At 62.7% G+C, this 115343-nt stretch carries 93 protein-coding genes, 2 other RNA genes and 7 pseudogenes (2 of these 102 cut by a window edge); 53 read left to right on the top strand and 49 right to left on the bottom strand.

What is annotated here, in order from left to right:
* Positions 1-858: the 5' portion of a glycoside hydrolase family 5 protein gene (locus NMB96_RS05815; RefSeq protein WP_255086475.1), read on the bottom strand. It extends 216 nt beyond the left edge of the window; only the first 858 of its 1074 coding nucleotides appear in the window; its start codon is at positions 856-858; its stop codon lies beyond the left edge, outside the window.
* A gap of 303 nt (positions 859-1161) precedes the next feature.
* Between NMB96_RS05815 and NMB96_RS05810 the strand changes: the two genes are divergently transcribed.
* The gene (locus NMB96_RS05810; protein ID WP_006452229.1) at positions 1162-2217 is read left to right on the top strand and encodes an NAD(P)-dependent alcohol dehydrogenase; all 1056 of its coding nucleotides are present in this window, start codon (positions 1162-1164) and stop codon (positions 2215-2217) included.
* A gap of 167 nt (positions 2218-2384) precedes the next feature.
* Here NMB96_RS05810 and NMB96_RS05805 read toward each other — a convergent pair whose 3' ends face one another.
* The 4 genes from NMB96_RS05805 to NMB96_RS05790 form a co-directional block, all read right to left on the bottom strand.
* On the bottom strand, positions 2385-3482 hold the full coding sequence (locus NMB96_RS05805) for an acyltransferase family protein (protein ID WP_183086577.1): 1098 nt from the start codon (positions 3480-3482) through the stop codon (positions 2385-2387).
* Between the two features lie 704 nt (positions 3483-4186).
* A complete protein-coding gene (locus tag NMB96_RS05800; RefSeq protein WP_255086474.1) occupies positions 4187-5668 on the bottom strand; it encodes an FAD-dependent oxidoreductase in 1482 nt (493 codons plus the stop codon).
* A gap of 124 nt (positions 5669-5792) precedes the next feature.
* A complete protein-coding gene (gene gltB / locus NMB96_RS05795) occupies positions 5793-10265 on the bottom strand; it encodes a glutamate synthase large subunit (protein ID WP_255086473.1) in 4473 nt (1490 codons plus the stop codon).
* A 202-nt stretch (positions 10266-10467) separates the two neighbouring features.
* Entirely contained in the window at positions 10468-10848 is a 381-nt protein-coding gene (locus NMB96_RS05790) for an I78 family peptidase inhibitor (protein ID WP_104550498.1), read from the bottom strand.
* A 58-nt stretch (positions 10849-10906) separates the two neighbouring features.
* On the opposite strand from NMB96_RS05790, the gene NMB96_RS05785 reads away from it, so the two are divergent.
* Positions 10907-12235, top strand: coding sequence for a DNA topoisomerase IB (locus tag NMB96_RS05785; RefSeq protein WP_255086935.1), 1329 nt, complete (start codon positions 10907-10909; stop codon positions 12233-12235).
* Here the strand turns inward: NMB96_RS05785 and NMB96_RS05780 are convergent.
* The 5 genes from NMB96_RS05780 to NMB96_RS05760 all read right to left on the bottom strand — a co-directional run bounded on the left by NMB96_RS05780 (position 12210) and on the right by NMB96_RS05760 (position 14380).
* The gene (locus NMB96_RS05780) at positions 12210-12389 is read right to left on the bottom strand and encodes a hypothetical protein (protein WP_023901962.1); all 180 of its coding nucleotides are present in this window, start codon (positions 12387-12389) and stop codon (positions 12210-12212) included. The genes NMB96_RS05785 and NMB96_RS05780 overlap by 26 nt on opposite strands.
* A 6-nt stretch (positions 12390-12395) precedes the next feature.
* Positions 12396-12974 carry a class I SAM-dependent methyltransferase gene (locus tag NMB96_RS05775; protein ID WP_043910350.1) on the bottom strand — a complete coding sequence of 193 codons (579 nt, stop codon included), beginning with the start codon at positions 12972-12974 and terminating at the stop codon, positions 12396-12398.
* Between the two features lie 136 nt (positions 12975-13110).
* Complete coding sequence (locus NMB96_RS05770; RefSeq protein ID WP_152025471.1) at positions 13111-13392, bottom strand: hypothetical protein; 282 nt, start codon at positions 13390-13392, stop codon at positions 13111-13113.
* A 398-nt stretch (positions 13393-13790) separates the two neighbouring features.
* Positions 13791-13866, bottom strand: a non-coding RNA gene (locus tag NMB96_RS05765) — sX9 sRNA.
* A gap of 169 nt (positions 13867-14035) precedes the next feature.
* On the bottom strand, positions 14036-14380 hold the full coding sequence (locus NMB96_RS05760; protein ID WP_023901967.1) for a hypothetical protein: 345 nt from the start codon (positions 14378-14380) through the stop codon (positions 14036-14038).
* A gap of 285 nt (positions 14381-14665) precedes the next feature.
* Here NMB96_RS05760 and NMB96_RS05755 point away from each other — a divergent pair, with 285 nt between their 5' ends.
* A complete protein-coding gene (locus NMB96_RS05755; protein WP_023901968.1) occupies positions 14666-15556 on the top strand; it encodes a pirin family protein in 891 nt (296 codons plus the stop codon).
* 256 nt (positions 15557-15812) lie between these two features.
* Complete coding sequence (locus NMB96_RS05750) at positions 15813-16427, top strand: FMN-dependent NADH-azoreductase (protein WP_043888795.1); 615 nt, start codon at positions 15813-15815, stop codon at positions 16425-16427.
* Between the two features lie 256 nt (positions 16428-16683).
* Here NMB96_RS05750 and NMB96_RS05745 read toward each other — a convergent pair whose 3' ends face one another.
* The 4 genes from NMB96_RS05745 to NMB96_RS05730 all read right to left on the bottom strand — a co-directional run bounded on the left by NMB96_RS05745 (position 16684) and on the right by NMB96_RS05730 (position 27715).
* Entirely contained in the window at positions 16684-17631 is a 948-nt protein-coding gene (locus NMB96_RS05745) for a LysR family transcriptional regulator (protein ID WP_023901971.1), read from the bottom strand.
* Between the two features lie 823 nt (positions 17632-18454).
* The gene (locus NMB96_RS05740) at positions 18455-18676 is read right to left on the bottom strand and encodes a hypothetical protein (RefSeq protein ID WP_006450685.1); all 222 of its coding nucleotides are present in this window, start codon (positions 18674-18676) and stop codon (positions 18455-18457) included.
* Positions 18673-27336: a glycoside hydrolase family 94 protein gene (locus NMB96_RS05735; RefSeq protein WP_425520906.1), complete on the bottom strand. Its 8664-nt coding sequence runs from the start codon at positions 27334-27336 to the stop codon at positions 18673-18675. Before NMB96_RS05735 ends, NMB96_RS05740 begins: the two co-directional genes overlap by 4 nt.
* Before the next feature lie 121 nt (positions 27337-27457).
* Positions 27458-27715, bottom strand: coding sequence for a hypothetical protein (locus NMB96_RS05730; RefSeq protein WP_152025472.1), 258 nt, complete (start codon positions 27713-27715; stop codon positions 27458-27460).
* A 2-nt stretch (positions 27716-27717) separates the two neighbouring features.
* Here NMB96_RS05730 and NMB96_RS05725 point away from each other — a divergent pair, with 2 nt between their 5' ends.
* The 5 genes from NMB96_RS05725 to NMB96_RS05705 all read left to right on the top strand — a co-directional run bounded on the left by NMB96_RS05725 (position 27718) and on the right by NMB96_RS05705 (position 35091).
* Positions 27718-30174, top strand: a complete 2457-nt coding sequence (locus tag NMB96_RS05725; protein ID WP_023901974.1) for a penicillin acylase family protein — start codon at positions 27718-27720, stop codon at positions 30172-30174.
* A gap of 520 nt (positions 30175-30694) precedes the next feature.
* On the top strand, positions 30695-31045 hold the full coding sequence (locus NMB96_RS05720) for a SymE family type I addiction module toxin (RefSeq protein ID WP_255086472.1): 351 nt from the start codon (positions 30695-30697) through the stop codon (positions 31043-31045).
* A 111-nt stretch (positions 31046-31156) separates the two neighbouring features.
* Positions 31157-31381 carry a hypothetical protein gene (locus NMB96_RS05715; protein ID WP_183086578.1) on the top strand — a complete coding sequence of 75 codons (225 nt, stop codon included), beginning with the start codon at positions 31157-31159 and terminating at the stop codon, positions 31379-31381.
* Positions 31382-31556: 175 nt separating this feature from the next.
* Positions 31557-32219: an imm11 family protein gene (locus NMB96_RS05710; RefSeq protein ID WP_023905879.1), complete on the top strand. Its 663-nt coding sequence runs from the start codon at positions 31557-31559 to the stop codon at positions 32217-32219.
* A 43-nt stretch (positions 32220-32262) separates the two neighbouring features.
* The gene (locus NMB96_RS05705; protein ID WP_255086471.1) at positions 32263-35091 is read left to right on the top strand and encodes an XVIPCD domain-containing protein; all 2829 of its coding nucleotides are present in this window, start codon (positions 32263-32265) and stop codon (positions 35089-35091) included.
* A 365-nt stretch (positions 35092-35456) separates the two neighbouring features.
* Here the strand turns inward: NMB96_RS05705 and NMB96_RS05700 are convergent, their stop codons facing one another.
* Positions 35457-36437 (bottom strand): IS5 family transposase, encoded by a 981-nt coding sequence (locus NMB96_RS05700; RefSeq protein ID WP_183086603.1) that lies wholly within the window; start codon positions 36435-36437, stop codon positions 35457-35459.
* A 1386-nt stretch (positions 36438-37823) separates the two neighbouring features.
* Here NMB96_RS05700 and NMB96_RS05695 point away from each other — a divergent pair.
* Together NMB96_RS05695 and NMB96_RS05690 are read left to right on the top strand one after the other, a co-directional pair.
* Positions 37824-38804 carry an IS5 family transposase gene (locus tag NMB96_RS05695; protein ID WP_183086593.1) on the top strand — a complete coding sequence of 327 codons (981 nt, stop codon included), beginning with the start codon at positions 37824-37826 and terminating at the stop codon, positions 38802-38804.
* 182 nt (positions 38805-38986) lie between these two features.
* Entirely contained in the window at positions 38987-39967 is a 981-nt protein-coding gene (locus NMB96_RS05690; protein WP_183086593.1) for an IS5 family transposase, read from the top strand.
* A gap of 104 nt (positions 39968-40071) precedes the next feature.
* Here the strand turns inward: NMB96_RS05690 and NMB96_RS05685 are convergent, their stop codons facing one another.
* From NMB96_RS05685 to NMB96_RS05670, 4 genes are all read right to left on the bottom strand, one after another.
* On the bottom strand, positions 40072-40329 hold the full coding sequence (locus NMB96_RS05685; RefSeq protein WP_255086470.1) for a hypothetical protein: 258 nt from the start codon (positions 40327-40329) through the stop codon (positions 40072-40074).
* Positions 40326-41189, bottom strand: a complete 864-nt coding sequence (locus NMB96_RS05680) for a hypothetical protein (protein WP_255086469.1) — start codon at positions 41187-41189, stop codon at positions 40326-40328. Before NMB96_RS05680 ends, NMB96_RS05685 begins: the two co-directional genes overlap by 4 nt.
* Before the next feature lie 72 nt (positions 41190-41261).
* Positions 41262-42242, bottom strand: coding sequence for an IS5 family transposase (locus NMB96_RS05675; RefSeq protein WP_183086593.1), 981 nt, complete (start codon positions 42240-42242; stop codon positions 41262-41264).
* Positions 42233-42790 carry a hypothetical protein gene (locus NMB96_RS05670; RefSeq protein ID WP_255086468.1) on the bottom strand — a complete coding sequence of 186 codons (558 nt, stop codon included), beginning with the start codon at positions 42788-42790 and terminating at the stop codon, positions 42233-42235. The genes NMB96_RS05675 and NMB96_RS05670 overlap by 10 nt, the downstream gene beginning before the upstream one ends.
* A 107-nt stretch (positions 42791-42897) precedes the next feature.
* On the opposite strand from NMB96_RS05670, the pseudogene NMB96_RS05665 reads away from it, so the two are divergent.
* Positions 42898-43065 (top strand): annotated as a pseudogene (locus NMB96_RS05665) (IS5/IS1182 family transposase); the annotation flags it as partial.
* A gap of 277 nt (positions 43066-43342) precedes the next feature.
* On the opposite strand, the gene xopAH reads toward NMB96_RS05665, so the two are convergent.
* Positions 43343-44539: a XopAH/AvrB family type III secretion system effector gene (gene xopAH / locus NMB96_RS05660; protein WP_255085872.1), complete on the bottom strand. Its 1197-nt coding sequence runs from the start codon at positions 44537-44539 to the stop codon at positions 43343-43345.
* Between the two features lie 91 nt (positions 44540-44630).
* Here xopAH and NMB96_RS05655 point away from each other — a divergent pair.
* A protein-coding gene (locus NMB96_RS05655) for an IS3 family transposase (protein ID WP_183086658.1) occupies positions 44631-45733 on the top strand; the annotation gives its coding sequence in 2 pieces (ribosomal slippage) (positions 44631-44889 and positions 44889-45733; 1104 coding nt in all).
* 120 nt (positions 45734-45853) lie between these two features.
* Here the strand turns inward: NMB96_RS05655 and NMB96_RS05650 are convergent.
* Positions 45854-46009, bottom strand: a pseudogene (locus NMB96_RS05650) (type III secretion system effector XopAI); the annotation flags it as partial.
* Between the two features lie 355 nt (positions 46010-46364).
* Positions 46365-47402: a hypothetical protein gene (locus NMB96_RS05645; protein ID WP_255085065.1), complete on the bottom strand. Its 1038-nt coding sequence runs from the start codon at positions 47400-47402 to the stop codon at positions 46365-46367.
* Between the two features lie 94 nt (positions 47403-47496).
* Between NMB96_RS05645 and NMB96_RS05640 the strand changes: the two genes are divergently transcribed.
* The 4 genes and pseudogenes from NMB96_RS05640 to NMB96_RS05625 form a co-directional block, all read left to right on the top strand.
* Positions 47497-47784 (top strand): hypothetical protein, encoded by a 288-nt coding sequence (locus NMB96_RS05640; RefSeq protein ID WP_046932707.1) that lies wholly within the window; start codon positions 47497-47499, stop codon positions 47782-47784.
* A 261-nt stretch (positions 47785-48045) separates the two neighbouring features.
* Positions 48046-49581, top strand: a complete 1536-nt coding sequence (gene istA, locus NMB96_RS05635) for an IS21 family transposase (RefSeq protein WP_229009178.1) — start codon at positions 48046-48048, stop codon at positions 49579-49581.
* A 15-nt stretch (positions 49582-49596) separates the two neighbouring features.
* The gene (istB, locus tag NMB96_RS05630) at positions 49597-50340 is read left to right on the top strand and encodes an IS21-like element helper ATPase IstB (RefSeq protein WP_053051498.1); all 744 of its coding nucleotides are present in this window, start codon (positions 49597-49599) and stop codon (positions 50338-50340) included.
* Between the two features lie 106 nt (positions 50341-50446).
* Positions 50447-51262: pseudogene (locus tag NMB96_RS05625) on the top strand (IS5 family transposase); the annotation flags it as partial.
* A gap of 84 nt (positions 51263-51346) precedes the next feature.
* Here NMB96_RS05625 and NMB96_RS05620 read toward each other — a convergent pair.
* Positions 51347-52444 (bottom strand): hypothetical protein, encoded by a 1098-nt coding sequence (locus tag NMB96_RS05620; RefSeq protein WP_255086467.1) that lies wholly within the window; start codon positions 52442-52444, stop codon positions 51347-51349.
* A gap of 970 nt (positions 52445-53414) precedes the next feature.
* Here NMB96_RS05620 and NMB96_RS05615 point away from each other — a divergent pair.
* The 5 genes from NMB96_RS05615 to NMB96_RS05595 all read left to right on the top strand — a co-directional run bounded on the left by NMB96_RS05615 (position 53415) and on the right by NMB96_RS05595 (position 56867).
* Positions 53415-53813 carry a BlaI/MecI/CopY family transcriptional regulator gene (locus NMB96_RS05615; protein ID WP_255086466.1) on the top strand — a complete coding sequence of 133 codons (399 nt, stop codon included), beginning with the start codon at positions 53415-53417 and terminating at the stop codon, positions 53811-53813.
* A 3-nt stretch (positions 53814-53816) separates the two neighbouring features.
* Positions 53817-55508 (top strand): M56 family metallopeptidase, encoded by a 1692-nt coding sequence (locus NMB96_RS05610; protein WP_255086465.1) that lies wholly within the window; start codon positions 53817-53819, stop codon positions 55506-55508.
* 69 nt (positions 55509-55577) lie between these two features.
* Positions 55578-55647, top strand: a non-coding RNA gene (locus NMB96_RS05605) — sX9 sRNA.
* A 98-nt stretch (positions 55648-55745) separates the two neighbouring features.
* A complete protein-coding gene (locus NMB96_RS05600; RefSeq protein ID WP_255086464.1) occupies positions 55746-55943 on the top strand; it encodes a hypothetical protein in 198 nt (65 codons plus the stop codon).
* 75 nt (positions 55944-56018) lie between these two features.
* Positions 56019-56867, top strand: a complete 849-nt coding sequence (locus tag NMB96_RS05595) for a hypothetical protein (RefSeq protein ID WP_023901980.1) — start codon at positions 56019-56021, stop codon at positions 56865-56867.
* Positions 56868-57209: 342 nt separating this feature from the next.
* On the opposite strand, the gene NMB96_RS05590 is transcribed toward NMB96_RS05595, so the two are convergent.
* The gene (locus tag NMB96_RS05590; RefSeq protein ID WP_023901981.1) at positions 57210-58007 is read right to left on the bottom strand and encodes a DUF1868 domain-containing protein; all 798 of its coding nucleotides are present in this window, start codon (positions 58005-58007) and stop codon (positions 57210-57212) included.
* A gap of 10 nt (positions 58008-58017) precedes the next feature.
* Positions 58018-60681 carry a TonB-dependent receptor gene (locus tag NMB96_RS05585; RefSeq protein ID WP_023901982.1) on the bottom strand — a complete coding sequence of 888 codons (2664 nt, stop codon included), beginning with the start codon at positions 60679-60681 and terminating at the stop codon, positions 58018-58020.
* A 104-nt stretch (positions 60682-60785) separates the two neighbouring features.
* Between NMB96_RS05585 and NMB96_RS05580 the strand changes: the two genes are divergently transcribed.
* Both NMB96_RS05580 and avrBs2 read left to right on the top strand, forming a co-directional pair.
* On the top strand, positions 60786-61943 hold the full coding sequence (locus NMB96_RS05580; protein WP_023901983.1) for an ROK family protein: 1158 nt from the start codon (positions 60786-60788) through the stop codon (positions 61941-61943).
* 132 nt (positions 61944-62075) lie between these two features.
* Entirely contained in the window at positions 62076-64232 is a 2157-nt protein-coding gene (gene avrBs2 / locus NMB96_RS05575; protein WP_023901984.1) for a type III secretion system effector avirulence protein AvrBs2, read from the top strand.
* A gap of 84 nt (positions 64233-64316) precedes the next feature.
* Here avrBs2 and NMB96_RS23495 read toward each other — a convergent pair whose 3' ends face one another.
* From NMB96_RS23495 to NMB96_RS05565, 3 genes and pseudogenes are all read right to left on the bottom strand, one after another.
* Positions 64317-64838 carry a ribonuclease H-like domain-containing protein gene (locus tag NMB96_RS23495; RefSeq protein WP_425520919.1) on the bottom strand — a complete coding sequence of 174 codons (522 nt, stop codon included), beginning with the start codon at positions 64836-64838 and terminating at the stop codon, positions 64317-64319.
* Between the two features lie 413 nt (positions 64839-65251).
* Positions 65252-65801 (bottom strand): annotated as a pseudogene (locus NMB96_RS23490) (ribonuclease H-like domain-containing protein); the annotation flags it as partial.
* Positions 65798-68293, bottom strand: coding sequence for a DEAD/DEAH box helicase (locus NMB96_RS05565; RefSeq protein ID WP_255086463.1), 2496 nt, complete (start codon positions 68291-68293; stop codon positions 65798-65800). The pseudogene NMB96_RS23490 and the gene NMB96_RS05565, both read right to left, overlap by 4 nt.
* Before the next feature lie 176 nt (positions 68294-68469).
* Here NMB96_RS05565 and trhA point away from each other — a divergent pair, with 176 nt between their 5' ends.
* On the top strand, positions 68470-69132 hold the full coding sequence (gene trhA, locus NMB96_RS05560; protein WP_255086462.1) for a PAQR family membrane homeostasis protein TrhA: 663 nt from the start codon (positions 68470-68472) through the stop codon (positions 69130-69132).
* 69 nt (positions 69133-69201) lie between these two features.
* Here the strand turns inward: trhA and NMB96_RS05555 are convergent, their stop codons facing one another.
* From NMB96_RS05555 to NMB96_RS05535, 5 genes are all read right to left on the bottom strand, one after another.
* Positions 69202-69504 (bottom strand): hypothetical protein, encoded by a 303-nt coding sequence (locus NMB96_RS05555; protein WP_006452061.1) that lies wholly within the window; start codon positions 69502-69504, stop codon positions 69202-69204.
* Entirely contained in the window at positions 69501-69974 is a 474-nt protein-coding gene (locus NMB96_RS05550; RefSeq protein ID WP_023901989.1) for a hypothetical protein, read from the bottom strand. The genes NMB96_RS05555 and NMB96_RS05550 overlap by 4 nt, the downstream gene beginning before the upstream one ends.
* Before the next feature lie 234 nt (positions 69975-70208).
* Positions 70209-70733, bottom strand: a complete 525-nt coding sequence (locus tag NMB96_RS05545; protein ID WP_255086461.1) for a hypothetical protein — start codon at positions 70731-70733, stop codon at positions 70209-70211.
* Between the two features lie 97 nt (positions 70734-70830).
* Positions 70831-71949, bottom strand: coding sequence for an ATP-grasp fold amidoligase family protein (locus NMB96_RS05540; RefSeq protein ID WP_043889623.1), 1119 nt, complete (start codon positions 71947-71949; stop codon positions 70831-70833).
* A gap of 808 nt (positions 71950-72757) precedes the next feature.
* Positions 72758-73663 carry a LysR family transcriptional regulator gene (locus NMB96_RS05535; protein WP_255086459.1) on the bottom strand — a complete coding sequence of 302 codons (906 nt, stop codon included), beginning with the start codon at positions 73661-73663 and terminating at the stop codon, positions 72758-72760.
* Between the two features lie 135 nt (positions 73664-73798).
* On the opposite strand from NMB96_RS05535, the gene NMB96_RS05530 reads away from it, so the two are divergent.
* Positions 73799-74551, top strand: coding sequence for an SDR family oxidoreductase (locus NMB96_RS05530; RefSeq protein WP_255086458.1), 753 nt, complete (start codon positions 73799-73801; stop codon positions 74549-74551).
* 204 nt (positions 74552-74755) lie between these two features.
* On the opposite strand, the gene NMB96_RS05525 is transcribed toward NMB96_RS05530, so the two are convergent.
* Positions 74756-75082 (bottom strand): nuclear transport factor 2 family protein, encoded by a 327-nt coding sequence (locus tag NMB96_RS05525; RefSeq protein WP_255086457.1) that lies wholly within the window; start codon positions 75080-75082, stop codon positions 74756-74758.
* A gap of 90 nt (positions 75083-75172) precedes the next feature.
* Here NMB96_RS05525 and NMB96_RS05520 point away from each other — a divergent pair, with 90 nt between their 5' ends.
* From NMB96_RS05520 to NMB96_RS05475, 10 genes are all read left to right on the top strand, one after another.
* Positions 75173-75520, top strand: a complete 348-nt coding sequence (locus tag NMB96_RS05520; RefSeq protein ID WP_255086456.1) for a winged helix-turn-helix transcriptional regulator — start codon at positions 75173-75175, stop codon at positions 75518-75520.
* Positions 75521-75724: 204 nt separating this feature from the next.
* Positions 75725-75868: a hypothetical protein gene (locus NMB96_RS05515; RefSeq protein ID WP_255086455.1), complete on the top strand. Its 144-nt coding sequence runs from the start codon at positions 75725-75727 to the stop codon at positions 75866-75868.
* 277 nt (positions 75869-76145) lie between these two features.
* Entirely contained in the window at positions 76146-76394 is a 249-nt protein-coding gene (locus tag NMB96_RS05510) for a hypothetical protein (protein WP_255086454.1), read from the top strand.
* A 315-nt stretch (positions 76395-76709) separates the two neighbouring features.
* The gene (locus NMB96_RS05505; protein ID WP_255086453.1) at positions 76710-76988 is read left to right on the top strand and encodes a hypothetical protein; all 279 of its coding nucleotides are present in this window, start codon (positions 76710-76712) and stop codon (positions 76986-76988) included.
* 332 nt (positions 76989-77320) lie between these two features.
* Positions 77321-77836, top strand: coding sequence for an AAA family ATPase (locus tag NMB96_RS05500; protein WP_255086452.1), 516 nt, complete (start codon positions 77321-77323; stop codon positions 77834-77836).
* Positions 77827-78807, top strand: a complete 981-nt coding sequence (locus NMB96_RS05495; RefSeq protein WP_183086593.1) for an IS5 family transposase — start codon at positions 77827-77829, stop codon at positions 78805-78807. Before NMB96_RS05500 ends, NMB96_RS05495 begins: the two co-directional genes overlap by 10 nt.
* Positions 78808-78989: 182 nt before the next feature.
* Positions 78990-79970 (top strand): IS5 family transposase, encoded by a 981-nt coding sequence (locus NMB96_RS05490; RefSeq protein WP_183086593.1) that lies wholly within the window; start codon positions 78990-78992, stop codon positions 79968-79970.
* A 72-nt stretch (positions 79971-80042) separates the two neighbouring features.
* Positions 80043-80765, top strand: a complete 723-nt coding sequence (locus NMB96_RS05485) for an AAA family ATPase (RefSeq protein ID WP_255086451.1) — start codon at positions 80043-80045, stop codon at positions 80763-80765.
* On the top strand, positions 80762-81271 hold the full coding sequence (locus NMB96_RS05480; protein ID WP_255086450.1) for a DUF4435 domain-containing protein: 510 nt from the start codon (positions 80762-80764) through the stop codon (positions 81269-81271). The genes NMB96_RS05485 and NMB96_RS05480 overlap by 4 nt, the downstream gene beginning before the upstream one ends.
* Before the next feature lie 52 nt (positions 81272-81323).
* Entirely contained in the window at positions 81324-82304 is a 981-nt protein-coding gene (locus NMB96_RS05475) for an IS5 family transposase (RefSeq protein ID WP_183086593.1), read from the top strand.
* A gap of 466 nt (positions 82305-82770) precedes the next feature.
* Here NMB96_RS05475 and NMB96_RS23665 read toward each other — a convergent pair.
* A pseudogene (locus NMB96_RS23665) lies at positions 82771-83044 on the bottom strand (XAC0095 family protein).
* A gap of 673 nt (positions 83045-83717) precedes the next feature.
* Between NMB96_RS23665 and NMB96_RS05465 the strand changes: the two are divergent.
* The 4 genes from NMB96_RS05465 (at position 83718) to NMB96_RS05450 (ending at position 86384) form a co-directional block, all read left to right on the top strand.
* Entirely contained in the window at positions 83718-84068 is a 351-nt protein-coding gene (locus tag NMB96_RS05465; protein ID WP_255086449.1) for a SymE family type I addiction module toxin, read from the top strand.
* 115 nt (positions 84069-84183) lie between these two features.
* Positions 84184-84408 (top strand): hypothetical protein, encoded by a 225-nt coding sequence (locus NMB96_RS05460; RefSeq protein ID WP_023905856.1) that lies wholly within the window; start codon positions 84184-84186, stop codon positions 84406-84408.
* A 566-nt stretch (positions 84409-84974) separates the two neighbouring features.
* Complete coding sequence (locus NMB96_RS05455) at positions 84975-85610, top strand: hypothetical protein (protein ID WP_255086448.1); 636 nt, start codon at positions 84975-84977, stop codon at positions 85608-85610.
* A gap of 366 nt (positions 85611-85976) precedes the next feature.
* Positions 85977-86384 carry a hypothetical protein gene (locus NMB96_RS05450; RefSeq protein ID WP_255086447.1) on the top strand — a complete coding sequence of 136 codons (408 nt, stop codon included), beginning with the start codon at positions 85977-85979 and terminating at the stop codon, positions 86382-86384.
* Between the two features lie 268 nt (positions 86385-86652).
* Here NMB96_RS05450 and NMB96_RS05445 read toward each other — a convergent pair whose 3' ends face one another.
* The 3 genes from NMB96_RS05445 to NMB96_RS05435 form a co-directional block, all read right to left on the bottom strand.
* Entirely contained in the window at positions 86653-87099 is a 447-nt protein-coding gene (locus NMB96_RS05445; protein WP_255086446.1) for a hypothetical protein, read from the bottom strand.
* Between the two features lie 103 nt (positions 87100-87202).
* The gene (locus NMB96_RS05440) at positions 87203-89089 is read right to left on the bottom strand and encodes an XVIPCD domain-containing protein (protein ID WP_255086445.1); all 1887 of its coding nucleotides are present in this window, start codon (positions 89087-89089) and stop codon (positions 87203-87205) included.
* Positions 89090-89105: 16 nt separating this feature from the next.
* On the bottom strand, positions 89106-89636 hold the full coding sequence (locus NMB96_RS05435) for a hypothetical protein (protein WP_255086444.1): 531 nt from the start codon (positions 89634-89636) through the stop codon (positions 89106-89108).
* A gap of 256 nt (positions 89637-89892) precedes the next feature.
* On the opposite strand from NMB96_RS05435, the pseudogene NMB96_RS05430 reads away from it, so the two are divergent.
* The 3 genes and pseudogenes from NMB96_RS05430 to NMB96_RS05420 all read left to right on the top strand — a co-directional run.
* Positions 89893-90051: pseudogene (locus NMB96_RS05430) on the top strand (transposase); the annotation flags it as partial.
* A 55-nt stretch (positions 90052-90106) separates the two neighbouring features.
* Positions 90107-91209 (top strand): IS3 family transposase gene (locus NMB96_RS05425; RefSeq protein ID WP_183086658.1). Its coding sequence is split into 2 segments (ribosomal slippage): positions 90107-90365 and positions 90365-91209, totalling 1104 coding nucleotides; the frame shifts between segments, so codons are not numbered across the junction.
* A 34-nt stretch (positions 91210-91243) separates the two neighbouring features.
* Positions 91244-92080: pseudogene (locus NMB96_RS05420) on the top strand (IS5 family transposase); the annotation flags it as partial.
* Between the two features lie 525 nt (positions 92081-92605).
* Here the strand turns inward: NMB96_RS05420 and NMB96_RS05415 are convergent.
* Positions 92606-93256: a hypothetical protein gene (locus NMB96_RS05415; protein ID WP_043888804.1), complete on the bottom strand. Its 651-nt coding sequence runs from the start codon at positions 93254-93256 to the stop codon at positions 92606-92608.
* 130 nt (positions 93257-93386) lie between these two features.
* On the bottom strand, positions 93387-94403 hold the full coding sequence (locus NMB96_RS05410; protein ID WP_043888805.1) for a formylglycine-generating enzyme family protein: 1017 nt from the start codon (positions 94401-94403) through the stop codon (positions 93387-93389).
* Between the two features lie 274 nt (positions 94404-94677).
* Here NMB96_RS05410 and NMB96_RS05405 point away from each other — a divergent pair, with 274 nt between their 5' ends.
* Together NMB96_RS05405 and NMB96_RS05400 are read left to right on the top strand one after the other, a co-directional pair.
* Entirely contained in the window at positions 94678-95835 is a 1158-nt protein-coding gene (locus NMB96_RS05405) for a sensor histidine kinase (protein WP_255086443.1), read from the top strand.
* The gene (locus NMB96_RS05400; RefSeq protein WP_023902004.1) at positions 95832-96578 is read left to right on the top strand and encodes a LytR/AlgR family response regulator transcription factor; all 747 of its coding nucleotides are present in this window, start codon (positions 95832-95834) and stop codon (positions 96576-96578) included. The genes NMB96_RS05405 and NMB96_RS05400 overlap by 4 nt, the downstream gene beginning before the upstream one ends.
* A gap of 375 nt (positions 96579-96953) precedes the next feature.
* Here the strand turns inward: NMB96_RS05400 and NMB96_RS05395 are convergent, their stop codons facing one another.
* Both NMB96_RS05395 and NMB96_RS05390 read right to left on the bottom strand, forming a co-directional pair.
* On the bottom strand, positions 96954-97142 hold the full coding sequence (locus tag NMB96_RS05395) for a CsbD family protein (protein ID WP_006451426.1): 189 nt from the start codon (positions 97140-97142) through the stop codon (positions 96954-96956).
* Between the two features lie 132 nt (positions 97143-97274).
* The gene (locus tag NMB96_RS05390) at positions 97275-98795 is read right to left on the bottom strand and encodes a helix-turn-helix transcriptional regulator (RefSeq protein WP_255086442.1); all 1521 of its coding nucleotides are present in this window, start codon (positions 98793-98795) and stop codon (positions 97275-97277) included.
* A 176-nt stretch (positions 98796-98971) separates the two neighbouring features.
* Here NMB96_RS05390 and NMB96_RS05385 point away from each other — a divergent pair, with 176 nt between their 5' ends.
* Entirely contained in the window at positions 98972-99955 is a 984-nt protein-coding gene (locus NMB96_RS05385) for a hypothetical protein (RefSeq protein ID WP_255086441.1), read from the top strand.
* A 794-nt stretch (positions 99956-100749) separates the two neighbouring features.
* Here NMB96_RS05385 and NMB96_RS05380 read toward each other — a convergent pair.
* The 4 genes from NMB96_RS05380 to NMB96_RS05365 all read right to left on the bottom strand — a co-directional run bounded on the left by NMB96_RS05380 (position 100750) and on the right by NMB96_RS05365 (position 104389).
* On the bottom strand, positions 100750-101928 hold the full coding sequence (locus tag NMB96_RS05380) for an HDOD domain-containing protein (RefSeq protein WP_255086440.1): 1179 nt from the start codon (positions 101926-101928) through the stop codon (positions 100750-100752).
* Positions 101929-102249: 321 nt separating this feature from the next.
* On the bottom strand, positions 102250-102561 hold the full coding sequence (locus NMB96_RS05375) for a protealysin inhibitor emfourin (protein ID WP_205393146.1): 312 nt from the start codon (positions 102559-102561) through the stop codon (positions 102250-102252).
* Entirely contained in the window at positions 102558-103622 is a 1065-nt protein-coding gene (locus NMB96_RS05370) for a M4 family metallopeptidase (RefSeq protein ID WP_255086439.1), read from the bottom strand. Before NMB96_RS05370 ends, NMB96_RS05375 begins: the two co-directional genes overlap by 4 nt.
* Positions 103623-103732: 110 nt before the next feature.
* The gene (locus NMB96_RS05365) at positions 103733-104389 is read right to left on the bottom strand and encodes an SDR family oxidoreductase (protein ID WP_255086438.1); all 657 of its coding nucleotides are present in this window, start codon (positions 104387-104389) and stop codon (positions 103733-103735) included.
* 254 nt (positions 104390-104643) lie between these two features.
* Here NMB96_RS05365 and NMB96_RS05360 point away from each other — a divergent pair, with 254 nt between their 5' ends.
* From NMB96_RS05360 to proP, 5 genes are all read left to right on the top strand, one after another.
* A complete protein-coding gene (locus tag NMB96_RS05360; protein ID WP_425520905.1) occupies positions 104644-105090 on the top strand; it encodes an NUDIX hydrolase in 447 nt (148 codons plus the stop codon).
* 59 nt (positions 105091-105149) lie between these two features.
* Positions 105150-106286, top strand: coding sequence for an alpha/beta hydrolase (locus NMB96_RS05355; RefSeq protein WP_255086436.1), 1137 nt, complete (start codon positions 105150-105152; stop codon positions 106284-106286).
* A gap of 102 nt (positions 106287-106388) precedes the next feature.
* On the top strand, positions 106389-106787 hold the full coding sequence (locus NMB96_RS05350; RefSeq protein WP_006453262.1) for a host attachment family protein: 399 nt from the start codon (positions 106389-106391) through the stop codon (positions 106785-106787).
* A gap of 18 nt (positions 106788-106805) precedes the next feature.
* Positions 106806-107141, top strand: a complete 336-nt coding sequence (locus NMB96_RS05345; protein WP_255086435.1) for a thioredoxin family protein — start codon at positions 106806-106808, stop codon at positions 107139-107141.
* Positions 107142-107475: 334 nt separating this feature from the next.
* Positions 107476-108966 carry a glycine betaine/L-proline transporter ProP gene (gene proP / locus NMB96_RS05340; RefSeq protein ID WP_255086434.1) on the top strand — a complete coding sequence of 497 codons (1491 nt, stop codon included), beginning with the start codon at positions 107476-107478 and terminating at the stop codon, positions 108964-108966.
* A 42-nt stretch (positions 108967-109008) separates the two neighbouring features.
* On the opposite strand, the gene NMB96_RS05335 is transcribed toward proP, so the two are convergent.
* Positions 109009-109458, bottom strand: coding sequence for an SRPBCC family protein (locus NMB96_RS05335; protein WP_006453265.1), 450 nt, complete (start codon positions 109456-109458; stop codon positions 109009-109011).
* A 171-nt stretch (positions 109459-109629) separates the two neighbouring features.
* On the opposite strand from NMB96_RS05335, the gene NMB96_RS05330 reads away from it, so the two are divergent.
* A complete protein-coding gene (locus NMB96_RS05330) occupies positions 109630-110424 on the top strand; it encodes an EcsC family protein (RefSeq protein WP_043888808.1) in 795 nt (264 codons plus the stop codon).
* 636 nt (positions 110425-111060) lie between these two features.
* Positions 111061-111699 (top strand): DUF938 domain-containing protein, encoded by a 639-nt coding sequence (locus NMB96_RS05325; protein ID WP_255086433.1) that lies wholly within the window; start codon positions 111061-111063, stop codon positions 111697-111699.
* A 276-nt stretch (positions 111700-111975) separates the two neighbouring features.
* Here the strand turns inward: NMB96_RS05325 and NMB96_RS05320 are convergent, their stop codons facing one another.
* Both NMB96_RS05320 and NMB96_RS05315 read right to left on the bottom strand, forming a co-directional pair.
* A complete protein-coding gene (locus tag NMB96_RS05320; protein ID WP_255086432.1) occupies positions 111976-113742 on the bottom strand; it encodes a carboxypeptidase regulatory-like domain-containing protein in 1767 nt (588 codons plus the stop codon).
* Positions 113739-115343, bottom strand: partial view of a DUF4175 domain-containing protein gene (locus NMB96_RS05315; RefSeq protein WP_255086431.1) — the 3' portion only. The gene runs 672 nt beyond the window's last position; the window shows 1605 of its 2277 coding nt (coding positions 673-2277); the start codon falls outside the window, past its right edge; the stop codon is at positions 113739-113741. Before NMB96_RS05315 ends, NMB96_RS05320 begins: the two co-directional genes overlap by 4 nt.

Here is a 115343-nt window from a genome sequence, read left to right as displayed (position 1 = left end):
TTCGCCCAGAAAGCCTTTCTGCTTGTTCTCGCGCAGCCATGCGGTGAAGCCGCGTAATTTCTCTTCGCCAACCGTGGCGCTGGTGCAGACCGGCTTGGTGCCGCTGTAGTCGCTGTCCAGATATTGATGCGCTTCGAAGGCCAGGTTGTTGCCCGGGTCCTTGACGATCTCCAGCGCCTTGGCATTGGAACCGCCATAGTTGGCGCTGCGCCAGCTGTGCGCGCCGCTGTAGGCGGTGCCCGGCACCAGGATCAGGTTCTTGGCGCCGGTCTTGCGGATCGCGTTGATTGCGCCTTGCGCCGCTGCAGCCCAGTCGGTTGCGGAAATCCCGTTGGGCTCATTCATCAGCCCGAAGATCACCGACGAGTCGTCCTTGAATTCCAGCGCCAGCCGGCGCCACAGATCCGCCACTGCGGCGGCGGGCACATCGCTGGTGCCGATGCGCTTGCCGTTGTACTTGGCGTAGTTGTGCACATCCAGGATCAGGTATTGCTTGTTGGCCTTGGCCGCCGCCACCGATTTCTTCAGTAGCGCCAATTGCGCCGGATCCAGATCGCCGCTGAGCTGTGGTTGCAGGCGTTCCCACAGGAACGGCAAGCGGATCGTATTCATGCCTTTGCCGGCGAAATAACTGAAATCCGACGCGGCCGGATAGGTGTAGTCCTTGTACAAGGTGCCCGGCTTCTTGCGCGAGTTGAACTCGGCGCCGGAGAGATTGACACCGACATATTTCAGGCTGGCAGATTCTTTTTTCGCAGCGGCGGGCTCTTTTGCCTGCGCCAACGGCATTGCGGCGAGCAAGGTCAGTGCGAGTGCGGCACTGCGTAACGAGGGGAAATGTGCGGGAGAGCGAAACATGAAGCCTCCTTCGGCATCGACGTGAGTGGCCGCAGGGGGAGGGCACGGCCAGCAGGGATGGTGCAGGGCAGGATGGTGGTTGGTCAGCGTAGAAGCTTTGGCGTTAGTGCGCCATTCACGCCTACTGCAGCGATTTGATCGTGCAAACGCCTGCAAGGCGCACTTCGCCGCTGCGGTGGCGTTCGCAACCCGACAGGCAAGACGCACTGTCGCAGGAGTGCGACAGGCGCCTGTTTTAAGCTAGAGGCTGCTTACTTTTGTCTCCTGCACCATCGCGGGGGACGTGACGCCCGGAGCCCCCTCATGAGCAAAGCTCACGCTTACGCCGCCCAGACCGCCGATCAACCACTTGCACCGTTCGTGTTCGAACGGCGCGCACCAGGCCCCGACGATGTACAGATCGACATCGCCTATTGCGGTGTGTGTCACTCGGATCTGCATACCGCACGCAACGAATGGCACAACACGCTGTACCCGTCGGTGCCCGGCCACGAGATCGTCGGCCGTGTGACGGCGGTGGGCGATGCGGTCACTGGCTTCAAGGTCGGCGACCTGGCCGGTGTCGGCTGCATGGTCGACAGCTGTCGCAGCTGCGCGTCCTGCCAGGAAGGCGAAGAACAGTATTGCGAGCAGGGCTTTACCGGCACCTATAACGGGCCGATGTTTGGCGGCGAGAACACTTACGGCGGTTACTCGGACCACATCGTGGTCGATCAGAAATACGTGCTGCGCATCTCGCACAGCGACAACCTGGCCGCCGTGGCGCCGCTGCTGTGCGCCGGCATCACCACTTATTCGCCGCTGGCGCATTGGAAGGTCGGTCCCGGCCAGAAGGTGGGTGTGGTGGGCCTGGGTGGCCTGGGCCACATGGCAGTGAAGATCGCCAAGGCGATGGGCGCCACTGTGGTGTTGTTCACCACCTCCGAGAGCAAGCGCGCCGATGCGTTGCGTCTGGGTGCCAGCGAAGTGGTGATCTCCAAGGACGAGGCGCAGATGGCCGCGCAAGCCAACACACTGGACTTCATCCTCAACACCGTGGCCGCGCCGCACAACCTGGACCCGTTCCTGGCTGCGCTCAAGCGCGACGGGGCGATGGTGCTGGTGGGTGTGCCCGAGCATTCGCACCCTTCGCCGAGCGTGTTCAATCTGATCATGAAGCGCCGCACGCTGGCCGGTTCGTTGATCGGCGGCATCCGCCAGACCCAGGAAATGCTGGATTTCTGCGCCAAGCACAACATCGTCTCGGACATCGAAACGATTCGCGCCGACCAGATCAACGAGGCCTACGAGCGCATGCTCAAGAGCGACGTGAAGTATCGCTTCGTGATCGATATGGCCACGCTGGACAAGGCGGCCTGATCGCTCAGCGCGCCCGGCAATCGATGCAGCCCTGCAACAGGGCTGCACATCAGGTGCCTGCACCAACGACTGCAGCGTGGACCCGGCAGTGACCGCGTCCACGCTGCTGCCGGATGACACCGGCCACCGGCTGCAGGTATCGCCGGACTGCGATTCGATTAACCAGGTCAGGCGCCCTGCGCGGCGGCCACTCTGCCGTCCTGCGCCGGATAGGGCGACACCAGCGGCGTCGCGGGGCGCGCCAGCATGGGTGCGGAGAACAGCAGGTTCAGCGCGGGCAGGCGGCCCGGCGTGCGCAGCAGGCACAGCAGGGTCGGCGCCAGTACGCCGGTGCCCAACAAGGCGAAGAACAGCAGCGACCCATCGTGGATCCAGCGCGGCAGCAGATAGGCCAGCACGATGAACGGCGGGAAGTGGGTCAGATAGAACACCACCGAGTTGCGGCCCACATAGCGGATCGCCTGCGCGGCCGGTTGCTGGTTTGCCCAGATTGCAGCAGCGATCACCAGCGGCAGCGCGATCACCACCAGCGGCAGGTAGCCGATCCAGATACCGTGCAGCGCGGTGAGATTGGCGATCAGCACGATCGCGCACAGGCTCAGGCACGACAGTGGCCAGATCCAGCGCGGTGCCTGCTGCAGTAGTGCCGGCACGCGACCGGCCAGCAGCGTGCCGATGTAGAAGAACGCGAAGTAATAGAACGGGTCGGCCCCCTGGCGCAGCAATGGGCCCAGGCACACCGAGCCCAGCAGGGTCGCTGCCAGCACCAACGGGGCCGGCAGCCGACGCAGCAATGGGATCACTGCAAGAAACACGAACAGGTAGAACAGAAACCAGGTCAGTGCCACGTTGCCGACCGCGATCCTGCCCAGGTCCAGCCAGGCAATGGGTTCGGCCTTGGCCAGCACCGAGCCTGCCTCGCGCAACCCGAAGATCAGCAGCGACCAGATCAGATAGGGATACAACACGTGCCGCAGCTTGCCGCTGAAGTAGGTCGCGATCCCCTTGTCCAGCCCACGCGCCACGAACAAGCCCGAGAGCAGGAACATCAGCTGCATGCGCAATGGGGCCAGCGAGCGGTTGATACGCTCGATCGACAGCATCAGCGTGCTGCTTTCTCCGGCTGCCCCGCTGCGTAGCTCGGGATAGGCGTCGAAAGCGAAGCCATAGGCGTGCAGGACGATCACCATCAGTACGCTGGCACCGCGCAGCCAGTCCACCCAATCATCGCGTTTATGGTTGCCGGTAATGGTTTGGTACGTCATGAGGTTGCTCCTTTGGTGGGGCCCACGGCTTTGCCGCCGCGGTGTGCGACGACACGAATCAGGTCTGGATTCCACGGCGGTGTTGTCCACGCGTGGGAGGAGGCGGATACCGTCGTTGCCGAGGACATCCGGGTAAGCGCAGAGCGTTCCGCGTGTCAGTGAGGGTGGCTGGGCTGCGTGATGCGGGGACGGCTTATATGTGACTTAGATCACACTTGTTTGGCGGGTGCAATCGTCGAGGCTGCAGATAGATGCAGACCTGTGTGTGCGCTGATGGCAAGGTCATGCGTGGGTGCGGGCGCCTTGCACGATCGATGGCCGCTTGAGTTTGCAGTTGCCGGGATGCGGTGAAGCGCGTGCTCAGCGATAGGCGGCGTTGCGGTGTTGCGTTGTGGTCTACGCGCGCTGCCAGCGTCAGCCTGATCGGCGGCAGGACAAATCACCGCACGCAGCAGCAAACGCTGCACGATCGCTTGAGCGAAGTGCCGATCGCGAAAGACAGGGGGATTGGTCGTGGAGCGTTCCGGGTCGGGCGAGGCGCGACCTTGCGGAATGCGATGCCCGTTGCATGTCGCCGTGGATGCATTGCATTGCGGTGCGTCACGCGGGCGTAGCCGCTCACGCAGGCGTGCGGGTTGCCCGCACGCGAGCCTGCACGCGAGCCCGCACCAATGGTGGGCGCATCGCCCACCGCTGGCAATTACTCAGGCCGCAGCGGGTTCCTTGACCTGCGCCTTGACGCCGAGCAGCTGCACGATGCTACCCGCCGCATCGCGGCCTTCGGCCACAGCCGTCACCACCAGGTCGGCACCGCGCACGCAGTCGCCACCGGCGAACAGGCGTGGGTTGCTGGTCTGGTAGGGCAGGCGGCCGTTGTCGTCGGCAGGGGCGACGATACGGCCGTTGCTGCCGGCTTCCACGCCTTGCGAGGCCAGCCAGTCCGGTACGGTCGGCGAGAAGCCGAAGGCGATGATCACCACGTCCGCTTCCAGCAGCGATTCGCTGCCTTCCACCGGTACTGCATTGCGACGGCCGCTGGCATCGGGCTCACCGAGCTTGGTCTCCACCACGGTGACGCCAATGGCTTCGTCGTCGGCGCCGGATTCGATCGACAGCGGCTGACGGTTGAACAGGAAGCGCACGCCTTCCTCGCGCGCGTTGGCCACTTCGCGTGCCGAGCCCGGCATGCTGGCCTCGTCGCGCCGGTACGCGCAGGTGACCTTGGCCGCACCCAGGCGGATGGCGCTGCGCACGCAGTCCATGCCGGTGTCACCGCCGCCCAGCACCACCACGCGCTTGCCGTTGAGATCGGGCAGTGCCATCTGGTCTTCCCAGCCGGCGATCGGCCGGCCGTGCGGGTCGTTGCCGCTGACGATGCGGCTGTTCTGCACCAGGAACGGCAGCGCCGGCAGCACGTTCTTCAGATCCTGGCCGGGCAGCCCGCCATCGGTGTAGCGGTAGGCACCGGTGCCCAGGAAGACCGCGTCGAATTCGCCCAGCAGCTGCTCGATGCTGACGTCGCGGCCGACTTCCACGCCCAGGCGGAACTGCACGCCCATGCCTTCGAGGATTTCGCGGCGCTTGCCGATCACCGACTTGTCCAGCTTGAAGCTGGGAATGCCGAACTGCAGCAGGCCGCCGATCTGCTCGTAGCGGTCGTAGACCACCGCTTCGATGCCGGCGCGCACCAGCCGGTCCGCACACGACAGGCCGGCCGGGCCGGCGCCGATCACCGCCACCCGCCAGCCGGTTGGCTGCACGTTGCCCAGGTCCGGGCGCCAGCCCATCTTGAAGGCGGTATCGACGATGTATTTTTCCACTGCACCGATAGTGACCGCGCCGAACTCCTCCAGCGTGCAGCTGCCTTCGCACAAGCGGTCCTGCGGACACACCCGCCCGCACACTTCCGGCAGCGGGTTGGTGGAATGGCACAGCGCGGCGGCTTCTTCGATGCGGTTTTCCTGCACCAGCTGCAGCCACTGCGGGATCGCGTTGTGCACCGGGCACTTCCAGCTGCAATACGGATTGCCGCAGTCCAGGCAGCGGCCGGACTGATACTGCGCGTCGGCCTTGTCGAACTTGCCGTACAGCTCGCCCCAGTCACCGGACGTACGCAGCTCCACCGGAATGCGCGTGGGCATGGTCCGGGGCAGGTCGAGGAATTGGAAGGCTTGCTTGCGGCTCATAAGAAAATCCGTGGCTGATTCCCTTCTCCCACCGGGAGAAGGTGCCCCGAAGGGGCGGATGAGGGTACGGAGCGTCAGCGCCCGCATCCCCAAACCCTCTCCCGTTGCAGGGAGAGGGAAGCACTCAGGCGGCGCGCCGCAGCGACTCGGTCAGCGACTCGATACTGGCGGCCTTGGGTTTGACCAGCCAGAACTTGCCGATGTAGTCGCGGAACTCGTCCAGGATCTGCTGCGCCCAGATGCTGCCGGTCAGCTCGCGGTGGCGGCTGATCAGGGTATGCAGATGCTGGCGATGGTTCTCGAAGCCTTCGGCGGAGACGCGGTGGATGTCGATCAGCTCGTGGTTGTAGCGATCCACGAAGTCGCGTTCGATATCCAGCACGTAGGCCAGGCCGCCGGTGAAGCCGGCGCCGAAGTTCAGGCCCACTTTGCCCAGCACCAGCACCACGCCATCGGTCATGTATTCGCAGCAGTGGTCGCCTGCGCCTTCCACCACCGCCAGTGCGCCGGAGTTGCGCACCGCAAAGCGCTCGCCCGCGCGGCCGGCCGCGAACAGTTCGCCGCCGGTGGCGCCGTACAGGCAGGTGTTGCCCACGATCGGCGTGCTGCGGGCTTCGAAGCGCGCGCCGCGTGGCGGACGCACCACCAGCCGGCCGCCGGCCATGCCCTTGCCGACGTAGTCGTTGGCTTCGCCCTCCAATTCCAGCTGCAGGCCACCGGCGTTGAACGCGCCGAAGCTCTGCCCGGCAGTGCCGCGGAAGCGCAGGTTCAACGGCGCATCGCTCATGCCGTGGTTGCCGTGCGCGCGCGCGATGGCGCCGGACAGGCGTGCACCGATCGAGCGGTCGGTGTTGTGGATCAGGAAGCGATGGTCGCCGCCGGTCTTGTTGGCGATCGCATTGACCAGCAGGCCGTCCATCTGCGTGGCCAGGCTGTCCGGCGACTCGTACAGGCGCTGGGCCGCGCAATGGCTGCCGTCGTACTGCGCATGCGTGAGCAGGCGCGAGAGATCGACCTTGACCCCGGCGCGTGGCGAGACCTCCAGCTGTTCGAGCAGGTCGGTGCGGCCGACGATCTCGTCCAGCGAGCGCACGCCCAGGTACGACAGCCACTGGCGCACTTCTTCGGCCAGCAGGCGGAAGAAATGCTCCACGCGCTCCGGCAAGCCGGTGAAGTAGTTCGCACGCAGGCGCTCGTCCTGGGTGGCCACGCCGGTGGCGCAGTTGTTGAGGTGGCAGATGCGCAGGTACTTGCAGCCCAGCACGATCATCGGCGCAGTACCGAAGCCGAAACTGTCGGCGCCCAGCAACGCGGCCTTGACCACGTCCAGGCCGGTCTTCAGGCCGCCATCGGTCTGCAGGATGGTGCGGTCGCGCAGGTCGTTGGCCACCAGCGCCTGGTGCGACTCGGCCACGCCCAGTTCCCACGGCACGCCGGCGTAACGGATTGAGCTGATCGGGCTGGCGCCGGTACCGCCGTCGTGGCCGGACACGGTGATCAGATCGGCGCCGGCCTTGACCACGCCGGCGGCAATGGTGCCGACGCCGGCATGCGCGACCAGCTTCACCGACACCAGCGCGGTCGGGTTGACCTGCTTGAGGTCGTAGATCAGCTGAGCCAAGTCTTCGATCGAATAGATATCGTGATGCGGCGGCGGCGAGATCAGGCCGATGCCGGGCTTGGCGTAACGCAGCCGGGCGATCAGTTCGTTGACCTTGTGGCCGGGCAGCTGACCGCCTTCGCCGGGCTTGGCGCCCTGGGCGACCTTGATCTGCAGCACCTCGGCATTGACCAGGTATTCCGGGGTCACGCCGAAGCGGCCGGAGGCCACCTGCTTGATCTTGGAGCGCTTCTCGGTGCCGTAGCGGGCCGGGTCTTCGCCGCCTTCGCCGGAGTTGCTGCGCCCGCCCAGGCGGTTCATCGCAATGGCCAGTGCTTCGTGCGCCTCGGGCGACAACGCGCCCAGGCTGATCGCGGCGGTGTCGAAGCGACGCAGCACATCGGCCGCCGGGGCAACCTCGTCCAGCGGGGTCGGGGTCTCGGCACGCTTGAGCTGGACCAGGTCGCGCAGCGTGGAGGCCGGGCGCGAATGCACCGCATCCACGTACTTCTGCCAGTCGCCGGCATCGCCGGTGCGGGTGGCGCGCTGCAGCGTCATGACCACGTCGGGGTTGTACATGTGGTACTCGCCGCCGTGCACGTACTTGAGCAGGCCGCCCACTTCCGGCTTGAGCTGGTCGTTCCAGGCGCGCGCGGTGAGCTCGCGCGCCTCGGTGTCCAGCCGCGCCAGATTGACGCCGCCGATGCGTGCGGGCGTCTCGGCAAAGCACAGCTCCACCACGTCCGGGTCCAGCCCCACGATCTCGAACAACTGCGCGCCGCGATAACTGGCGATGGTGCAGATGCCCATCTTCGAAATGATCTTCGACAGGCCCTTGTAGATGCCCTTGCGATAGCGGCGGCCGATCTGCGACTGCTCGCCGCCCTTGCTCAGCTGCAGGATGCCGCGCCGGCCCAGGTCGAACAGCGTCTGGTAGGCCAGATACGGATACACCGCAGTGGCGCCGAAGCCGAGCAGGCAGGCCATGTGGTGCGGGTCGCGCGCGGTGCCGGTTTCGATGATCAGGTTGGCGTCGCAGCGCAGGCCCACCTTGCACAGGTGGTGATGCACCGCGCCGGTGGCCAGCAGCGCATGCGCCATCGGCCGGTCCGGCACCGGGTAGCGGTCGGACAGCAGCAGCATCACCGCACCGGCGCGCGCGGCGGCCTCGGCTTCCTGGCAGATGCGTTCCAGCCCCGCCTTGAGGCCTTCTTCCACGCTATAGGACAGGTCGATCAGACGATTGCGCTCGACGTACTGCTCCATCTTCAACAACTGGCGCAGCTTGCGTTGGCTGAGCACCGGCGAGTTGAGGATGACGTGGTTCACCGTCTCCGCGCCGGCATGGAAGATGTTGGTCTCCTTGCCGAGCTGGGTGGTGAGAGACATCGCGATGCCTTCGCGCAGCGGGTCGATCGGCGGGTTGGTGACCTGCGCGAAGGCCTGGCGGAAGTAGTCGTACAGCGGCCGGGTCTGGCGGCTGAGCACCGCCATCGGGGTGTCGTCGCCCATCGAGCCGGTGGCTTCCTGCTCGGTCTCGGCCAGCGGGCGCAGGATCTGCTCCACTTCCTCGGTGCTGAGCTGGAACAGCTTGTGGTAGCTGCGCAGGGTCTGCTCGCTGAAGGGTTCTTCCACCAGCGAGGGGTCGATCAGCTCGGTCTGCAGATAGGTCACGCCCTGCTGCAGCCACTGCTTGTACGGCGCGCGCGCACGGTTGATGCGGTCGATGGCATCCGAGTCCAGCAGGTCGCCGCGCTTGAGATCGATCGCCATCATCTCGCCCGGGCCCAGCTTGCCCTTGCGGGTGATGCGCTCGGCCGGCAATTCCCACACGCCGGCCTCGGAGGCCACAAGGAAATGACGGTCGGAGGTCAGCATCCAGCGGGCCGGGCGTAGCCCGTTGCGATCGAGCATGCACGCCGCATAACGGCTGTCGCAGGCCACGATGCCGGCCGGGCCGTCCCACGGTTCGGTGTTCAAACCGTAGAACTCGTAGAACGCGGCCAGATCGGCGTCCTTGAACTCCAGCGATTGGGTCGCCGGCGGCACCAGGATGCGCAGTGCCTGCAGCAGGTCCATACCACCGGCGACCAGCAGCTCGAGCATGTTGTCCAGGCTCTGCGAATCGGAGCCATGCATGGAGATCACCGGGTCGAACTCGGCGATATCGAAGCGCGGGGTCTGCCACACCTTGCTGCGCGCCTGCGCCCAGCGGCGGTTGCCTTCGATGGTGTTGATTTCGCCGTTATGCGCGAGCAGCCGGAACGGATGCGCCAGCGGCCAGCGCGGCAGCGTGTTGGTGGAAAAACGCTGGTGAAAGACAATTGCGCTGGAGGACAGATCGCTGCGCTGCAGGTCCGGATAGAACGTACTCAGCTTGTCCGGCAGCACCATGCCCTTGTAGCTGATGCCATTGGGCGACAAGGTGGTGACGTAGAAATTGTCTACCTCGCGCAACGCCTGCTCGGTGCGCCGGCGCGCCAGGAACAGCGCCAGGGTGAAGCCGTCTTCGGTCTGCTCCGCGCCTGCATCGACGAATAACTGCTCGATACGCGGCAAGGTGTCGCGCGCCAGCTGCCCGCACACGCTGTCGTCGGTGGGCACCACGCGCCAACCGCGGAAGTGCACGCCGGCGGTATGCAACTGGGTTTCCAGTTCGGCACGACATCGCGCGGCATCGGCCTCGTCCAGCGGCAGGAACACCACACCGGCCGCGTAACGCGTGCCCAGCGTAATGCCGGCGTCGCGCGCCAGCCCGCGCAGGAACGCATCGGGTTTGCGGATCAGCAAGCCGCAGCCATCGCCGGTGAGCCCGTCGGCGGCCACGCCGCCACGGTGGGTCATGCGCGAGAGCGCCGCAATCGCGGTGTCTACCAGCGAGCGGGAAGGTTGGTCGTCCAACTGGGCGACCATGCCAAAACCACAGGCGTCGCGTTCGTCGCGCGCGCTGTTGTAGAGACCGTAGTCGTTGAGCCCTTGGCGAGTGCGGGGGGCCATGTCTGCCTCTTTGCGATCTGGGAGAGCGGCGACGACGTTGCAGCGCTCGATCCGTGGAGCGTTTCGAAGAGGTCACCGGATGATCGACTAGACCACAGTTGATGCGGTGCCGCAATACACCGTTACAGCTGCAACGAGGGCGGCTGCAAGGCCCTGTGCCAGCTGGCTTGGCGCCCGTTCGCCAACAGGCGCCAGGCGGTGCTCAGCCGCAGCGCACCGAGGCAATCAGGTTCTTGGCATCCACTTCGAGATTGAGCCGTTCGCCGTTGAACTCCATGGTGACCATCTGCCCGGGTTTGAGCACGCGCACCGACTTGGCGCCGGCATCGCTGCGGGCCTGTTCGCTCACTGCATCGGTCAAGGCCTGGCCGACCAGCGACTGCACCTGGGTGGCATCGCAGCTGCCAATAGGCGGGGCCTCGGGAGCGGCGGCCGGTGCGGGGGCTGCGGCTTGTTCGGCCGCTTGCTGCGCCTTGGCGGTGACGGCTTCCTGCTCGTCCGGTTGCGGCGAGCCGCAGGCACTCAAGGCCGCCAGCACGACCAAGGAACAGGCCAGGCGGGCGGTAGGCAGGACAGAGCGCATCGATGACTCCAGCACAGTGGGGGAGGCCCAAGCATAAGCAGAAAATCTGCTGACGGGCATCGCTTGCGCACATGGCGTTGTCGCAGCGTTGACGCTGCCTAGTCCTGCCCGGCTCAACAATCGGCGCCTGTCCTTCGATCCGTGCGCAATGAAAGCCAAACGTGTTCTTCGCAATGCCGCAGCCACCGCCAGTGCTGCCGGCAAGCTGGCCACCGTGGCCGCCAGTGCCGCCACTGCGGTGGCCGCCACGGCCGCGGCGGCGAGCGTGGCAGCGGTCGCGCAGGCCAAGGCCACCGCGACCGCTGCCGGGCTCACCTATGTCAACGATCAACAGCCCGGCATCAGCCGCCGCAAGGCCGGCAAGAGCTTCAGTTACCGCAGTGCCGACGGGCAGCGCGTGGCCGATGCCGATACCTTGCAGCGCATCCGCGCACTGGCCATTCCGCCGGCGTATACCGAGGTGTGGATCTGCGCCAAGCCCAACGGCCATCTGCAGGCGACCGGCCGCGATGCGCGCCGGCGCAAGCAATACCGCTATCACGCCGAGTGGGCGCAGGTGCGTGGCGAAGGCAAGTTCGAACGGGTGATCGCCTTCGGCCAGGCCTTGCCCAAATTACGCCGCCGGCTGCGCCGCGATCTGGTACTGCCGGGATTTCCGCGCGAGAAGGTGCTGGCAATCGTGGTGGCGTTGTTGGCCGACACCCTGGTGCGTGTGGGCAACGCCGAATATGCACGCAGCAATCGTTCCTATGGCCTCACCACCTTGCGCAACCGGCATATGGAATTTCTACGCGGCGGACGTGCGCGGCTGAAGTTCCGCGGCAAGAGCGGCCAGGATCACGAGATCGAAGTGGACGACAAGCAGCTGGTCAAACTGATCCGGGAATGCCAGCAATTGCCTGGCCAATCGCTGTTTCAGTACCGCGACGACGACGGCCAGCTGCAGCCGGTGGATTCGGGTGAGGTCAACGACTATCTGCGCGAGGCGATGGGCGAGGATTTCACCGCCAAGGATTTCCGCACCTGGGGCGGTACGCTGGCCGCACTGCAACGTCTGGCACGGTTGCCGTTACCTGAGCGCATGAGCGAACGCGCGCTGACCCAGGTGCAGAACGATGTCATCCGCGAAGTGGCCGATGCGCTGGGCAACACGCCCTCGGTGTGCCGCAAGGCCTATATCGACCCCTGCGTGTTCGAAGGCTGGCGCGCCGGCGAACTGCAGGCCATGGCCACCGGCGTGCGCGGCGAGCGCCAATGGGAAGCGGCCACGCTGCGCTTTTTGACCGACTCGCGCAGCAAGCAAGGCAAGGCGGCCAAGACGACCAAAGCCACCAAGGCCACTAAGGCCACCAAGACGAAGCTCAGCCGCAGCAAAAAATCTGCGTGATGCTGTTGTTCGGCGAGATATCGCTGGTGAGGTGATCGGTAGCCCGGTCTGCGTCACGCCTATGTCTGTCTGCTTGTAGATTTTTATCTGCAGCGTCCAGCACGCCCGCAATGCCACAGCTCACGACAAGCGCGAGCAGATCGTTGGCCTGCATCGTGTTTTACCTTGTGTAGGTGCGACGCTGGATGCGATAGGTCGTTGCAGGCGGAACGTTCCGATATGTGCGCCCGATCCTGACGGCCTCCAGATCGAGCGCATCGAGAATATGCGCCGGCACCGAGCATTTGAATCCATAGGTAAACAGATACAGCCGCCCGCCAGGCTTCAGCTGCAGGAAGGCGCCGCGCAGAATCGCAGCCACCTGGTGTGCCGGCATGTTCAACAGGCCGAGGCCGCAGACCACGGCATCGACGTACGCGCCATCGATGCGAGGCAGCGATTCAAGATCGCAGACATCCATCTGCAGCAAGCTTGCGCGCGGGAAGCGCTGCGTGAGCAACGCAGAAAAGGTGGCGTTGTACTCGAGCAGAACGAGGTTCTTCTCCTGCACGCCTTTGTCGATCATCGCCTGGGTAAACACACCGGTCCCCGGCCCGAGTTCGAGAACCCGACCGGTACGCGCCGACAGCTCGGATGTGATGATGGAGGCGAGGGCGCGTCCGGAGGGGAGTATCGCTGCAACGGAGCAGGGTGCGGTGATCCATTCGCGAAAAAACGACGTCATATACGAACGTGCCATCTATCCTCACAACGTTGAAAGAGTTCGGCCAAGCTGCATCTGCACGCACCACTGCAGGATGCGCGATGGTGCAAAAACAAGGCTAAAGCAAGAGTCTGTCCGGAACCTGTTTTGGCTGCAGATCGGTGGCGATAGTTCAGGTTTTTATCAGCATCGGTGCACTGGCGATTCGAATGCTTCGCTGCAATGCGCTGTCATCGGATAAAAAAAGATGCGTGATCGTCGGTGCAGGTGATGACCGCATATAACGCGCGGCGGTTGCATAAATGCCTGCATCGCACAGATGATCGACAGACAGTGCCGCCAGCCTGCGTGGCAGCCGACGCATCAGGCCATGTTTGCAATCGGTGCGCAGTGCGGCAGGTGTTGATCGGGCGAATGCGTGTCGAATGATCCTGACCAGCGATTGCCAAGACACGCGTCCAACACGGCCGTCACCGCATGCGCAGACGAGCTGCGTGCAGCGGGGTTGTCTGGCGTGCGCATCGTAAGCTTTGAGGGGCCGGACATCATGGTTTCCGAATGACCGCCAGACCGCGCCATGGAGGTGAGCAACTTGGAAATCGGCGAGACATTGCGCACCGCCAGCAGCGGCGATACCGAACCGCAACCTGTCTAGCGCACTCTGGACAACCGGTAATGATTATTCGTGTGCACATGCAATTGCGCGATGGTCTGGTGCCGTTATCGAGCATTGCGGTGTGGGCGCTGGAAAGCGGCCCGAGCGAAATAAGCCGCCACCATCGACAGCGATGTCACGGTGAGCGCAGATCTTGGCGGGATGGGTTGAGCAAGACGCTGGCGCTGACTAAGAGCGGCTAGCAAAACGTAGCGGGCAGTTGTCAGGTGTGCGTGGACGGCTCGGAGGAGCCGGAACGTAAAGGTGGTACATGCCGAATCCGAGCACCGGCCACGCGCGCCTGGCCGGTGCGCAGTAGTTTTGTTAGCCGCTCTAAGTGTTCTAGCACTGGACGCTGCACATGCAAGCAACCCTACATGTGCCCGTTCCGGTCGCTGTCATATGCACGGCAATGCGGATGCGCCTAAGGCAACGGCAACGCTCAGCCGCAATAAATCGCGGTGATGTTGTTGTTCGGGCCGGTCTCGACGGTGAGGTGATCGCCACCGCTGTCGCTGGCGCCCTGGGCCGGATCGGCCAGGCCGCTGGCGGTGGTGCCGCCGGTGGCGCGTTCGCCACGACGCACGCTGACCTGCAGGCTGTCGCTGTCCACGCGCGCACGTTCGATGGTCTGTGCCGCCGCGGCCAGGCCCACCGCGCCACGCACCTTGTCGATATGGCACTGGCCGGAAATGACCCCGTCGATGGGCTGCACCTGCACGAGCTGATTGGAGGCACAGGCCGAGAGCAGCAACACGGCAGCGAGCGGGGCGAGGGTGCGGATCATCGAGGAGCTCCAGCGGAAGAATGCCGCAAGCGTGAAGAAAGCGTTGTTGGCGTGGCATGAAGACTGCCGGCCGCACGCATCGCGATGCCAGGCGTGGCATGCCCTGCCGCGGTCCGGGACGCAGGGCTGAGGCCTTCTCGCGTGACGCCGATGGTTCAGTAGCTTGCGATTACTTCTAAATCTGGACGACTCCACTACAAATCTTCCGGCTAGTCGATCAATGGGCGCGTCTCTACTCTTTGCATCACCGGGGCAGCTTGCTCCACCACCACAAAGGGATCCGTCATGAACGCACAACTGGCCACCGTCTACGCCGACCAGCAGCCGCAGCGCGAGCCCGGCGTGCAGGCCATTAGCCCGCCGCGTCCGGTAGTGTTCCGCACCCGCGGCACCACCCGCGGTCCGATCACCCGGTTGATGAGCCCGGGCGACCTGGGCCAGTTGGTCAAGCCGTTTGTGTTCCTGGACCTGTTCACCGTCAAGCCGTCGATCGGCGGCGCGCCGATGGGCATGCACCCGCATTCGGGCATCGCCACGCTGACCTATCTGATGGAAGGCGAAGTCGGCTACGAAGACAGCACCGGCAAGCAGGGCACCCTGCCCACCGGCGGTGTGGAATGGATGCGCGCCGGCAATGGCGTCTGGCACGACGGTGTGCCGGTGGGCCAGTCCTCGGCCAAGGGCTTCCAGCTGTGGGTTGCGCTGCCGGCGGCCGAAGAAAACGCCCCGGCGCAGAGCCTGTATCTGTCGCCCGACGATGTGCCGGTGGCCGGCCCGGTGCGGGTGCTGCTGGGCCGCTACGGCGCGCTGGAAAGCAGGATCCCGGCACCGGCCGACATGACCTACCTGAGCGTGCAGCTGCAAGATGGCGAGCGCTGGCGCTATGTGCCGCCGGCCGGACACACCGTGGCCTGGATCGCGGTGCATGGCGGCCAGCTGGAAGCGGCCGAGACCATCGACAGTGGCCAGATGGCGGTGTTCAAGGATGCCGAGCAGGCGATCGAGGTGGTGTCGGTGGGTGCGAGCTCCTTCGTGCTGGGCTCGGCGGTCAAGCATCCGCATGAGCTGGTGATGGGCTACTACTCGGTGCACACCAGCAAGGCCGCACTGGCGCAAGGCGAGGCGGAGATCCGCCGCATCGGCGAGCAGTTGCGCGCTCAGGGCCGTCTGGCCTGAGTCTGCGGCGGGCGCTGCACACGCCCGCCCAGTGTTTTTCGCCTACGCCTTGTCTGCCTGCCTGCGCGATGCAGTACCGAGAAGCACTACAGCACCGACAAGCGCAACGCACACGCGCAGACCGGTAGCAGGGCAACCGGCAGCACACACCCATCAGCCTGTATTTCACCCGCCGACACGCACACGTGTGCGTGCTCGGTCGCATCTCCAACATCGTGGCAGTACCACGCACCCCCACACAATCAGAGGCTTCATCATGAAACTGCTCCATCTCGATTCCAGCATCCTCGGTGGTTATTCGGCCAGCCGTCAGCTTTCGGCGGCCACGGTCGCCAAGTTGCAGTCCGGCAACAGCGATGTCGCAGTGACTTACCGCGATCTGGCCGCCGAGCCGCTGGCGCATCTGTCCGGCGCGCATCTGGCGGCCCAGCAGAATCCCACCGGCGACCAGAGCCCGGCACTGGCGGCCGAACTGGCCACCAGTGCAACGGTGCTGCAGGAATTTCTGGACGCCGACACCGTGGTGATCGGTGTGGCGCTGTACAACTTCACCATCCCGACCCAGCTCAAGGCGTGGATCGATCGCGTGCTGGTGGCCGGCAAGACCTTCCGCTACAACGCGCAAGGCGTGCCCGAGGGGCTGGCCGGCAACAAGCGGGTGATTCTGCTGGTGGCACGTGGCGGCTTCTATGGCGCAGGCTCGCCGATGGCGTCGCTGGAGCATGCCGAAACCTACATGCGCACTGCGCTGGGCTTTGTCGGCGTGCACGCGCCGGAAGTGATCGTGGCCGAAGGCCTGGCCACTGGCGCAGACGCCCGCCAGGCGGGTATCGCCAGCGCCCAGCAGCAGATCGATGCGCTTGCTGCCTGAGTGGCGTCGCGGCTGAGGTGTGTCCAGCGGCATCACCTGTGCTGGCGAGCATGCCACCGGTTCGCCCGGTGCTGATCTTTCAAACGTGCCGAGACTGCATCGAGCGGACAGCGTGCCGCTTGATGCACTGCGTTGCCCGCGTGGCAGGGCGCCAACAGTGCTTCAAGGGATGTCGGCGCCACGCCGCGTGCGCGTGCTCAGCGCTGATGGTGCTTCGATGCGGGCGTTGCAACCGCCTTCCTCCGCAGCATGACAATCACCGCACGCCGGGTATCGCGGCGCTGTTTGCCAAGCCAGCCACCTCTTTGCATTCAGGCCCATTCAATCGCGTCGTCACGGCCCGGATAAACGCCGAGACCGCACGTGGCTGATGGTGTCGGCTCGGGTAGAGCGCGTACAGGCTCTGGCCCTTGCGTTGAAAATCCGGCAGCACCACGGTCAGGCGGCCTTCGTCGATATCCGGCCAGGTGAGTGCCTGCGGCAACAAGGCGATTCCGAGCCCGGCCACTGCCGCAAGTCGCAGCGCGCGGGCGGTAGTGGCGGCCATGCGCGCCTGCACCTGGACGTCTTCGGCAAGCCCGGATGGGCCGACCAGCGTCCAGGTGGCATAGCCGCTTGGATGCGGAAAACTGATGCAGTCGTGCTGCGGCAAGTCGTCCAGCCGCAACGGCCTGCCGCGCGCCTGCAGGTAGGCGGGGCTGGCCACCAGTACATCGTTGGTGTCGGCCAGGATCTGGCGGCCGACATAACCCAGGTCCGTCATCACACCGCCACGGAAGGCCACATCGATGCGCTCGGCGATCAGGTCGGCCTTGCCATCGCTGAGCACGAATTCCAGGCGCACGCGCGGATGCGCGGCGAGAAATTCGCCGACCCATTCGACGCGGAAAAAATCCAGAAAATCCGCTGGCGCCGCCACGCGCACCAAACCGGCTGCTTCATCGCCACCGGCCACCAGGCTCTGCCCGGCCGAGGTCAGCCCGTCTACCGCATCGGCGCAACGTTCAAAGAACGCTTGCCCGGCGTCGGTGAGGGTGAGCTTGCGGGTGGAGCGCTGCATCAGGCGCGTGTCCAGTTGCGCTTCCAGCTGCTGCACACGCCGGCTCACGCTGTTGGGTGCAGTGCCCAGCCTGCGCGCGGCTTCGGCAAAGCTGCCGCTACGCACGACCTGCACATACAACGCGATGTCATTGAGATCGATCACCGGCCGCCTTGGCGCGTGTAAACGCGGAGTCTAAGCGTGGCGACTGCGCGTCGTCGATCATGGCGGTGTCGGGTGCTGTCTGCGGTAACTTAGGTGCACCGGCAGTAAAGCGCCTCATGCGTTGCTGCCCCGCGCTCGGTTGACTTAGCTTTTTACGCTGCGTCTAACGAAGCCAAGTTGCAAAATCTTGCCTGCTCGGAAGTGGTGAAACGGTGGAGTGGGTCAGTCGTAGAGCATTGGTGCTGCTGGTTTGCTGCGGGGCCCTTGCCCGCCCACCCTCGCGGGACACGCCGCAAGTACGTCCGTGTAGGCTCTTACGCGGCATCCATGCCGCGTAAGGTCCCGCGACGGTGGGCGGGCAAGGACCAGTGGAGATGGTCGGTGTGCGTGGTGCAAGCGATGCATGACGTGCGGTGTTCGGATAACGCCGCAGCCGATCAGCTTCGCAACGCAAAACGCAACGCGACTACAGGGAGGCTTTCATCCAACCACCGACCAACTCCCTGGTGCGGTGTCCTCGCCGATTGCGGGACCGTGTGGCGGCATGGATGCCGCCACCGAGCCTACACGGATGTACTTGCGGCGTGTCCCGCGAGCGGCGAGGACGCCGCGCCCTCGACTAACTCAGCTGCAGCTTGGTTGCAGGGTCCTTGCCCGCTCACCATCGCGGGACACGCTGCAAGTACGTCCATGTAAGCTCTTCTGCGGCATCCATGCCGCATAAGGTCCCGCGACGGTGAGCGGGCAAGGACCAGTTGAGATGGTCGGTGGGCATGCTTTCAACAAAGCAACCTACAAACTCTCTGGTGCGGTGTCCGCGCGCTTATTGCGTGCGCGTCAGCCCGTGGCGATGCAGCAGCTGCCGCAGGCGACGCTGCACGCGCTGCAGATCGGCGTCGGCCGCCTCATCGAGAATGTCTTTGGCCAAGGCATCGAATTGCGGCCAGAACTGGCTGGGGTCGCGTACCCGCTGCGGCCACACCGACAACATCTTGCCCAGGTCGGAGAGCTGGTGATTGGTGTGGGTGCGTGTGCGCATGCTCATGTCGCGTCTCCCGGCCAGTCCAGGGCGACAGCGTGGACCGCACCGTCGTCAATCAGAGTGAAAGCAAGCTCGGCTTGCATCACCCCATCGATCTCCAGCCGGGCTTCGACACCGGGGCGCTGGGTGACGTCGATGACGTAGGTACTGCTGCCGAAGCGATAGCGCAGCTGGTACTCCGGCCAGCTGGCCGGGATGCACGGCACGATGTGCATGCGCTCGCCATGGCGTTGCAGGCCGAGCAGCGATTCGGTCAGCAGCCGATACATCCAGCCGGCCGCGCCGGTGTACCAGCTCCAGCCACCGCGGCCGGCGTGCGGCGCCACCGCATAGACATCGGCCGCCAGCACATAGGGTTCGGCCTTGTAGCGCTGCACGCCCGCCGCGTCGCGGGCGTGGTGGATCGGGTTGATCATGCTGGCCAGTTGCCAGGCCCGCGCGCTGTCGCCCAGATGCGCGAAGGCCATCGTCGCCCACACCGCGGCATGCGTGTACTGGCCGCCGTTCTCACGCACGCCGGGCACATAACCACGGATATAGCCGGGATCGTGTTCGGTGTGATCGAACGGCGGCACCAGCAGCTTGACGATGCCGGTCTCGGCATCCACCAGTTGCTGGCGCATCGCCTCCATCGCCTGTGCGCTGCGCGCCGGGTCCATCGCGCCGGACAACACTGCCCAACTCTGCGATAGCGAATCGATGCGGCATTCGTCCGAATCGCTCGAGCCCAGCGGTGTGCCGTCGTCGAACCAGGCACGCCGGTACCAGCGTCCATCCCAGGCATGCTGTTCCAGCGCAGTGCGCAAGGCGTGTGCATGCGCACGGCAGGTCGCTGCGAATGCGCCATCGTCGCGCTGCACCGCCACGTCTGCGAACCGCAGCAGTGTGTCGTAAAGGAAAAAGCCCAGCCACACGCTCTCGCCCTTGCCGTCCTTGCCGACCCGGTTCATCCCGTCGTTCCAGTCGCCGCTGCCGATCAGTGGCAGGCCGCGTTCGCCCAGGCGGGCCATGCCACGTTGCAGGGCGAGCACGCCGTGCGCGTACAGCGACTGCACGTTGCCGGTGATGTGCGGCAGGTCGTAATACGATTCTTCCTCGGGCTTGAGTGCGCGCCCGTCGATAAAGCTGACGCGCTCGTCGAGCACGCTGGCGTCGTTGGTGACGTCCAGATAGCGGCACAGCGCCTGCGGCAACCACAGAAAATCGTCCGAGCACTGCGTGCGCACACCGCGGTCTTGCGGCGGGTGCCACCAATGCTGCACATCGCCCTGCACGAACTGATGCGCGGCGCAGCGCAGCAGGTGGGCGCGGGTGAGCGCCGGCTGCGCGTGCACCATCGCCATGCTGTCCTGCAGCTGGTCGCGGAAGCCATACGCGCCACCGGACTGGTAATAGCCGCTGCGCGCCAGGAAGCGGCAGGCGATGGTCTGGTAGAGCAGCCAGCCATTGGCCAACAGGTCCACCGCCGGGTCGGGCGTGGTCACCTGCACGGTGCCCAGAATCTGCTGCCAGTGCGCGCGCACTGCCAGCAGTGCGGTGTGTGCTGCGGCAACGCCACGACTCTGGCGTGCCAGTGTCAGTGCACTCTCGCGGTCAACGGCTGCGCCCAGGCGGAAGACCGTTTCGAAGCTTTGTTCGGCTGCCAGCGTCACAGGGATCTGGATCGCCGCGCACGGGTCCAGGCCGGCACCCACGCGCCCGGACAAACGCTGCCGCGTGAGCGCGGCAGGTGCGGCCAGGCTGCCATTGCGCCCGAGGAACTCATTGCGGTCGGCGGTGATGCTGCGGTTGGGTGCATCGGCATCGAAGAACGCCACGCGCCCGTCGAACTCGGTGTTGTACGGGTTGCGCGCGGTGAGCACGCTGCTGCCCAAGTCGACTTCGCTGACCACATGCAGTTGCGAGCGCGTGCGGATATCGCCCAGCACCCATTCCACGTAGCCGGTGACGCTGAGCCGGCGTGGACGGCCCGAGAGATTCTTCAGCCGCAGATGGCTGAACTTGATCGGCCGCTCCACATCCACGAACACCCACAGCTCGCTGCCGATGCCGTGTTCGATATGGCTGTAGACGCTGTAGCCGAAGCCGTGGCGCACCGTGTAGCGGCCACTGCCGCGGCATGGCAGCGCCATCGGCGACCACACCTGCCCGGTGTCTTCGTCGCGCAGGTAGAACGCCTCGCTGGAGGCATCGCCGACCGGATCGTTATGCCAGGGCGTGAGCCGGAATTCGTGCGCGTTTTCGGCCCAACTATAGCCGGGGCTGCTGTCGCTGACCACGCTGCCGAACTGCGCATTGGCCATCACGTTGCACCACGGCGCTGGTGTTGCGACGCCTTCGTCCAGGGTGATGCGGTATTCGCGGCCGTCGGCGGCGAAGGCGCCCAGGCCGTTGTCGAACAGCATCGGCTCCTCGGCGGCGGCCTGCAGAGTCTTGTCCAGGTAGGCGGCATGCGTGCTGGCCAATTCATCGGCGCTGTCCGGTTGCCGGATCGGCTCCAGCAACGGCGGGTGCGCACGCGCGCTGGGGTGGCGCTGCAGTTGCGCATCCAGCGTGCCGTTGGCATCGCTCAGAATCGCCCGTGCCACGGTCTGCAGCAGCACGCGGTCTTCCTGCGAGATGTGCTCGATGGCGCGCACGAAGATACCGCCGGGGCGGTCGAGCACATTGGCCTCGGGATCGGCGGCGATCAGGCCCAGGATGGCGTCCTGCAATTGCTGGCGATAGCCGGCCTGGCTTTCGTTCCAGATCACCAGATCCGCACGCAGGCCTTTCAGGCGCCAGTACGCGTGCGCCTGCACCAGCTGGCGCACCAGGTCCAGATTGTCCGGGTCGGTGATGCGCAACAGCACGATCGGCAGGTCGCCGGAGATGGCATGACTCCACAGTGCCGACTGACCACGATGGTTGTGCAGCAACACCTCGTTGTCGGCGCGCAGTTGCGGGTCGACGAACAGCACGCGTGCGGCCAGCCGCTCGTAGAGCATGGCGTCTTCCAGCGAGGCGTTGATCTGCCGGCGGGTGACCTGGCTCTGGGTCAGCGCCAGATCGAACACCCGATCGGCCAGACGGCGGTCGCGGTATTTGTCGATCAAGGCGGTGCAGGCGGCACGTTGGGTGCCCACGCCGTAGACCATGTCCACCTGCGCCTGTTGATCCGGCGCCAGCGAGATGCGGCAGCGGATCGCCACGATCGGGTCCAGCACCGAGCCGGCGGTGCCGGACAAGCTGGCGTGCTCGCGCAAGGCCAGCGGATTGCGGGTGCTGCGCCCGCGCCCGACGAACGCAGCGCGGTCGGTCTCATAGGAGATCGTCGCCACATCGGCATCGTGCACCGCCACCAGATGCAGCATCCACGGCTGCGCTTCGTCGTGCCCACGCGGGCGGCGCGTGCACAACAGCGCCTGCTTGTCGGCCAGGATTTCGGTCTGCACGAACAGATTGCTGAAAGCCGGATGCGCCTCGTCGGCCTGCGCAGGTGCCAGCACCACTTCGGCATAAGTGGTGATTTCGATCACGCGCGTCTGCCGCGAACGGTTGCGGATGCGCAGCCGGCGCAGCTCCACATCGTCCTCGGCGGAAATGGCGATTTCCAGATGGCTGTCGTAGCGCTGGTGGCTGCCCTTGAACTCGGCCTTGGCGTCGGAAAAGATCGCTTCGTAACGCTCCACCGGCACGCAGGTCGGTTGATGCGCGGCCGACCACACCGCGCCGCTGTCCACATCGCGCAGATAGCAGAACGTGCCCCAGTGGTCGCGGGTGCCGTCTTCGCGCCAACGCGTCACCGCCAGGTCGCGCGCGCGGCTGTAGCCGCCACCGGCCGAGGTCAGCATGCCGTGGTAACGCCCGTTGGAGAGCAGTTGCAACGCCGGCTGCGGCAGGTTGGGGTCGCGATGGATGCGCAACGCCATACCCGCCTCGGTGGCCACCGGGCGTTCGGCTGCTTCGACCAGGCCTTTGACGTAGACGCCGGCACGCGGTGCGCGCTCCTGCAACAGCAATAACGTGGCCTGGAATTGCGGGTCGGCGACAAAGCGTTTTTGCATCGGCGCATCGCGCAATACGTGGTCCAGCGCCAGCAGCGCCATGCCCTGGTGATGCGACATGAACGAGCGCACCAGCGCGTGTTGTTCGCCACGCGGCACGCGCGAGGGCGTGTAGTCGATCGCTTCGTACAAGCCGAAACGCCCGTCGAATCCCAGCGCCTGCAGCTGCTGCAGATTGCGGCAGGCCGCATCCGGTTCGACCATCAGCGCCATCGCGCTGGCATACGGGGCGATCACCAGGTCTTGGCCCAGCCCGCGCTTGAGCCCGAGCCCGGGCACACCGAAGGCGCGGTACTGATAATTGCGCCGCGTATCGACCGTGTTGTAGCCCGATTCGGAGACGCCCCACGGCACCGCGCGCGCCGCGCCATAGCGGATCTGCGCCTGCACCGCGCCGCGCATCGAGCGGCTCAGCAGCGTCTGCGGGTAGCTGGGCATCACCAGATCGGGCATCAGGTATTCGAACATCGAGCCGCTCCACGACAGCAGCGTTGGCTCGGCACCGGTATCGGTGAGCGTGCGCCCGAGCGCGAACCAGCTCTCCTGCGGCAACTTGCCCTGGGCGATCGCCACGAAGATGCCTAAGCGTGCTTCGGAAGCGAGCAGATCGTAACGGCCGCTATCCAGACGATGGTCGTCGACGTTGTAGCCGATCGAGAGCAACTGCTGGGCGGGGCTATAGAGGAAGTCGTAGTCCATCTGCGCCAGTTGCCCGGCGATATGCGCAAGCCGTTGCAGCTCCAGCACGCGCTTGGCGGCCCAGGTCTGCACGCTCGGTGCGTGGCTGCCGTTGGCGAGCTGGCGCAGCGTGGCGACTGCAGCGCCAGGGGTTTGCGCCGCGTGCGGATCGGTACTGGCAAGCGCCGGTGCGCAATGGCCCACCTCGGCCAACGCCGCCTCGCAACTGCTCACCAGGCGTTGCGGCCACGGTTCCTCGTCCTCGCCACCGCTCGGCATCGAGGCCAGGATGGTGTGGCTCTGCGCCAGCAGCAGGCGCAGCGCTTCATCGGCCTGGTGCAGGGTTGGCGTGGGTTGGTTGCGGATCGCCTGCACGCTGTGCGTCATGGCGCTCAGTGCGGCGGTGGCGGCGTCGCTGCGCGGCTGCGCCTGCAGGGTGAGCACGCTCAGGGTGTCGGCCAGCCCATCGAACACCGCCATCGACACCGCCGGCGCATCCACCAGCGCCAGCAGCCCTTGCCGCAGCGTCAACAGATGCCCGACCAGGTTGCCGCTGTCGACGGTGGAGACGTAACGCGGCACCAGTGGCACCAGCGTTTCGGTGTCGTACCAGTTGTAGAAATGGCCGCGATAACGCGGCAGCGCTTCCAGCGTGGTCAGCGTATTGGCCACGCGGCCCATCACGCCGGCCACCGTCAGGTAGCCCAGATCGTAGGCGGCCAGATTGGCTAGCAGGCCCAGCCCGATATTGGTCGGCGAGGTGCGGTTGGCCACCACCGTGACCGGGTATTCCTGCACGTTGTCCGGCGGCAGCCAGTGGTGCTGCGCGGTGCAATGGCTTTCGAAAAACGCCCAGGTGCGCCGCGACAATCCGCCGAGGAAATCGCGTTGTTCCTGCGACAGCTGCGCCACCGGCGCGGCGGGCTGCCCGCCCAGCCAGGCCATCAGCCACGGCGCGCCCATCCATGCCAGCCCCAGCGGCAGCGCCGTCCACAACGCCAACGGCGACCACCATGCCACTGCGGCGATTACCAGCGCCGCACTGCAGGCGGCGCCGGCCATCAGCTGTTGTTCGGCATTGCCGCTGCGCGCGCTGCGCTCCACTTCGCTGGACGGTGCCCACTGCAGCAGGTGGCGCTGGGTGATCGACATCCGCACCAGCGTGCGCGCGATGGCCGCCAGCTGCAGCCCCGCCTCGAACGGCAGGCAGGCCAGCACCACGCCGGTGCGCAGCAGGTGCTGACGCAGCCCCATCCCAACCTGGCGCGCGTGATGACGCAACCCCAAACCCTCGGGCGGGTGCGCCAGCGCATACACCGCCGAACACAGACCCGGCAGCAGCCACAACACCAGCATCCATAGCGTCCAGCGCAATGGGGTGGGCGAGCACAGCCAGCCGATCAGCAACAATGCAAACGCCGCCGGTGCCACCAGGCTGCGGCGCAGGTTGTCCAGCAGCTTGCCGCGCGACAACCACGACAACGGATTGCGCGCGCGCCGGCCACCGCGGTCGGGTACCCACGGCAGCAGCCATGGCAGCAACTGCCAGTCGCCACGCACCCAGCGCGCGCGGCGCTTGGCATCGGTGGCGTAGCGCTGCGGATGGCGCTCGTACAGACGCACGTCGCTGAGCAACCCGGCGCGCACATAACAGCCTTCCAGCAGGTCATGGCTGAGCACGCGGTTATCGGGGAAGCGGCCGGCCAGCACCTGCTCGAAGGTGGCCACCGCATAGATGCCCTTGCCGATGAAGGAGCCTTCGCCGAACAGATCCTGGTACACGTCCGACACCACGCGGGTGTACGGGTCGATGCCCGGCTCGATGCCGAACATGCGCGCAAAGCGCGATTCGCCGCCCTCGCTCATGCCGGTGCCCAGGCCGGGCTGCAGGATGCCGTAACCGGCCTCGACGATCTGCCCGGCCGCATCCATGCGCGGCACATTCAACGGATGCGACATCGCCCCGACCAGCGCGCGTGCCGCATCGCGCGGCAGGTGGGTGTCGCTATCGAGCGTGATCACATAGCGCACCTGCACCAGCGCGGCGACATCGCCTTGCACCTGCAGGAATTCGTGGGCTGCCTGCAGCGGCGCATCGCCCGCGCACAACAGCCGGTTGAGCGCTTCCAGCTTGCCGCGCTTGCGCTCTGCGCCCATCCAGCAGCCTTCGCCCGCGTTCCACTGGCGTGCGCGATGCAGCAGGAAGAAGCGATCGCCGTGCGCATCGGCATAGGCCGTGTTGAGCCGGTCGATGTGTTGCGCCGCATGCGCCACCAATGCCATGTCGCCAGGCAACAGCGCTTGCGCGGCATCGAGAAAATCGGTGAGCAGCGCGAAGTACAGCTGTTCGTCGCGGTTGGCCAGGTAATGCACCTCTAACGCGTCGACCAGCTCGTCGATGGCCTCGGGGCTGGCCAGCATGCTCGGCATCACCACCAGCGTGCGGCAATCGGGTGGAATGCCCAGGCTCAGGTCCATGCGTGGCAACGGATGCGGGCGCACCCACAGCGTTGCCACCCAGTTGACCAGGGCGATGCCCAACTCGCTGGCGGCCAGCAGCGCGATGCCGGCGGTGATCCACCACAGCGCCGGCGGCAATGCGCTCACGCCCTGCAGCAATACACCGCTCCACACCACGGCGATCACGGCGATCGGCAGCAGGTACACCGGCAGCGCAACGCGTCGCGCGCGTGGGCGCGGTGGTTTCGGTGTGCCGGGTGCTGCTGGGTCGCGCAGCGCGCTACGCAGCAGCGGCAATCCCGTATCCACCAGGTAATAGCCCACGTGGCTGGCCACCGGTGCATCGGAGCCCGGCTGCGCGGCCAGGCGCAGGACGCACTCGGCCACCGCCGGCTCGTCGCGGTCCAGGCGCTGCGCCAGATGCTCCACCACATGCCGGTAGCTATCGCGGGTGTGGAAATCCATGCGTGCGTAGACATCGGCCGGATCTTTGCGCAGGATCTGCTCGACCACGCTCATGGCCTCGACGAAGTCGCGCCAATCCATCTGGTCCAGAAACCGCAGGCTGCCGATGCTGTTGCTGATCGCCACCTGTTCGGCCGCCTGGCGTTGGCTCTCGGCATGCACCAGGCCTTCCACACTGTGGCCTTCGCTTGCCAGCCACTGCTCCACCCAGGCGCTGGCCATCGACAACACCGGCCCGCGGCCCTGGATGCCGCGCGTCAACTCGGCCACGAACGCGCCGGTGGCCGGCGGCTGCGAGCGCGCCATATCGGCCACCACCACCACCACGTCCTTGGGTTGCGCCGCCGCCGTGGCGTTGAGCAACGCGGCCCAGTGTGCGGCCAGCCGGGTGTCGCGGCCATCGCGCATGATGTCTTCGGCAATGCGGCGCAGGTTGTCGATCAGCGCCAGCCGCAACATGATCGGAATCGCCCACAGCTCGCCGAGTTTGAGTGGCGCCACCTGTTGATAGGCTGCAATGAAACGGCTCAGCGTGATCGTATCCACGCGCCCGTCGCCATGCGCCACTACTTCCAGGCCCAGCTCGTAGACGCGCGGCAGGCCAACCGAGGTGGGCGTGCGCAGACGCGGCAATTGCCGGCTGTAACCGGGTGGAAGATGCTGACGCGCCAGGCGCATCTGTTCTTCGACCAGATAATAGTTGTCCAGCAACCACTCGCCGGCCGGATGCAGGCGCAAGCCATCGGCCGACATTTCGGTCAATCGCGCTGCGGCCGTGCCGAGTGCGCGTTCGTTGAACTTGAGTTGCGACAACAGCAGTTCGCGGGTTGGCCCGGTGTAGAGCACATGCGCCTGCGCCAGGCTGTGCCCCAGTGCCTCCATCTGCTCGTCGCCAAACAAGGCGGCGCCTTCAGGCACTGCATCCCGCACCGACGGATGCTGCAGGGTTGCTGCTGGTTGGGTAATCGACTGCCACCAGAGAGAGAACGCAGAAGCCTTCCGCTGTGGCGGCATGGAGACATAACCTGTGCAGCATAAGAGCCGCTAGAGGCGACGATCATGCGCGCTTGCCCTGTGTGGCATGTGAAGGCAGCAATGCGGACGCGTTGCAGTCGTTGGCTGATCGACGCACGCTTCACGCGCGCTGCGCGCCGAGATGGGTGATGGAAGACTGCACGCCCGCGCCCAGCCAAACGGTGCAAAAAGCCTGGTACTGGCGGCGATGATCGCCGGTTGAAGATGCGGCCAGTGCTGCAGCTGCGATTCGTTTTTCGCGCCGGTGGTTCTGCGGCAACCGCACGCAACACGCCACAATGCCGCAGCCTGCGCGGCTGCCGATGGGATAACGAACATGCCGCTGAACACCGCCCTTTTCACCCGCAAGGTGTGCCACGCATGATGTCGACACGCAGGATCTCGATAGGCACGATCTCGATAAGCACAACAGTGCTGTGGTGCCTGGTGGTGTGCCAGCTGATGCTCGACAGCGCAGCGGCGGCCCAACCGACGCACGCCACGCTGACCGTTGCGGGGTTGGAACAGCCCGCGCAGATCCGCGTGGATCGCTGGGGCGTGGCGCACATCTATGCCAAAACGGACAACGATGCGTTTTTCGTGCAGGGCTTCAACGTGGCACGCGACCGCCTGTTTCAACTGGACCTGCTGCGTCGCAAAGGGCTTGGTCACTTGTCGGCGGCGTTCGGGCCTGCCTATGTGCAGCAGGATCGCGCCGCGCGGCTGTTTCTGTATCGCGGCAGCATGTCCGAGGAGTGGAACAGTTACGGGCCCGACGCGCAGCGCGATGTGACGCGCTTCGTTGCCGGCATCAATGCCTACATCGATTGGTTGGGCGCCCATCCGCACGCGCTGCCGTATGAATTCCGCACGTTCGTGTATCGCCCGGAAAAATGGGCGCCGGACGATGTGCTGCGCATCCGCACCACCGGCTTGAGCCGTAACGTCAAAAGCGAAGTGGCGCGTGCAAAGGTTGCGTGCAAGGCCTCGCTTGCCGTCGATGCAGTGCGCCAGAAGTTGCAACCGGCCTGGACCACCCGCGTGCCCGAGGGGCTGGATCCTTGCCTTCCGGATGACGTCTTGAAGGTCTACGAACTGGCCACGCAAAGCCCCAGGCTCAGCGCCGACACGCACGTGGCCGACGCGCCGACAACGCCACTGCGTCCAGGCGAGGACGCCTTCGCCGAAGGCAGCAACAACTGGGTCATCGCACCGCAAAAATCGGCCACCGGCCACGCGGTGCTGGCCGACGACCCGCATCGCGCCTACAGCGTTCCCAGCCTGCGCTATTTCGTGCATCTCAACAGCCCGGGGCTGGACGTCATCGGTGCCGGCGAGCCGACTGCACCCGGTATCGCGATCGGCCACAACCAGCGCAGTGCGTTCGGGCTGACCATCTTCAACATCGATCAGGAGGACCTGTACGTCTACCGTCTGAATCCGGCCGACAACGCATCGTATTGGTACAACGGCAAGTGGGAGCCGCTGCACACCGAACCCGCCTCCATCGCGGTGCGCGATACCGCGGCGGTCACCGAGCAGCTGCAATTCACCCGCCACGGGCCGGTGATCTACGTCGATGCAGACAAGCACATCGCCTATGCGATCCGTTCGGTGTGGAGCCAACCGGGCACGGCCCCCTACCTGGGGTCCTTGCGTTATCTCAGAGCGGACTCGTTCGAACAATTCAAGGACGCACTCGCACATTGGGGCGCGCCGTCGGTGAATCAGGTCTACGCAGACGTCAAGGGCAACATCGGTTGGGCCACTGCCGGCATGACGCCGCGCCGCGTGCAGTCCGACGGCTTGCTGCCGGTGCCTGGCGACGGCCGCGACGAGTGGAACGGTTTCTGGGACGCCGATGTGCTGCCGTCATCGAAGAATCCCGCAGCAGGCTTCATCACTACCTCCAACGAAATGAACCTGCCTGCCGGCTACCCGTATGCGCAGCGCAAGATCGGTTTCGAATGGGCCAACGACGCGCGGCATGCGCGCATCACCCAGGTGCTGTCGCAGCTGCCAACGGTGAGCGTGCAGGATTCGGAAAAACTGCAGAACGATCAGGTGTCGTTGCTGGCGCAGCGGCTGGTCGCGTTGATCAAGCCGCTGCACGCGCAAGATGCCGCCACCACGGCGGCGCTTGAGTTGCTCAAACCCTGGGATGGCACGGTGAGCGCCACCTCCGCTGCCGCCGCGTTGGAAGAGGTGTGGTTCAGCCGCTATCTCGGCGATGCCTACAAGGCGCTGGTGCTGCGCCCCTCCGAGGCGGCCACCTTCGACATGCCGGATGCAGCGGTGTTGATGGAGGCACTGGAACACCCCGGCGCCGCGTTCGGCCCCGCACCGGCCGCACGCCGCGATCAACTGCTGCTGGAGTCGCTACGCAGCGCCTATCAATCGCTGGTCGACCTGCACGGGCCGGATCCTGCGCAATGGCCGTGGGGCAAGCTGCATACCAACAAGGTCACGCACGCCATGAGCGCGGCGGTCGGCACCGATCATGCGCTGCTGGACGTGGGCCCATTCGCCAAGGGCGGCAGCCCGTATACGCCCAATCAATCCAGCTACGACCCCACCACTTTCCGCCAGACCATCGGCCCGTCTGCACGGCTGATCATCGACCTGGGCAACTGGGATAACTCGCGCGCCATGAACTACCCCGGCCAATCCGGCGACCCGGCCAGCCCGCACTACCGCGACCTCGCACCGATGTGGTTGCAGGGTAGCTATTTCCCGTTGGTGTACACGCGTGCGGCGGTTGATGCGGCGACCGAGCAGGTCGTGGATCTGGTGCCGGCGCAAGCGCCAGGTTCGACGCAAGGCGGTCATCCCAACTGAGAGCGTCCAGATCTCCATCTCTGGCAGCACGGCAGAAAGCGTTCGTTCGATATGGAAAAATAATGCCCTCTTGATCTGGCAGACTGGCTCGGAGTTCTCGGCTTGTCTACGGAAGCTCTGTCACGTTCACCCCCCAAGGCGTTGGCGAGTTTGGTAATTGCCTGAGTAAATATGGGATCAGAGCTATTTTCCAAACACCTCATCAATGTGAGTGGCAGCGTCACGAGATGTTGATCAACGCCACGCATCTGAACCGGTTGACATCCAAGCGAACCGGCAGCAATCTCCACTCTAAGGAGCGTAGAAACTCCTCTAAGAGCGGTACCCACCTCCGTCAAACCGGTGGGTTTTTTGTGCCTGCAGTGTCTTGTGGGCGCAACCGGCGCGATGCCTGCGTCGGGAGGGCGGCTAATACAACACCCTTCGGGGAAATACGCCCGCCGACTCTTAGCGGTTTCTAACCTCCCGACATCCCGTCGCCACCCGGCGGCGGGGCCTGTTCGTCAAGGAGGGCTTTGCCATGCGTCGATCCACGTCCCGTCCCACATCCCCACGCAAGCGCGCCACGGAGCTGCCGCCCACCGAGATCGGCTGGCACTCGCTCGACCCCTCGATCAAGCCACGGCCCTACGTCGAGCGCACCCCCATCCCCCAACCCCGCACCGAAGCCCGGCCCCCACGCCCCGGCCACCCGCGTGCCCCGCACCGCTGCACCGTCGGCTACGGCTACTACCCCGCCAGCGACCAACGCATCCCCACACTGCGCCTACGCGGCCGCTGGCTGGAACAACTGGGCTTCACCATCGGCAGCAAGCTCCACATCCGCCTGCGCAATGGCGAGCTGGTCGTCAGCGTCGCACCTACGGACTAACCAGGTGCGCCGCGCACGCGCAGCACGCACCCGCACGCCCCGCGCCGAGCGCAACGCACCAATCGCCACACCGTGCGCGCTCCCCGCTCCCCGCGCAGAGGAGGGACACAGATGGAGCACCCCGCCATCGTCTTGCATCTCACGCTGGACCAACGCGACCAGCTCGACCGCCTGCTACGCACCCTCATCGCTCATGGCGACGTCATCGCCATGAGCAAACCGGAGTGCCTGGAGGCACAGACCCTGCCAACGTTGGGACAAGCCGTCTTCGATGCAGCCTATGCCGTGCGCGAGATGCTTGAGCAGCGGGTGGAGCAAAGGCCGGGCGAGCCTTAATGAAAGCAGGCTTTTGTTATAGAAGTTAATTTGATGCCGGCGTTAGCCAAGATTTTCATACGCCAGTTCGGCCCCTCAAGGAGGTTTTTCGAGTAATCCACTGATAGTCCGCTCGTTGCTCTAGAATCGCTTAACAAAGTGATAAGCCGAGATGCACAACGCAACCGCATCCACGATGGAAGCCGCCATGAACGACCAGACTGCAATTCCCGTTACGATTTCCAGCGTTTCCTACAAAGGGAAATTCTTTGTCATCGAACCTAGTTTCTGGAGTAACGGTCAGGGCCCAGGCCTGGAGATCGCCAACGAAGAGAAGCTTCTTCCCCCAGGCATGAATACGATGGATCCCCCTAACGGCGAAGTCGGCCAGTATCCAGAAAGACCACACCTGATTCATGTGCCCGAGCTAGGTGGGATGCCGAGGGATTTCGAGGAGCTTGCAGGCATCTGGATCGTTTCGGAAGCCTTGAAGCGCGTGTTCGAATCTGTCGATCCTGCGGGTTTTGCTTTCGCGACCTGCGATTTTACGCTCGCTGATGGCTCGCCTGGCCCCCAATACTTCTTGTGCGACGTGGTGCGTTCGCTCGATGCACTGGACGAGCAAGCTTCGCGTGTGAAGATCAAGTACGAGCGGGATCATGACACCGGTGAAGACATCAAGTTCTACAGTGTGGCCGGTGGCGCCAGTCTCGTTTTCAAGGAAGAAGTCATAGCAGATGCGCACATTTTCCGGCAGACGCACATTGGAGCCGAACCTATCTGTGACCGTGTCTTGTTTGATGCATTGACCGCCGCGAGTCTGAGCGGCGTACGTCTGCGCGACGCCGCAGACCTATAACTCATCAATCCTTAAAACGGATATTCGCGCGGGAGTTTCGCCAATGGCTGACACACCGGCTTTTCAAGGACACCATGTCGTCGAACAAGGGGCTTTTAAACAAAGTCGACTACTTCAGTCGCTTTCCAAAAGCGGCTTGTTCGATCTCCATGGCCCCAGCAACATGCTCAACTTGCCTGCCGATCAGGCGCTGGCTGCCAAGATGGGATTGTCGCCCCACCCAGGGGGTCCGCTCGGAGCCTACACAGACGAACTTAGAACTGCGCTTAGGGACTTGGAGGTGTCGCCTGATGGCCGTGCGACCTTGCGAGGCGACCAAGCAGCAGCGCAACGCATAGCGGCTCGAGTCAATGGTCTGACCGATACCCTCAAGGTCGGGCTGGTCAACGGCGATCTTGTGACCAATACGCCTCAAGGCATGACGCCGGAACAGGCGAACGCAAAGATCAGAACGTTCTTCGGTGATGTCGACGGCTACCAGCGCAGCCATGCTCCCCAAATCGCCGAAATGGGAAAGATGTCAGCAGCAGAAGCGCGCTGGGCGGGGGTCACCCAATCGGAGGGCAACATCAAACTTGCGCTGGATGCCGCCGATCAGCCGGGCGCCTCTACGCTTAGTGAGAGATGGGGCGGGCGGCCGTCTCTTGGCACGGCGATCGCGGAGGCAAACCAGGCGGGTCACTTGCCCCTTTCAGACCCGCTTGCAGCGCGGTTGCGCGTTGCCTTTCCCCATGAGATGCCACCGATCATTGCGCGGCCGCCAGTTGTTCCCCGAATGCCGGGTGTCCCAGGCGAAGGCGGCATTGTTGCGGGCGAAGCCGCCGCAGCAGAAGCAGCTGGATTGCGAGGACCCGGCGCCCGTGTTGCCGGTGCTGCGGGCGTGGCGCTCATGGCTTACGACTTCGCCGTGACTGGCCATCGTGTGGTCCAACTGCAGACGGCGGGCAACGAGACGGCGGCCCAATCGGCGGCCACCCACTTCGTTGGCCGCAATGCCGGTGGTATCGCTGGTGGCTTCCTGCTTGGTGCTGGTTACGGCGCCGCCACCGGCTCATGGACGGGGCCGGGAGCGTTGGCCACCGGTTTGGTTGGCGGCGTGGCCGGCGCCTATCTTGGCGAACGCTGGGCCGAGCAGCAGGACATCAAGCGGATCTACACGCAACCAGACGGCAGCGGCAACGAGTGGACACGCAATCCGGAAGACGCCCAAGGCGCGTGGACACGCACGGTGCGTGCTCCAACGCCAAACGGCGGCTATCAAGAGACGCGCTTGCTTGCCGCCGGCCGCTTGGTCGACGAGCTGAACTACCGTGCTGCCAACGACTCGTACTCGCTCGGCTTGGGGAGCTCGCCGAAGCCGCAAGACCCATACCGCCTTGATGCCAGCGCCGAAACCCGGCCACCGCGCGAACCGTTCGAAACGGGGCGCGACTACGTACGCGATGCCCAGACAGGGCAGTGGCAAGTTGAAATCCGGGAGAACATCGACGGCAAGATACCTGTGACGCGTAACGCACCGGTCAGCCCTGAGCGTGCGACCGAGTTGGATCGGCAATCGCAAACCGTGATCGCGCAGAACGCGGCCAACACACCGGAGGCGACCGCAGCGCGCTATCAGATTGCCTACAACCAGTTTGGCTGGAACGAGTTCACCTCCCGCGAACCGGTGCCACCTGTCATTGCCAATGCCCGCGCACAACCACAGTCACTGCAGGCCTCCGACGGCAACGCTTACACCCGTGATGCCAGTGGCGAATGGAGCACGCCAGGAACGTTTTACGGAACGAACCAGGCAACCGGCAACACGCGCGAGGAATTGAACCGCACGTTGCAGAGTCAGCAGGCCGGGCTTCAAGACATGGCGTCGATGGCGGAAGTAGCACGCACCCATCCCACGCCGACGCAAAGCGACTTGCGCAGCCAGGTAGCCGGTGTCTACGCCCGTGCCGGCATTACACGCACCGACGAGCAGATCGACGCGGCGACCTCGGCGGTCGCACAAGACCACGCGCGTGATACTGGTCCAAAGATGCCGTTCTTCCTGCAGCTACAGAAAGACGGTTCGATCGCCACGGTGGTTGGCCAAAATGACGACCGCATGGAGATCAGGGCGACCACGACAGCAGCCGAGATATCGCAAGCGCAAACGCAGCAAGCCAGGCCTGTGGAAACTCCCCAACCCAGTGCTCCTACGCAAGCGCCTCAGACACAACAACCTGCAACGCCGTCGTTGGAAGCACCTTTACCTAGTGCGCCTTCGTCACCAACCGTGCCAGGACGGTCGTCCTCTCTGGACGACGGCCAGACACAAGAGCGTGGAGCCTCTACGAGCACGATTGCAGGGCAGGGTGCTGCCCCGGCAATGCAACTGAGCGCGCGCGCCACTGCATCGCAGGATCCGCCGATTGACGATCAGCCATCCGTAGACCGTCAGAGCGCTGTTGGTCCCAAACCGCAAGACGCCGCGTTGGTGGAGCAGATACGTTTGTCCATCGCCAAGCTCGATGAAAGCGCCAACAAGGCTTGGGACGAGCGAAGCGATCGCATGGTCGCGAGCGCTTACAAGCTGGCGGTAGAAGCGGGATTCAAACCCGGCGACAACGTGGACGTTGCGTTGAACGTGCCCACCGATAAGCTCCCAGGGGGAGTCACGATGTTCGTGATGCGTACCGGCCCTGGAGCCTCTCCGGATCCTTTCGCCAACCGCGCAAATATGCCGACACAAGAAGCAATCACCACATCGTCGGAACAACAATACCTCGTCGCCAATCAAACACGTGATGCGCAGGAACAGACACGATTGCAAGAGCTCGCGCAAGCGCGTGATCGCGGTCCTGATGATCCGAGCAAGAGCGGGCCGAGGATGGTGTGATTAAACTCAGAGCGTGTCATCAGTCTGAAGTCTTACGTACCGCGCACTACATGTCACTTAATTGTCACTCTTTAAGATTGATCGCGCGAGTCAAGTGCCAACATTCCTCTGACTCGGACGAGCTGCCCCAACGCTTTGTGGCGGGTGCTAACACGATGCAAATCGTCGAAGCCGATCTGAGACCTTGCAAGCGTAGATCTATACGCAACGCCGCTCGTGCGCGTCGTTGTGCTTCGATGCAGCGGCCTAAGGATGGTCTGATCAACGGCATCGGAGGATGAGCCTAACCACATCGACCAGGCTGACGGCGCTCAGATCCTCGATTTTTTTGCCGTTTCCGGCGCGTTTGCAGGGTGTTGCCCGGGTTACAGGCGCACGCTCCCCATCGTCGGCAGTAACTGCTTTCGCTTCATCCACAGGTTCGATAGCGCAAACAAGGTCAGCACCTGCGCGGTGTTCTTGGCCAGGCCGCGATAGCGGACCTTGGTGTAGCCGAACTGGCGCTTGATCACCCGGAATGGATGCTCCACCTTCGCGCGCACGCTGGCCTTGAAGTGTTCCCAACGTCTTTCCCGAGCACGCTCGCGTTTGTTGCCGAGGGCTTGCATCGTCGAGGGCCTGGCGGCGATGAAGAATGCAGCCTTGCAGGCCTGCAGTTCTTCGCGTTTGTCCGCACCGGTGTAGCCGCTATCGCCGAACACGCTGTCTTCTTTGCCATGCAGCAACGTGTGCATCACCGTGACATCGGCGACGTTGGCGGCTGTGCAATGGACGTGGTGCACCAACCCGGAAAATTCATCCACGCCGATGTGCGCCTTCATCCCGAAATACCACTGATTGCCCTTCTTGGTCTGATGCATCTCAGGGTCGCGCGCGTTGTCGGCATTCTTGGTCGAACTGGGCGCCGCGATCAGCGTCGCATCGACGATCGTGCCCGACCGCAGGCTCTGGCCCTTGCGCGCCAGATGCGCGTTGACCGCTTCCAGCATCCGCGCGGCAAGGCCATGGGTCTCCAGCAGGCGCCGAAAGTTGAGAATCGTGGTCTCGTCCGGAACGTTGTCCAAGCCACCGAGCTGGGCAAACCGCCGCAAGGTCGGGATCTCGTGCAGTGCTTCTTCCATCGCCGGATCGCTCAGCGCATACCACTGCTGCAGCAGATGAATCCGCAACATCGTCGCCAGTGCGTACGGCTGCCGACCTGGCCGGCCCGATACCGGATAGTGCGGCGCGATCAGACCGAGCAGTTGCTGCCACGGAACCACCTGCTCCATCTCGGCCAGAAAGATCTCGCGCCGGGTCTGCTTGCGCTTGCCCAGGCCCTCAGCGTCACCGAACGTCAGTTGCATGGATCACTCCTCAACATCAGGCGGGTAGTGTCGCGTATCTGTGGTGCGTTGTTCAGAGGTTCCCTAAAGCAGAAGAGCATATCGGTTGAAAATTGCATTGATGCCATCGAACTGACTGGAACTGTCGCGCTGGTGACCAGGGCGAACAGCGGGATTGGGTGGCGACAACAGCCTCCCCAGCCAATGCTCGGTCAATGGGAGCCAGTCTTCGTCAGCATGGCTGAGTGCTGAAAATGCGGCATACAGGAGGAGCTTTCGCCGTAGTTATTAAAAAAATCCCTGGAACAATAGAGCGCCCGGTACCTCACTGTCAGATGCTGCCGGCAGCGTGGCCTCAAGCACTTTCGTCTTCTGCCGAATCACACAAACGGATATATCGAGAGAAGGTGAAAGCGAATCTTTGTGCTTAACCGCGTCTGCATGCCAATCCTCTTCTCTTCATGCACGTTTCCAATCCACGGCAGTGGTTTGTTCAAAAAGATATTCCCCCTAAAGGCTCACTTCTGCTATCGCGGGCTGAGTTATCTAAATAATCATCTACATCGAGCGCTATTAAAGATCAGCGCGGCTAACCGTAAGCAAAGAGGGCATGTGCATCTTCCAAGAAGAGCTGAAGGTCGCAACTGTTGTAGTGAACCAACGCAGGCGGATACATGCCGTAGTCACCAGAATGTGCAGCAGCATTCATGATTTGATATGACTGATAAATTCCCACAAGTATAGAGAACCAATTTCGCTCACTAGTTGTGTAATCGCCTCGTGGCCGGAGGGTCACTGCAAGGTAAGATGGCTTAAGCAGCCTCTCGCCTATTGGCATATGAAGGCCAAGATTTTTTGCTGCCTTCGCTAGATTATCAATATTCTTTGACAAAAATATTCGTAGCATGTCAGTGACTATTGATTTTGTATTTTTAGACGCATTAGGTCGGTATCCTCGGGGCATAATGATAGTACTTAAGTGGGCTTGGTAATCGGCAGTGACCCTAGACATGTCCACACTTTCTTTATCAAGGAGAATGCAGATAAATGCATGTGCCTGCATTGCTCGGTCTGCTTGCAGCGCCTGCAGCGAATTGACTAAGGCTTGCTCCAAGTTAAAATTAACTCTGCGACATGGTCTATCTGCGCCTCAGGGCCGCTTAGGAGTGTCCCTGAGGCCAAGCCAACCAAGTCTGTGAGATAGAAGTGAGTATGTAGACCTGGTCGAATGGGAAACCATGTAGGCAGCGTGATAGGAGAGCCAATCTGGGCCTTGCTAAAGCTCTCTTTCATGAGGACGACGACAGTAATTTTTTCGGGTCTGTTCTTCTTAAAATCCTCTAGGGAACCTCTGAACAACGCACCACAGATACGCGACACTACCCGCCTCATGTTGAGGAGTGATCCATGCAACTGACGTTCGGTGACGCTGAGGGCCTGGGCAAGCGCAAGCAGACCCGGCGCGAGATCTTTCTGGCCGAGATGGAGCAGGTGGTTCCGTGGCAGCAACTGCTCGGTCTGATCGCGCCGCACTATCCGGTATCGGGCCGGCCAGGTCGGCAGCCGTACGCACTGGCGACGATGTTGCGGATTCATCTGCTGCAGCAGTGGTATGCGCTGAGCGATCCGGCGATGGAAGAAGCACTGCACGAGATCCCGACCTTGCGGCGGTTTGCCCAGCTCGGTGGCTTGGACAACGTTCCGGACGAGACCACGATTCTCAACTTTCGGCGCCTGCTGGAGACCCATGGCCTTGCCGCGCGGATGCTGGAAGCGGTCAACGCGCATCTGGCGCGCAAGGGCCAGAGCCTGCGGTCGGGCACGATCGTCGATGCGACGCTGATCGCGGCGCCCAGTTCGACCAAGAATGCCGACAACGCGCGCGACCCTGAGATGCATCAGACCAAGAAGGGCAATCAGTGGTATTTCGGGATGAAGGCGCACATCGGCGTGGATGAATTTTCCGGGTTGGTGCACCACGTCCATTGCACAGCCGCCAACGTCGCCGATGTCACGGTGATGCACACGTTGCTGCATGGCAAAGAAGACAGCGTGTTCGGCGATAGCGGCTACACCGGTGCGGACAAACGCGAAGAACTGCAGGCCTGCAAGGCTGCATTCTTCATCGCCGCCAGGCCCTCGACGATGCAAGCCCTCGGCAACAAACGCGAGCGTGCTCGGGAAAGACGTTGGGAACACTTCAAGGCCAGCGTGCGCGCGAAGGTGGAGCATCCATTCCGGGTGATCAAGCGCCAGTTCGGCTACACCAAGGTCCGCTATCGCGGCCTGGCCAAGAACACCGCGCAGGTGCTGACCTTGTTTGCGCTATCGAACCTGTGGATGAAGCGAAAGCAGTTACTGCCGACGATGGGGAACGTGCGCCTGTAACCCGGGCAACACCCTGCAAACGCGCCGGAAACGGCAAAAAAATCGAGGATCTGAGCGCCGTCAGCCTGGTCGATGTGGTTAGGCTCATCCTCCGATGCCGTTGATCAGACCATCCCTAGGGAACCTCTGAACAACGCACCACAGATACGCGACACTACCCGCCTGATGTTGAGGAGTGATCCATGCAACTGACGTTCGGTGACGCTGAGGGCCTGGGCAAGCGCAAGCAGACCCGGCGCGAGATCTTTCTGGCCGAGATGGAGCAGGTGGTTCCGTGGCAGCAACTGCTCGGTCTGATCGCGCCGCACTATCCGGTATCGGGCCGGCCAGGTCGGCAGCCGTACGCACTGGCGACGATGTTGCGGATTCATCTGCTGCAGCAGTGGTATGCGCTGAGCGATCCGGCGATGGAAGAAGCACTGCACGAGATCCCGACCTTGCGGCGGTTTGCCCAGCTCGGTGGCTTGGACAACGTTCCGGACGAGACCACGATTCTCAACTTTCGGCGCCTGCTGGAGACCCATGGCCTTGCCGCGCGGATGCTGGAAGCGGTCAACGCGCATCTGGCGCGCAAGGGCCAGAGCCTGCGGTCGGGCACGATCGTCGATGCGACGCTGATCGCGGCGCCCAGTTCGACCAAGAATGCCGACAACGCGCGCGACCCTGAGATGCATCAGACCAAGAAGGGCAATCAGTGGTATTTCGGGATGAAGGCGCACATCGGCGTGGATGAATTTTCCGGGTTGGTGCACCACGTCCATTGCACAGCCGCCAACGTCGCCGATGTCACGGTGATGCACACGTTGCTGCATGGCAAAGAAGACAGCGTGTTCGGCGATAGCGGCTACACCGGTGCGGACAAACGCGAAGAACTGCAGGCCTGCAAGGCTGCATTCTTCATCGCCGCCAGGCCCTCGACGATGCAAGCCCTCGGCAACAAACGCGAGCGTGCTCGGGAAAGACGTTGGGAACACTTCAAGGCCAGTGTGCGCGCGAAGGTGGAGCATCCATTCCGGGTGATCAAGCGCCAGTTCGGCTACACCAAGGTCCGCTATCGCGGCCTGGCCAAGAACACCGCGCAGGTGCTGACCTTGTTTGCGCTATCGAACCTGTGGATGAAGCGAAAGCAGTTACTGCCGACGATGGGGAACGTGCGCCTGTAACCCGGGCAACACCCTGCAAACGCGCCGGAAACGGCAAAAAAATCGAGGATCTGAGCGCCGTCAGCCTGGTCGATGTGGTTAGGCTCATCCTCCGATGCCGTTGATCAGACCATCCCTAGTTGCGCTCTACAGGATTCCAGTAAAAGGCTCATGTCTGTGAGAACACGATTTGCAATTTTGAAAGAATCATCACGGACGATGACGGCAAATATCTCCTCCTTTCCCTTGGTTGTCCGGAGAGCAGCTGCCATCTCTTCTCTGGATCCATCTACCTGCAGCCAGAATACACGCAGCACCTCGTTCTCTGACCACGGAGCCTGAGAAATAAGCTCATTAGCTCTTTGGGCCGTCACGATGCTCATGACAAGCTCCTAGACGTAGAGGTGGCGGCTAGGCGTGCCATCAAAGGTATACCGACGGAGACAGTGCCTTTGGATTCATTGAAGAAATTTGCCATCGCGGCGCTAGCCAGTAGTTGGCGAGAGGGGTTCCTTGCCAGCTCTTCAAATGGTTTGGCGATTTGATCAAATGCCGCCAAGGAACAGTTCATTCGTTTTGGATGACGTCTTACGATCTCACGCAGAATACTAGTTACTGAGTAAAGCCACGGTTCCTGCGCGCGACTTCTTTCTGAGCTAAACTCCGCTAGCATTTTGTGAAAGAGGCGGTAGTGTGGGCTATTCCTAAGTACGACAAACTCAAGCCTCTCTCGAGAGAATTCAGCAAAATAGTGACCTCCAAGTTCTGTGCCGAGCTCAAAATCAGTTGACGCCATTAGCCACTCACAAAAGTCAACCAAGACATTCACGGTCAGGTAAGGATGTCCCTTCGTCTCTTGATATACAGCCTCGACAAACGGATCCGTGATGCGCAGGTTTTCGCCGAGGATACGGGATACCAAAATTGCGAACTCTGAAGACGTGCCAGGTTGATGTTCAAAAAGAGGGAACGCATATTGTCTGACATTAGGACTAAGTTGGTTCTGACTAAGCAAGATCATGTGTGCGTCAGGGCGCTGTCCCATGAAGAGAAGCGTATTCTTAATAGAAAATCCAAGCATCTGGCTGATTAGCGGGAGGGAAACTAGCGCTTTTAATCCAGGCGACCTCTCAGTGTAAGTATCTATTATTTCAAAAAGCATTTCGTACTCATCTATAATCAGTACCAAATTTCGCTTAGGGATGGTCTGATCAACGGCATCGGAGGATGAGCCTAACCACATCGACCAGGCTGACGGCGCTCAGATCCTCGATTTTTTTGCCGTTTCCGGCGCGTTTGCAGGGTGTTGCCCGGGTTACAGGCGCACGTTCCCCATCGTCGGCAGTAACTGCTTTCGCTTCATCCACAGGTTCGATAGCGCAAACAAGGTCAGCACCTGCGCGGTGTTCTTGGCCAGGCCGCGATAGCGGACCTTGGTGTAGCCGAACTGGCGCTTGATCACCCGGAATGGATGCTCCACCTTCGCGCGCACACTGGCCTTGAAGTGTTCCCAACGTCTTTCCCGAGCACGCTCGCGTTTGTTGCCGAGGGCTTGCATCGTCGAGGGCCTGGCGGCGATGAAGAATGCAGCCTTGCAGGCCTGCAGTTCTTCGCGTTTGTCCGCACCGGTGTAGCCGCTATCGCCGAACACGCTGTCTTCTTTGCCATGCAGCAACGTGTGCATCACCGTGACATCGGCGACGTTGGCGGCTGTGCAATGGACGTGGTGCACCAACCCGGAAAATTCATCCACGCCGATGTGCGCCTTCATCCCGAAATACCACTGATTGCCCTTCTTGGTCTGATGCATCTCAGGGTCGCGCGCGTTGTCGGCATTCTTGGTCGAACTGGGCGCCGCGATCAGCGTCGCATCGACGATCGTGCCCGACCGCAGGCTCTGGCCCTTGCGCGCCAGATGCGCGTTGACCGCTTCCAGCATCCGCGCGGCAAGGCCATGGGTCTCCAGCAGGCGCCGAAAGTTGAGAATCGTGGTCTCGTCCGGAACGTTGTCCAAGCCACCGAGCTGGGCAAACCGCCGCAAGGTCGGGATCTCGTGCAGTGCTTCTTCCATCGCCGGATCGCTCAGCGCATACCACTGCTGCAGCAGATGAATCCGCAACATCGTCGCCAGTGCGTACGGCTGCCGACCTGGCCGGCCCGATACCGGATAGTGCGGCGCGATCAGACCGAGCAGTTGCTGCCACGGAACCACCTGCTCCATCTCGGCCAGAAAGATCTCGCGCCGGGTCTGCTTGCGCTTGCCCAGGCCCTCAGCGTCACCGAACGTCAGTTGCATGGATCACTCCTCAACATCAGGCGGGTAGTGTCGCGTATCTGTGGTGCGTTGTTCAGAGGTTCCTTAGGAGCGTTTGCTTGAGTGGTAGCTACTACGCAATCTGCGACGAGTTCAGTAAAAAATGTTTCCTGGATTGCATTTCCGGCTTCTAGTGCAGATCGGATCCGAGAGCTCAGAAGATTTAGTTCCGGTGAATTTGGACGATGGTCCATGCTTTGGAAAATGACCATCCTCTCCCCGGAAGGGCCTGCGATGGCTTCAGCAGAGGTTGTCTTTCCTGAGCGTCTGACGCTACACCAAACATATGCGCCAACGCCTCGTTGAAGCCCTTGAATGATTCGATTGACGCTGTGGCGCTCGACTTCAAAATGGCCCTCGCGGAAAAGAGGATCATCAAGAGGGAAGTCTTTCGCATAGTTTCTCAGCAAGCGACCAGACAAATGCTTCGCAGAAGCTGGTGCTGAACGGCCAGTTAGGATTGCTGCAACGGTCTCTGCCAAAGCAGAAAAGCCTGCTAATTGACCCTGAACATCGGAGGAATCAACCACATCATTAGCACCACTGCTATCGACCCATTCGCGTGTAGTGTTAGGGAACCTCTGAACAACGCACCACAGATACGCGACACTACCCGCCTGATGTTGAGGAGTGATCCATGCAACTGACGTTCGGTGACGCTGAGGGCCTGGGCAAGCGCAAGCAGACCCGGCGCGAGATCTTTCTGGCCGAGATGGAGCAGGTGGTTCCGTGGCAGCAACTGCTCGGTCTGATCGCGCCGCACTATCCGGTATCGGGCCGGCCAGGTCGGCAGCCGTACGCACTGGTACATACAGCCAAGCAAGTGGACGCTGACACTAAATAAACTGGACGAAGCTATCAGCCAAACTGGACGGCGACGTCATTTAGGCTGGACGGTTGTGACTTGCAAAGTCAGCGCAGCCAGGCAAGGAGGATGCAACTCGGCTGGCCTGCTGCTGGTCAGAGGCAGCGCTTATAGAGCGCCCAGCGCCGCCTGCGGGAGGACTGCGCGGCCACGTACTGCTAGCGAGGGATTCTCACGGAGCCTAAACGCCGGCAGAGCTAGAGCAGGCGCGGGCCGATCACGCCTGCTCCGGCAGTTCGAAGAAGTCCGCGTAGCGGGAACTGAAGCTCTCGCGGTCTGTGACGAATGCCTCCAGATCTGCTGCAATTCCATGCGCGAAAGGTGGTAATTCGATACCATGCGCATGCGCCAATGCTCGGACGGCCAATTCGGTCTTCGCAGCGCTTCCTCTACTGTCAGGCATGGCATGCGCCATCCACCAGTGGAGACTACCCAGCGTCGGCATCAGGCTGGCGGGATCGTGGCGTTGTGCGATTAAGTTGCTAAACAAGGTTTCGACATGATTCATGATCGGCTGCACCATTCCGAATGGTGTGTGCTCAATGACAAATGGAAAAGCTGAGCCTTCAACCTGCAGACCGTTTCCTTTCCGCCCTTGCTGGGCGAGCGAATGGTAGAAGTCGTCAGGATTCACAGCCAGCTTTAATTGGGTGAGCGGTATCATTGCCCCATTCAGTACACCTACCATTTCGAAAACATCATGCGCCATGAATGTTTTGGGCAGCGCCTGCTCACTTTTTGCAACAAGGTCGTTCGCTTGCCGGATCAGCGGAAGCTGGCGCACCCTTGGTCGCAGATATGCATAGTGTTTTGTAAGAGGCGTGGAGACGTTCTTTTGCCGTGGGTAGCCCGCCGCAAATGGCTGTGCATTTCCTTTCGTTTGACCGGGGCCCTCTGCCTGCGGATTTTGTTGTGTAGCCCAGCTATGACGTGCTGCGCCTGAGAAATCCCACAACTGCCGGAAGGTCTGGATCTGCCCGCTTGCAATACGTTCGCCACCTTCCCGCGCAGTGGCATAAAATCGGCGGCCATACTCTTGATTCTCTGGGGTTGACTCTTGGTTGACGCGCGGATCTGGCCATCGTGCCACGCCCGTCAGCGCGACCTGTGCGGGCGACAGACTGCACTCGGTAGCAGGTCCTGGCAGTGACCTGCGGATAGGCGGCGATACCGAGGTGATACTATGGTTCAGCCCCTGCATGCCGGGCGCCAGAGCCGCGAAGGCAGCCTCCCTCAACAACGTCTGGGACCACTCCGTGAGGGATTGATGTCTCGGCTCATGGAAGCGACTGCTTTCAATGTGGAGCGTATGTTCGCCTTGTTCCTCGGTGTAAAGCACTTGCAGCTGCACATCAGAACTGATTCGTTCCTCTGGAGCCAGCGCCTGGTGGGGGCGGCGATGTTTCAGTTCCACGGTCACTTTCTCCCACGGTCTGGACGACGTCCCCCGATTTTGAGTAGCGCCTCAGTTTGGAGTCCAATTCCCTACCCCGAGGAGATTGGACGTGAAGAAACGTTTTACTGACGAGCAGGTCATCGGCTTTCTGCGCGAAGCCGAAAGCGGCGTGGCGATCAAGGACCTGTGCCGGCGCCATGGCTTCAGCGAGGCCTCGTACTACCTGTGGCGCAGCAAATTCGGCGGGATGAGCGTGCCTGATGCCAAGCGGCTCAAGGACCTCGAGTCCGAGAACGCGCGGCTGAAGAAGTTGCTGGCCGAGCAATTGTTCGAGAACGACCTGATCAAGGATGCGCTGCGAAAAAAGTGGTAAGCGCACCGGCGCGTCGTACGCTGGTGCGCGAGTGGATCGGGCGTGGCGCCAGCGAGCGTCGCGCCTTGGCAGCGATCGGCATGAGCGCCAGTGCGCTGCGCTATTGCCCACGCGAAGACCGCAATGGCGAACTGCGCGAGCGCATCGTTGCGTTGGCGCATCGCCATCGCCGCTATGGCGTGGGAATGATCTATCTCAAACTGCGACAGGAAGGGCGCATCGTGAACTACAAACGGGTGGAGCGGTTGTACCGCGAGCAGCAGCTACAGGTCCGACGGCGCAAACGCAAAAAGGTGCCAATAAGCGAGCGTCAGCCGCTGCTGCGGCCAGCGCAGGCCAATCAGGTGTGGTCGATGGACTTCGTGTTCGACCGCACTGCCGACGGTCGGGTGGTCAAGTGTCTGGTGATCGTGGACGATGCAACCCACGAAGCGGTCGCCATCGACGTGGAGCGCGCGATCTCGGGACATGGCGTTGCGCGCGTGCTGGATCGGTTGGCACACAGTCGCGGTTTGCCGAAGGTGATCCGCACTGACAACGGCAAGGAGTTTTGCGGCAGGGCGATGGTCGCCTGGGCACATGCCCGTGGTGTGCAGTTGCGGCTGATCCAACCCGGCAAACCGAACCAGAACGCCTACGTCGAATCGTTCAACGGCCGACTACGCGACGAATGCCTCAACGAGCACTGGTTCCCGACACTGCTGCACGCGCGCACCGAAATCGAACGCTGGCGACGCGCGTACAACGAAGAGCGACCCAAGAATGCAATCGGCGGCATGACCCCGGCTGCTTATGCCCAACATCTGGCAAACACCGATATCATTACCCCCGGACTCTAAACCAAGCCGCTACTCAGGGCGGGGGGACGTCGTGGACAGCGCCATGTCGATAGCTGCCAGCGCTACGTTTTCCCCGTGCTGCTGAACTTTGTGCGGCAAATGGCCGGCGCCAGCCCGCCTTGCCCTACGAGCCCCGAGTGACCCCAAGCCATACAGGCTAGGTGACATGGGCGCCTCGGGAGATGACGGCGTAGAGGGCGTGGTCTGCTCTGCGGCGTGGGCTGCATAATCCTCAAGTGAGCCCGCCACGCTCGGCTTTGAAACGCATAGACCCATGTTGATCTCCTACAGTGACTGTCGGAGCAAGTTTGGCGAGAAGCTCTCCGATTCGCGCTGGCTCACCGAAGTCATAGCTGGGACGACGAAGCATTGACGCGCGGGATTCTCGAGCCTCTATAGAGGCTTGGCAGGGATTCTTGAAAAAATCCTTTTCTGACAGCAGGTTAGATCACTTTTTGCTTTTTTTACGAATCCCCCCCCCGACCCTCGATCGGCTTGTATTACATATCGATGTAATCGAACACTTCGGTGCGAAGTCTTGGAGCAGAGGGGTTCAACATCCGATTCCACGGGCGCTTACGAGAAGGCCGATTGAGGCCGTGAGGAGGGTTCATGTCAAAGCGAAGGAAGTTCAGGCGCCCGAAGCGGCAATTCGATCTCTCACCTCATCCGGCATCAGGCGCTCGCGCCTGCCGGCTTGAAGCGTCCTCAGTCCCCACTCCCATGCAATGTCTTGCTCTGCGACCCATCGCCTGGCGTTCTCGCTGGATTGTTCGACCGGCTGAGTCAGCCGAAAGCGTGGTCCGAGCCCAAAGAACAGATCGAAACCAAAATCAATCGTCAGCAACCGACGCAGCTGCCGGGTATGCCCGCCCGGGAGATAGCCATCCCATCCAGCGTCCTCTAGCTGCAGTACGACGCGGGAGAAGCAGAAAGCCTGCCTTTGCATGATCCTTGGATGCAGATCAAACGCAAGCTCCTTGTCTTCTGCCAACGGAAAAATGAAGCAGATGAAGTAGGCGAACAGCTCCTCTGCGATCTCCCACAGCGGACCCTCAATCGTGGCCAGGAACAGGCTGGCGTGCAGCGAACGCCCGAGTTCAAAAGCCCGCCCTTGATTTCCTGCTTCATGCGCTTCTCGAAGCAATACGACGAGCGCGGCTAGGCTATCCAGGCCCGCTTGTCCCTCCAGGCGTCGAGTCACTTGGCGCGTTGCTTTACGCCGCACATAGCGTCCGCGCTCCAACGCCTGCTGATCGAAGATCGCCATCTGGATCCCGGGTCCCAACCGCTTTAGCAGCGTGTCGGCACTTACCCCAACAGGGCGGGAGATGTCCAGCGCGTCCCAAGCTGCTGCCATGAGGATTTCACTGGAGCCTGCCATGGCTGCTTCTGTGGTGCGGAGAGTTTCGGCGCCGGGGACGTGCTTACCCAGGGCGTACTTGGCCCACAAATTGTGATGGTGCTCGCCCTTGAGGTAGGTGCCGGGCTGCAAAACCTGACCCAGGCGATAGGCCGTCGGACGGCCCATACGCGCCCGCAGCCCCTCGAACCATAAGCCAACCTTCAGCACGTTCAAGGCCTTCTCAGCGGAACGGTTTGCGTTCGATTCGGCTAAGCGAACTACCGCTTTTACCCGGCCAAGTTTGTAGTCCTTGATCTGTATCAATGGCTTATCGACTCATTGCGGTGCAATTTAGAGTAACGCGGAAGCCCTCAGTTTCCTTCTGGGCGACTATCGGTGCAATCGTTACGCTAGCGGCATGACAGAGCGTGACGAACACATCGGCGCGTTGGCCAAAGTCCTGGAGCAGGATCTGTTGCACCACTACGGCCCGGTGATCGGCCAGGATGATCTGCGCCAAGCACTGGGCTACACCTCGCTGGATGCGTTCCGGCAGGCTCTGTCCCGTGACTCGCTGCCGGTGCCGGTGTTCCCCATCCCTAATCGCCGCGGCAAATACGCGCTTGCCAAAGACATTGCGCACTGGCTGGCAGGCTTGCGCGACCAAGCCATCCGGGCATCGCACCCAAACGGAAACACGCCATGACTGCGAACATGGAAGACAGGGGGTCAGCATGACCTGACGACTCCCACCGCCATTCCACACGTGGGAAATGCAAAAGCCCCCAAGCGCGTCAACGCTTGGGGGCTTTGAGGGTGTAGCTAGAACCTATTCGCTGCATTCTCGGCATCCGCCCTCCCTTCGTCAATCCCTGTTTGCCAGCTCTTACGCGCTGGCGCGGGGGACTGTTGCCGCTGTTCTGGCCCGGATGCTGGTGCCTGGAACGAAGGCGGTGCAAGGAGTGCCATGAATCCGTTGAAAGACCTGTGCCGGTGCCTGCTGCGCACTGACCTGACCGATCGGCAGGTTGGTCAAAAGTTGAATCGCTCGCCGACCACGGTCGGCCGCTATCGCAAACGCCTGCGAGCCCTCTCACAATCGTGGGATGACATCGAGAGCATGGACGAAGTCGCGCTGGCGCGCCGATTGAATCCGGGCAAAAGTAGTGCGAAGAAGTTGCTCGTTGAACCGGATTGGTCGTATGTGCACGCCGAGCTGCAGCGGCGCGGCATGACGATCGCGCTATTGCATGAGGAATATGCCCTTGGCTTGGAAGCCGGGGCGATGTCAGAGACCGAGTTCCGACGCCGCTACCGCCGCTATGCGCGTAAGCGAGGACTGGTCATGCGTCAGGTGCGTGTACCGGGACAACAGCTGTTTCTGGACTTCTCCGGAGTGCGCCCTTCGATCACTGATCAGATGACCGGCGCAACAACCCCGGTGGAGCTCTTCGTGGCGGTCATGGGTGCCAGCCGCAAGACCTTCGTCTATGCCGTCGCAAGCCAGAAATCGGTTGACTGGATCGCTTGCAATGCAAAGGCGCTGGAGTTCTTTGCGGGCGTGCCCACCTATCTGGTGCCGGATAACCTCAAGGCGGCGGTGACCTCCGTTTCCGGGCAGGACGGGGCACTGCTGAACATGACCTACGCCGAGTTCGCTGCACACTACGACACCATGGTGCTGCCGGCACGTCCGCGCAAACCTACGGACAAGGCGCCGGTGGAGATTGGGGTGCAACTGGCCCAGCGTTGGATCCTGGCGCGGCTGCGCAATCGGGTGTTCTTCTCGCTGGAGGAACTGAATCGCGCCATTGCCGAGCTGGTGGACCGCATGAACCTTCGTCCGATGCGTGGGTCCGGCGGAAAAAGCCGTCAGCAACTGTTCGAGGAACTGGACGGCCCCGCGCTGCGTCCCTGTCCGCAGATGCCCTACGAGTACGCAGAGTGGAAGCTTAAGGTCCCTGTGGGACAGGATTACCACGTCCCTTGGCAGGGCCACTTTTACTCGGTTCCTCACACATTGGTTGGCGCAAAGGTGAACTTGAAGGTCACCCGGGAGGCCGTGGCAGTCTTCCACCGCGACAAGCGGGTGGCCATGCATCCGCGCAGCGGCGAAGTGGGTGGATGTAGCACGTCACCGGAGCACCAGCCACCGGCTCATCGCGCTTACGCACAAGACACGCCGGACGTACTGATGACATGGGCGCGTCAGCAAGGAGGCGCCCTGCATAAGTTCGTGCAACGACATAGCGCGACCCATCGCCGACCGGCACTGACCCTGCAAGCCTGTCGAGGGCTGCGACGCCTTGCGCGTGAACACGGGATCGAAAGGCTGCAGGCGGCCTGTGACCGGGCAGTGCGCATCCAAGCAAACAGTGTCAGCTCGGTGAAGTCGATCCTGGTGCGCCATCTGGATCGCAGCGCATCTTGCGATGACAGTGCAAGCAACGATGACGCTCCACAGGCGCACGAAAACGTGCGCGGTGCTAACTACTACTCATAATTCAGGGAGAACATTATGTCTTTGGAACATACGATTGATCAGCTACGAACGCTCAAATTGACCGGCATGGTGGCTGGCGTCGAACATCAACTCGCCCAATCCAGCTACGGAGCACTCGGCTTCGATCAGCGCCTTGGCCATCTGGTTGACGCCGAGGTGAGTCAGCGCGACAGCAAGCGCTTCACGCGCCTGATTCGCAATGCCAAGCTCAAGGTCTACGCCGAACCGGAGGCTATTGACTATCGTGTTGGGCGCGGGTTGGATCGATCGGTGATCGCGGATTTGCTGACCTGTGGCTGGATTGAGCACCGCCAAAACGTTTTGGTCACTGGACAAACAGGTACTGGAAAGACCTGGTTGGCATGTGCCCTGGCCGTACAAGCCGCACGCCAAGGGATCACCGTAGGCTACCGGCGCGTAGGCCGCCTGTTGGAAGACATGGAGGTCGGGCATGCGGACGGCTCACTGGCCAAGCTTCGCAATCAACTCGCCAGGACCGGACTACTAATCTTGGATGATTTCGGCCTGACGCCGCTGAGCAGCCGCGGACGTGCAGATCTACTGGAATTACTCGATGACCGTGTCGGCTCTGGCGCCACGATTGTGGCTGGCCAGATGCCAGTGCAGGACTGGCATGCGTTTATCCATGACCCTGCTTTGGCTGATGCCATCATGGATCGACTGATTCACAGCAGCCACAAACTAGCGCTCAAGGGTGAATCCATGCGAAAGACGAAGGTGGCCAAGTCCGGGAAGTGAAGATTGGCGGCGCTGTCCAGCGCTTCTGGCGCTCGCATCCAATTCATTTGGCGGCGGTGTCCAGTTCCGTCGCCGATGAGTGTCCAGTTGGTTGGCTTTTCGTACACTGGCGACGATGTTGCGGATTCATCTGCTGCAGCAGTGGTATGCGCTGAGCGATCCGGCGATGGAAGAAGCACTGCACGAGATCCCGACCTTGCGGCGGTTTGCCCAGCTCGGTGGCTTGGACAACGTTCCGGACGAGACCACGATTCTCAACTTTCGGCGCCTGCTGGAGACCCATGGCCTTGCCGCGCGGATGCTGGAAGCGGTCAACGCGCATCTGGCGCGCAAGGGCCAGAGCCTGCGGTCGGGCACGATCGTCGATGCGACGCTGATCGCGGCGCCCAGTTCGACCAAGAATGCCGACAACGCGCGCGACCCTGAGATGCATCAGACCAAGAAGGGCAATCAGTGGTATTTCGGGATGAAGGCGCACATCGGCGTGGATGAATTTTCCGGGTTGGTGCACCACGTCCATTGCACAGCCGCCAACGTCGCCGATGTCACGGTGATGCACACGTTGCTGCATGGCAAAGAAGACAGCGTGTTCGGCGATAGCGGCTACACCGGTGCGGACAAACGCGAAGAACTGCAGGCCTGCAAGGCTGCATTCTTCATCGCCGCCAGGCCCTCGACGATGCAAGCCCTCGGCAACAAACGCGAGCGTGCTCGGGAAAGACGTTGGGAACACTTCAAGGCCAGCGTGCGCGCGAAGGTGGAGCATCCATTCCGGGTGATCAAGCGCCAGTTCGGCTACACCAAGGTCCGCTATCGCGGCCTGGCCAAGAACACCGCGCAGGTGCTGACCTTGTTTGCGCTATCGAACCTGTGGATGAAGCGAAAGCAGTTACTGCCGACGATGGGGAGCGTGCGCCTGTAACCCGGGCAACACCCTGCAAACGCGCCGGAAACGGCAAAAAAATCGAGGATCTGAGCGCCGTCAGCCTGGTCGATGTGGTTAGGCTCATCCTCCGATGCCGTTGATCAGACCATCCTTAGTCAATTCCGCTACCACTACGTCCGCTAAAGCGGCAGCATCAGCAAGATCGTCTTTGAAGTACAACGGCGATCCAAAGAAAACTGCGGCTGCGACATCTTGGCTAACTCGATCCACCCCCATGCTATAGGTGATATCCAGCCTACTTAGCCCTATGGTCACGCGACTGTATTTCGGTAACACTGCGGGTGTGGATGCCTGAGAGGCCCAACGGTCCACTCCCATCAGCAGGGAGCAAACTGATGCTTCACTTCCATTGAAAACAGAATGCCCTGGCTCAGTAAGGAGGATTGCATGTCGGCCACGACAGAAGCCCAACGTTGGTAGCCATGTATTTAGATAATCGCTTAGCAGTTCTCGACCATTTAGGTCTCCACTAGCAACGCTACGGTAGCCTAAAAGAATGCCGGAGATCATCGCTGACGCGATATCCCATTGCATCGCTGCGTGAGGTTTGGATGGTGCACCTTCACGTTGGTCTCTGAGCACACCCACAATTACATTTAAGAACTGCTGAAGGCCTCGAATGGATTTTGCAAGGCCGATTTCATGAGGTAGCCCACGTTCTTGAACTTTTTCGTAGCCTTTAGAAAAAATTTCACGGGAATGATCAGCGAAGATCGCTTGGATTCGATCTTCTGCCTCGGTGTAATCGTGCATGCTTGGCAGCTGACTAACTACGTCTTTGAGGATGAACGTACAGTTGTCTCGGTAATAGGTAGCCCACTGGAAAATGTGCTTGTCAGCAAGCACAGCCATTCGGCTTTGATAGCCATTGAATACCGAGGAAACCTTTTCTATCCCTGATGCGTCAGTTGGTGCAATGGCGTGGCGAGGACCCCTCTCTAACGTTTGCTGAAGAAGTAAGCTAAGGTCGCGCTTACGACGTTTCTGAAATTCTTCGAGTATTTCCAGTAAATCATGGGAGACAAGAGTGAGGGTGGCGTGGTCGGAGCCTAAAACGAGGATCCTAAAGAGCTCTTCGGCTTTTACCAGCTGCCATGCTTTTGCATGGCCACGCAACTCGTTAAGGCTTTGGTGCGTTTTTGCGTCAATTGTAGACATCTATTTCCCCCTGTCGTCAGCTGATTTAGCCAGCACACACCTGGTAATCGTCGATTGTGACAATAAATTGATCGACTGGCTATACAAATGCTAACTAATAGCTGGTTCATCAGGCGCCTAAGATGCCTACTCGTCGGCAGCGGCTTACTTTAGGCTACCGCTAGAGTTTGCTTAGCATGAGATATCTTATCAGCAGATCCACACAACATCGTTTCGATTAACTTTTTAATAAATTGTATTAAAAAAAAGCTGACGCCATCGCGCCTAGTATTAATAATATTGAGCGCTGTGGAAAAATTAAGCGGAGATTCGCAATATCTGCTTCGCCAGTTAGAATGCTGTTTAATAAAATTAAGATGGCGGGTTGAACTGAAAATGTAGGGAATTACCTGGCTCGCGCAGACGCGCGGATTGTATTAAAAATATATCAATAAATAATGGAATAAATCAAATGGCTATTAACGGTGCGGATGAGCGTACTTGGGAAGCTCTGAACAACCAGCCAGCATCTTGCAGTGACCATCAGCGCAATCATGGCCGCTTCCACATCTGATAAATCCATCAGATATATTATGGTCCAGTGCGCCGCCGCCGTATGCGCTTTATACGATGGTCAGAGGACCATGGTGCTAACCCAGGCTAATATATACGCTTTCCAGAATTGCGGCGAGATTGCCTTGAGTTCAACCTTGGCTTGCATTGCGCAAAAAAGAGCGTTGAGGTTTTTGGTTTGGTACTTATAAAGCATAAAATAGTGCGGCTATTTTCTACTCAGGGTTTCTTTAGTCACCTTGGTGCCAAGGATTTATTTTTTGCAAGTAGTGAGTCACGTTCTGCCAACAGGTCACTCTCATGGATTCTCACCTTTTTTCCAGACCCCACACCAGAAGCGGCAATACATTCTTTGCCCCTGCCATCCGACCTATTGACTACACCTGTCGCCAGGCTTACGGTAGCGACAACTGTAGTCATGGAGAGCGGCATGCGCGGCAAGACCATCGGGGACCAGGAGCTGGCCCTGCTGCAACACATCGAAGAACAGCGGCACGCCAGTGTCGGCGAAGTGGCGGCCGCGTTCGGTGAGCCACGCGGGCTGGCGCGCTCCACCGTGCTGACCATGATGGAGCGGCTGCGCGCCAAGGGCTTTTTACGCCGCAAGCAGATGGACGGCATGTACCGCTACAGCGCCACCACCGGCCAGGACGATGTGGTGCGCTCGGCTGTGGGGCAGTTCGTGGAAAAGACCTTGCAGGGCTCGGTGTCGCCGTTCGTGGCCTGGATGTCGCAGCGCGCCGAAGTCAGCGATACCGAGCTGGCCGAACTCGAAGCCCTGGTCGCCAAGCTGCAATCGCAGCGCAAGGAGGATTGAGCCATGTCGCCCCTGATCGAATCGCTGTTATGGAAACTCTGCGCCACCAGTGTGCAGACTGCGGTGCTGACACTTGCGGTGTGGGCGCTGTGTCGCGGGGTGAAGCGCTTGCCGGCCGCCACGCAAACCTGGCTGTGGTGGTTGGTAGGCGTGCAGGCCGTGGTTGGCCTGCTGTGGAACGCGCCGCTGCAGTTGCCGGTGTTGCCGGCGCACACGTTTGCATCTGCGCTTGGCAGCGCCGACACCTTGGTGCCGGTCGCCACAGCCGCCGCAGCGGCATCGACAGCCGCCGCTGCTAGCGCGACGGCGCACGCCATGGATGTGACGGTCTGGTCGTCGTGGGCTGTGTGGTTGTTTGCGGTGTGGGCGGCTGGCGTGCTGGTGATCTCGGCCGGCACGGTCCGCGCGTATTGGCGCAGCCGTGCGTTGGTGCGCGCCGCCCAGCCGTGCACCGACAAGGCGTTGGTGCAGGCACTGCAGATGGCGGCCGAGGCGCACGGCTTGTCGCACCCACCCGCGTTGCGGCTGTCCTCGCAGATCGATTCGCCGCAGTTGATCGGCCCGTGGCAGCCGGTGTTGCTGCTCCCGGCCAGGCGCCTGGCGCAGATGGCCGACGACGACCTGGATATGGCGTTGACCCACGAGTTGATCCACCTGCGCCGCCGCGACCTGTGGTGGGGGCTGCTGCCGTCGCTGGCCCAGCATCTGTTCTTCTTCCATCCGCTGGTGCACCTGGCCGCCCGTGAATACGCCATCGCCCGCGAAGCCGCCTGCGATGCGGCCGTGGTCGCCGGGCATCGCCATTGCCGTCATGACTATGGACGCCTGCTGCTGCAGTTCGGGGTATCGCCACGTCCGCTCGGTGGCGTGGCAAGTGCCTCGCCGTCGTTCCTCAGCTTGAAGCGCAGGCTTGTGATGTTGCAGGACACCAGTGCCTTTCCGCGGCTGGCCGCGGCGGTGATCCTGGCGACGGTGGCCGTCGCCGGCGTGCTGCCGCTGCGCCTGGTCGCAATGCCGGTGCCGGCAACGTCCACCAGCATGCGGCCCATCGTGGTGACCGCCCCGGCAGCGCAACGCACGCCTGGTACGCCCGGCGGTGTGTCGTTGGTGGATGCCGCAGCGCCGATGAGCGCACTGCCTGCACCGGCGCTGCCCGCACTGCCTGCGGCACCAGCTGCCCCGGCGTCGCACGGTGTCATCGCCGATGTGCTGGGCGCCGAGCCATTGCCTGGTGCAGATGGGGATGCAACGCAAAGCCGCTGGGATGTGGAGCTGGACCGCGTCAGCCGCGAGGCCGCCGCCACCGCCATGCGTGATGCGCAGAGCGCCATGCAGGATGTGCTGGGTGCCGACAACCCTGAGCTTGAACGTCGACAGGAACAGATGCAGGACGCGCAGGACGCGCTGCAGGAAGCGCGCGAACAGCTGGCGTCATTAGGCCCGGAACTGGCGCAGGCCAAACAGGACGCGCAACAGCAGGCGCGCGAAGCCGAGCAACAGATTCGCGAGGTGGCGCAGCAGCATCGCCAGGCGCAATACGCCTATGCCGCGGCGGTGCGCCAAGCGGCCGAGCTGACCCGGCATCAGGTCGAAATGGACAAGCAGGCCGCACGTCAGGCCCGCATCGAGGCGGCGCGCGCGCAGCAGCAAGCGGCGCAAGCGCAGGCAGACGCCGAAGACGCACAAAACAACTAGGAGCCAGCAACGCCACCACTGCGCTCACCGCCACGTGAGCACGGCCGCTGCGCGGAGTCGCCATTGACCACGCGCACGCACTGGTTCTGAGCGCACCATCCGCACCCAGCTGACGGCCGCTCGCTCCGTCATGCTGGCGACCCCAGATCGCCGAACACAGCGAGCCAGCACTCGCGGGCTCGCTGCAGACCGCACGTCGCGTCAGCAACCGTCTCTAAGCGGCCACGCCTCGGCAGCGTGTGGCGTGCAGTCACCGATCCGCTCCTGGCCGTGCACGGCCGGCAGATCCGTGGCAGCGGTAATGACACCAAGCACCTGCCGGCATCGTGCGATCGCATCGCGCCAGGCAGCACCTGCATCGACACGGGCTCGCCACAGCCCGGCACTTCCTGCGTGACGACGCTGCGCAGCGTCGGCAACGCCGTGGCCGCGTGATCGCTGTGTTCCAACCCGTCTGCGTGTCCTGCGCAGGCGGCACCTACCGAGCTGTGACCTTCGTGGAGATCTCTCATGATCCAGACCGCTTCCCCACTGCTGTGCCTACGCACCGCGTTGCTGCTGGCTACCGCCGCACTCGCTGGTCCCTCGCTGATCGCAACCGCGTCTGCAACTACATCTGCATCGCATACGCTTGCGTTGGCTGCGGTGCTCGCATCGCCTGCCATACCGGCGCTGCCCGCACCTGCGGTTTCTCCTGTCGCGCCAACGGCGATTGCGCCAACAGCGCCTTTGGCACCCGTCGCACCCAGTGCATCAAGTGCAGCAGCAGCCCCGGTCGCACCGCGAGCCAGAGCAAACGCACCGTGCGGCAAAGCCACCGTAATCACCCAGGACGAAGGCGATGCCTATGTATTGGTGCACGGCGACCATCAGGTGATGCATGGCTCGCGCAGCGATCTGCAGACCGCACGCGCGTATGCGGGCAATGGCCAGCGCGTGTTGTGGTTCCGCGCCGATGGCGTGCAATACCTGGTGCGTGATCCGACGCTGATGCATCGGCTGGGCGCGGCGCATGTCCGCAGCCGGCAACTGGCCGACGCCCAGGCCATCCTGGCGGCACGTCAGCATGCAGTGAGCGAGCGCCAAGCCGCACTGGCCGCACAGCTCTCTGCACAGACCGAGCCGCGTGCGCTCCAGGCCTCGACACGCACGCCGTCAGCCGCTGCATCCGCATCCTCACAACAGGGCGCGATGCCCGAGGCGCTGCAGGCATTGGCCAGGGAGCAACGTGCATTGGCCGACAGGCAGGCCGCGTTGGCGACCAAGCAGGCCGGTGCCTCCAAGCTCGCCACGCGCGAAGCGCTGAAGGTGCTGCGCGAGGCGTTGGACCGTGGCCTGGTGACACGGGTCTCCGGTTAGTCGCATCGTGTCGCCATCGTGCGCGGGCAAGCTGGATGCGCTGGTGCCTGTCTGCTCGCCGATACTGTGCAACAGGCATCAACCACGCACACAGGTGTCGCCATCACACACAAAATTCAACGTGCTGCAAACGCCTGCTTAAACGAAATATTCGGTCTTTCGATAGGGCAAATACGCCGGCGATTGTGAGTTGGCGAGATTGCGTACCCTCACCCCAACCCCTGCTCCCCGGCCCGCGCTTGCGGCGCGGGCGCTCCAAGGCATGCGCGCCAGTGGTACGCAAGCCGTGCCTTATCGCCCCGGAGGGAGAGGGGCTTCTGCATTCGCCATATACGCCCAACTTCAAACCTCATACACCTCACGAAACGCGTCCATGTCCTTGAAGGTACAAAAGTGGAAACGCGGCACCGTGATCGGGCCTGCCGCCGCAAGCCGCTTCAACCAATCGCCCACCGCAAGGCGATAGGCCACCTGCTCGGCCGCATCGAGCGTCTCGCACAGGTAAGCCAACGAGATGTGGAAACGGAAATTGGTGTAATCCGGGCGCTGCAGTTTGGTCAACGTCATCAATGCCTGACGCGCCGTCTCCAACCGCTGCGCGGTGGCTGCATCGGCAGGCAGCAACGGAATCAGCAGATTGTCGTGGCTGCCGGTCCTGGCCGCCGTGGGGTCGACCAGAAACCGGCACGCGCCCAGCGGTGCAGCATCGCGCTGCTGCAACCGCGACAGGAAGCTGGCGTTGATGTCGGCCAACGCCACATCGCGCGCCAGATCGCTCGGCCATGGCCCGTGCGCGCGGTCGGTTTCATTGACCCCACCCAGCAAGGTCACGTGATAGCTGCTCGGCGGCAACACGGCCAGCTTGTTGGCGAAGCGCTGCTCGGGCAATTCGCGGTAGATCTCCAGCACCCGGTCGAAACTGTCGTAGCCATCGCCCTGCTGTTCGAGATGGCCCACAAACGTATTGCCGGCAAACGGCATCGGCCGTCTGGAGCGCAGGAACTTGCGGCCCACATCCGGCGGCGGCGCTTTATCGGCGAGATCGGCGAGCACCGGCAACGCGGTGGACAGCAGCGAGGCGCCGGCAGCGGCGGCCAGCAGCCGGCGGCGGCTGAAGGTGGTATCCAGACATGGCGACATACACAGCTCCTCAAAGTTTGACATTGACGCCGACCATCACGGTGGGGGCCATCTTCCAGGCCGATTGCACATATTCCTGATCGCGGCCGATGCGGTACTGGTAGCCCTGGCCGGCCAGATTGAGCACGTCCAGGCTCAGCGATACCGCCGGCGACACATCCCAGCCCAGTTTCAGATCGATGCGGTCCAGCGGTTGCTGGTAACGGTTGCGATAGAACTCGGGCAGGCTGCTGTAATTGGGAAAGCGGTCATCCCACAGCTCGCCGGTGCGGCTCCAGGCCAGCGTGGTGCGCAGCGGCCCACGGGCGTAATTCAGGGTCAGATTCCACAACTGCCTGGGCTGCTGCGGCAGTACGTCCAGGGTGGTGCGGGTGCCATCGCCGAGCACCACCGGGTACTCCACGTCCAGGAACGTGACATTGGCCGACACCGACAAGCCGTCCAGCGCAGGCAGCAACGGCCGCAGCTCCTTGATGGCCCCCAGCTCGGCGCCACGCAGGCGCACCGGCCGGTCCACATTGCGTGGCTGGGTGACCAGCACCTGCTCGCCGTCGATGGTGTCCATCTGACCGTAGCGGAAGATTTCGTCGTCGATGGTCTTGTGGAACAGCGCGATCGACAGCAGGCTGCCGCCGTCGTCGAAGCTCCAGTCGTGGCCAAGGTCCAGGTTCTGCGAGCGGCGCGGCTGCAGGTCCGGGTTGCCCTGGTTGAGCGTGGGCGGTGTGCTACCCAGCTGCAGCACGCCGCCGTTCAATGCCATCTGGTCCAGGCGCGGGCGGCCGATCGAGCGCGAGGCACCAAAGCGCAGCGTGCCGTTGGCGCTGGTCTGCAGTTGCCCGCTGAGCGATGGCAACCAGTTGCGGTAGGTATGCACCGCGCTGACCGGCGTCCAGGTGGTTCCGCTCAGCTGCTGGCCGGCGCTGGCAAAGCGGGTCTGTTCCAGACGGATGCCGCCGGCCAGCAGCCAGCGCTCGCCGCGCCATTGCGCCTGGGCAAAGCCGGCGCGCACCTGCTCGTCGACGCTGTAGCTGCCGCTGTTCTGCGCGGTGGTGTCCACCACCCCGCGTGCCTGGCCGGCGAGCGCATCCCAGCGCGCGTCGGCCAATGCCGGGTCGATGGTCATCATCTGCCTGTTGCAGCCCAGCGCGCAGGTGGGGCTGCCCAGCACGTCGGCCAAGGTGTCAGGCAAACCGTTCCAGGTGGTGCGCTGCACGTCGGTGCGCATGTGCGTGCGCACCTGCCGCGCGCCAACCGCCAGCCCCAGCCCACGGCTGTCCTCGTCCATGTTGCGACGTAGCTCCAGCTGCAGGTCGCCGACCCGTTCGGCGTAGCCGGTGCGTTCCTGCTGGTGATAGAGGTTTGCGTAGCGCCCCGGGTCGTCGGCCAGGGCCGGGGCCAGGGGCGTGAAGGCGGGGAGCGTGCCGCTCCAGTCGAAGCCGTAGGCCAGGCGATTTTGCTGGAAGCGGTCCCAGGTCTGCGGGTTGTCCACCGTGGCGCGCGAAGTGCTGGCGCGCAGCGCGGCGCGCCACTGCGCCGGCAACTCGGCCAGCAGTTCGCCGTTGATGCCCGACAGCGCGCGCTTCCAGCGCAACTGCCCCAATTCCACGTACTGATTGAGATTGTCGAGCGTGCCGCTCTGCGGGCCGGTGCGGCTCAGGCGCGCGCTGTTCTGCACCTGGGCGTTCTGGGTATAGCGGTCCGAGGCCTCGCGCTGGCGGAAGCTGTAACCGGACACATGGCCGCTGAGCGGGCCCTCCGGCTGCCAGTCCACGCGCGCGGTGAGGCTGCGCCGTTCGCGGGTGTTGTCGTAGTTGTACCAGCGCCGCTCGCTGGGCACCGCATCGCCGGTGCCGCCATAGGCCACCGGATCGCGCGTGCCATTGGCGGCGTACCAGTTCAAGCCGCCGCCGTTTTCCTGCTGCGGCACCGAGATCTCGCGCCGCCATTGGCTGGCAGCGCCCAAAAAGGCGAACTGCCCGTCGCGACCGAAGCGCTTGCCCCACTTCAGGTCGCCCTCGCCAACCGGCGTCTTACCGCCATAGCGGCCGCCCATCAGGTTGGCGCCGCCCTTGGCCGAGAAGGTGAGCAGGCCGTCCGGGCGGCCGAAGCCGGTGGCGGTGACCAGGTTGGTGACGCCGCCGATCGCGCCGCCGTCGTTTTCCGGCAGGAACGACTTCACCACATCGATGCGGTCGACAAAATTGGCCGGCAGCACATCCATCATTGCCTGGCGGCTGCCGATGTCGTTGCTGGCGAACGCAAAGCCGTCGATCAGCATGCTGTTGTAGTTGCCGTTGAGGCCGCGCACCGTCACGTAGCGCGGCTCGCCCTGGTACTCCACGGTGCTGACGCCGGTGACCCGGCGCAGCGCATCGCCCACGTTGAAGTCCGCCAGTTGCCCGATGCTGTCGGCGGCGACCGAGTCCACGATGGTGGGCGCGGCCTGTTTGGTGGCGATGGCGCGCGTGTTCTGCGACTGGAACGAGGTGCGCACCTGCACGGCATCCAGGGTCAGCGCCGAGGCATCGGCGGGCGCCTCGGCGGCCTGCGCCGGTGCGTGCATCCAGCCCACCACGGCCATGCCCAGCGCGAGCGACAATATGCGACGCTGCGGGCCGCAGGCCGGACCGGGCAGACACACAGGGCCAGAGGAAGAGGGATGAAACAGACGCATGGCACGATCCGCGATGTCGGGCGGCCCCAACGCGGTGCCGCAGGCGGATTAAATTAATCTTCTTAATTTAAGCTTATGTGACAACCACTGCCCTTTTGCTCCCTATGTCTTCCTTCTTCGCCCACGCGGCCATTCGTTCGCATTACCGCCGTCGTAGCGACGGGCAGGCCGCCGGTTCCAGCGAGCGCGCGTTGCTGGATCTGATCCGCAGTGCCGGCCAGCTGGCACGTGCCGATCTGCCGCGTGCCAGCGGGCTCAGCGTTCCCGGCACCAAGGGCATCATCGACCCGCTGGTCGCACAGGGCCTGCTCCAGCTCGGCCCGTCGCTGCGGCGTGGTCGCGGCCAACCCAGCGTGCAGCTGAGTCTGGTGCCCGGCTACGCGTTCAGCGTGGGGGTCTCGGTGATGGTCGATGGCATCGCGGTGGTGCTGATCGACTTCGCCGGGCAGGTCCGCGGCATGCGCCAGCTCACGGCCTTCCCGCTGACGCTGGATCTGCTCGCGGCGCGCTTGCCGGAATTGCTGGAGCAGTTGTTGCAGGCGGCCGGGGTGGACCGGCAGCAGCTGTTCGGGGTGGGCGTCAGCATGACCGGCCCGCGCATCGGCGACGGCACCCGGGTCAATCCGCCGCTCTCGCTGGCGGCCGAATGGATGCAGGTGGAGCTGGACCGGTTCATCGCCGAGCGCCTGCAGTTGCCGGTCTGGATGGACAACGACGCCCATTGCGCCGCCCTGGCCGAGGCCTTGTACGGGGTCGGCCGCCAATCGCCGGATCTGGTCTATCTGACGATCGCCGACGGCTTCGCCGCGGGCGTGATCGCCGCCGGTAAGGTGCACCGCGGCGCGCACGGCAACGTGGGCGAGCTGGGGCGCATCTCGGCCATCACCGGCATGGCGCGGCCAACGCTGGAAAGCCTGCGCCAGGCGCTGGTCGCCGATGGCCATGCGCTGCCGGACCTGCACACCATGCTGCAGCACTACGATCCGGCATGGCCGCAGATCGAGGCCTGGCTGGATGCGGTGCAACCCACCGTGACGCTGGCGGTGGCGGCGATCATCGCGTTGATCGACCCGCGCGTCATCGTCTTCGGCGCGCGCCTGCCAGCAGATCTTGCGCAGCGGCTGATCGCCCGTATCGCCTTCGAATCCGCACCACGGCGCGGCGTTGCATCGCCGTATCCGGCATTGCTGGTCGGGCAGGTGCAGGCACACGCCACGGTGCTGGGCGCGGCCATGCTGCCGTTCAAGGAAACGCTGTTCTAAAGCAGGCGATGGACCGCGTGGTGCGGTGCGCCGGGGGCATCGTTTCGCATTGCGGCGGCAGACTTCGCCTCGGTTGCGAATTGTCATATGCCACGCGCTTTACTGGCCGCCCGCAGTGCTCTTGAGGTCGTCATGCGTATTGGTCCTTTGCAACCAGCCGCCACGCACACCACCGCGCTGGCAACACCCACGCACACCAGTGCCATCACCCCGATGGAGGTGCCGCACGCGCCAGGCGGCAATCTGCCCTTGCGTGCACGGCCTCGTCGCCAGGCCCTCATGCAACCACCGCTGGTGCCATTGAACGACAGCGCCATGACCGGCAAGCAGGCGTTGGTGGCGCTGGACAGCGAGTTTTCGGAGCAGCGGCTGGCTGAAGTGCAGGCAAGGCAGATCACGGTGCAAGCGCTGCAAAGCAAGCTGGCCACCCACCTCGCGCAGGCCGGCATCGCGCCCGAGAAGGACAGCATTGCAGCAAAGCTTGCAGCTGGAGCGCTGCAGCCGGTGTATCTGGATAGAGCCGCGTTCAAAGCCATGGCCAAGGCGCTACCCGATTGCGCCAGTGCAGCGGGAGGCCCGGTGCTGGTCGATGCGCAGCAAGGCCGCATCATCTTCGATCTGCAGCGCGCGTTTGCGCCTGGCGACACCTTCAGCGACGCAGCCCACACCGCATTGCGCAAGGCGCTGGATCTCCCCGGCCATGGGCTGAAAACACCGAGCTGGCTCAAGCCCGCCGCCTCCACGCAGCCGCGCCGCAAGTTGCAGCAAGCCGCGCGCTACCACGGCCACGAGGTGCCGGCGCGCGACGGCGGTGCAGCGTTCTTCAAGGCCAACGACCATCATCTGGTGGCCGGCAAGGACGCGCTGCTGCGCAAGCACCGCAAGGAGCTGGTTCACGACACGTATTTCCAGGCACCCAGCACGCGCGCGCTGGGCAAGGACGTGATGGTGCACCGGGGCTTGTTCGACAACCACGCCGGCATTCCGGAAAACTCGCTTGCCGCCATCGATCGCGCCTACGCACAGGGGTATCGCAACCTGGAGCTGGATGTCGAAGTCAGTGCCGATGGCGTGCCGGTCTTGATGCACGACTTCAGCATTGGCCGCATGACCGACGACCCGCAGAACAAGCTGGTCTCGCAGGTGCCGTTCGCCCAGTTGCGCGACATGCCGCTGGTGATCCGCAACCCGGTCGATGGCAACTTCATCAAGACCGATCAGACCATTGCTGCCGTGGAGCAGGCGCTGGAGCACGCGTTGCAAAAGCCGGAGGCGATGTCGGTGGCGCTGGATTGCAAGGAAGACACCGCCGAGGCGGTGGCGATGCTGCTGATGCGCCGGCCGGATCTGCGCCAGGGGGCCGCGATCAAGCTGTATGCCAAGTACTACACGGGCGGCTTCGATCAATTCGTGTCCAATCTGTACAAGCACTACCAGATCAATCCGATGCATTCGCAGGATGCGCCCCGCCGTGCCGCGCTCGATCGCCTGCTGTCCAAGATCAATGTGGTGCCGGTCTTCATCTTCAGCCAGGGCATGCTGGCCGACCCGCAGCTGCGCGAGTTCTTCCCGGGCAAGGACGATGGCCCCGAGGGGCTGGCCGAGACCGCAGTGCAGTGGCTGGAAAGCTGGAACAAGATGCGCCCGGTCATCGTGGAGGCGTTTGCCACCGATCAGCAAAGCGCTGCGGGCAAGGCCATGGAACTGACACGCACACGCTTGCGTCAGCCGGACTCGGCTTACGCGCAGGCGGCATTTTCGTCCGGCTACCGGTATGAGGATTTCTCCCTGCCGCGCGCCAACCACGACAAGGACTATTACGTCTGGCGCAACTTCGGCGAGATGCAAAAGGCTAGCGGCGAAGCCTTTGGGATTCAGCGCACCACCGCCGGTGCCCTTCGCGATGCCGGCGAAAGCCTGTTGACCGACCAGCCCGAGGAAGAACTGCTCGCGCTGCTGGAAAACCGCACGCTGGCGCGTGGCCATACCGGCATGGAACTGGACCTGCCGCCAGAAACCCCCATCGACACCGCACGCGATGCGGCGATCGTGGAGCAGCGCACCAACGAGTTCCGCGCCGCGTCCAGGCCAGCCGACCCGGCCCATGTAGCGGCAGTGCGCGAAGGCCGCCGTCTGGATCGTGCGGCACAAGGTCCGCACGACGCCGCAGCAAGGCAGGCGGCGGATGCACGCGCCGAATCGCTGGGGCGATTGACCGATCAGTACCGCGGCGCACCGGTGAGCCATTACCTCAACGAGCAAGCCAAACAGATCGAGCCGGAGCAGTGACACCGGTGCAGTGATCCTGCGCTGGCATAGCGTGGCCCGGCGGCATGCGGGCCACGCCGTGCCAGCGCAGCGCCTGGTCCAGCGTTACGGCATCTCCAGCATCGGAATCACCTCGCGGTCCTGCGCTTCCACCGCCACCAGGCGTTGCAGCAACAGCGACAAGGTCACCACGTCCTGATGATTGTGCTCGGCCACGCGGCGCAGATTGCGCGCGCTGCCGCCGCGCAGGTAACTCAACCAGGCGGCCGGGGCTTCGGAGCCGGGCAGGTCGTCCTCGCGCACCACGCGCAGCAGCTGTCGTTCGATGGTGGCCAGCTTGCAGTTCTCCCAGGTGCCGCGATACCGGCGGCGCGTAGGAAAGAGCAGGTCCACATGATCCAGCGCGGAGATCGGGTCGCCGCGGCGTGCCAGCCGATAGCGCGTCTTCAACAACGGCGCGTCGTAGCAGCGGCCGTTGTAGCTGGACAGCACCGTCTGCGGCGACAGCCAGCTGCGGAACAGATCCAGCATCGCGCTCTCGGCCGCCATCGTGGACATCATCAACTGACGCACGCGCAGCCCGCTGCCGTGCGCGTCGTCCATGTGCCAATCGGCCACGCCGATCATGAAGGCGCGCGTGCCGGTACCGCCGGCAAGGCCGGTAGTTTCGGTATCGAAGAACAGCAGGTCCATCGGGTCTACCGCGTCTTCGCGTTTGGCGAAGGCCAGCGACAATGCCTCGTGCGGGATCGGCTGCGGCAGAAAGTCTTCGATCAGATGCAGGCCGGGCGCGATCTCGTTGCCGGGCAGATGGCGGTCGGTGGACGCTGCACGCGCCGGCATGTGCGTTGATACCGCACGTTCGCGCAAGCCGATCATCTTGCGCAATCCGGCGATATCGGTGCGTCGCTGCGAAGGGGACGCCGGTGCGATGGACGCTTCATGCGATGCAGGTAGACGCTTCGCAGCAGCGGCAGCGACATTTGTATCGGCATCGGCATGCGCAGTCGATTGCGACGGCGACGGCGACGGAGATGCCGGCCGGTGGCGCACGTCGTGCTCCACCCAGGCAAACACGGAGGCATCGCGCGCTGGCGTTGCAGCACCCGGTGCCTGCAAGGCGCGGCGCGTCATTGCCGGTGTCTGTGCCTGGGCACGCCGGTCACTGCCAGCGTCCACGTTGCCTGCCTGCGCGCTTGGCGCAGCAGCATCGCGCGGCGCAGCGCGCCACCCCTGCGAGGTGGCACCGGGCGCAGGCTGACGCTGCGCGCGCGTGGGCATCACCGCATCGTCCCTGCGCGCTGCAGGTGTCAGCCCGCCGACCTGACGGCGCAGCAAGCGCAGACGTTCTGCGCTGACACCAGGGCCGCTGCCAGCCACCGGCGTTGCCGGGTCACGCGTCGGCTGCGCCGTTGCGTGCGGCGCAGCCGCACGCGCGGCCACGTTGGCAGCAGCAGGATTCACGACAACCGCAGGCAACATCTCCGCATCATGCGCGGCATCGCCATGCGCAACCACAACCGGCGCACGCACATCCGCATGCCCCGCCTGCCGGCGCAACAGCCGCAGCCGGTCCGCACTCACTGTCATGCAAGCACGTCCAGCGCCAGGTCGTCGTCCACCTGGGTGGCGTGGCGCAACGGCGCATCCGCATCGAACAACAGCGCCAGCACTGTCAATGCCAGCGATTTGGGCGACTCGCCCTTGCCTTCTTCGTGCGCGGCCAGCACCGGGCCCACGCAGGCCGGGCAGCCGGCGCTACAATCGCAACGCCGTACCAACTCGTCCGCGCGCTGCAGCAACTCGGCCTGGCGCAGCCACAGCGGCTCGCTCAGGCCAACGCCACCGGGGAAGTTGTCGTACAGATACACCGTGGGCACGAACGCCTGCTGCAATTCCACCGCGCCTTCTTCGCCTTCTTCCACACCGCGCAGTTGCCCGCGCCCGGTCTGGTCGGCCACCGCAAACCACGCGCCATCGCCGTTGCCCACGGCTTTTTGCAGGTCGCGTGCATCGGCCATCACTGCCACCGTGGCCACCACGTGCAGCGCGTAGGCCGCACCCAGAAATCCGTCCAGCGCATCCTGTTTGGACGCAAACGCCTTGCCCAAGGTGGCCTGCGGCAACTGCCACCACACCGCCGTGGTGTGCAACTCCTGGTCGGGCAAATTGACCGGGCCGTAGCCGATGTTTTCATGCGTGTAATAGCGGATCTTCTTGTAGCCGGAGACGCGCCGCACCACATGCACCTCGCCGTGATGCGAGTCGCCACGCCCAGCCACGCCGCCATCGAAGCGGTCCAGCACCTTCAACTTGGTGTAGTCGATGCTGTCGGTGTAGTAGTCCACGTGGGTGCGCGTGACATAGGCCTTGCGGCCTTCCCAGTCCAGCCGCTCCACCTGGTACGGCGTGCTCTGCACCATGTGGATGGCACCTTCGTAAAGCGTGAGCGCAGCGGCCGAATAATCCACCTCGGCGATGATCTGCTGCTTGCCGTCGGTCTTGTCCACCACCACGAAGTTGCCATCGGCCACCGAGCGCAGGCTCACTGCATTGGCCGGGTAGCTGTCGGCGATCCATTCCCAGCGGTCGCCTTCCTGGTGGATCACTTCGCTCTCGGCCAGCGCTTCCAGAAACACCAGCGGGTCGATCGGCCCGAACGGTTCGCTGGCAATGAACGGCAATTCGAATGCGGCGCAACGAATGTGATCGAACAGAATCAGCGGCTGGTCCGGCGCGATGCGCGCATGCTCGGGCGAGGCATCGGCGAAGAAATCCGGATGCCGCACCACGTATTGGTCCAACGGTTGCGAGCTGGCCACCAGCACGCCCAGCGCCGGTTGCTGGCGCCGCCCAGCACGGCCGAAGCGCTGCCAGGTGGCCGCCACGCTGCCGGGGTAGCCATTGAGGATCACCACATCCAGCGCGCCGATATCCACGCCCAGCTCCAGCGCCGAGGTGGAGACGATGCCGTCGATGTTGCCGGCCCGCATCGCACGCTCCACCTCGCGCCGCTCGGTGGGCAGATACCCACCGCGGTACGCACGGATGCGTGGCGGCTTGCGCGGGTCGTGGTCGAAGATGTCTTTCAGGTATTTGGTCAGCACTTCCACCATCAAGCGCGTCTGCGCAAACACCAGCGTTTTGAGCCCGCTCTTGATCGCGATGCGTGCAATGCGGTTGCTCTGCGAGCGTGCCGATGCGCGCAGCCCCAGGTCTGCATTGACCACCGGCGGGTTCCACAGCAGCACGTGCTTGTCGCCGGTGGGCGCGCCGGATTCGGTGATGGCATGCACCTGTTCTTCGATCAGGGCCTGCGCGTGCGCATGCGGGTTGCCGATGGTGGCCGAGCACAGGATGAACTGCGGATTGGCGCCATAGAACGCGCAGATGCGCTTGAGCCGGCGCAGCACGTTGGTGACGTGGCTGCCGAACACCCCGCGATAGGTGTGGATCTCGTCGATCACCACATAGCGCAAGTTCTCGAAGAACTGCGCCCACTTGGTGTGATGCGGCAGGATCGCCTGATGCAGCATGTCCGGGTTGCTCACCACGATGTCGCCATGCAGGCGGATCGCCTGGCGCGCATCGCCGGGCGTATCGCCGTCGAAGGTGAAGGCCTTCACCCCCAGCTCGCCGGCGCGGTTCAATTCCAGCAGCTCGGCCACCTGGTCCTGCGCCAGTGCCTTGGTGGGGAACAGGTACAGCGCCTTGGCCCCGGAGGTCATCGCCGCGCTCACCACCGGCAGCGTGTAGCACAGCGATTTGCCCGAGGCCGTGGGCGTCACGATCGCCACATGCTCGCCGCGCTGGCTTGCCGCCCAGGCGTCGGCCTGATGGCTATAGAGCTGCGTGATGCCGCGCGCATGCAAGGCATCACGCAGCGCGCTGGGCACATCGTCCGGGATCGGCGCATACCGGCCCTCTCGCCCGGGCAGGGTGAAGCTGCCGGTGATGCGGTCGTGGTAACGCCGTTCCAGGCGTTCGGTCAGCAGCGCGCCATCGCGGCTGGGCCGGCCATCGGTGGTGGCCAGCGCGCGTTCGGCGGTTTCGGTGCGGGGAGCGAGGGCGAACGGAGGCATATCACAAGGCTCCCAAAGAGGGAGATCAAACAAAAAGGATGTCTCAGGGTATGAGACCCGGCCCCAACCGGCGACCCTGCGTCACTGAGCGGATTCAGCAAGCCGGGTATCCTGTTGCCCCCGCCGCGTCACCGTTGTTCTGCACGCTGTGGGCTCCCCCACATCGAAGAACCGCCGTGCCCGTGCCCCCCAGCGCCATTGCTCCGCATTACAAGACCGCTTCCGCCCGCCGCGCCGATGTCGCGGTGCATGCCGCGGGCCTGTTTCTGGCCATCGTCGGCGGCGCCTGGATGGTCTGGCGCGCGCATGCCAGCCAGACCATGCTGCTGGCCACCTGCGTGTACGCGCTGGGCCTGCTGGTGATGTTCGGCTGTTCGGCGGCCTACAACTTTGCCCCGCCGCAGCGCCAACCGATGCTGCGCAAGTTCGACCACGCCGGCATCTTCGTCATGATCGCCGGCTCCTACACCCCCTTCCTGCTGGTCGCCCTCGACGGCACCTGGCGTTGGGCAATGATCGTGGCGGTGTGGTCCGTGGCCTTGTTCGGCGTGTTCGCCAAACTGTGCCTGCCCGGTATCGCCAAGGGCTTCTGGGTGGCGATCTATCTGTTGCTGGGGTGGGCCGGCATCGTAGTGATCAAGCCGTTCGTCGCCGGCCTGGACAGCACCGTGCTGTGGCTGATCGCCGCCGGCGGCGCGTTCTACACCGTGGGCGTCACCTTCTACGTGCGCAAATCGCTGGTCTACAACCGCGCCATCTGGCACGCCCACGTGCTGGGCGGCGCGCTGTCGCACTGGTGCGCGATCTGGTTGTGCCTGCAGCCGTTGGGTGGGGTGTAGCGCGCTGTCGATGGCGTCGACCGGTCGCGCCTACTCGCGCGGTAGCATCAACACGTCATGGAGCTTTTACTACGTCGGTTTCCAATCGGAGCGCGCAGGGACGAGTGCAAGGATCAGCACATCGTCGCCGTCGCGTGTGTAGATCAACAGATACTTGCCGTCCTGGCACGTGTATAAACGCGTTCCCGGCGTGGGCCCGGGGAGATAGATGGCGGCACCATCCAGCGCGTCGCCTTCGGCTTCGATCCGGTCGTCCTGTTCACACGCTGCGAAATACATCTGCGGGTCGGGGATCTCGATCGCGCGTGCCAATGCTGCAGCGAGCAACGCGGTGCGCGCATCCAGCGCGGTCTGCTTCCAGGCCACGCTCACGCACGCGTGCCCTTCGCACGCAGTGCTGCATCAAGCACTGCACGCTGCTGCGCCTTGAGTGTCTCCATCTGCTGCTTCGCCTGCACGCTGGAGAGCGCAGGGCGGGGGTCGGCCAGGGCGTGCTCGGTCTGAGTGCGTAGCGAGACCGCATAGCGCGCGTCCATCTCCTTGACTTTCATCGCTTCGGAGCGATCCGGCCGGCGTTTCGCAGTGCCGCCCTCGGCGTCCCACTGCGCAGCATCTACGTGAAGCACGTCCAATGGCATGCCCATCTCGCGCAATACCTTCAACGCACTCTCGAAGCTACCAAACCGGCGCGGCGCATTGGCCTTGGTGGCCAGCACACGGGTCTGGTTATGGGTCTGCAGCTGCACGGTCCAGGCACCGGCCTCCCCGACGACCGAAGCCTGTCTGACCGCACTGGCATCGACCAGGGCGCGAGCGGTCGCCAGCTTGACCAGATTCGTCATCGTGCTCTCCGGCTAACAAGTGAGTGGCTTCACTTTACCATTAATCGGTTTACCGGCTAATGGTTGTCCGTTCCACTCTGCCGCAGCTGCGCAGTGGCCGGGCAGGGTAACCATCTGCCCCCCTACGTGGGATGCCTGGCTGGCAACAACGGCACGTAGATGCGCACAGGATCTGCACCGGACCAGCCTCGACGCAGTGCCACCGCATTCAACCCAAAACAGCAGCAGCCTGCCTCACAGCTTCTTCTTCAACACCGCCTCGAACGCCGCATCCGGCGCGATGCTGTCGGAGACCACGATCACCGAATGCAGCTGGCCCTTGGCCTGCACGCTGTACTCGAAGCCCACCGGCTTGCCGCTGCGGCTGAAGACCTCGATCTCGCTGTACTCGCCGAGCTGGCCTTCAAAACTCTCGCGTTCGAAGCCTTGCTTCTTGGCGAAGTTGCCGGCTGCCGTCCGCGCGCCTTCCCACACCGCGTCTTCGTAGTTGATCGGCTGCAGCAGGCTGACCAACTGGGTTGCGCATGCGGTGGTGCTGGTCACGCCATAGCCATCCACCTCGCCCATCAACGGGATCTTGCTCACGTTGCGCTTGGGCGTGGCGGTGACGGTGCAACCCAGCTGCTGCAGATCGGCAAGGGTGAAGTGCTCGGCCTCCGGGCGCGGCGCGCTGGTGGTTGCAGAGCCGCTGCCGTTGCAGGCAGACAACGCAGCCATGATGGCGAGCGGCAAGAAGGTGCGCAGGGAAACGTTCGACAACGGTGACGTCCTTGTAGTGCGTGGAAAGAATCGACGGTGATCCTAACCACTTCAGCGCCTGCAATGTCGCCTGAAGTGGACGCTTCGATCGCCGCGCTCACCTCGCCGGCACGCGCACACGGATGCCTTCTTCGGAGAACCAAGGTTCTACCGGCGCACGCCGCTGCAGCCACATGTCGCCCATCATCCGGTCCAGCCCGCGCTCCAGGCCGGTGACCAGCCCCGCGCCCGGGGTGAAGGTCAGTTCGCCGAAATAGATCTGCCCGCGCTGGATATACCAGTCCACCCGCACGTAATCGAAATCGCTTGCCAGCACCTTGCTCAATTCCAGCGCCTGCTCCAGCAGCGCCGGCGCGCAGGGCGGTGTGCGCCCGTCGTCGCGGATGCGGTGGAAGGCCGTATGCAGGTTGTCGACAAAGAAGGTCATCGCCAGCTTCGGCGTATCGAAGCGGCCGTAAATCACTTGCAGCACGTACCGAAAATTGCCGTCCGCCTGCCGGAACATGTGGAACTTGTAATCCACCGGCACCTGCTGCGCCTCGCCGATGTACTGCTCCACCAGAATCCGCGGTGGAATATCGCGGTAATGGATCTCGCGCACCATGTCGGAGAAGTCGGTCTGCAGCCATTGGCCACAGCGCTCGATGATGCGACGCTTCTGCACCGCATCCGGCTCGTCGCGCACGATCTCCACCATGGCCGCGCCGTGGTTGGCCTTGATCACGGTGTCCCGCCAGCGGGGCAGGCGCAACAAGTCCTGCGGGTCGGTGCTGTCCAGCAGCAGCGGGATCAGGTGCGCCTCGCCGATCTTGGCCGCCACATGCGCACGCACCGCAAACTTGTCGGCCAGACGCGTGTACAGCGGGTAATCGCCGTGCACGCATTTGCGGTACAGGATTTTTTCGTTGAAGCACTTCGGCGCATACAGATCCGGCAGCCGCCCGAACGTATGCAGGAAGTGGAGCCGGTCCTGGTGCCGCCAGGGCAGTGTTTTCAGCAGGCTGCGCGCGCCTTTGCGCAGCAGCCGCTTGAGACTGGGTGTCCCTGGCGCTGGCGCTATCGCTGGAGTTGGCGCTGACGACGGTGTCGGTGTCGGCACGCGTGGCAACGCGGCCATGCGGCGATGACCAGACGACGACGTCAACGACGGCGGCATGACCGCCCATCCTTGTCCTGTCACACCACGCCCGCCCAATGGCTGCGGGTGCAGCCCTATCGTGTTGTCGGTCATGCCCAGATCCTTCTCGCCGGTTAATTGCGACGTTGGTCACATTTAAATGTGACGTAACGCACGATATACGGAAAATTCAGACCAGGGATGCATTTCGTCTCAGGCGCTCCAATTTCATGCAAATCAGATCGCGTCACTCGCTCGAAAGCCTTACGCAGCAAGCGATCTGGCCTTCGGCGGTAGATGGCGGCCCGCGGCGCGGGGTGCACCGTGTGGCCTGTTTTGCCCCCTCTTGCGCCAGCAGCCAGGACAGCTGGGCGGGTACGACCTGCGGCCCCAACCGCACGGCAAAACGTGCAACCGGGGAGGGAGCGACACGCCGCATCCGGCCACGCGCCACCTGCGTTGTGCGGCCTCAACCGCCGTCTCTGCAGCCCGCCAAGTGCGGGCTGCGAGCAGTGCAGGCCAAGGCGGCGGAGTCGGTCTGCTTTGCCCCACAGACGTGGCAAACACTCCCCTCTCCCATCGGGAGAGGGGCCGGGGGTGAGGGTACGGAGGAGGCAGTGTGTGTGTTGACTGCCAGCGCAGGCCTGCAATCAGAGGCCTGCAATCAAAGGACGCATTCGCATCGCAGGCCAACATCAAGCAACATCACGCTTGACCACTGCAGCCTGCAACGGATGGGCGTATCTGCGCTTGGCTTACCTATTGGGCGATGCAAAAGCCTCGGCCGTCATCGCATCGCGTGGGTTGAGCAGTGTGGAAAACGTCGTTGCCGATGAGCGCGCCGCCTCACTCCACAAGACGTTTTCCAAATACCAGCGCCCGTCGCCAAGACCGCTGGAATAAACGTCTATCGCTGCGAGGAGGAGGGGGCGTTGAGTTGCGGAATCTTCGCAAACGCCTCGGCAATAAAATCCATAAACACAATCGCCCGCCTGGCCACCAGGCGGTTGGCGGCATACATGATGTGCATGGGCACCGCAGGGCCAGAGAACGCACTGAGCACGATCTGCAGATGCCCGGCGTTGAGCCCTTGTTCGAATAACCATTCCGGCCCCTGCCCGATGCCCAGGCCCGCGCTCACCGCCTCGCGTGCCGCCTCTGGCGAATTGACCCGGATCCTGCCGGTGACCGGCACGTCCACCTCCTTGAAACGCCAGCTCGCCCCGGAGGCCAACAAGGTGTACAGCACACAATCGTGTTGGCGCAGGTCGTCGGGCACGGTGGGGATGCCGCGCTCGGCAAGATAGTCGTTGCTTGCCACGCACACGCGCTTGAACGACCCAATCCGCCTGGCACGCAGCGCACTGTTTTCCAGGTGGCCGATGCGGATGGCAAGCTCCGCACCCTCATCGAGCAGATTGACGAAGCGGTCGTTGATCTGCAGATCCAGCTCCAGGCCCGGAAAGCGCCGCAAAAACTCCGGCACCAGCGGCATCACATACTGATGCGACAACGCCGTGGGGCAGGCCACCCGCAATAACCCGGAAGGTTGCACGTTATCGCGCAGCGACATTTCCGATTCGCCCACCGCATCCAGGATGCGGCGTACCTCTGCGTAATAGCGCTCTCCCTCCGGTGTCAGCACCAGCTTGCGGGTGGAGCGGTTGAGCAGCCGCGTGTGCAGGTGCTCTTCCAGCGCTGCCACGTGGCGGCTGACATTGGGCTGGCCCAAGCCCAGATCCCGCCCGGCCGCAGAAAAACTCCCGGTTTCCACCGCACGGGCAAAGCAGGTCATCAGCAGAAACCGGTCCATTGCCAGCCCTTCAATTCATGCGCAGATCGCATGAATGGTATGTGGTGCCAAGGTCTTCTAGCAAATTCGGCATGGGCGCACGCTGCACACCTCGAAGGCCGGCCACGCGCGGCGGGCCTCGCTCAGGAGCACCCCATGTCCCGTTTAGCAGGCAAACGCACCCTCATCACCGGCGGCACCAGCGGTATTGGCCTGGAAACCGCCAGGCAGTTTCTCGCCGAAGGCGCCCGCGTCATCGTCACCGGCAACAATCCCGAGTCCATCGCCAACGCCAAGGCCGCGTTGGGTAGCGAGGTGCTGGTGCTGCGCGCCGATTCGGCCAGCGTCACCGCGCAGCAGCAACTCGCGCAGGCGGTGCAGGCGCATTACGGCCAGCTCGATATCGCCTTCCTCAATGCCGGTGTCTCGGTATGGGCGCCGATCGAAGAGTGGAGCGAGCAGGCCTTCGAGGCCTCCTTCGCCATCAACGTCAAAGGCCCGTACTTCCTCCTCCAGTCGCTGCTGCCGGTGTTCGCCAACCCCGCCTCGGTGGTGCTCAACACCTCCATCAATGCGCATGTGGGCGCGGCCCGCTCGTCGGTATATGCCGCGACCAAGGCGGCCTTCCTGAGCATGACCAAGACACTCTCGAGCGAACTGCTGGCACGCGGCATCCGCCTCAACGCGGTGAGCCCCGGCCCGGTGGAAACCCCGCTCTACGACAAGCTCGGCATCCCCGACGCGTACCGCGACCAGGTCAACAAGGACATTGCCGCCACCATCCCGCTCGGCCGGTTCGGCACCCCGGACGAAGTGGCCAAGGCCGTGCTGTACCTGGCCTCGGACGAATCCCGCTGGACAGTGGGCTCGGAAATCATCGTCGATGGCGGCCGCACGCTCAACGGGTGAGCGTGTCTGGAAAGCACTGGTAAGAACAGCGGATGCACCGTCGCCTGGCGCGATCACTTCGATGCCGATGCCGCTCACAGCATCGCCACCGGTAACAGCGCATCTGCGTAGTTGCCTGCCCGGCACCTTCCTCGGCGATCGTGTCAGGCGGATGTTTCCAGGATCACCGCCTTGGTGGATGAAGCATGGCGCCAGCACGCTGCGTCAATGAATCTCCAACGCCGCAATCTTGCCGCCCACCAGCTGGAACACATGCTCCAGCTGCAGCGGGCTCTGCGGGAACTCGCCTGACACCTGCGCGGTGACGCGCACCTGCTTGCCCTGGGTGTGCACGCCAACCGGCACCGCACGATACGGCGTGGTGGCCTGCGTCTGTGCCAGCCACGCCGCGATTGCAGCAGCGCCACGGTGATGCTGGCGCTCGTCGTGCACCACCGCATCGTCGGCAAGGTGCGGCAGCAGCACGGCGGCATCGCCGGCGTTGCTGGCGGCAAAGAAGCAGGCAATGGCGTGGGGCAGGGCAAGCGACATGGCAGCGATCTCCGGTGCGAAACGTGTATGCCATGATCGGCAGCGGCATCACCTGCCGCAAGAACGCACGCAAAGGTAAGTCACGCACCCATGGGAAAGCCGCACACCCCGGACACCGCCGCGTGCGATGTCGAAGCCCTGCTCAACCTCATCGAAGGCCGCTGGAAACTGCTGCTGCTGTTCCACCTGTTCGACGGCAAGGTGCAGCGCTACTCGGACCTGGAGCGGCTGATTCCCGCCATCTCGCAAAAGATGCTGGCCCAACAGCTGCGCCAGCTTGAACGCGACGGCCTGGTGCTGCGCACCGTCTACGCGCAGGTACCGCCGCAGGTGGACTACCGCCTCACGCCATGGGGCCAGGCCCTGTGCCCCGCACTGGATGCAATGCTCACCTGGGGCCAGGCGCGGCAACTGTTGCCCGAACCGTCGCCGCAGTGATGGCTCCGCACACAGCTGTGGCACGCCGACACTAAAAGATAAGGCACACAGCACCGCACATCTCGCCAGATAACTGGCCCAGATAACGCACCGGCGGTCTTGCAGTATCTCTGCCGTCTCGCGCGCTGTAACCAGACTTGTGCAGCCAAGATAATCGGCCTAGTTTCGCCACGCCACCACTGGGGTGGCGAGGAGGTCACACGCATGGCGACCAACGAGAAAACCGGACCCAAAGCGGCCAAGGCCGCAAGCAAGGTCTTGCGTAGCAGCAGCACCGGCAAGGATTCAAAGACAGCTGCCGGGTCCGCTTTAAGTCAAACGGCGGATAAAAGCGGCAAGAAGAAATAAGCGAACGCTGCAGTAAATGGGAGAGGCGCTCGTACAAAGACGAGCGCCTCTCACCGTGCAATTTAATGCGTGCAATCACATCGGATAACACCGTTGGCACAAAATGTCGGGTACCCCGCTGACAAAACCACTACATAACGGTAGTGTGCAGACTGGAACGGGGGTTTCATGCATGGGAAGCAGAGGGGGAAGTGCCGAATTTACTGCTGGGCGGCCATTACCGTGGCCGCTTGGGCTCGCTGTGGGAGTTGGCTCTTTTTTTGCCATCCTAAACAGCATGCCGTGGTTGCTGTCGCAGCAACGCGACCTAATTGCACAAGGCTTGAATCAAGGCATCAGCGCAGCACCCGCCATGTGTTCCCTGGCCGCGTTCGCTTTGTTTGTCGGCAGCTACCAAAACTGCAAACTGCTGGACACCCGAACGAAGCTAGATAGCTGGGCTGCAACACCTGGAGAAATCATTAGAAAAAATCATCGATTACAAACCCAACCATCACTAAATGTAAAAACTGGAGAAAATAAATGAGTTCTTACTACGTAAACAACAGGCCGCAGCTTACTGGAGAACATGAGGTGCACAAAGATGGATGCGCTTATCTTCCTACTGAGCGTACGTATTTGGGTGAATTTTTTAACTGTAAAGAAGCAGTCGTCGCAGCCAGAAGCTATTACAGCAAAGTAGATGGCTGCTTTTGGTGCTCAAAAGATTGTCATACACGCTAAAGGTCAAAAAACCTTAGGAGATTTTATAAAGATCGTGTTCTTTACTTTATGAAAATGGATGAAGTTGCGGAAAATTTAATTCCAATTCGAATTGTAGAATAAAAATTCTAAGGGAAAAATGAAATTCAAAGTTGAAGTGACATCGACCGGGAAGAAAATCGAGCTTGACGAGTCTGAATTGCACATCGAGCAGGACGGCGGAGATGAACGTGAGATGGGCGCTGAGCTTATGTATTCTGCGACTTACGAGGGCGATGGCTTTACTGTCAGATGGGAGTTCACTGAATATCCAGCTGGCTGCCTAGGTAGCACAATTGCGCGGCACGAAAACTGTACCACCTTCCATGAGCCCGATTTCAGTGATGTAGTCCAGTCTGGTCCTGAAGATTCTGAATAGACCTAAGATAATCGGTTTGGCTTTGCGTAGCCACCACTGACGTGGCGAGAAGGTCGTAGATATGGCAACTAATGGAAGACCTGTCCGAAAATGAAAAAGATCACGAGCAAGGCCTATAGCGGCAGCACCCGGCAAGGACTCAAAAACATGGCGCGCTGTATGGGTTGGTCGCGCGCTCTCCGTTTTTCAAATTTCCGATGGGTAACTCATTTTCGCCTCCGAGATCCCTTCATGGTGGAAATTACTTAGCTGGAGCAGATAGCGGCGTCGATCTGAACCGCGCAACGATTGATTAGATAGACTGAGAGTCGGGGATAATAGTGAAAATAATTATGTTTGATGTCACTGGGCTATTTGGCCGTGACGAATCGGTGCGATTAAAGTTTAATGAAGACATAAATATCATTACAGGTAGAAATGGCTCTGGAAAAACCAGTGTCTTGAAACTGCTGTGGTATGTTATGAGCGGCAATATTCTGCTTGCTCTTAAAGAAGTCGATTTTAAGAAAATCAGGCTTGTAACGGATCTTTACGATTGTACCGTCCACCGGCTATCCAAGAATACCTGCAAAATTGACTGGTTGCAGGACGGGAAGTTACGAGAATTCACAGATGTTGAAGACGATGATGGTGACGTATTCTTCAATGCCGAAGATGAAGCAAATAAGCACCTTCAATCATTAGGATCTTCAGTCTTCTTGCCCACTTTCAGAAGAATTGAGGGTGGATTCACCATGTCTGATCGTGACCAACCGCCGTTTGCTCGCAATGCTAGGGAACCTCTGAACAACGCACCACAGATACGCGACACTACCCGCCTGATGTTGAGGAGTGATCCATGCAACTGACGTTCGGTGACGCTGAGGGCCTGGGCAAGCGCAAGCAGACCCGGCGCGAGATCTTTCTGGCCGAGATGGAGCAGGTGGTTCCGTGGCAGCAACTGCTCGGTCTGATCGCGCCGCACTATCCGGTATCGGGCCGGCCAGGTCGGCAGCCGTACGCACTGGCGACGATGTTGCGGATTCATCTGCTGCAGCAGTGGTATGCGCTGAGCGATCCGGCGATGGAAGAAGCACTGCACGAGATCCCGACCTTGCGGCGGTTTGCCCAGCTCGGTGGCTTGGACAACGTTCCGGACGAGACCACGATTCTCAACTTTCGGCGCCTGCTGGAGACCCATGGCCTTGCCGCGCGGATGCTGGAAGCGGTCAACGCGCATCTGGCGCGCAAGGGCCAGAGCCTGCGGTCGGGCACGATCGTCGATGCGACGCTGATCGCGGCGCCCAGTTCGACCAAGAATGCCGACAACGCGCGCGACCCTGAGATGCATCAGACCAAGAAGGGCAATCAGTGGTATTTCGGGATGAAGGCGCACATCGGCGTGGATGAATTTTCCGGGTTGGTGCACCACGTCCATTGCACAGCCGCCAACGTCGCCGATGTCACGGTGATGCACACGTTGCTGCATGGCAAAGAAGACAGCGTGTTCGGCGATAGCGGCTACACCGGTGCGGACAAACGCGAAGAACTGCAGGCCTGCAAGGCTGCATTCTTCATCGCCGCCAGGCCCTCGACGATGCAAGCCCTCGGCAACAAACGCGAGCGTGCTCGGGAAAGACGTTGGGAACACTTCAAGGCCAGCGTGCGCGCGAAGGTGGAGCATCCATTCCGGGTGATCAAGCGCCAGTTCGGCTACACCAAGGTCCGCTATCGCGGCCTGGCCAAGAACACCGCGCAGGTGCTGACCTTGTTTGCGCTATCGAACCTGTGGATGAAGCGAAAGCAGTTACTGCCGACGATGGGGAACGTGCGCCTGTAACCCGGGCAACACCCTGCAAACGCGCCGGAAACGGCAAAAAAATCGAGGATCTGAGCGCCGTCAGCCTGGTCGATGTGGTTAGGCTCATCCTCCGATGCCGTTGATCAGACCATCCCTAGGGAACCTCTGAACAACGCACCACAGATACGCGACACTACCCGCCTCATGTTGAGGAGTGATCCATGCAACTGACGTTCGGTGACGCTGAGGGCCTGGGCAAGCGCAAGCAGACCCGGCGGGAGATCTTTCTGGCCGAGATGGAGCAGGTGGTTCCGTGGCAGCAACTGCTCGGTCTGATCGCGCCGCACTATCCGGTATCGGGCCGGCCAGGTCGGCAGCCGTACGCACTGGCGACGATGTTGCGGATTCATCTGCTGCAGCAGTGGTATGCGCTGAGCGATCCGGCGATGGAAGAAGCACTGCACGAGATCCCGACCTTGCGGCGGTTTGCCCAGCTCGGTGGCTTGGACAACGTTCCGGACGAGACCACGATTCTCAACTTTCGGCGCCTGCTGGAGACCCATGGCCTTGCCGCGCGGATGCTGGAAGCGGTCAACGCGCATCTGGCGCGCAAGGGCCAGAGCCTGCGGTCGGGCACGATCGTCGATGCGACGCTGATCGCGGCGCCCAGTTCGACCAAGAATGCCGACAACGCGCGCGACCCTGAGATGCATCAGACCAAGAAGGGCAATCAGTGGTATTTCGGGATGAAGGCGCACATCGGCGTGGATGAATTTTCCGGGTTGGTGCACCACGTCCATTGCACAGCCGCCAACGTCGCCGATGTCACGGTGATGCACACGTTGCTGCATGGCAAAGAAGACAGCGTGTTCGGCGATAGCGGCTACACCGGTGCGGACAAACGCGAAGAACTGCAGGCCTGCAAGGCTGCATTCTTCATCGCCGCCAGGCCCTCGACGATGCAAGCCCTCGGCAACAAACGCGAGCGTGCTCGGGAAAGACGTTGGGAACACTTCAAGGCCAGCGTGCGCGCGAAGGTGGAGCATCCATTCCGGGTGATCAAGCGCCAGTTCGGCTACACCAAGGTCCGCTATCGCGGCCTGGCCAAGAACACCGCGCAGGTGCTGACCTTGTTTGCGCTATCGAACCTGTGGATGAAGCGAAAGCAGTTACTGCCGACGATGGGGAACGTGCGCCTGTAACCCGGGCAACACCCTGCAAACGCGCCGGAAACGGCAAAAAAATCGAGGATCTGAGCGCCGTCAGCCTGGTCGATGTGGTTAGGCTCATCCTCCGATGCCGTTGATCAGACCATCCCTAGAGGACGATCTGAGGTTGAAGATTCACTTGTTACGCTTTCTGGAAGATTATCTAACCGTAAGCATGTGTTTGTTGCTTCGCTCAGCACGGTAGATATCGTAGATCTCCTCTTTAAGAAATATACTGAACTATCAGAGCAATATAATTCTTTGCAACAAAAGACATCTCAAGAGGTCATCAAGCGGATAAGAGATTTCAAGTCTGACAAGGGGGAGCAGTCTGGAGCTCTGCAGTTAGACGAAGCCTATCGCGTTCTAGACGAGGTTCGTCAGCAAATAGAAAGCGTGGAAGGTTCCCGGGAAACAATCATGCGTCCGATTGAGGCCGTCCGTGAACTTGTAATGAAGCTCTTTAAACATAGCGGAATCCAGTTGGGCAAGATCAGTTTCGGCGAAGCGGCTGGAGCAGTCAATTCAGATATGTTGTCGGCAGGCGAGAAACAGATGCTGAGTTTTATTGCCTATAATGCTTTTTATCAAGATGCTGTTTTTATAATAGACGAGCCAGAACTTAGCCTCCATGTCGATTGGCAACGACAACTTTTCCCGACCTTGATGTCACAGAAAACAAGCAACCAATTTGTTATCGCAACTCACTCGCCATTTATATACGGGAAATACCCAGACAAAGAATTGCAGATTGATATTGATCGTGGGGATCAAGGGGCGTCTGAATGAGTACGCCTCTCGAAATGTCAATGGACGAGATAATTGCGCTTCTAAAAAAGACATCGCTCCCTACCATAGTTATAGAAGGTAGTGATGACGTCATTATTTACAGGAAGCTTGAAGAAAGACTCTCAGACAAGGGGGTTTCGATCCTTCCAGTAGGAGGTAGAAGTAGAGTGATTGAGATTTTCAATCGACGCAATGAATTAAATGCAGTAAAAATAACATTTATTGCGGACAAGGATTGTTTCGTACATGAAGGCGTTCCGCCAGACCTGGAGCATGAGCTGTTGTTTTTTACAGATGGGTATTCCATAGAGAACGATGTTTATCGTGATGGTGATCTTCCTGCTATTCTTACTGAGGAGGAAGCTGCAAAGTACAATCGAGATTTGGAGAAGTTCATTCGATGGTATGCGCTTGCCATGTCAAGATTTATTGAAGGTCAGAACTCAAATTTGAGTCTTCATCCAGACAACGTATTCGAACTCTACGATGAGCTAAGGAACCTCTGAACAACGCACCACAGATACGCGACACTACCCGCCTGATGTTGAGGAGTGATCCATGCAACTGACGTTCGGTGACGCTGAGGGCCTGGGCAAGCGCAAGCAGACCCGGCGCGAGATCTTTCTGGCCGAGATGGAGCAGGTGGTTCCGTGGCAGCAACTGCTCGGTCTGATCGCGCCGCACTATCCGGTATCGGGCCGGCCAGGTCGGCAGCCGTACGCACTGGCGACGATGTTGCGGATTCATCTGCTGCAGCAGTGGTATGCGCTGAGCGATCCGGCGATGGAAGAAGCACTGCACGAGATCCCGACCTTGCGGCGGTTTGCCCAGCTCGGTGGCTTGGACAACGTTCCGGACGAGACCACGATTCTCAACTTTCGGCGCCTGCTGGAGACCCATGGCCTTGCCGCGCGGATGCTGGAAGCGGTCAACGCGCATCTGGCGCGCAAGGGCCAGAGCCTGCGGTCGGGCACGATCGTCGATGCGACGCTGATCGCGGCGCCCAGTTCGACCAAGAATGCCGACAACGCGCGCGACCCTGAGATGCATCAGACCAAGAAGGGCAATCAGTGGTATTTCGGGATGAAGGCGCACATCGGCGTGGATGAATTTTCCGGGTTGGTGCACCACGTCCATTGCACAGCCGCCAACGTCGCCGATGTCACGGTGATGCACACGTTGCTGCATGGCAAAGAAGACAGCGTGTTCGGCGATAGCGGCTACACCGGTGCGGACAAACGCGAAGAACTGCAGGCCTGCAAGGCTGCATTCTTCATCGCCGCCAGGCCCTCGACGATGCAAGCCCTCGGCAACAAACGCGAGCGTGCTCGGGAAAGACGTTGGGAACACTTCAAGGCCAGTGTGCGCGCGAAGGTGGAGCATCCATTCCGGGTGATCAAGCGCCAGTTCGGCTACACCAAGGTCCGCTATCGCGGCCTGGCCAAGAACACCGCGCAGGTGCTGACCTTGTTTGCGCTATCGAACCTGTGGATGAAGCGAAAGCAGTTACTGCCGACGATGGGGAACGTGCGCCTGTAACCCGGGCAACACCCTGCAAACGCGCCGGAAACGGCAAAAAAATCGAGGATCTGAGCGCCGTCAGCCTGGTCGATGTGGTTAGGCTCATCCTCCGATGCCGTTGATCAGACCATCCCTAAGTAATTTGCAAAGTGGAGAGGACTATCCTGAAAATTTGAGATTGAAGATATCCCAGGATTACGGGAGGTTGCTACGGGGAAAGTCACTTTTAACATTGCTTGTAAAGCACGCAAGTTACAGAGGGCGCGGTGTCCGCCATCATACAAAGTCGCTGCTAGAAACCGTTGCAGCAAGGCCGGGGCCGTTGATAAGTGACCTCTTCAGCCGAGTGTCAGAAAGGTTCGTAGCACAGGCTTAAATATTAATTTATAAAACTAAATTTTTCCTGGGCGTCAGCTGATGTAGATAAAATTACTGAATAAGATCAAAGAGGTATTTGGACAATTGAAGTAGTAGAATAAACGAGTTAAATTCGATTGTTGTCGGTGCGATGATGGGATCTAAATCTTTTAACTATTCCTACACCGCTGCCACCCGCGCGCTCCATATCGAAGCGCCGATGTGTGCGACGTTTTTGTGCATGCATCGATTCTTGCCCATACCACGCACTATCCAAATCCTCCAATACGTCGTTCACATGCTCGGCCAAGTGCTGCAGGCAATGCGCCCATTGCTGCAGTGGAATGGTTGGCGTACCCAGAGAGCCTTCGTCGCGTACGTGGTGCAGCCAGGGTTGCCATCAAGCGCAGTTGGTCGCGTATGCGCAGCAGGCGGTATTGCGTGCCTTCGGACATTCAGTAACCGGTTTCGTCGTGCCGCTCTCCTTGCCGTGAGGCAGCTTGCGCTGCATAAGCGGGATGCCGGGAGGCTAAAAACCCCAGACAGCCAGCGGGCTTGTTCCCCTTGAGGGTGTTGTATTCGCCGCCCTTCCGGCGTAGGAACGCCGAGCAGTGCCAAGCCGGATGGCAGAGCACAAGAACCCACCAAATTCTCGGAGGCGGGCACCGATGTCTGTTAGGAGTTTCTAGGCTCCGAGCGGAAGTGTGCGGGTGGCGATGGGGGCAAGACGAAGCGATGGCTGGTGTGTAGATGCACTGCCTGCACGAATTTTCTTGAATCGACGCGCGGCGGCAATGACTCATTGTTGCCAGTTGACACATCACCAAACACGTAGCAATCTCGGACACAAGGAGCCTAGAAACTCCTCACGTAGCGGTACCCACCTCCGTCAAACCGGTGGGTTTTTTGTGCCTGCATCTTTGCAGGTGCAACCGACGCGATGCCTGCGTCGGGAGGGCGGCTAATACAACACTCCTTCGGGAGGAATACGCCCGCCGGCTACGTGCGGTTTCTAGCCTCCCGACATCCCGTTGCGTTGTGCAACGGGGCCTGTTCGTCAAGGAGGGCTTTGCCATGCGTCGACCCACGTCCCGTCCCACATCCGCACGCAAGCGCGCCACGGAGCCGCCGCCCACCGAGATCGGCTGGCACTCGCTCGACCCCTCGATCAAGCCGCGGCCCTACGTCGAGCGCACCCCCATCCCCCAACCCCGCACCGAAGCCCGCCCCCCACGCCCCGGCCACCCGCGTGCCCCAACACACTGCACCGTCGGCTACGGTTATTACCCCGCCAGCAACCTACGCGTGCCCACGCTGCGCCTGCGCGGCCGCTGGCTGGAACAACTGGGCTTTGCCATCGGCAGCAAGCTGCACATCCGCCTGCGCGATGGCGAACTGGTGGTGAGCGTGGCGCCCGCAGACTGACCTGCCCCACCGTGCGCGTGCCGCCACGCAGGTGCACGGTCACCCTTCAGGCGCGCTGCGCGCATGCCGCGCGAAGTGCGCACGTGCCTCGCCACGCCTCGCAGAGGATCACGCAATGCACCCGCATGCCGCCGTCTTTTGTCTCACGCTGGACCAGATCGACCAACTCGACCGCCTGATGCGCACCATCGCCGCCCACGGCGACGTGATCGCCATGAGCGCCCCACAGTGCCTGCACGCACAGACGCTGCCAACCCTGGGCCAGGCCATCTTTGACGCCGCCAACGCGGTGCGCGCGATTCTTGAGCAACGGTTGGAGCACACGGCTTGTGCGCCTTAGCGGCACATCACGAGCAGCCGGGCAGATGCACCAAGCCCTCACGCCTGCAAACCTGAGCCACCTAGCCACGCTGATACCGCTGCCATCCACCCGCAGTCGCAGACACCTGCTCCCACCCGTTACGCAGCCGCTGCATCGCCTGCCCGCCTACGGCAGCTGGCCGCGTGCTTTGCGAGGAAGGGGCTCTTCTGCCTCGCCGACCAGCAGGGCGTAGCTTCGGATCTACAACCGCCCATTCGCGTTTGCTTGGGCAGTGCCGGGATTGGCTCTGATGTACTCGCCGCCCATGATTGAAGTAGTGGGAAAAATCGATGGGAAACTGTCTTTCAAACAATGTCAGTGGCACCCACGCGCACGTGACCTACACGCAGCACGAACCCACGCCCCAGGGGACGCCGCAGCGGCCGGCCCCATCGACACCCTTGCCGAATCAGTCGCCATTGCAGGGACTGCAGCGTCGTCCGCCGCGCCCGTCAACCCCATCACGGCCAACGTCACGGCCAACCCCATCGCGGCCAACGACGTCACAGCCAACGCGGCCACAGCGATCGGGCTTGGAAACTCGCATGCTGTTGAAGATGCAGGGGATGGCGCACACATTGCTCAATACCATTGGCCCCATTCTCAATAATAAAGCACTCGATGCCGTGCACAATTCAGCACTCGAGTTGCTCACGCACATGAGTGAATGTGCACTCGGAAATAGGGCCGTTGGCGGTAGCGACGATATTGCTGCAAAAATGAACCGGATCCAGAACCGGATCGCTAGACATTATGCGAACCCGGAGGCGGCTGCGCCGCCTGTCGAGGGCATCGAGCAATACGCAGGCCACCCCATGTTCAAACAGATGCGGCAACTCGCGGCGGATGTCGACCTCGAAATCCAGGTGGCCAAGGCAGGCGGCGATGCAAAGTTCTTGCAGCTAGAGGAGGGCCTGATCCTCAAGCAAGACGTGGCAGCGCAGGTTGCGAACATAGTGTCCGGGATCGAGGAGACATACGATGCGCCGAGCGAAGAACATGGGAGACGCATACTGAATCTTCTTAAAAATCTTACGGAAATGGCGCCTCTGCCACGAGGGGTCTTAGGCACTGTCAGGGAGAGACGCGAAGACCCCGTTGCCTTGGCCGACGCACTGCACACGCTGGTCAGGCGATACCCGACATTGGGGAACAATCCAAACTGGAAGAAACCGGATTAAGAGCGGCTAACAAAAGGTAGCGAGCGGTCGCCCGCCTGACGGCCGCGCAGTAGTCTTGCTAGCCACTCTAAGCCAGCCGCGCGGTGGACCAGCTTGTGGACGCCCGCCGCGTGGCGGTGGGTGAGTAATGGCAGGGCGATGCCGTACGCCCCTTGGCGGTGCATCACGACCAGCTGGGAACTGGCAGGATTCATTGCACTTACGTATTCGGTTAAGTTAGCAAGGCTTGTAGCGCGGCTCTTCGGATCACCAACAGCTTGGCGAGATGTTGTAGGAACATCCGTTTGAGGCGCGATTGAGAGCGAAAGCTCGATTATTAAAAAGCTGATTACTAGGTCGAGATATCCGAAAAATATGCTGAAAAATATGAAGTTCCCACTCCTGTACGTAGTTGAGCTGCTACTATGGCTGCCGCTAATTGTCTCCTTTTATGCTACGTCCACGTTCCTCTCAGCCAAGCCCATCGCTGCTCTCGATCTTCAAGGTAAATCCCTACCAGCCGGTTGGGAGGCTGCAGTTCCGAGTCACGGGAAATTCTTGCAGGGCTATCTTATCTCCAATCATCCTGCCGCTTTCGGCTGTAGTGCAGTGATCATGGCTGGCTCGGCATTCTTGCTTTACCGCGTTAACCGGGCACAGGCAGTACAACGTGCCGCAGCTGACAGCCGCGGCAACCGCTCTCACCTCATAGCCAATGGTCTTGTTTTTGCAACGCTGGCGATGATCGGCTATGTGCTACTGACACGAGTTTTGGTCGGCGTCAGCGCGGTCTAGCTACATCGGGATCAGGTCAGCGCCTTGCCGCCTACGTGCTCAAGGTTTGCCTTGAGCTGGTCTTCAACGGACCGAAACCCGTAGTGCACTTCGCCTTTGTGCGGGGATGTCCGTGCCTCCTGGCCAAGTGGGCATCTAGTGGACGGGTTTTAGCCGTACGCCACTCCGCTTCGCTCCGGTGCTAGCGGTGGGGATTTCAGTGTTGATCAGGGCCGCCATCTATTGGCGTCTGTTCGCTTCGTTTAGAGCTAGCGGAGAATAGGGTCACTTACCCACCCTGACACCGCTGCCATCCACCCGCAGCAGCCGACACCTGCTCCCATCCATTGCGCAGCCGCTTCATCGCCTGCCCGCCCACGCACGCGTAGCCCAGCTGCTTTGCCTCCGCCGTGCCCAAGCCCGGCAGCGCGATGATGGAATCCGACGGAGCAGGTCGCCCTTGCCGATGCGCTTCGTTACGCAACGTCATGTTCTCGATGCCTTGGCAGTAACGCGTCATGCCCGGATGCGGGTGCGCGCGGTATTGCTCGCAATTGAACGGCGTGGTGTCGTGCGCCATGGAGTTGTATGGCTGCTGCGTGGGCGGTATGTATTTGCTGGCGGATTTACCCGTGGCAGAGCGCATGCTCTGTGCCGGCACGCTTTGTCCGCATGCAAGTATGCATAGCGCTGTCAGTGTCAGCGCGACACGGCGCGCGATGGTGATCCTGTCCATGGTGTTCCCCCTGTACGCAAGATCCTAGCGCATGCGTTGCAGGCATAGGTGGCTCAGTCCGCTTGGTTTTGACGGCTATGCATACGCTCTGGCAGTCCGCGAACTATCTGGTCGGCACGTTCGAGCCAGGCTCGTTCATACCGCGCGCCAGTTCTTGCTGCTGCACTAGCGCTCTTTCTTGCGCGATCGCTTGATTGGCCGCCAGCAACTTCTGGTCCGACTGTTCGACGGGGATATGGATCGCCTGATCGATCTCCACATGCGCGCGCTTGTGCGCAGGATCGTCCATCCGGCCCTCCACTGCGAACACGTTGCCAGTCTTGCTCATCACGACATGATCCACACGGCTGAGCGCGTTGCTGGCCAGTGCGTAGCCCGTGACATGCGGATGTGCCTCGCGGTTGTCCTTGCACGCGGCCAGCAGGCTGCGGCTCACCCGTTCGCTCATGTCGTCATAGGGCTTGCCCACACTCTCATCGATCTTGCGCACGCCACCACGAATTTGCTCGAGCATGGCGTTGTCTGGGTGTGCAGGATCGTCCGGGCCGCGTGGTCCCGCTGCTGCAGGAGCGCTGGGTACCACCGGCACGTAGGTATGGTCGTGCGCCCGATTCACGCTGCCATCCTGGGTGTGGTCGAAATGGTGCAGCGAGGGTGGGGCGGTGCTGCTGTCGTGATATGGAAACGGTGCCTTGTTCGGCCCTCGGTCCAGACCTTCGTTCTCGATCAGATGTTCTTTCAGGCCCAACGCGGCCATATCAATCGTCACCTGTGGAAGGACGCCCTGATGCAGCACGTTTGCGCGATCTTCTGCCTGAAGGATCTGTTCTACCCCCCAAGTGCCGTAGTAATTGGGATAGTCGGCCGTCGGTTGGAGCACGCCCGCCGAATTGCGGTGCTCGCCGATGCCAACTGGGCGTTGGCCAGGCTGCGAATAGAGCGGCGATGGTCTATCAAAATAATGGTGCCCCATAGCCGTAATATTTCCGGACGTCTGAGAGAGGCTACCGTCTTGGTTGAACGTCAAACCTGGCTTGCCGGTGATAAGGCCTGTGAAAGGATCCTTTTCGACAAAATCCTTGACCCTGTCAATTTGCGTTCCGTGCATTTCCTTCAGGCCTGCACTGGGATTGAGCTGCTGTCGCTTACTGAGCAATGCATTCCAGCCGGCAATCTCCGCTTTAGCTTCGTCCTCACGTCCAGCCTGTATGTAGTTGCGAAGCTCGTCCGTGTAGTCATGTACAGGCCCTCGGGCCTTCGATTGGGTTTCAACATCCACTAGAAATTTATTTGTAGCCTGATTTTTAGATGCATGGTTAAAACTGTGCTGGATCTCGTGTCCGAGCACAAATGTCATGTCTCTATCGTTAAAGGTCCCGTGAGGGTTAGCAGCCGAGCCTGTCTGGAGGCCGAGCGGCGGCAAATTCATTATCTTGTTGCTACCGTCGTACGTACCACCAGCCGCCATGCCTGGTCCCAAAAAGCCAAAACCTTCGAGGTGTGCTCTCAGGGGGCGCTGCCTGTCCGAAGGATCGACCGTAGTCGCGGACTTCTTGATCTCGTCGGCTAAAAACGGTGAGCCATTGATGGTTGACTGCAGGTTGTCGACCATATCTTGTGTAACAGGATGACTATTTCTTGCAGAGTCTTGATAAGTGCTGTGTGCAAACGCTACCGACATCTGTTGGACTTGCAAAGTGGCTTTTAGGTCGCTACTTGCTAATGTCCCCGTCGGCTGGATGCTTGTTGAAGGGAGCGTAATGAGACCACTTTGTATGTTGTAAGTTCCAGCGAGATTCGGCGCCGAACTGTTCGCTGCTTGCAGCGCAAAGCCTCGAAGATGACCTGCTTGTGCTTCCTGATCGAATTGCTGCAGTAGCTTAGCGTCAGCTATCAGCGCACCGCGAAGCTGCGCAACCTGATCTTGGTTGCCTCCAGACGCAGCAAATCGAGCTAACGCTGCTTCGAGTTGTGGGCTGGGGGTGGCCATCAGCTTTCATCCTTGGTTAGTTCAAAGTTCCAATCGATTTGACGCAGAGCCGGCCAGATGAACCAGGTGCTTCATTCTGAGGAACGATTGAGATCACGATATCTTTACCGCTGCCGTCTTTTGCGTACTTGGCAAACCGCCAACTTTGCAATTGACCAATTTCCCCGTACACCGGCGAGTCGACAAATCCCATCTGGCCTAGTGAACTCTTGTACTTCTCGAAATCAACGCAATTGCCTTCCAAGCTTGAAAATTCATCATTGTTATTAATGAAGGATAGGCTGATGCCCTGTTTGAGAGAGCGAGACTCGGGAGTCAGCTCCAAAGAATAATTCCATCCATTGCTCAGTGCTTGACCATGGATATAGGACTCAAGATTCTCGGAGGGGAAGGTAACTCTTTTGAGGGAGATACCGGTGACTTCGCGCACTCTATCAACGGTTAAATCCTTCCTAGATTCCAAGCCTTCCAGCAACTTCAAGAACCTCTTGCCGATTTCATCAGCGCCGAGCGTGGGATTGACCATGTCGGTCTCAGATGTAGTCATTGCGCCGTATTCCTTCGAAATTGGCTCTGTGGGTTCGACCGTCGTGTGCGCGCAAGCACAGAGCGTAGTTCCGCATAGCGAGGTAAGCAAGAGCATTGCGGCTTTGGTAGGCCTCATTGACATGATCCATACACTGAAGTGGGGCCGTCGTAATCTAGCAAATCATCGGCCATACCTGTGGATACTGACCTAAGGAACCTCTGAACAACGCACCACAGATACGCGACACTACCCGCCTGATGTTGAGGAGTGATCCATGCAACTGACGTTCGGTGACGCTGAGGGCCTGGGCAAGCGCAAGCAGACCCGGCGCGAGATCTTTCTGGCCGAGATGGAGCAGGTGGTTCCGTGGCAGCAACTGCTCGGTCTGATCGCGCCGCACTATCCGGTATCGGGCCGGCCCGACGTCCCCCCGATTTTGAGTAGCGCCTCAGTTTGGAGTCCAATTCCCTACCCCGAGGAGATTGGACGTGAAGAAACGTTTTACTGACGAGCAGGTCATCGGCTTTCTGCGCGAAGCCGAAAGCGGCGTGGCGATCAAGGACCTGTGCCGGCGCCATGGCTTCAGCGAGGCCTCGTACTACCTGTGGCGCAGCAAATTCGGCGGGATGAGCGTGCCTGATGCCAAGCGGCTCAAGGACCTCGAGTCCGAGAACGCGCGGCTGAAGAAGTTGCTGGCCGAGCAATTGTTCGAGAACGACCTGATCAAGGATGCGCTGCGAAAAAAGTGGTAAGCGCACCGGCGCGTCGTACGCTGGTGCGCGAGTGGATCGGGCGTGGCGCCAGCGAGCGTCGCGCCTTGGCAGCGATCGGCATGAGCGCCAGTGCGCTGCGCTATTGCCCACGCGAAGACCGCAATGGCGAACTGCGCGAGCGCATCGTTGCGTTGGCGCATCGCCATCGCCGCTATGGCGTGGGAATGATCTATCTCAAACTGCGACAGGAAGGGCGCATCGTGAACTACAAACGGGTGGAGCGGTTGTACCGCGAGCAGCAGCTACAGGTCCGACGGCGCAAACGCAAAAAGGTGCCAATAAGCGAGCGTCAGCCGCTGCTGCGGCCAGCGCAGGCCAATCAGGTGTGGTCGATGGACTTCGTGTTCGACCGCACTGCCGACGGTCGGGTGGTCAAGTGTCTGGTGATCGTGGACGATGCAACCCACGAAGCGGTCGCCATCGACGTGGAGCGCGCGATCTCGGGACATGGCGTTGCGCGCGTGCTGGATCGGTTGGCACACAGTCGCGGTTTGCCGAAGGTGATCCGCACTGACAACGGCAAGGAGTTTTGCGGCAGGGCGATGGTCGCCTGGGCACATGCCCGTGGTGTGCAGTTGCGGCTGATCCAACCCGGCAAACCGAACCAGAACGCCTACGTCGAATCGTTCAACGGCCGACTACGCGACGAATGCCTCAACGAGCACTGGTTCCCGACACTGCTGCACGCGCGCACCGAAATCGAACGCTGGCGACGCGCGTACAACGAAGAGCGACCCAAGAATGCAATCGGCGGCATGACCCCGGCTGCTTATGCCCAACATCTGGCAAACACCGATATCATTACCCCCGGACTCTAAACCAAGCCGCTACTCAGGGCGGGGGGACGTCGGGCCAGGTCGGCAGCCGTACGCACTGGCGACGATGTTGCGGATTCATCTGCTGCAGCAGTGGTATGCGCTGAGCGATCCGGCGATGGAAGAAGCACTGCACGAGATCCCGACCTTGCGGCGGTTTGCCCAGCTCGGTGGCTTGGACAACGTTCCGGACGAGACCACGATTCTCAACTTTCGGCGCCTGCTGGAGACCCATGGCCTTGCCGCGCGGATGCTGGAAGCGGTCAACGCGCATCTGGCGCGCAAGGGCCAGAGCCTGCGGTCGGGCACGATCGTCGATGCGACGCTGATCGCGGCGCCCAGTTCGACCAAGAATGCCGACAACGCGCGCGACCCTGAGATGCATCAGACCAAGAAGGGCAATCAGTGGTATTTCGGGATGAAGGCGCACATCGGCGTGGATGAATTTTCCGGGTTGGTGCACCACGTCCATTGCACAGCCGCCAACGTCGCCGATGTCACGGTGATGCACACGTTGCTGCATGGCAAAGAAGACAGCGTGTTCGGCGATAGCGGCTACACCGGTGCGGACAAACGCGAAGAACTGCAGGCCTGCAAGGCTGCATTCTTCATCGCCGCCAGGCCCTCGACGATGCAAGCCCTCGGCAACAAACGCGAGCGTGCTCGGGAAAGACGTTGGGAACACTTCAAGGCCAGCGTGCGCGCGAAGGTGGAGCATCCATTCCGGGTGATCAAGCGCCAGTTCGGCTACACCAAGGTCCGCTATCGCGGCCTGGCCAAGAACACCGCGCAGGTGCTGACCTTGTTTGCGCTATCGAACCTGTGGATGAAGCGAAAGCAGTTACTGCCGACGATGGGGAACGTGCGCCTGTAACCCGGGCAACACCCTGCAAACGCGCCGGAAACGGCAAAAAAATCGAGGATCTGAGCGCCGTCAGCCTGGTCGATGTGGTTAGGCTCATCCTCCGATGCCGTTGATCAGACCATCCCTAACTGGCACTATTCCATATAAATCTGGCGTCATGCATCACCTCCATTAATTTGGACACCAAGCGCGCACTCGCGCGAGCCACTCTCAGTATCAGTTTGATAAGGCAATAACGCGACTGAAAAGCCTTGGTTCCTTTCGTTGATAGAGCGCCAGTGTTGGCGTATGCAGCCACCTTGGAACGGCATCTTTTCTTTTCCCTTGTAACCCATGTCCTTCAATTTCTTGGAAAGTGTTGCAGCGTCCCAGATGCAGACTGCGGTGGGCTTGCGAGTAGGGTCGCTACCGTCAGGTAAGCGCACAGAGACTTACATCAGCGAAAGCACTTTCTTCATTTGGAAATGAGTGGCGTAGGGGGCATAACTGCCAACCAGTGGCATGTGCTTCATAAGGCATCATCTGCATGTCGCATCATCGACCATTCAATGTGCTGATTGACTTGGCGCAGACTCTACCCGCCGAACCGGCGACCATGTTTTGTGGGACGAGAGAAATGATGATATCTCCGCCTATGCCATCTTTGGCGAACTTCGCATAGCGCCAATTTTCCAGTTGCCCGATTGGTCCGTATGTGGGAGACGCAACAAATCCCATGTTTCTTAAAGCGCTGTCATAGTGCTCGAAATCGAGGCCGCAGACCGGCTTCATATCAGAAAATCGATCGATGTCATGTTCGAACGACAAACCAACGCCTCTCAATAAAGAAGAGGACTCCGGAATGTAGTCGAAAGAATAGCGCCAGCCACCACCTAGATCCGCGCTCCAGACCACTGCTCCCAGCTCACCAGGCGCAACTTGCACTGGGAAACCCATAATTTCTTGAATGCGGGTTGGAGTTATATCGTCACGCGAGTCTAAGCCAGCGATCAACTTCAAGAAGCGTCTGCCGATCTCATCGGCGCCAAGCGTGAGCTTGTTGGCGATATTGACCTTGGACATGGTTGCAGCAGCAGGTTGCTTTGGGAGCAAGTTCAGGGAGGCGGCCGGAGTGTGCGCACAAGCGCACAGCGACAGACCGCAAAACATGGCTACTGACCACCTGGCTGTCTTTCCAATGCCCATCGTTGATTGACCCGTGGCTAGTCCAAAGAAGTTAGTTATGCTAACGCCTGCTGTCAACAAGCAGGCTGTTCTAGATGTACTGCTTGGGCTCTAACATCCGTGTGATCTGCAGTAGCCCAGCCTACAACTCTCACTGCGTTGCAGTTTTCGCACGCATCTCGCGCTCGCGCCGCTGCGCTGACTCCAGCGCCTCAACAAACCCGGCATCGGCATCAACGCACGCGCTTGCCGTGCAGGCACCGATATCTTCGGCAATCCGGAACCCTTCGCCCAGGCTGCTTGCATTGGTCCGCCCACCATGGCCCCGCGCGGCGCTGCGCAGCACCTGGCGCGAGGAAGCGAAGCTGCCGCCACGGGTGATGAAGTAGTCGCCTTCCACCTCGCAGTTGTTGCGCCAGGCGCTGCCGTCGTTAGGGGCGCCTTGGTAATCGGGGTGTTGGCAATCGGCCACCCATTCGGCCACGTTGCCCATCATGTCGTGCAGGCCGAACGCGTTGGCTGGGTACATGCCCACCACGGTGGTGTACGCGGCGCCGTCGTCGCAGTCGGTGACTCGCATGTCCAGCGCGTAATCGCGCTGTGCGGCGGTCTTGAAGCGTTGATCTTTCATGTTGGCGAAGGCACACAGCGCATCGGCCGCATCGCCGTATGCGTACTTGGTGGTGGTGCCGGCACGCGCGGCGTATTCCCATTCGGCCTCGCTCGGTAAGCGGAAGCGCCGGCCAGTGTGTTGCGCGAGCCATTGCACATAGGCGGTGGCATCGTCCCAGCTGACGCAGACGACCGGGTGATAGTCCGTTGGCGCGTGCTTAGGCGTCTTCCAGGTAGCCGCGTTGAGTTTGATGCCATCTTGCTTGTCGAACTCCCAGCAGCTGTTCTGGGTCTTGTGGTGAGTTGCGGCGATGAACTGCCGGAACTGCGCCACCGTCGTTTCATAGGCGGCCATGCGGAATGCCTGCACCTGCACGCGATGTGGCGGACCTTCGGCCGGGTTGTGGCTGCCGTCGCCGATGCGCGGCTCGGTGCTGCCCATCAGGAACTCGCCGGCAGGAATGCTGACCATGGGCGGTACGATCACTGCAGGTGCGGCGTGTGCGCCATCGATGGCCGCTGCTGCGATCAGCGCGAATGCGAGGAAGTGCTTCATGGTGCCCCTTGGTTGTGGATGCGATGCGAACAGCGGTTGCCGCCGTTGCGTGGGCAGACAGTGGCAGCGCTGGCGGTGCAATCGCAGCGGCTTGCGACGAATCGACAGCTGCGCCGACGAACGACACGCCGCCGCAGCCGATTGGCATGGAAAATAGCGGCGATGCGGTAGGGCCTTGGCCGCACCAATGCGCGTTACCCTTCGCATCGCCCACATCGCACCGCTCACCAATGGAATGCATGCCAGTGAACACACGGACCGGTCCACGTCATCCATGAATGCAATCGCCTTTTTGCAGCAGGGATGGCACGCGTTGTGGGAGTTGCGCCCACCTCGGCAGGGGCCCACGGCTGCGCGGTTGCTGGTGGCGTCGTTGCTGGCGGTGGCACTGGCGTTGGGGCTGATGACCACTGCCGCGATCTTCGACCGGGTGGAGCGGCCGCATGGGTGGTGGGCCTCGCTGCTGCCCAACATCGGCATCTGCCTGTGCATCGTGCACAGCTTGTTCGGGGTGCTGCGGCTGGCCGCGCGTTGGCTGCCGGCGTCGCTGGTGGAACGGATGGCCACCGCGCGCGATCTGCGTGCGGGGCTGGCGCTCGGTGCGCTGGCGTTGGCCGGCATCATCGGCGGCATGACGCTCGGGTTTACGATCGTGCCGTGGTTGGTCAGCGCGCATCCGTGGGGGATGTTCATCACCTTGCCGCCGCCGCTGACCAAGGTGGCGGTGTTTTTGCTGTTTGTCATGGCGGTGCATTGGGCCTGGTGGCACGCGCGCCTGCGTGCGCAGCAGCTGCAGAGCGACGCCACCGAGGCGCGCCTGCGCCTGCTGCAAGGCCAGATCGAGCCGCACCTGTTGTTCAACACCCTGGCCAACATCCAGAGCCTGATGGCATATGACCCGCCGCGCGCGCAACAGATGATCGCCACGTTTTCGCAGTACCTGCGTGCCAGCCTTTCGCAACTACGCCACACAGAAAGCACGCTGGAAGCGGAGCTGGAGATGGCAGGCCAGTACCTGGCGCTGTTGCAGATGCGCATGGAAGAGCGCCTGCAGTACCGCATCGAAGCCAGTGCGCAGGCGCGCCTGGCACGCATGCCGCCATTGCTGTTGCAGCCGCTGGTGGAAAACGCGGTGCAGCACGGGCTGGACCCCAAGCTGGAAGGCGGCAGCATCGTGATGCATGCCGTCGTACGTGCGGGGCATCTTGAAGTGCGTGTTGTCGATGACGGCGTTGGTCTGGCGCCAACCGGCACGGCACCGCGCCCTGGTGCCGGCATGGCGCTGGCCAATCTGCGCGCGCGCTTGCAGGCCCAGTTCGGGGCCGATGCCAGCTTGCTGCTGCATGCGCGCGACACCGGTACCGAAGCGGTGCTGGTGTTGCCGTATGTGCCCGCTAGTGTGGCGGTTGCCGTAGCGCAGGCAACGGCATGACCACAGCACTGATCGCCGACGACGAGCCGCATCTGGCGCAGTACCTGCGCGACCAGTTGCTGGCGCTGTGGCCGGAGCTGCAGGTCATCCATCTGGCACGCAATGGCATCGATGCGGCCGCGCGCATCGCCGAGCTGGAGCCGGACCTGGCATTTCTGGATATCCAGATGCCGGGCCTGACCGGTCTGGAAGTGGCGCAGGGCATCGAGGGCAACACGCGGGTGGTATTCGTCACTGCATTCGACGCATTCGCGCTGCAGGCATTCGAACATGCGGCGCTCGATTACGTGCTCAAGCCGGTCAGCACCGAGCGGCTGGCGCGTACCGTGGCACGCTTGCGCGCCTTGCCCGCGCTGCAACCTGGCGACCCGGCCATGGCGCAGGCGTTGCAGCAGCTGAGCGCAGCACCTGCGCGCGAGCGCCTGCGTTACATCCATGCCTCACAGGGCAGCACTACCCGCCATCTGGATGTTGCCGATGTGCGCTTTTTTCGGGCCGAAACCAAGTACACCGTGGTTGCCAGTGTGCATGGGGACTGTTTGATCCGTACCCCGCTCGCAGAGCTGGTGGCCCAGCTCGATCCGGCCCAGTTCTGGCAGGTGCATCGCTCCACCGTGATCAACCTGGCGTGGTTGGAAGGCACGCGCCGCAACGATGCCAGCCGCTTGTTCCTGCGCATGCGGGGGCATGCTGGCGAGTTGCCGGTCAGCCGCGCATTTGTGCATTTGTTCAAGGCGATGTAGCCGCGCGCGATAAGTGCGCGCTTGGTCCGCAATTGCGATGCCGGGCATCAGCCACGCAAACGCGCTGACGATTGCTTCCCTATCTTCTGTGATGATCTCAGCTGCTGTTCGTACCCCCTGAAGACGTGTGCCGATTACATCAAACGTTTCGGCGCCACCCCAGTCGCTGGAATTCATACACACCCACAAACGCCAACGCCCCGATCAAGTCGGGGCGTTGGTGCGATTTCTCGCCGAAGTGCGTTGTTCCGTCATCGCAGTCACCAATAACGCATTACGTCCGACTACTAAATCGCAGCTTCAGCGCAGCAGGCAAAAATGCCTGCCAACAACGCAATCGCACTTTACTCAGCCAATACGACTCGGCCAATGGAGTTACTTGGTCGACTTGGACGCGTCACGCACTTTGTCGGCCACTTCGCCGGCCTTGCTCTGCACCTTGCCGATATTCTTTTCGGCGGCGCCTTCCAGTTCGGTGCTCTTGTCGCCGGTGACGCGGCCGATGGCTTCCTTGACCGAGCCCTTGACCTGCTTGGCGGTACCTTCGATACGGTTCTTATCCATGGGACGTTTCTCGTAGTTGGGGAACCGGCTTAGTCTGTGCGGGCCGGTGTGAGCATGGTGTCGGCTCGCGCGGTGCCTGCCCACATGCGGATGCACCAGGGCGGCTAGTGCATCCGGCCCAGCTACAGCCTGTCAGGCCTTGCGCGCGGGCTTTTTGGTGCTGCGGCCGGCAAAGCCGCGCTCGCGTGCCCACACGATGGCTTCGCCGCGGCTGTGCACGTCGATCTTGGAATACAGCGCGGCCACGTGGTTGCGCACGGTATTGGGCGCAACGCTGAGTTGCTGTGCGATTTCCTTGTCGGCCAGGCCTTCGGCAAGCAGGCCCAACACGTCACGCTCGCGTCCGGTGAGTTCGGCGATGCCGCAGCTTTGCGCCTGGCTGGGGCGATTGGCGCGGCGCACGTTGGCCAGCTTTTCCAGCAAGGTCTGGCTGAACCAGGAGGCGTCCTGCATCACTTCTTCGATGGCGGCAACCAATTCCATCTCGGTACGTTTGCGGTCGGTGATGTCCATCAGCGACAGCAGGTAACACGGCACGCCGTGGATGCTCACCGTTTCGGCGGAGATCAGGCAATCGAGCTGCTCGCCATCCTTGCGCGCGATGGGGTATTCCACATTGAGCATGCTGCCGCTTTGCTGCAGCGCGTGGCAGAACTGCTGATACGCCTGGCGAGTGGGAAACAGGCCGATCTCTTCGATGGGTTTGCCGATGATGTCTTCGCTGGCGTACTGGGTGGTCTGCGCTACCGCGTCGTTGATTTCCACTATCTGCAAGGTGTCGGCATTGCAGATCAGCGTGGGCACCGGGGTAATGCGGAAGGCCTTGGCGAAGCGTTCCTCGCTTTGCCGCAAGGCCACCTCGGCGCGACGCCGCGGCTCCAGGTCCATGAAGGTGAACAGCATGCAGGCTTCTTCGCCGATTTCGATCGGCTGGCCGGCCACCACCACCATCTTGGTGGTGCCATCGGGCAGGCTGAGTTCGGCCTGCATCTGCGGGATGGTGGCGCCTTCGTTGAGGCGTTCCAGCGCAAGGTCGCGGCGGTCGGCCAGTTCCAGCACGTCCACCTCGAACACGCTCTTGCCCACCACCGCTTCGCGCGTGTAGCCGGTCATTTCCACAAAGCCCTGATTGACCTTGATATAGCGCTGATCGGCGAGCCGGCAGATCACCGCAGGCGCCGGGTTGGCGTTGAAGGTGCGTTCGAAGCGCTGCTCGGCGCTGGCCCAGTCGCTGGCATCGGCGACGATCAGCACCAGGCAATCCGGCGCGCCTTGTGCGTCGGTCAGCACCAGGCTGCGCACGCGGTGCACCCATTGCTCCTCAGTGCCGGCGCGCACCACTTCCACCACCACATCGTTGAAGACTTCGCCGGCGATGACGCGGTCGATGGGGTAATTGCCGGCGGTCAGGCGATGGTTGTTGCGATAGCGCAGCTGAAAGCGCTCGCGGTATTCGCTCACCGTGGCGCCCAGGTCTTCTAGCACGCGTGCGCCATGCATGGCCAGCGCGGCCTCGTTGGCCCAGGTAATGGACTGATCCGGCTCGACCAGAATCACGCCCTCGCTCAGCCCGGTGATGATCTGCTGCAGCTGGCGGCGGTTGGTGGACTGCGGCGGGCTGCTGGGCGGCGCGGTTTCACTCGCTGACGACATGGGGTGACCTCGGGTAACAACGCAATGGAAAGCAGGCAATGGAAACCAAGGGTGGCGGCACACGGTAGCCGCTGCCTGACGCGAATGCACTAGCCGCACTGGTGCATTCGGCTCAGGCATGGGCGCGGCACGCCTTACACACTGAGCGCCCATTTCTACCCTTGTGAGGCACTCCCATGGCACAGGTCGTTCGCCAGTCCACTCTCGCCCCCAGGATGTCGTGGGGCGCCGTGCTCGCCGGCTGCACCTTCGCGCTGGTGACCTATCTGACGCTGAGCGTGTTGGGTACCGCAATCGGTGCCTCCACCATCGACCCGCTGCGTGAAGCCAACCCGGTCAGTGGGCTGGGCACCGGTGCCGGGATCTGGCTGGCGTTGAGCACGTTGATCTCGATCGGCGTAGGCGCGTTTGTCGCCGGCCGCCTGGCCACGGTACGCGGCGGGCTGCACGGTCTGTTGAGCTGGGCGGTCACTTCGTTGATCACCACCTGGTTGGTGGCGGCGCTGGCCAGCAACGCGGTAGGCGCGGTGTCGGGCGTGGTCGGCAAGGGCTTGTCGCTGACCGGGCAGGGCATCGCCGCTGCGGCGCCAGCGTTGGGCAATGGGGTGCAGGATGAATTGAAGAAGCAGGGCATCGAGCTGAATTGGGGCGACCTGCGCGGCCAACTGGACACGGTACTGCGCCAGACCGGCAAGGCCGAACTCGATCCTGAGCGTCTGAAAAATCAGGCCGAGACCGTGGGCGAAGACGGCAAGGCCACCGCCACCGATGCGGCGCAGACCCCGCAGGCCGCCTCGGACGAACTGGCCGCGTGGTTCGACCGTGTGCGGGCGCAGGCCAAGCCGGCCATCGATGCGGCCGACCGCGATGCATTGATCAACCTGATCGTGGCGCGCACGGGTAAATCGCGCGCGGAGGCCGAGCAGATTGCCGACAACTACGCGCAGAGCTACCAGAAGGCCGTGGCCCAATACGAAGCGCTCAAGCGCACCGCCGAGCAGAAGGCGCGCGAGGCCGGCGATGTTGCGGCACGCGGCATCTCGCGCGCGGCCTGGAGCACCTTGGTGTTGTTGATCCTGGGCGCGGGCATTGCGTTCGCCGCCGGGCGTGCCGGTCGCCGTACCGATCCCGTTGTGATCGACCCGGTTGTGGGGGTGTGAGACCGCTTGCCGAGGTGTCAGGTTGACGGTTGGGGAACCGTCGCCTGCTGCAAGGCGTCCTTGGTCCCAAGGTGCGCCGAGTATAGGAGTGACACTGAGCAAGGAACCGGGGTAACCCCTTCTCGGCGAAGGATGCCAAGACTCGCTCTCCACCGGGCCATCTAGGGATGGTCCGGTGTTTTTTGCGTGGAGATATTGCGTGTTTGCCGCTGTGTGTTCGGGGTTTGGAAGTGGGTTGATTACTCGCCTTTCTGTATACGTTTTTTGCGACTTGCGTTGACACTAGGTCTGCCGGCTTTGTGCGAGTGCTTCGGTCTGCTGCGGGCGCTTGCACGCGTACCGGCGTGGGACACGCCGCAAGTACGTCCGTGTAGGCTCTAACGCGGCATCCATGCCGCGTAAGGTCCCACGCCGGTACGCGTGCAAGCACCTTCGGACGTTGTCGGTAGCTGCAGAAAGAGCGACGGCATTGCTTGCCGATCAGCAGCCACGAAAGGTGGGAGCGTGGTGTCGTATCCGGTGTCGGGACCATGTGGCGGCATGGATGCCGCCACTGAGCCTCAACGGACGGATTCACGGCGTGTCCCGACACTGGATGCGGCACCGCGCACAAGCCGAGCCCGCACATGACGCCTGCCAGTTTTACGCGACTGCTTCGTTCACCGAGGGCGCTTGCATGGATGAGATGGATCCGCATGCACGCTGATAGTCACTTCGCGATACCTGCGCAGGAGTGTGCATCGATCGCTACGCGGTACGCGTGTTTCAGACGTGTTGCGTCACCCGGCTGGCTATCACTCCACGCTGGACGCTACCAGCCGCTGCCACAGCGCGGCGTTGGCCTCGTTGTCCGGTTCCAACGTGGCCAGCACGCTCAGCGCGTGGTCTTGATGCTCGGCGCCGTGGCGGGCGAGCATGGCCAGCGCGGCGGCCAGCCGGCCGTAACGCAGCGCCATGCCGAGCGAGGTGGTCAGCAGGGTGGTGTCGTGTTCGGGGCGCTGCTCGTCCAGCGCGGTGCTCAGCGAAGCAGGCAGCTCCCAGGCGGTGGCAATGGTCTTGGCCACCGTGGCGGTGTGGCGTTCGACCAGGGCGGCGGCCACTTCCAGGCTGTAGGGCAGTGCCGGGCGCTCGGCGTAGGTGTCGCGCAACACACGCAGGATCACCACCGCGCCCAGGCCCTGCAGCAGGCCGGCCAGCTGCGCCGACAAGGTGTCGCCGCCGCGCTCGCGCATGTAGGCGGCCGCGGCGGTGGCGGTGCGCAGGGCGTAATCCCACACCGCCGCCGGCAGGCGCGAGTACAGGCCGCCATCCAGGCTCAGCACCGGCTGCATGACCGCTGCGGCGACGATCTGGCGCACACCCTCGGTCCCGATATGCACCACCGCCCGTTCCAGGCTTTCCAGCGGGCCGCCTTGCGGGCGATACAGCGCGCTGTTGGCGATGCGCAACAGGTTGGCGGCCAGCGCCGGGTCCTGCGCGATGATCGCGGCGATGCCGCGGCCGGAGGCATCCGGGTCGTTGACCGCACGCATCAGCTGCGGCAACAGCTGCGGGCGGCGCGGCAATAGCTGCGGCCGCAGGTCCACGTGTTCGAGCGCGCTGGCCACCGCCGCCAGCACATCGGCCTGTGCGGGATCGACCGGCAGGCTGCCATCGGCCAGCGACGGGGTGGACATCACCGCGGCATACATGCGCCGCAGCAACGGGCGCATCGGTGGCGGCCCGGACGGCAATGGCTGCGGTGCAGGGGCGGTGTGCGCCTGCGTGTGCGCTTGCGCCTGCTCGTGCACAGGCGCCAGTTCCGGCGTGACCGCTGGCGCGGCGTGCGGAGTGGGTGCGATAGCCGCGGCAGGCGCGGCAGCTGCGCTGATCGTTTGGGCACGATGGCGCAGCAGCAGCCAGGCGATGACACCGGCGAGTACCAAGCCGGCAAGGAGTCCGGCAGCAAGCAGCAACACAATCACGGGCGTCATGGGAATTTGTCTGGGCAGTGCTGCGACTATCCGCGAAGCCGGTCGCGGCGGCAATGTGGGCGCGAGGAGCTGCCGCAGTGCAGCAGTGCGTGGCGTGTCTTCAGATTGACCGCTGCGCTGCACGTCACGCTAACGCAGCGGGGACCACTATGCGTCACCAGCTGTGCAGCCCTAGAGCATCTAGGCAGCTTAAAGGGTGCAGGCATCCGCAGTTGGACCATCTTTTACGACAGACACCGCGCAGTGCGCGGTGTCTTCGTTTGTGTGTGGTGATGGACACGCGCGCTGGTTAGCGGGCACCGTCACCGCGGCATAGCCGCGCTACAGCGTGCCCTGTTTCCACAGCCGCACGATTTCGGCCGGCGCATGTTCTTCGGGAATGCGTAGCGGCTCGCTGGCACCGTCCCAGGCGATGCTGAAATAGCGTCGGTCGCCGCCACCGGCCTGCGGGCGCGGCAGTGCATGCACCAGGCATTGGTCCAGCAACGTGCGCAGGTGCAGGCGCTGCGCATCGTCCAGTTCATCCATCACCAGTTGCCGCTCGCGGCGCATGGCCGGGAACGCGGCCACGCCGCCCTCGCGTGCAAGACGCAAGGTTACGCCCAGATCCACCGGCGGCAACTGTGGGCTCATGCCAGCACGCCCACGTCGCGCCAAGCCTGTTGCACGGCGAGTGTCTCCACACTGTTGGCGCCGTAATCGGCGCTGGCGACGCTGACAGTGCGTGCGGCAAAGGTGGCGAAGTCCGCACCCGCAGCCAGTTCGCCACCGGTGAGCGTGCGGTACCAGATGCGGCCGGTTGTTTCCCACGCCGCGCCGCCGATCGCCACCGCAGCGCGATAGAACGCGTGATTGGGAATGCCGGAGTTGTAATGCACGCCGCCATCGTCCTCTTGCGTGTTGACGTAGCCGGCCATGGTGGCCGGTTGCGGATCTTTGCCCAGTGCAGGGTCATCGTACGCGGTGCCGGGCGCCTGCATCGAGCGCAGGCCCACACCGTTGATGCCGGGCATCAACAAACCTGCGCCAATGATCCAGTCGGCCTCGCTTGCGCTCTGGCGCAATGTGTACTGCTTGATCAGCACCCCGAACACATCCGAGACCGATTCGTTCAATGCACCGGATTGCCCCTGATAAATCAGATTGGCGCTGCGCTCGGTGACGCCATGCGTGAGCTCATGGCCGACCACATCGATGGCGATGGTGAAGCGGTTGAAGACCTCGCCGTCGCCATCGCCGAACACCATCTGTTCGCCATCCCAGAAGGCGTTGTCGTAGCCGCGCTCGTAATGCACGCTGCCGATCAACGGCATGCCCGCGCCATCGATCGAGTTGCGCCCGTACACCGTCTGGAAGAAATCATGCGTGGCACCGAGATAGTTGTACGCCTCGGTCACTGCCACATCGTCGGTGGCTGCAGCGCCTTCGTCGCGCACCAGGGTGCCGGGTAATGCGGTGCCTTGTTGCGCATCGTAAATACGCCGCCGCACCGCGTGCGTGGCCGGTGCGGCATCTGCAGCGAGCGCCTCTGCGCGTGCGAGCAGGCCCTGCGCACGCTGCTGCCGCAGGAACGCGGTGATGTGGCGGGACAGCTGCGCGCAATGGCGTGCATGCTCGGGCGCCGCCTGCGCCACATGGTCCAGCAAATACGGCGGCAAAATGCCGGCACGGCGCGGGGCGACGGACGCAGACATAAGCGGTCTCCACAGTGAGATGCGCTCGCGACTATGCCCAGGCCTGGTTTAGGAAAACGTTAGGCCGGCCCGGATCACTCGCCTGTGGCGTGTTGCGATAGGTCTGGCGTTCATTCCAGCTGCGCCAATGCCTGCTGGATCGGCGTCTGCCCATCGATGAAGCCGACGGTCTTGCCGATGGTGGCCGGCGTTGCCAATGCCGCCGCGATCACCTGCGCCACGTTGCCGCGCGAGACGCCACCGTCGGCATCGCCGCCCGGGTCGCGGGTGATGCGGCCCGTTGGTGCATCCTGGGTCAGCCGACCCGGCCCCAGTACGGTCCAGTCCAGCGTGGTATTGCGCAGATGTGCGTCGGCGGCGGCCTTGGCCTGCGCGTAGGCGAAGAAGCCATCGTCCGGCCCGATGCCGTGTTCCAGCCCGGCACCGAGATAGGACACCATCACGTAACGGCGCACGCGCGCCTGTTCGGCGGCATGCATCGAACGGATTGCCGCATCGCGATCCACCGCATAGGTGCGCGCTGCATCGCCACCGCCGGCGCCGGCCGACCACACCACCGCATCGTGGGCGGAGAACGCAGCGGCAATCGCATCGGTATCGGCGTGTTCGATGTCGAACAGCAACGGTGTGGCGCCATCGGCAACCACATCGTCGGTGTGCTCGGGATTGCGGAACAACGCAGTCACCTGATGCCCACCGCGCACCAATAGCGGAGTGAGCAAACGCGCGACCTTGCCATGGCCGCCAATCAACACGATACGAGACATCCACCACTCCAGCACTGCGCGCCGCAAGGGCGCGGAATGCCACCATCCTCGCCAATGCGGTGCTAAGGCGGTGTTATCGCAGCGGCGATCAGCTTCTTATTCTCAGTGTTTGTCTTCATTGCATCGAACCCACGTCGCCCGCTATGTGCGAGACATCGGCAGCAGCCAATACACCGGCTCAAAACGCGCATGGCGCAATGACCGCATCGATCGCATCTGGGACACTATGCGGCCCCTGTGTGTGCGAAATGCCGATGACCACCTCCCCTGATTTGCGTCCACGCGTTGGATGTGGCGCCTTCATCCGCCGTGCCGATGGCCACTTGCTGCTGGTGCAACGCGGGCGTGCGCCCGAGCAAGGCCATTGGGGCTTGCCCGGTGGCAAAGTGGACTGGATGGAAACCGTCGAAAACGCCGTGGTGCGCGAAGTGCTCGAAGAAACCGGCCTGCATGTGCACCTGCAACGCGTGCTGTGCATCGTCAGCTACTTCGAGCCGGATCTGACGCCACCGGAGCATTGGGTCGCGCCGGTGTATCTGGCCGCCATCCAAGGCAGCGAACACGCCGTGCGGCGCGAGCCCGAGGCAATCCTCGCTATCGGCTGGTTCGCGCTGGACGCACTGCCATCGCCGCTAACCACCTCCACGGTGCAGGCATTGCAGCATCTGCACGCGCAAGGCCTGCCGGCCTCTACAGACTAAGCGCGGCACGTCATCGTCTGGCGCTATCCTCGCCGGCTGACTGCCTGGGAGGGCAACGCATGGCACACCATTGGTGGATACGAACGGTTGTTTTGCTGCTGATCGGCAGCGTAGGCACTGCATACGCTGCAGCGGCAGAGACGGCACAACCCGCTGCTGCAACCGCACAGAACGGCATCCGGCATGTGAGTGCATTCGCGCTGCCGGTCTCTGAGTATCTGAGCCCGGCGGCACGCGCGCATGTAGCTGCAGAAGTCGCGCGCGTCGATCCGTTGGCCAAGGCCGACAACGCCACGCTACTGAAGCAATTGCCCAGCATCCGCGCCGACACCGAACGTTGGGCCGAAGGCGTGATCGCGCAGCTGCGCGCACGCTACGCGGTGGAGATCACGCCCGAGACCTGGAACGGCGTGCCGGTGTTGCGGGTGGAGCCACGCACGCGCACACCGGAACAGGCAAAGCGTTTGCTGATCGAGCTGCATGGCGGCGGATTCGTGATGGGTAGCGCTGCCTCGTTCGGCCTGATGGAAGCCATCCCGATCGCAGCGATGACCGGCATGAGCGTGGTTGCGGTGGACTACCGGATGGGTCCGGAGCATCGCTTCCCGGCAGCCAGCGAAGATGTGGCGGCGGTGTATCGCGCCGCGCTCAAGACCTACGCACCGGAGCGTATCGGCATCTTCGGCTGCTCGGCCGGCGGTGTGCTCACCGGCGAGTCGCTGGCCTGGTTTGCCAAGGAGCGCCTGCCGATGCCGGCGGCGGCAGGCATGTTCTGCGCCGCTGGCGATGCGCGCTATCGCGGCGATTCGCGTGTGGTGGTCGCTGCGGTGAACGATGCCTTGCTGCCGGACAAGGCCGGGGCGCTGCCGATCATGGAAGACCTGTATTACGGCGAGAGCGTGGACTTCCATGACCCGCTGGTGTCGCCGGTGTTCTCCGATGCGGTGCTGCGCCAGTTTCCGCCGACCTTGTTTCTCACCGCAACGCGTGCGGCCGAGTTGAGCGCCACGGCCTATACACATGCGCGCCTGGTGGATCTGGGTCGCGAATCGGACTTGCACGTCTGGGACGGGCTGGGCCATGGTTTCCACCTCACCGAGACACTGCCGGAAAGCCAGCAGGCGTTGCGGGTCACTGCACGCTTCTTCAGCAAGCATCTGGGCCTGCCACCACCGGCATTGGCCGCGCCACACTAACGCCACGCTGACATCGACTAGGCACCGCGCTTACATCTTCTCGCCTAGGTTGAGACGGACCGGTGCTGCACTTGCAGTGCCGACATTGATCAGGAGAGTCGGATGAGTCTGCAAATTCCTCAGGGTGCACTGGTGGTTGTGGCCGATGGCGGCGAAGCACGTTGGTTCACCAATACCGGCAACGAAGCCAAGGTGGTGCTGCGTCAGCACGCGCGCACCGATGTGCAGAACGTCGATGACGACGGCCCGGCCGGCAAGGCGCCGCAGGATCTGAGCAATGCGGATCTGGACGAAATGACCTTCGCCAAGCAGTTGTCGCACGCCTTGAACGATGGCGCGCTGAAGCACGAATACACGCATCTGGTGTTGGTGGCCGACCCGACCACGCTGGGCCGCGTACGCCCCTTGCTGCACAAGGAAACACAGCAGCGCCTGGTGGGTGATCTGGCCAAGGACCTCACCAATCTGCCGCTGGAAGACATCCAGCGCGCGCTGTCCTGATAGCGGAGCACGCGCGCGATGGGGTTTGTTCGCGAGTACGCCACGCAGGCACCTGAGCGCAGCGAGGTGGGTGCACAGGCCGGGCTGCAGGTGCTGGAGTTCGGCACCGATTGGTGCGGTCACTGCATGGCCGCCCAGCCGCTGTTGCAAAAACTGCTGGGTGGTTTCGAGGCGGTGGATTACCGCAAGGTCGAAGATGGAAAAGGGCGGCCGCTTGGCCGCTCTTTTCGCGTGAAGTTATGGCCAACCATCATCCTGCTGCGCGATGGCGAAGAAGTCGCGCGCGCCGTGCGCCCGCAGACGCGCGAGGATCTGCTGCCGTTGTTGGCAGTGCTGGGTGAGCCTGCGATTTAGAGCGGCTGACAAAACTATTGCGCTCACCGCAAGGTGGGCGCGGCCGTTGCTGTATGCGTTGAAATACCTTGAAAACAAGGTGTTTCCGTAAAACTGCGCCCTCGCGCCTGCAGCGATCTGCACGCTGTAGTAACATGTGCGGCTGATCAAGCCCCTGGGCACTTGCCCACCCCTTGGTCGTCTGTCCCGCAGCGTCGCTGAGTGTTCGCGGCCGTCCGGGAATGCCTCCGGTGTCATCCCCTGCATGTGCGTTTGCCATGCGCGCGCGATGTGCTGTGTCCTGTGCGTTGCCAGGGCGAGTGGGCAGCGATGGCCGCACATGGAGACCAAACATATGCACGACACGCGCGCGATTGCCTCGCACTTCGGTTGGTTCAAGCGCCGCCGCCAACTGCAACTGGACGAAGTCACCGTGGTCGACCGCCCGATGCTGCGCAAGGCCGTGGGTGCGGCCGCACTGGGCAATGCGATGGAGTGGTTCGACTTCGGCGTGTACGGCTATCTGGCGGTGACGCTGGGGCAGGTGTTCTTCCCCGCGAGCAATCCCACCGCGCAGTTGATTGCAACCTTTGCCACGTTCACCGTCGCGTTTTTGGTGCGGCCGATCGGCGGGATGGTGTTCGGACCGCTCGGCGACCGCTACGGGCGGCAGAAAGTGCTGGCGGCCACCATGATCCTGATGGCGTTGGGCACCTTCAGCATCGGCTTGATCCCGTCCCATGCAACCATCGGCGTGTGGGCGCCGGTGTTGTTGCTGTTGGCGCGTCTACTGCAAGGCTTTTCCACCGGCGGCGAATACGGCGGCGCAGCGACCTTCATCGCCGAATACGCCACCGACCGCAATCGCGGCCTGATGGGCAGCTGGCTGGAATTCGGCACGCTGGGCGGTTACATCGCCGGTGCGGCCACGGTGACGGCATTGCACATGGCCTTGAGCCAGACGCAGATGCTCGAGTGGGGCTGGCGCATCCCGTTTCTGGTCGCCGGCCCGTTGGGGTTGCTGGGCCTGTACATGCGCATGAAACTGGAAGAAACCCCGGCGTTTCGCGCCTATACCGCGCAATCGGAACAACGCGAACGGCAAACCGCAGGGCAAGGCCTGCTCACGCTGCTGCGCCTGCATTGGCCGCAGTTGCTCAAGTGCGTTGGGCTGGTGCTGGTGTTCAACGTTACCGACTACATGTTGCTGACCTACATGCCCAGCTACCTCAGCGTCACCATGGGCTATGCCGAGAGCAAGGGCCTGTTGCTGATCATTCTGGTGATGCTGGTGATGATGCCGCTCAACATCGTCGGCGGCCTGTTCAGCGACAAGCTGGGCCGCCGCCCGATGATCATCGGTGCCTGCATTGCCCTGTTCGTGTTGGCGATCCCGTGCCTGATGCTGATCGGCAGCGGCCACGACGGGCTGATCTTCGCCGGGCTGATGCTGCTCGGCCTGGCGCTGGTGTGCTTCACCAGCTCGATGCCCTCCACGTTGCCGGCGCTGTTCTACACACCGGTGCGCTACAGCGCGCTGTCGATCGGCTTCAACGTCTCGGTGTCGTTGTTTGGCGGTACCACGCCGTTGGTCACTGCCTGGCTGGTGGAGCGCACCGGTGACCCGCTGGTGCCGGCGTACTACCTGATGGGCGCAGCCGCGATCGGGTTGGTGACCATGCTGTTCGTGCGCGAAACCGCCGGCTTGCCGTTGCGTGGCTCACCGCCGGCCGTGGCCACCGATGCCGAAGCACGCGCGCTGTTGCAGGCCGATAGCCCGGTGACGGTGGATGCGCAGCTGCCACTGCGCTCCGCGCCCTCCATGGGCCAGCCGCGCACGGCGTAAGCGGGCTCGGCGCAGCGTGCATGCGCGTGATGCGCACCGGGCTCAATGCAGGTTGGGCGCAAGCATGTCGGCCGAGGGCATGCCTTCGCCGGTTTCCACATAGCGTTTGAGGCTGCTGCCCAGGAAGAAACGCCAGCCGCGCGCGCAGGCCTCCTTGCATGGCGATTCGCGATAACCGGACTGGACGAACTCCACCTGCGTGCCCTGGCTGGTGGAGTGCAGCTCGAAGCGCATCACGGTGCCTTTCCAGGCATCCGAATCGAGCATGTTGGAGTCGTGGCAGCGCCAGCACACCAGGCGATGATCGGCGCCCTCGTCGATGCTCAACTCCACCCGCCAGCCCTGACGGCTCCAGTCCAGCCGCACCCTGCCGTTGCCCAGGCTCACCTCGCGCGTCCACCAGCGGGCCAGCTGCCTTGGCTCGGACAGCGCAGCGGAAACCACTTCCGGCGCGGCGGCAATGACGATGCTGTGGCGGATCTCACGATTCATCTGGTGGGCATTAGCAGCGTAGATCCCGATGATCGCGCATTTTGCAGGCCAATTGCAGGATTGTCCTGGCACTGCACAGTTCGCTCGTCTAACGCTCACATGGCGCTGGGTACCATCGGGGCGGACCCCTAACGACGAAGAACAGGCATGACGACGCTTCCGATACCAGTGATGGACGTTGCCGCGCAACGCGATCTGGCCACGGCGCACGCGCTGTTGGAAAACCCCGGTGTGGCAGCGCAACTTGCCAATGCGCTGGGCGCGCCGATCGAGAGTCTGATCACCAAGCGGCTACCGAAAATGCTGACCCGCAGCATCGATGGGGTCACCCGCCGCGCATTGCAGGTGGCAATGAAATCGGCATTGCTCAGCTTGCGCGGCCAGGCCGACACGCAGCAGCCCGCCTCCACCGCGCGGCACACCATGGTGGTGGCTGTCGCGGGCGGTGCAGGCGGATTTTTCGGATTACCTGGTCTCCTGGTGGAGCTGCCGGTGACCACCACGGTGATGCTGCGCTCCATTGCCGATATCGCACGCTCGGAAGGCGAATCGCTGCACGATCCGGAAACGGCGCTGGCCTGTCTGGAAGTGCTGGCGCATGGCGGACGCAGCGTCAGCGACGATGGCGCCGAATCCGGCTATTTCGCCGTACGCGCGGCCATGGCGCAGCAACTCAGCGCCGCCGCGCATTACGTGGCCGCACATGGTTTCGCAAGCAAAGGCGCACCCGCGCTGGTGTCGTTGGTGTCGCGCGTTGCGGCCAAGTTCTCAGTCAACGTGGGCGAAAAACTCGCCGTGCAGGCGGTGCCGCTGGTAGGTGCCGTGAGTGGCGCAACGCTCAATACCGTGTTCATGCGCCACTTCCAGGCGATGGCACGCGGGCATTTCATCGTGCGCCGGTTGGAGCGGCGCTTTGGGGAAGAGGCCGTGCGGCGCGCGTATGACGCATTGCCTGCACCGCGTTGAGATCCAGACCGCACCTCGTCGGCCGGCCGCACACCACGCATTGCTCGCAACCACGCACACCGACCATCTCCACTGGTCCTTGCCCGCCCACCGTCGCGGGACCTTACGCGGCATGGATGCCGCGTAAGAGCCTACACGGACGTACTTGCGGCGTGTCCCGCGATGGTGGGCGGGCAAGGGCCCTGCAACCAGGCCGCAGATCAGCCGCTCTGCAACCGACGCATCCACACCGTTCGATTTACCTCTCAAGGCGACCGAGAGCTCGAGCTTCAGCGTCGTTTGGATGTTTCAAAGCCGCGTTGGTCGGCGTTGGTCGAGGGCGCGATGCGCTCACCGCTTGCGGGACACGCCGCAAGTACATCCATGTAGGCTCGGTGGCGGCATCCATGCCGCCACACGGTCCCGCAATCGGTGAGCGCATCGCACCTGCTCATTTGGCTGTGTGCTGATGGGAACTACAAGGCCGACTGCGCTCACTTACTTGTTGGACGTAGTAGTTCACTGACCTCCAAGTCTTGCGTTGCTCCGTCGGTCATTCCCGCTGATCTGCGCGTTGATCACTTGCCAGCAGAGCTTTGGATGCACGATGCCACTGCGACACGTCACAATCACTTTCGCCTATGTCGGACCTCGTCCATGAGCAAACCTTTTTCGCCGGCTTCCGCGCGCAACCGTGACCCGATCCTTGCGGTATTGCAGCGTTACTTTGCCGACCGCCGCCATGTATTGGAGATCGGTGCAGGCACCGGGCAGCACGCGGTGCATTTTGCGGCGGCGATGCCGTGGCTGCGTTGGCAGGCGAGCGATCATCCCGATCATCTGCCGGGCATGACGCAGTGGCTGGACGAGGCGGCATTGCCAAATATGCCGCCACCGATTCCGTTGCAGGCGGTGCTGACGCCGACGCCTGGTTTGGCGCCCGCCCCGCCATTGCCGCCGGTGCAGGCAGGCGAGCCTGCCGGCTATGACGCTGTATATAGCGCCAATACCTTGCACATCATGGGCTGGCCGCAAGTGCAGGCGTTGTTCGCGGGATTGCCTGCAGTGATGACGCCGGATGCGCTGCTGGTGGTGTATGGACCGTTCAACCGCGATGGACAATTCACCAGCGACAGCAATTGCGCATTCGATGCGATGTTGCGCGAGCGCGATGCGGCCTCGGGGATTCGCGATGCAGAGGCGGTGGATGCATTGGCGGCGCAGGTGGGGTTGCGGTTGGTGGAAGATGTGGCGTTGCCGGCAAATAATGTATGTCGGGTGTGGCGGCGAGCGTAAGTCGGTTGCTTTTTGAAAAGCACGCACACCGACCATCTTGATTGGTCCTTGCCCGCCCACCCTCGCGGGACCTTACGCGGCATGGATGCCGCGTAAGAGCTTACAAGGACGTACTTGCAGCGTGTCCCGCGAGGGTGGGCGGGCAAGGACCCTGCAGCCAAACCACAGATCAGCCGCTCTCCACCTGATCCTACAGCCACGACAGGACACTCAAAATTTCGAGCCGTGAAAGCGGCATCGCACCCATGCGCTGACCCGGGTTGGCGCGGCGGCAACTCAGCGCCTGCGTCGTTCCAGCCACCAAAACGCCGTGGCTAGCGTGAGCCAGGCCAGTAGCCACGGCCAGCGGGTGCCGGGTTGGGTTATTGGCGTGCCGAGGGTCGCGTTTGTGTGGGTGGCGGCGGCCATCGCAAGGGTGGCGTCGCGGGTTTGTTGGGTATGCACGGTGGGGGCGTCGGCGGGCGCGCGGACGTAAAGCCAGCGTTGGTCTTTGCCGGTTTGCAGGCGATGCCAGCCTGCGCTTGTGGGCCAGTAGGCGGCGCAGGTTTGGGCGCTGCTGGTGGGGTCGATCAGCAACGGTTGGGCTGGACCGGTTGGGCCGGTGACATGTGCGTCTGCAGCGAGACCGCACAGTGACATGCGTTGTTGCGACCAGCCTTCTTGCACCGGGGCGGGTGCGGTGCCGCCCGCGCGGGCGACGGCGCCGAACAGCTGCGCCCACAGCGCGGCATGCAGGTCGCTGCGACCGGCCAATACCAACGCGAAGCTGTCTTCGATCAGGGCGATGCCGATGCGGCCGCGGCCTTGTGCGTGCCACCAGCCCAGCGTGCTGCCGTCGTCTGCGCGTGCTGCAATCACTGCCTCGGCATCTTGCGGTTGCAGATCGCGGCGTTGCAGCGGTGGAAGTGCGGCAGTGTCGGCAGGGGCTGCAGCTGGATCGATGGACGGTGCGGCCGAAGACAGCGACCGCGGGGCGGCGATCGCAGTACTGGTGCTGCCACCGGTTGCCGCGAAGCCGAGTGCGTTGAGCGCTGCGCGGGTGCCGGCATCCAGTGGCCCGTCGGTGCGTACCAGCACGCCCAGGCCGCGGTCGATCGCGGCGCGCACGGTTTGGCGTTGCGCGTTGCCCAGCGTGACCAGGCGGCGTTGGTCGATGACCAGCAGGTCGAGCTTGTCCAGGCTGGCGGCGTCCAGCGCAGCGCCTTCGCCCAACTGCACGCCGGGCCCGACCGCGATCTGGCTGCGCACGTCCAGCCCGGCATCGCTGGCCCAGCGGCGCAGGTATTTCAGTTCCGGCTGCGGCGCGCCGGCCAGCAACAGCACACGCGCGGGCGGCACTGCGGTGATCAGCACCGGCACCTGCACGCGGCTGCGTTCGGCGCCTGCGGCATCGCGCAGGCGCAGCGCGAACACCACCTGCCCTGCTGCGCGCGCCAGGCCACGCAGATGCACCTGGCCGGTTGCGTTGGCTACGGCGGTGTCGACCACCTGGCCGGCGGTGTCGAGTAGCTCCACCCGTGCTGCCGGCAGGCCCTGGACGCGGGCGCTGATGGCGAAGGTTTCGCCGGGGGCGACCGGGGGCGGTGGCGAGACGGCGACCAGACCCTGCGGTGCCGGGCCAAGCGCCAGTCGCAGCGGTAAGCCAAGTGCGTTGCGGTCGCGTGCCGGCAGGCCGGTGCCATGCACGACCAATGCGGTGGTGCCGGGTGCGCGGCGCAGGGCGGTGGCCAGATCCGGCACGCGTGCCACGCCTGCCGGCGCAGGCGCTTCGGGCAAGGCGACCCACTGCGCGGCGTTCGGGCCGACCTGAGCTGCCGTGGTGCCCGCGGTGGCGACGTGCAGCTCGCTCGTGCTGCCAGCGCGCGGGGGCGGCAGCAGCACCGGGTAGAGCAGGCCGGCGAGTAGCGGTTGGGCGGCAAGCAACAGCCACAGCCTGGCGCGCGAATGTGGTTGCCGAGCGTGTGCGCGTAACAGCCGGAACCAGCCGACGACGACCACCAGAAAGAGTGCCGAACCAACCAGCCAGGGCAGTGACAGCGTCATGGCTGCGGCTCCCGGCGCAGTGCATCCAGATAGCGTTGGCCGCGTGCGTCCGGTGTGGCGCGTCGGTGGACGGGCGCGGGCGGGGCGATGAGGGTGCGCCAGACTTGGGCGCGCAGCTGGGCGCGGCAACTGGCGCAGTCCGGTTCGGCACGCAGGGTTTCCACCGCGGCAGCCAGGCTCAGCGGGTCGTGCAGGCGGTCTTGCTGGCGCTGCAGCCACTGCGCGTAGCGGGCCAGGGTGGGGTCCGGCACGGGTGCGGGTTCGCCCAGCGCGTCCCATAACTGCAGCGCGGACGGGTCGGGATCCGGGCGGATGTCCAGCCCGGCGGCACGGTCGCCCAGGCCGGCGCGGTCGCCGCTCAGGCGCCGGCTGGGGTCGATCGGCGGCAGTTGCGTGCCGACCCGCGCCAGGTAGATGCGTTCGGCCTGCTGCACCTGCTTGATGAAGCCCAGCGCCTTGTTGGCGTAGGGCAATGCGCGCTCGGGGTGGCCCTGGCGCAGTTCGCCCTCGGACTGCCACATCCGGTCCAGCGCGGCGCGTAGCAGCGCACGCGTCTGCGGGTCGAGCAAGGTGGCGGCTTCGGCGTGGTCGTGGGTATGCCCGAATTCGGAGAGCACATCCTGCGCCTGGCCGAAGCTGCTGCGCTCGGGCCGGCCGTTGTTGTTGCCGTGGTCATGGTCGTGGTCATCCAGCGCGGCGGCGCCGGGTTCGGATGCGGCGTCGTGTTCGTGCTCGTCGTGCCCGTGTTCGTCCTGGGCGGGCGCCTGCGCAGCTGTCGCAGGCGTTGCCGGTGCATCCGCAGTGGGCATGTCGGCGGTGGGCAGATCGTCGGCCGGGGCGTCGCTGGTGGGCGGGGCGTCGGCAGTGGGTGGGCCCTTGGGTGCGCCTTCGCTCTCTTCGCCGAGAAACTGGCCATAGCGCAGCCGCAGCAGGCGCTGGTCCACGCCGATGGCGTCGGCGCGCTTGAGGTAGGTGGCCGCATCCAGGCGCGGCTTTTCCTTCAGCAGCGCCTCGGCGTCGATGATGATCTGGCGCTGGCTGCGGAAGTAAGCCGGCAAGGTCTGTTTGACGCTGGCTTCCAGGCCGGCGGCCATGGTCTGTTCGGGCGGCGGCCAGCGCAGGATCACGCTGGCGCTGCGGCCTTCCTGCGGACCGGGTTGGCGGGTGTCGTGGACGATCAATTGGGCGATCAGGTCGTCGCCGGCCGCCATGCCCAGGGCCTGCGGCTGTAGCGTGGTGGAGAAGCTGCGTTGCCTGGCCGGGCCGCTGCCGGTGAGGGTGCGGCGCTGGGTCTTGAAGGTGATGTTCTCGCCGCTGCCCTGGGCCAGGGTCAGGCGCAACTCGGCGGTGGCGGCCACCGCGTAGTCGTCACTGGCTTCGAAGCGCAGCGTCCAGCCGGCATTGGTGGGCGTCCACAACACCAGGCTTTGTTCGGGCGCGAGCACGCGCACCTGCGGCGGGCGATCCGGCAGCACGTCGAGCCGATGCAGCTGGCGGTCTGCCGGCGCACCGTCGATGAGGATGCGATACAGGCTGGCGCGCTCGGCGATCCACTGGCCTTGCCACTGATCGCTGCTGCCTTGCCGGGCCAGCGCGATGAG

This window comes from Xanthomonas hortorum (assembly GCF_024339125.1).
Taxonomy (GTDB): Bacteria; Pseudomonadota; Gammaproteobacteria; order Xanthomonadales; family Xanthomonadaceae; genus Xanthomonas; species Xanthomonas hortorum.
The sequence above is the reverse complement of the archived record's forward strand: the minus strand, read 5'-3'. Positions and strand labels throughout refer to the sequence as shown.

Excerpts from the sequence above, each read along its gene's own strand:
- NMB96_RS05380 (WP_255086440.1), bottom strand. The coding sequence starts at position 101,928 with ATGACGCCCGTGATTGTGTTGCTGCTTGCTGCCGGACTCCTTGCCGGC.
- NMB96_RS05360 (WP_425520905.1), top strand. The coding sequence starts at position 104,644 with ATGACCACCTCCCCTGATTTGCGTCCACGCGTTGGATGTGGCGCCTTC.
- NMB96_RS05345 (WP_255086435.1), top strand. The coding sequence starts at position 106,806 with ATGGGGTTTGTTCGCGAGTACGCCACGCAGGCACCTGAGCGCAGCGAG.
- NMB96_RS05585 (WP_023901982.1), bottom strand. The coding sequence starts at position 60,681 with ATGCGTCTGTTTCATCCCTCTTCCTCTGGCCCTGTGTGTCTGCCCGGT.
- NMB96_RS05435 (WP_255086444.1), bottom strand. The coding sequence starts at position 89,636 with ATGACTACATCTGAGACCGACATGGTCAATCCCACGCTCGGCGCTGAT.
- NMB96_RS05755 (WP_023901968.1), top strand. The coding sequence starts at position 14,666 with ATGAACGCACAACTGGCCACCGTCTACGCCGACCAGCAGCCGCAGCGC.
- NMB96_RS05595 (WP_023901980.1), top strand. The coding sequence starts at position 56,019 with ATGATCCAGACCGCTTCCCCACTGCTGTGCCTACGCACCGCGTTGCTG.
- NMB96_RS05720 (WP_255086472.1), top strand. The coding sequence starts at position 30,695 with ATGCGTCGATCCACGTCCCGTCCCACATCCCCACGCAAGCGCGCCACG.
- NMB96_RS05700 (WP_183086603.1), bottom strand. The coding sequence starts at position 36,437 with ATGCAACTGACGTTCGGTGACGCTGAGGGCCTGGGCAAGCGCAAGCAG.
- NMB96_RS05675 (WP_183086593.1), bottom strand. The coding sequence starts at position 42,242 with ATGCAACTGACGTTCGGTGACGCTGAGGGCCTGGGCAAGCGCAAGCAG.
- gltB (WP_255086473.1), bottom strand. The coding sequence starts at position 10,265 with ATGGCCCCCCGCACTCGCCAAGGGCTCAACGACTACGGTCTCTACAAC.
- NMB96_RS05325 (WP_255086433.1), top strand. The coding sequence starts at position 111,061 with ATGAGCAAACCTTTTTCGCCGGCTTCCGCGCGCAACCGTGACCCGATC.
- NMB96_RS05615 (WP_255086466.1), top strand. The coding sequence starts at position 53,415 with ATGGAGAGCGGCATGCGCGGCAAGACCATCGGGGACCAGGAGCTGGCC.
- NMB96_RS05440 (WP_255086445.1), bottom strand. The coding sequence starts at position 89,089 with ATGGCCACCCCCAGCCCACAACTCGAAGCAGCGTTAGCTCGATTTGCT.
- NMB96_RS05465 (WP_255086449.1), top strand. The coding sequence starts at position 83,718 with ATGCGTCGACCCACGTCCCGTCCCACATCCGCACGCAAGCGCGCCACG.
- NMB96_RS05395 (WP_006451426.1), bottom strand. The coding sequence starts at position 97,142 with ATGGATAAGAACCGTATCGAAGGTACCGCCAAGCAGGTCAAGGGCTCG.
- NMB96_RS05725 (WP_023901974.1), top strand. The coding sequence starts at position 27,718 with ATGATGTCGACACGCAGGATCTCGATAGGCACGATCTCGATAAGCACA.
- NMB96_RS05445 (WP_255086446.1), bottom strand. The coding sequence starts at position 87,099 with ATGGACAGGATCACCATCGCGCGCCGTGTCGCGCTGACACTGACAGCG.
- NMB96_RS05480 (WP_255086450.1), top strand. The coding sequence starts at position 80,762 with ATGAGTACGCCTCTCGAAATGTCAATGGACGAGATAATTGCGCTTCTA.
- NMB96_RS05565 (WP_255086463.1), bottom strand. The coding sequence starts at position 68,293 with ATGCCTCCGTTCGCCCTCGCTCCCCGCACCGAAACCGCCGAACGCGCG.
- NMB96_RS05355 (WP_255086436.1), top strand. The coding sequence starts at position 105,150 with ATGGCACACCATTGGTGGATACGAACGGTTGTTTTGCTGCTGATCGGC.
- NMB96_RS05810 (WP_006452229.1), top strand. The coding sequence starts at position 1,162 with ATGAGCAAAGCTCACGCTTACGCCGCCCAGACCGCCGATCAACCACTT.
- NMB96_RS05330 (WP_043888808.1), top strand. The coding sequence starts at position 109,630 with ATGGACGTTGCCGCGCAACGCGATCTGGCCACGGCGCACGCGCTGTTG.
- NMB96_RS05620 (WP_255086467.1), bottom strand. The coding sequence starts at position 52,444 with ATGTCTACAATTGACGCAAAAACGCACCAAAGCCTTAACGAGTTGCGT.
- NMB96_RS05490 (WP_183086593.1), top strand. The coding sequence starts at position 78,990 with ATGCAACTGACGTTCGGTGACGCTGAGGGCCTGGGCAAGCGCAAGCAG.
- NMB96_RS05685 (WP_255086470.1), bottom strand. The coding sequence starts at position 40,329 with ATGAGCATCGTGACGGCCCAAAGAGCTAATGAGCTTATTTCTCAGGCT.
- NMB96_RS05350 (WP_006453262.1), top strand. The coding sequence starts at position 106,389 with ATGAGTCTGCAAATTCCTCAGGGTGCACTGGTGGTTGTGGCCGATGGC.
- NMB96_RS05475 (WP_183086593.1), top strand. The coding sequence starts at position 81,324 with ATGCAACTGACGTTCGGTGACGCTGAGGGCCTGGGCAAGCGCAAGCAG.
- NMB96_RS23495 (WP_425520919.1), bottom strand. The coding sequence starts at position 64,838 with ATGATCGGCGTGGCCGATTGGCACATGGACGACGCGCACGGCAGCGGG.
- NMB96_RS05405 (WP_255086443.1), top strand. The coding sequence starts at position 94,678 with ATGAATGCAATCGCCTTTTTGCAGCAGGGATGGCACGCGTTGTGGGAG.
- NMB96_RS05415 (WP_043888804.1), bottom strand. The coding sequence starts at position 93,256 with ATGGGCATTGGAAAGACAGCCAGGTGGTCAGTAGCCATGTTTTGCGGT.
- NMB96_RS05690 (WP_183086593.1), top strand. The coding sequence starts at position 38,987 with ATGCAACTGACGTTCGGTGACGCTGAGGGCCTGGGCAAGCGCAAGCAG.
- istB (WP_053051498.1), top strand. The coding sequence starts at position 49,597 with ATGTCTTTGGAACATACGATTGATCAGCTACGAACGCTCAAATTGACC.
- NMB96_RS05695 (WP_183086593.1), top strand. The coding sequence starts at position 37,824 with ATGCAACTGACGTTCGGTGACGCTGAGGGCCTGGGCAAGCGCAAGCAG.
- NMB96_RS05450 (WP_255086447.1), top strand. The coding sequence starts at position 85,977 with ATGAAGTTCCCACTCCTGTACGTAGTTGAGCTGCTACTATGGCTGCCG.
- NMB96_RS05520 (WP_255086456.1), top strand. The coding sequence starts at position 75,173 with ATGGGAAAGCCGCACACCCCGGACACCGCCGCGTGCGATGTCGAAGCC.
- NMB96_RS05775 (WP_043910350.1), bottom strand. The coding sequence starts at position 12,974 with ATGGCACGTTCGTATATGACGTCGTTTTTTCGCGAATGGATCACCGCA.
- NMB96_RS05370 (WP_255086439.1), bottom strand. The coding sequence starts at position 103,622 with ATGTCTGCGTCCGTCGCCCCGCGCCGTGCCGGCATTTTGCCGCCGTAT.
- NMB96_RS05390 (WP_255086442.1), bottom strand. The coding sequence starts at position 98,795 with ATGTCGTCAGCGAGTGAAACCGCGCCGCCCAGCAGCCCGCCGCAGTCC.
- NMB96_RS05535 (WP_255086459.1), bottom strand. The coding sequence starts at position 73,663 with ATGGACCGGTTTCTGCTGATGACCTGCTTTGCCCGTGCGGTGGAAACC.
- NMB96_RS05715 (WP_183086578.1), top strand. The coding sequence starts at position 31,157 with ATGGAGCACCCCGCCATCGTCTTGCATCTCACGCTGGACCAACGCGAC.
- NMB96_RS05680 (WP_255086469.1), bottom strand. The coding sequence starts at position 41,189 with ATGTGGTTAGGCTCATCCTCCGATGCCGTTGATCAGACCATCCCTAAG.
- NMB96_RS05790 (WP_104550498.1), bottom strand. The coding sequence starts at position 10,848 with ATGCGCTCTGTCCTGCCTACCGCCCGCCTGGCCTGTTCCTTGGTCGTG.
- NMB96_RS05375 (WP_205393146.1), bottom strand. The coding sequence starts at position 102,561 with ATGAGCCCACAGTTGCCGCCGGTGGATCTGGGCGTAACCTTGCGTCTT.
- NMB96_RS05705 (WP_255086471.1), top strand. The coding sequence starts at position 32,263 with ATGGCTGACACACCGGCTTTTCAAGGACACCATGTCGTCGAACAAGGG.
- NMB96_RS05410 (WP_043888805.1), bottom strand. The coding sequence starts at position 94,403 with ATGAAGCACTTCCTCGCATTCGCGCTGATCGCAGCAGCGGCCATCGAT.
- NMB96_RS05460 (WP_023905856.1), top strand. The coding sequence starts at position 84,184 with ATGCACCCGCATGCCGCCGTCTTTTGTCTCACGCTGGACCAGATCGAC.
- NMB96_RS05365 (WP_255086438.1), bottom strand. The coding sequence starts at position 104,389 with ATGTCTCGTATCGTGTTGATTGGCGGCCATGGCAAGGTCGCGCGTTTG.
- NMB96_RS05550 (WP_023901989.1), bottom strand. The coding sequence starts at position 69,974 with ATGACGAATCTGGTCAAGCTGGCGACCGCTCGCGCCCTGGTCGATGCC.
- NMB96_RS05780 (WP_023901962.1), bottom strand. The coding sequence starts at position 12,389 with ATGCAGGCCAACGATCTGCTCGCGCTTGTCGTGAGCTGTGGCATTGCG.
- NMB96_RS05485 (WP_255086451.1), top strand. The coding sequence starts at position 80,043 with ATGTGGTTAGGCTCATCCTCCGATGCCGTTGATCAGACCATCCCTAGA.
- NMB96_RS05505 (WP_255086453.1), top strand. The coding sequence starts at position 76,710 with ATGAAATTCAAAGTTGAAGTGACATCGACCGGGAAGAAAATCGAGCTT.
- NMB96_RS05710 (WP_023905879.1), top strand. The coding sequence starts at position 31,557 with ATGGAAGCCGCCATGAACGACCAGACTGCAATTCCCGTTACGATTTCC.
- NMB96_RS05335 (WP_006453265.1), bottom strand. The coding sequence starts at position 109,458 with ATGAATCGTGAGATCCGCCACAGCATCGTCATTGCCGCCGCGCCGGAA.
- NMB96_RS05385 (WP_255086441.1), top strand. The coding sequence starts at position 98,972 with ATGGCACAGGTCGTTCGCCAGTCCACTCTCGCCCCCAGGATGTCGTGG.
- NMB96_RS05740 (WP_006450685.1), bottom strand. The coding sequence starts at position 18,676 with ATGAGCATGCGCACACGCACCCACACCAATCACCAGCTCTCCGACCTG.
- NMB96_RS05500 (WP_255086452.1), top strand. The coding sequence starts at position 77,321 with ATGTTTGATGTCACTGGGCTATTTGGCCGTGACGAATCGGTGCGATTA.
- proP (WP_255086434.1), top strand. The coding sequence starts at position 107,476 with ATGCACGACACGCGCGCGATTGCCTCGCACTTCGGTTGGTTCAAGCGC.
- NMB96_RS05580 (WP_023901983.1), top strand. The coding sequence starts at position 60,786 with ATGTCTTCCTTCTTCGCCCACGCGGCCATTCGTTCGCATTACCGCCGT.
- NMB96_RS05525 (WP_255086457.1), bottom strand. The coding sequence starts at position 75,082 with ATGTCGCTTGCCCTGCCCCACGCCATTGCCTGCTTCTTTGCCGCCAGC.
- NMB96_RS05750 (WP_043888795.1), top strand. The coding sequence starts at position 15,813 with ATGAAACTGCTCCATCTCGATTCCAGCATCCTCGGTGGTTATTCGGCC.
- NMB96_RS05515 (WP_255086455.1), top strand. The coding sequence starts at position 75,725 with ATGGCGACCAACGAGAAAACCGGACCCAAAGCGGCCAAGGCCGCAAGC.
- NMB96_RS05495 (WP_183086593.1), top strand. The coding sequence starts at position 77,827 with ATGCAACTGACGTTCGGTGACGCTGAGGGCCTGGGCAAGCGCAAGCAG.
- NMB96_RS05530 (WP_255086458.1), top strand. The coding sequence starts at position 73,799 with ATGTCCCGTTTAGCAGGCAAACGCACCCTCATCACCGGCGGCACCAGC.
- istA (WP_229009178.1), top strand. The coding sequence starts at position 48,046 with ATGAATCCGTTGAAAGACCTGTGCCGGTGCCTGCTGCGCACTGACCTG.
- avrBs2 (WP_023901984.1), top strand. The coding sequence starts at position 62,076 with ATGCGTATTGGTCCTTTGCAACCAGCCGCCACGCACACCACCGCGCTG.
- NMB96_RS05805 (WP_183086577.1), bottom strand. The coding sequence starts at position 3,482 with ATGACGTACCAAACCATTACCGGCAACCATAAACGCGATGATTGGGTG.
- NMB96_RS05610 (WP_255086465.1), top strand. The coding sequence starts at position 53,817 with ATGTCGCCCCTGATCGAATCGCTGTTATGGAAACTCTGCGCCACCAGT.
- NMB96_RS05735 (WP_425520906.1), bottom strand. The coding sequence starts at position 27,336 with ATGCCGCCACAGCGGAAGGCTTCTGCGTTCTCTCTCTGGTGGCAGTCG.
- NMB96_RS05510 (WP_255086454.1), top strand. The coding sequence starts at position 76,146 with ATGCCGTGGTTGCTGTCGCAGCAACGCGACCTAATTGCACAAGGCTTG.
- NMB96_RS05640 (WP_046932707.1), top strand. The coding sequence starts at position 47,497 with ATGACAGAGCGTGACGAACACATCGGCGCGTTGGCCAAAGTCCTGGAG.
- NMB96_RS05320 (WP_255086432.1), bottom strand. The coding sequence starts at position 113,742 with ATGACGCTGTCACTGCCCTGGCTGGTTGGTTCGGCACTCTTTCTGGTG.
- NMB96_RS05800 (WP_255086474.1), bottom strand. The coding sequence starts at position 5,668 with ATGAGCCGCAAGCAAGCCTTCCAATTCCTCGACCTGCCCCGGACCATG.
- NMB96_RS05760 (WP_023901967.1), bottom strand. The coding sequence starts at position 14,380 with ATGATCCGCACCCTCGCCCCGCTCGCTGCCGTGTTGCTGCTCTCGGCC.
- NMB96_RS05400 (WP_023902004.1), top strand. The coding sequence starts at position 95,832 with ATGACCACAGCACTGATCGCCGACGACGAGCCGCATCTGGCGCAGTAC.
- NMB96_RS05590 (WP_023901981.1), bottom strand. The coding sequence starts at position 58,007 with ATGTCGCCATGTCTGGATACCACCTTCAGCCGCCGCCGGCTGCTGGCC.
- NMB96_RS05455 (WP_255086448.1), top strand. The coding sequence starts at position 84,975 with ATGCTGTTGAAGATGCAGGGGATGGCGCACACATTGCTCAATACCATT.